This window comes from Peribacillus acanthi (assembly GCF_003073175.1).
Classification (GTDB): domain Bacteria; phylum Bacillota; class Bacilli; order Bacillales; family DSM-1321; genus Bacillus_BN; species Bacillus_BN acanthi.
This window is the reverse complement of the sequence record NZ_QBBX01000006.1, coordinates 110,096-225,438: the sequence shown is the minus strand read 5'-3', so window position 1 is coordinate 225,438 and position 115,343 is coordinate 110,096. Positions and strand designations below refer to the sequence as shown.

The window sequence follows — 115,343 nt, the reverse complement described above, 5'->3', positions numbered from 1 at the left end:
CATCAGTCATTTTTTTAGATGTTGATCAATTGCAGGAAATAGAATTAGCAAAGGATTTTGAAGGGTTTGTGAATGGTTTGGTGGAAGAAATTGAAGAAAAGGACATCGATTATGATTCGTCATTGTCAGGACAACAAATTAAGGATTATTACACTAAAATCGACAATGTAACATCAAATGGAAAGCCTAAAGAAATAGACAGATTATTTACGGAAATTCTCTCAACAAATAACGAGTTAATAAGATACATAGTGGAAAAAATGCGGGATCACCCTCATGCGAAAGTTCAGTTTTATTTGCTACTCTTTCTAAGTTGCTGTGCCGATGGAGACAATAAAGGGATTTTGGAAGACGATTATCTTTTAGAGATTTTGAATGAATTAAAAGATAAAAAGAATAGAGATGTTAGGGATATGGCTTTATTTAGCTTGGATAATTATAAAAGAAGACTGTCTAAATAAAACGGAGGTAACATGACTACATACCAGTTTATTAAAGAATATAAGCATCACGAAAAATATCGACTATCTTTCAACGAACTTGCCAAGGAAACGTTTGGGATTGATTTTGAAAAATGGTACCAAGCAGGATTTTGGAATGAGAATTATATTTGCTACAGTTTCATTCAGGATGAAAAGGTAATAGCAAATGTCTCACTTAATACGATGGAGCTCATCATGAATGGAGAGAGGCAGAAAGCTATCCAGATTGGTACTGTCATGACGGCCCCTGAACACAGACGAAAAGGGTTAGCTTATAAGCTAATGGAAAAAGTGTTTGAGGATTATGATCAAATCTATGATTTTTATTTTCTAGCAGCGAATGAGGAAGCGGTACCACTCTATGAAAAATGTGGCTTTATAAGAAATGAAGAAAATAAGTTTATGATTGAAATATGTGATGAACCTTTATTAGATAAAGCATTGGTTCCGATAAAAGTTGAGCCTGAAGTTTTACTGGACATGAAAAAACAATCACAACCACTCTCTAACGTTCTTTCTGCGATTGGGGATGAACATGTTCTCATGTTCTACTATACTGCCGGTTTTAATGAGCTCATCCATCAGCCTCGCCCGGATCTGTATACCATCTTCCAAATCGAAGGAGAGGAACTGCATCTCTATGATATTCTTTCTCCAAATAAAATAAATTTAGAAGAGTTGATCCATGAGATTACCCCAAAGCAGGTAAAGAAGGTGATTTGTTATTTTACACCAGATACGCCAATACAGAACCTTTCGACTTCTAAGGATGATTCAAGCAATTGGATGATTAGGTCCGACAATAAAACTTTTCCAGCTTTGGCCCGATTCCCTAAAATCAGTCAAACATGAATAATTGTTATAAGTGCTAGGCTCAGTAGAGCTCAATTATTTTTTTGTTAGTTCTACTAATGATAATGGTGTTGGAGTTTTTTGTTCAAAAATGTATCAAAATAAGAAATTTTAAAGGTTCTACTCAAGTTAATCTATTATTTTTATCATTTGAAGCCTGAAATATAACCTGATATTGGTAAAGTATTAGGTGATTTAGAGAAACGGATAGAAATAAAATCGAACTAGGAAAAATATAATCGAAACGACCAAAATACATTCAAATCAGCCAAAATATAATCGGAAATTTCAATATACCGATTATTTGACAAACTTTTGCACTATTTAATCCTTTCTACTATTTTTTAAAGTGGTTGGTAATTTAAATAACGTAGCCCTGGATGTATATGGAGGTACATGGATGCGGACAGAGAAAGAAATGTATGATCTAATAGTCGGGTTTGCCCAAAGGGATGAGCGGATACGAGCCGTTTATATGAATGGCTCTAGAACGAATTCGAATGCCCAAAAGGATATTTTTCAAGACTACGATATTGTATATGTGGTGACAGAAACAGCCTCATTTATTAATGACGATAAGTGGATTAAAGTTTTTGGTGATTTACTTATGATTCAGGAACCTGAAAAAAATGACAGTCTTGTTGGGATGAAGATGAACTTTGACAGATCCTATGCTTATTTGATGCTTTTTAATGATGGAAATCGTATCGATCTTAGCCTTGAAACAAAAGAAGTAATGCTAGAAGGATACTTAAAGGATTCATTGACTGTTCCATTACTTGATAAGGACCATATACTTCCAGCTATTTCATTCCCTTCGGATGAGAGTTATTGGATAAAAAAACCATCTGAAGCCCAGTTTATGAGCTGTTGCAATGATTTCTGGTGGTGCTTGCAGAATGTGGGAAAAGGTATATGGCGTGATGAATTGCCATATGCCAAGCAAATGTTTGAACAGGTAATAAGAGGACATTTGGATGAGATAGTATCTTGGTGGGTTGGGATTCGCTACGATTTTCAGATTTCAACTGGTAAAATGGGGAAGAATTTTCAAAAATATCTACCTGAACCCTATTGGAGCTTGTATGCCGGTACATATTCTAATTCGGACTACGAAAACTTTTGGGATTCTATTTTTATTGCGTGCCAACTGTTCCAAGTTCTCGCAATCGAAACAGCTGAAGAGCTTTCATTTTCCTATCCGATAGAAGATGCGACGAATATGACGGAATTCTTGAATAAAGTCAGAACACTGCCAAAGGATGCTGACAAAGTCTTTAAGTAACAAGAGTACGTTGTAGAAAGGTTCTGTACTTTTTAACAGAATCATTAGCGGGATTAATGATAGTTGGTTTGCATAGAGTGGAGTGAGTTAACCATGAAATCTTTGCTTTTTTAGGTGGCTTAGTCCTTGGTATAAATTCTTCTATCTTACTTCTTCCAATTATAATGGGTATACCATTGGGGGTGAACTGATTGAAACGTATACATTATAGCTGGGTAATATTATTCGTAGCATTCTTTTCCATTATTGTAGCAGGAATTGTCAGGTCATCATCTGGTATTTTTATAGAGCCTTTTGAGAGTGAATTTGGTTGGGATCGTTCAGTTATTTCATTAGCTTTTGCTGTTGGTTTGTTTTTGTATGGTATATCAGGACCGTTTATGGCTGCATTAATCGAAGTGTTTGGTTTAAAGAAGATAATGGTGATATCCATGGCTACTTTGTTGACAGGAACGTTACTTACTTTTGTGATGCAAAGTTCATGGCAATTAACCATCATTTGGGGGATTATCATCGGATTAGGTTCAGGACTATTTTTAACGGTATTAAGTCCATATGTGGCGAATCGCTGGTTTCACAAAAAGAGAGGGCTCGCCGTAGGAATACTTACAGCGAGTACTGCCACTGGCCAGTTAATCCTGCTTCCTGTTTTAGCGATAATTATAGATGATTACTCATGGCGCTGGGCAATTGGGTTAATCATGTTATTAAGTGCTATTATGCTGTTCATCATTTTATTTTTTATGAAAAATCAACCTAAAGACGTCGGTGTACTTCCTTATGGAATGGAAGAGGAAATGACAGAAAGTAAAGAGGATGAGAAGAAGAACCCTATAGTTATTGCCTTTACGGTATTAGTCGAAGCTGTAAAAGTAAAGGAATTCTGGCTATTAGCTGGTAGCTTTTTTATTTGCGGACTTTCAACATCTGGACTAATTGGAACTCATTTTGTTTCTTATTGCATAAGTTTTGGAATTCCTATCGTTACTGCCGCATCTCTGTTGTCGTTTATGGGTATCTTTGATTTGGTAGGAACAACCCTTTCCGGTTGGTTATCCGATCGATTTGATAATCGATGGTTATTATTTTGGTACTATGGTTTAAGAGGCGCAGCTCTAATGTTGCTTCCTTATGCATTAGGTGAAGGATCTTTTATTTTACTAGTAATTTTTGCTGTATTCTATGGATTAGATTGGATTGCTACAGTCCCACCAACCATTGGGATATCAAGACAAGTCTTTGGTGTGAAAAATAGTGGAATTGTCTATGGCTGGATTTTTGCCTCCCATCAAGCAGGTGCTGCGGTCGCCGCCTTTGGGGGAGGAGTAATATTTAAGATATTTAATTCATATACTTGGGCATTTTTCCTAGCTGGCATTACATGTTTAATAGCAAGCTTATTTGTGATTGTCATCAAGAAAGAAGCAACTGTAGTAAGTAAGGAATCAATGAATGTATAGCATCAACTCTTTGTAATTAATAGATTTAAGGCATCTAAAGGAAGTGTAAGAATTGACTCAACAATTGAAATATCGTGATCCTTTCCATAACATTTCTGTGGATTGTGAAAATTGTTTTGGTTTATGTTGTGTAGCCCTACCATATGCTAAGTCAGCTGATTTTGCATTTGACAAGGATGGAGGGGCACCTTGTAGGAACCTGCTATCGGATTATCGCTGTAGTATCCACAAGGATTTAAGAAGTAAAGGTTTTAAAGGTTGTACCGTTTACGAATGCTATGGGGCTGGACAAAAGGTCTCACAAATCACTTACCAAGGATTGGATTGGCGTGAGCATCCAGAAATCGCAAAGGAAATGTTTAATGTTTTTCCAATTATGCAGCAGCTCCATGAAATGCTTCGTTATTTAACGGAAGCACTAAGCCTGAATGAGGCTCAGCCGATTCATAAAGAATTGAAAAGGGCACTGGAAGAAACTGAAAACCTAACCTTCGAAAATCCAAAGGAAATACTTAAGCTTAGTGTTCCTCTACATAGAGCCAAGGTTAGCGAATTACTTTCGAAAACTAGTGAACTAGTCCGTGGCAAAGTAAAGAAGGATAAAAAACAAAGTAAAGTTCCAAAGGGAAGTGACCTAATAGGTGCTAAATTAATAGGAGCCAACCTTAGAGGTGAGAATTTAAGAGGTTCATTACTCATTGCTTCGGACTTGAGGAATGCTGATTTAAGAGAGACAGACCTACTTGGTGCAGATTTGAGAGATGCTGATTTGAGTGGCGCCAATTTAGCTGGAAGTATTTTTCTTACTCAAGCCCAGGTTAATTCAACTAATGGAGATATACAAACAAAGTTGCCACCCAATTTAACAATTCCTAAGCATTGGTTGAAGTAGGGTTTGAAATATTTTTTATCATTCTACAACTAATCAAAAGTTTATCAGCTTTATTAGCTTTATTCTGTAAGGAGATTTTTGTTCAAAAATAGAATAATACTTTAAAAGTATGATAGAAGGTGAATCCATTAATGAATGTATATTTATCAAAACCAACAGTTGATTTAGAGTCTGAATATCTATCTTTTTATCAGGAATGGAAAGATTGTGGCGAGGTAATGGTCCCTTGGGTAATAAGTAAGGACCCTTCAGATTTCCAAGAAATGATCCAATCTTTACTAGATGCTGAAGAAGGGAAAAACCTCCCAGATCATTGGGTACCAGACTCCACGTATTGGTTAATAAATGAAGAGAAGAAGGTAATTGGTGCAGTTAATATCCGACATCAATTAACTGAAGGATTATTTAACAGCGGTGGGCATATTGGCTACGGAATCCGTCCTTCTGAAAGAAGAAATGGCTTTGCCACAAAATTACTGGCGCTATCTTTAGAAAAAGCAAAGGAATTAGGAATTCAAAAAGCTCTTGTTGTTTGTGACAAAGGAAATATTGGTTCAGAAAAAACCATCTTAGATAACGGTGGCATTCCAGATAATGACTATATTGAAGAAGATGGAAATATTGTCAAAAGGTATTGGATAGAATTGTAGATAGTATTTTACTTGAAGGGATGATGGAGATGCATAATGGACAGCAGGTAAAAGTAACTCTCTCTAAGAAAGAGAAAGCAGTATCATTTCTACAGCTCGTTGCATCGGGGAAGGTGCGCGAGGCATATAAAAGTTTCATAAGCCCTGACTTCCGTCACCACAACGCTTATTTTCGTGGTGATGCAGAATCACTTATGGTTGCGATGGAAGAAAGTGCAGCCCAAAACCCTCATAAGATACTTGAGGTTAAACGTGCTATTGAAGAAGGTGATACGGTTGCAGTGCACTCCCATGTGAGACAAAATCCTGAAGACCTAGGAGGGGCAGTTGTCCATATCTTCCGCTTCCAAGATCATCAAATCGTTGAATTATGGGATGTTGGACAGCCAATACCAGAAGACTCCCCTAACGAGAATGGAGTGTTCTAGTAAAAGGCATTATAAATTAACTAATTCTATTCTTCTAACAACTGTATGACTCTTTTTTGAAATTCCTTTGCAAGGGTTGATAATCCTTTAGTTAATGAATATAACATCCAAAAATCCTGGTAGGTGATATCAGGATTTTTATATGGAATGATTGTTAAACTCCCATTTTTGACATCAGGATTATTTTTAAAAGTAAAATTAAAAATGAGAGTAAAGGCATGACTATGTAAAATGGCTGTCCGAAGAACTTCAATATTGTTGGAACTAACAAAGATATCTTTGTTCGGCAAATGTCTTTCGTTAAACATTTTTCCACGATTGGAGTTGTAAATCACTACTTTTTCATTCTTTAAATCTTCAGGAGAGATGCTTTGTAAGCTAGCTAGTTTGGACTGGCTGTTCACGCATACACAAATAAAGCCCTTATAAATCAATTCGAAGCCAATGCCATACTCATAGGTTGCCTCCTCCAATTCGCTCTTAGAAAAAGGAGAAATAGCAAGATCGATGCTACCAATTTTCATGGCTTCAAGAATTTTATCTTGATCAAGTTCTTCTATCATGACCTTTACATCGCTGAAGGTCTTTGTGAATGAAAGGAATGCATCATAAACAATATAGGTCATGGCAGGGGCACATGCTACTCTCAGTACTTTATCTTTTCCTTTTTTATTCTGGTCAATTTCCTCTTGTAATTCTTGTATTTTATGTAAGATCTCATACGATTTAGAAATGATCATATTTCCTTCATTTGTCGGATGCATCCCTTTCTTAGAACGATTGAATATGACCAATCCCATTTCGGATTCTAATTGAGCAATAGCCTGGCTAACTGCAGAAGGGGAGATATGCAATTTAGCTGCTGCTTTGGTAATGGACCTCTCTTTTGCTACTTCTACCATGTATTTCATCTGTTCAATGTTCATTTTTTACCTCAATACATTCAAGAGTTCTATTAAGTAAAACTTAATGCATGTTCAAAAATATAAAATTTACAAAAATAGTAAAACGCCATAAAATTAAAAAGTCCATAACCACTATGAATGAATGGTGAGTTTATTTGAAATAGGAGTATTTGGTAAAGGATATTATTCTTCAAAGCCGCTTCCTTTATCCTGTTTGAATAATAAGAAAAGCAATGGTGATATAAATATGAAGGTGAAAGATGATTCATTGAGTGTAGAAATTGAAAAGAAGAGAGAAGAAATGTACAAATCTATATCTGAAAATGGAATGATTCACCCAAAGACTCTTCAAATCAGTCAAGAACTTGATTGGCTACTTAACGTTTATCAAAAAAAAAAACAAATCTACAAAAGAGTAACCTCACGAGTTTTAATGAATCAAAATTGAATCAATAAAAGAGGGTGTCCCAAAAGTTTATACCTTTTGGGACACCCTCTTTTCGAAAGTCTTGTTGTATTAGACCTTTGCTTTTAACCAGCTCTCTTAAGCCTTCTATAAATAGTAGATGTAGTTTCTTTTACTGTAGTAGTTCGGAAATTCTTCCTATTAATTAGATACATGATTTGAATAAGAATGATGGCTAGTGATCCTTTTGGATAGGCTAAATACCTTGGTTCCCAAAGAGGAAAAAATTTGTTTTTGTATTCAAATAAACCTTTAAAGTTATAAAAAATATTTCCGTGATGGAATGTTAATTGGGCAATCTTTTCTAGCAAACTTGATTTCGTATCTGTACCGAGGTTCGATAATGGTGCCATGCCCATGCTACCCCATGAGTATCCATTTTCCTTACACCAATGAAAAATGGAAATGAAAAGCATATCCATCGTTCCATGAGGACTGTCTTTCAAATATCGCATTAAATCAATGGTCATCGTCCTGTTTTCCAAATGTGCGTCACATGCAAGTGTGGCAAAGGCAATCGGTTTACCTTCTGGGTTACTTAATATAGCCATTGGAAAACGGGAAACATATTGTTCACAGAAAAAACTTACTGAAAAACCTTTTTCTCTTCGGCCATCTAGCCAAGAATTAGAGATCAATTGGATTTGTCCAATAAATTCATCTGAATAGGGAGGGTGGACAACTTTGAAATCAAACCCATTTCTTTCAAACTTATTTTTCCTCGTGCGAAGCTTAGCCCCTTTTTTTCCAGCAAGAGAAAAATCCGATAGAGGCACTCTTGCTTCTTCCCCTAATTTAAACAAATGATAGCCTGAATCCTGGTAGGCAGGCAAGAATTCTGGTGTGACTTGATAAAATACGGGCTTTAGCTGGTATTTGGTACTATAATTAATGAATTCTTGAATCGCTTCTGTTATATGTTCTTTTTTTCCAATTGGATCCCCTAAGACAATAAGTTTGTTTCCAACCTTTTGATAGGGTATTATAGCTTGTTTACTAGCTGTCCAAAATACGTGTTTATCATTGTTAAAAGTCAAGTGGGAGACGTGGTTGCCACCATAACGCCTTAAAAAAGCATTTATTTCGTTTAAATTAACTTCATCAGCCTCAAATGAGGAATTAGGTAATTTCATTCCCATATAAATCAGACAGAGAAGAATCACTGTAAGAAACAAGAAAATCATCTTAATCCTCCACTAGAATTATTCATTCCCAAAGGATAAGATAACACAAGTCTAATACTTCGGCTATACCTTAAATAAGGATATTATTTGAACTAATTTCCAGTCAAAATGGAAAGTGTTAAAAGTTAGGACCGAGAATCCTCACTAAGAAGGTTCAACTATGAAGATAAGTGTTTTATTCACATAAACAAAAAAGTCCAGCGAAAATGCTGGACTTTTACTCTTCCATAAAAAGAAAAATACAAAATATTAAAATGTAAATTTCGGATTAGAACCATATTGGTTATCAGCTGGCTGTCCATCTTGTGCCATAAATACAATAAGGATGATAGGACCAATCAAAGGTATTAGGGTAAGCAATAACCACAAACCACTTCGACCTGTATCGTGTAATCTGCGTACTCCAACGGCAAGTGAAGGTAACAAAACAGCCAATGAATATAAACCAGTAAGAATAGAAGGTAAGCCAATAATAAGTTCAATGACGGTTAAAACGATTGAAATAATAATACTAAATAACGTAAACATCCAGTATTCCTTACGTCTTGCTCTTCCGGAAAAGCCTACATAATTTTGAAGCACTTTTAAATACCACTCCATTTTATCCCACCTTTCGTGTAAGAAATTTGATGATATTTCAATATATTCATCAATAACTTAATTAGTATAACATCTGGCAGGGATTGGTGTTATCATAAATATTTTCCTTGTAGATTAAGCACATTGTTTACTTTTCCCATCCTTATCTCTAATTCTAATGGAATAGAACAATATCAAAACACTAGTTGTAATAAGTATGCCGTGGAAAATCCAAACCATTTTTGGTAAAGTCAATGCTTCCAATAATATTGGGGCAACTACAAAACCGAGTGCAAATCCTAATGACTTCAAAAGCATGCCGACTCCAAAAATTCTTCCTCGTATATGATTGTCTGTTTTTTGAAGGATCGTAGCATGCAAGGTGGTAAAGAAAGCATCAAAAATACCTGTGATAAAGGCAAAAGGTAATACAATCCATAGGTTTACATTGGACAGAAATGTAATAAAGCCGGTGGACATGAGCATTGCCGAGATAAAGCAGGTATAGTACAGTCGGTTTCCTTGTAAATTCTTTAACTTTGGAAGGATCATCGTAGCCAACACCGAACCAATTCCCCAAACACCCCAAATTAATCCATAATAAAAGCTTTGTTTACTAGTATCAATGTTCTCTGCCAATAACGGTATCCCTAAATTATGTGAAGCGCCTGCAAAAGCCCCCACCAAGAAAACAATATTGACCATTAACAGCATCGGAGCTAACAAGATGAACGAATAGACTTCTTTTATATCTTTTCCGATTGTAATAATCTTTTCTTTAAATCCATTTGAAAGTTGCATATTCCCTGTGGGGATTGAAGTTTTCCATTTTATCTTATACAAAACTAGAGCTGAAATAAGGTAAGTTGCTGCGTCAATGATCAAGGTCACTTGATACCCTAACAAATCTGTTATTACTCCTGCCCCAAGGAACCCAAACACTAAACTAATCGAAGTTAACCTGGAAATTAACGCATTTGTCTCTAACACTTTATCCTCACCAAATATTTGTGGGATTTCAGCACTATAGCTCACCGCAAAGAAGCTACTCGTTAAGCCTATAAGGAAGCAAACAATAACAATCATGATTGGATTGGGGAAGGGAATTAACATCAAGATGATGATAGCCCGGAAAATATCTGTGTAAATCATGATTTTTCTACGGTCAAATCGATCCGCGATCACCCCTGAAAATAAACTCGATAATACTCCTCCCAACGTACGAAACGCCATGGTGGCAGCTAACCAAGCAGAACTACCTGTCGCCACATACATTAATACATTGATAGCAATTAAATCCATAAAGGTTCCTAAATCTGAAAAAGCCTTAACATATAAAAAAAATTTACGATTCATAATTCTCCCTAAAAACTGGTTTTTGTTTTAGTTTAAATAGTTTGAATTTATTTCGCAATACGAAGATTTAGAAAGATTATGGGGATTTCTTCAAAAGGAGTTTTAGGTTTGTTTAGGAATACAAATTATTGGAACAAAAAAAGTGAAGGTGCAAACCCTTCACTTTTTTTGATTCAATTCACAAGTTCGATTAAATGGAAAGGCTCTTTCGTATAAGACTTGAAAACCATACATTAAAAAGGACTTTACCAAAAACAGAAGGGACAATTGGAATTTAGTCAGCTTCACAAGAGAGGCGTACCCAATTTTTTTGAACCAATCTAGAGTAAAGTATGTAAATAGGCTATCGACCACAAGATTGACTAACACGTACAAATTAAACTTTCCGTACGTATATTTTAGAATCCATAATGAGCCGACAAAAAAAGGACCGAGAATTAAGGGTAGTTCACCTAAAACATTAGGTTTTATGCGGAACGGAAACCACCACCACTTTTTCTTCTCAGCCAAATATCCTTCAGCCGTAACATACAGGGCCATAAATAATGCGCCAGGTAAAAATCTTTGTACAGTTCTTGTGCCTAAAAGAGGAACAGTGAGCCAAGGCAGAATCAACATAAGTATTATATATTTATAAGGTTTCTTCATAGAATGACTGACTTCCTTTACGTAATATTGATGTGTATTTTCTCCTAAAGAATATTACGTTATGTATTATTTATGGAGGAGATTTATTTTTCCCTCTCGAAAACGTCCGAATTTCACAAACCCAATCGATTAACCTCAACGCAGAAATTTTACACAACTAACAGGGTCGGCCTTTTAAGAAGAGTACTTCAAATAGGTTATTAAACTATCCCTTTTATCCCATTAGAACTTGTATAAAACATGGATTTTAAAAGAAAAAAATATATTTTATTTTATGTTTAGTTGTTAGAAAATATTGGGTATCTCCATTCTAGCGTGACAAAATCACTATTATATTAGTACGAGAGGATGGAACACATTGTCAAAAAAAGTAATGATTCCTTTATCGATGGCGGCCTTTTTAGCTATTACACCCATATCTGCGTTAGCATCTAATGATCATCATTCAAAGCAAACGCATAAAAATTTGAAGGTAGAAATGAAGAAAGTAGAGATTAACAGTTCTTCTAAACAACTAAAAGTTAATTCAAAGGCTTTAGCTTATGAGAAAACAAGTGGTACAAAGGCAATCGTTGTAACAACGACTACCCAAGATGGTAAAGAACTAGTGGAAGAAGTGAAAGACAAAGTAGATGAAGTTGTAGAAAAGGTCGAAGATAAAGTAAACGATGAAATCAAAACTGAAGTAGATGCAGATTTAATGATTGATTCTTCCGTGACATCGTTTGGTACTTTTACGACCAGCGAATCTTTGGCTCATGCATCTGGCTCGATTAAGTTGCAAGGAGATGTGAAAAAAGAAGATAAGAAATTGCATCCTGTTTATAAATTTAATTTAGAAAACGATGAGTCGACGACATTGACTGGGCTGACCGCCACCATTCAATTTCCAGATGGATATGTGTTGGATGAACGGTTCCCTCAACTTGTGTTGATAACTCCGACCAACAAAAATCCACTTATGGATGATGTTAAATATACCCTAACAGAAGCTAAAGATGGTATGACGTTAACTATCCCAGATCTGTTAGTAGAAGAGAAGCTGCACTTTGATGTGAAATTTTTCTTAGTAAAAAAAGAAGAGGTGGAGCCAGTCCTTACAGATGAAATAAAGGCAAAAGTATCCTTGGTAGGAACTGCGGACTTGAAATTGAAGAACAAAAAAGTGGAGCTTACTCCAACAATCAGAATAGAAAACCAAAGTGATGTCGGTTTGAAATCTTGTTCTTTACACTTCAAAATTCCGGTTAACTTTAAGGTAGAGGATATCATTTGGTTAAATGGATTCAAGGCGGCTTTTGATGTTGAAAAAGACGGTTCAATTGTCGTGAGGATCCCTGAACTTCCACAAGGAAAATCCGACCTTTCGTTTAAGGTAGCAGGATCATTCGAAGGGGAGTTTGATGGAGTTGCTCTTCCGTTGACACTCGCGATGGGAGAGGAATTGATTACTTTACAGCCTATGAAGGTCGTAGTTAGTAGTAGTGGAACCGATTCTGATGAGGACGCTGAAGAGGATGTTACAGGGACTAGCGGGGATTCATCCCAGACACCTCCAAATGCAACAGGGGGAACATCCACTGGTAGCGTTTCGGGTTCAGAAGTTGGGGGAGTCTCTGAAACGAACTCTATGACACAAGTTGCTGGTGCTTATGATAGTGAAATGCTTCCAAAGACAGGTTCTCTATTTTCTAATAATATCTTGATGATTTTAGGCGCAATCGCAATGGGTATTGGAGGATTCTTCTATCGTCGCGGACAATGGAACGGACAGTGATAAAGAGTGAAGAGAAATAAGTACACCTACATTAGCATCATTTTTATCTTAACTGGTTTATTCCTCTTTATTTATCCTTTCTATACTGGGTGGAAAGTTGAAAAATACCAAGATGAGATGAGAGAAGATTGGTCTTCTGTATATGCTGAACAAATTCCTCGCGTTTTACCTGGAGAAATCTTGAGGGAAAATGTGAGTTCACATATATCTGATGTAAAAACAGAGAAAGACCGTAAATTATCCACACAAAAAGGGATGGTAGGAGAGATTGCCATCCCAAAAATTGACCTAGAAGCAGTCATCGTCCCCGGGGTCGATGAGAAAAGTATTAAGAATGCTGTGGGGTGGATGGAATCTACGAGTATGCCCGATGAGGTAGGGAATATGGTTCTTGCAGGTCATAGAAGCCACACCTATGGAAAGTTCTTCAATCGACTGGGAGAAATGGTGGAAGGCGACACAATCTCGATACAAACATACTCTGGCACTTACACATATTCCATTTCTTCCATCAAGATCGTAGAACCCACTGACCTCTCAGTATTGGAACCGACAAAAGGAAAAAACACGTTGACCTTAATTACCTGTCATCCTCTTAACTCCAATCGCTACCGATTAATCATCAAAGCAGACCAAGAAAATTAAAAAAAAAGACACAAAATCGATGTGATTTTGTGTCTTTTATTGTGTATACAATTTTATTTGAGCTAGAGAATAAAGTATCAAAGAGTCCAAAAAAATAAAGATAATCAAATAGCCTATCAATCTTTTACTTCGTCCAACATTATATAGAATAGGACAAACAGGAATAAGGTGAATGGGTATGGCTAAAAGGAATCGAGGAAAGACGTTAAACCATCTTCCGTCTAGAGGACGGGGAGAATGTCCTTTGTGTGGGAAAACTGGAATCAAGTTATTGTATCCTCATAAAACGGAATCCAACAAAACTATTAAAGTATGCAAAAACTGCCGAGACAAATAAATCCGGCAGTTTTTCAATCCGCAAATTTAGTTAAAAAAATCCTTAATTTCGTTTTTTCAAGCTTTAGCCGGTTGTAGTAATACATGCCTTGTGGCAGCATCAAAGGCATGTTCTTTCTTAAGGTAGAAATCGCATTTTTTTGATTTTGAATTTCGATTTCTCTTTCATTCTCCATAAACAATATTTTCACCATGGTAGGTCCTCCCAAATATCTAGTACTATTATAATGGAAATAGGAGTATTTTGGGAAATTTGAATTTATTTTTGAATTAAATTTTTAGTTCATATGATTTTTACATTGCTGAAGATTGATATCCATAGTTAAAAAGAATCAATTGGGAATTCGCTCATTTTATTCAATGTTTAATTGCAGTATTAGCTCTTTAGAGGAATAACCACTCCTTGTCCGAATGAATATGTATAATCATAAAATATACACGAGTGGATTGTGGGAGAATGGACAACAGTCATTTCTTAGAGGTAATTGGAGCATGGGTAGCAGCAATAGGAACAATCTTATCCGCGATTGCCAGTACCCCATCCACTGATGACGATGAGGAAGCGGATGAGGAAAAAGAAAAGTTAAATGTTATAGGGAATGCATTGCAAGCAATAGGAAATGCATTGGAATCATTAGTGGATGAAGGGCCTATTGCTAGGCTTGGAGAGCAAGTACAAGCTGCTGGTAATCTTACAGTCATCTATGGAATTGTATCAGATAACGATGAGATTTCGAAAACCAAACTTGATATATCGGGCAACTGGTTACAATCATTTGGCGGAATTCTTGGGATTGTGCAAGTATTCGGGGAAAGTTTCTCAAAAGAATTTTTGAACATTAGTGGAAATGCCTTACAGTCAATTGGAAATGGGTTACAGGCAGTTGGGGGGGAGTTCAAACTGTCCGGTGATGAAAAAACAGCCGAGGCATTAGGTTTTGGAGGAAGCTGGATCCAAGCGGGCGGTTCGGTCGTATCTGCAATTGGCGTTTCCTTGGAAAATGGTAATAAAAATGTAGACAAAGAAGAAGAGAAATTATAAAACGCCTTGAACATGAATTGTCCAAGGCGTTTGATTTTTTAGAAACGATCCCAAATGTAAACATCTTTGTTTAATAATATTGCGTTAATGTAAAGGAAGGTATTTTCAATTGATGTGATTGCCAAGATAATAAGAGTTTTCTCCCACAAAAAAATTATAGTTTCACTGACTTTTTTCCATTGTTTTCTTTTATAATTTTATTAAATTTATAGACAAAGGAGAAAAACATATTGAGAATTGGATTAGCTCAGACAAGATTTCCTGAAACTCCTTATGACGGGCTGAAAAGTGTAAAGGAAATGATAATGGAGGCCTCTATTGAAAATTGTGATATTGTTTGTTTCCCAGAATCTATTCTTCCTGGTTTAAGAGGTGTTGGATATGAAGTGGAAGTTTACAATCATGAGTTTCAGGAAAAGGCTTTAGAGGAAATCAGATTGTTAGCCAAAGAATGTAATGTTTCTGTTATCTTGCCTACTGAATGGAAGGATGAATTGGGAACACATATTGTAGCATTTGTGATTTCAAGAGATGGAGAAGTTCTTGGATACCAAACGAAAAATCAAATCGATCCAGATGAGGACCAGTTTGGTTATGAACCTGGTAAAGAGAGAAAGATTTTTAAGATCAATGATGATACCTTTGGAATCGTCATTTGTCATGAAGGATGGAGATATCCAGAAACGGTTAGATGGGCAGCGCGCCAAGGAGCAAGCATTGTTTTCCATCCTCAATTTACTGGAGAGGTGAAAAATCCAGAATTTTATGATTCAGCTATGATTTGTAGAAGTGTTGAAAATAATATCTTCTTTGCGAGTGTGAATTATGCACTTAAGAATCAAATCAGTACGTCATCAGTGGTATCACCATCGGGAGAAAGACTTTGTAAAGCTCAGCCTGACACAGTGCAATTACTCGTATGTGAAGTAAATCCTGCCCATGCTACTCGATTGTTAGCGTTGAGATTTAAACCAGAGTTGATAGATTAATAGTAAAGCAGTGTAACTATCGCTTATGTTACACTGCTAACTATGTGATTTTCTTCTATGTGTAATCTGGTTTGTTGATTCGTCAGTTCTTGGTATTCCTTTGTTTTTATTACATCTTCCTGAGCCAACGCCGTTTCACCCATGGCATTATAAGCAATTGATCTAGCTTGGTAAGCTCTGGCTATACCAGGGTAATTGTTGATGGGTAAAAGTTGTTCAAGTGCAAGATTTGAAAACTCGATAATAGCTTCATTAGGTTGAGGAACAATTCCTTTATTCGCCAAATCGGCTTTAATAATCCAATACCATCCGACACCCTGTATATGATCGAATGTAGAACCGGAAGTAAACAATTCCTTAGATTGGTCTAGAAATTTTAAACCTTCTTGGACGTTCTTGTTCGAAATGAGATTAATAGCTTTTGAGAATATGCTTTGTGCGTATGTAATGGTGTCACCGGACCGGCTCGCGCATTCCAATTCCTTAAGATTGTATTTGTTTGCTTCTACTGGGTTCCCTAATGAGCGATACATATTTCCGATTCGTAGATAGCATTGGGAGAGTATTCTATATCCGACCGTTTTTCCTTCTTCTGACTTATTCATAAAATCTACTATTTTTTCTTCAATTTCTAAGTACCCTTGTAGAGCTTCCTTAAATTTATTATGCTGTTCATAGGTATGTAGGATTTCTTCCATTTCCTTTTCAATTCTGTTAAAGGTTAAGATTGACATGAATGGTCACCACCTTATTTAGATAATATTAAAATACCATATTCAACCATTTTATGCTGTTTAAGGAAAAAGACAAATAAAAGACATTTTTTTGACTCCTTTTTCATTCATTAATCGTATGTACTAAATAAGCGAAGTTGGAGGTGAACATATGAGTAAAACAAAAAAAGTTATGGCTGGTGTTACGTCGACAGCAATGCTGATTGGATTGGCTGCATGTGGAACTGAAGAATATAGCACAACTCCAGACACACCTGTTCCGGACGATCAGAATTGTACAGATTGGGAATGGGATGAGGATGATGCAGTTTGGGAATGTGATGATAGCCGTTCTCCTTATTTTGGATATCTGTTCTTTGCAGGAAAATACTTTAAGAACAGTTCTAGCTTAATTAAAGCTCCCGGATATAAATCCTATAAAAGTAACGTAATTACTAAACAAAGAGATGAATCAACGACGTCCTCTGGTGGAAGCTCTGGATTTGGCAGTGGTTCAAAGAGTTATGGTGGCTAATACAACAATAAAAGGGAGGGACTGACTTGAATTTATACTTAAATTTTGCTTCTTATTTAGGGGTGGCAGTGGCCTTATTAACCGTAGGATTATTTTTATTCGAAATCAGCACTCGTAATATTAAGGAGTTCAAATTAATTGCAGAAAAAAATCTGACAGCCTCGCTATCCCTAGGCGGAAAAATGATAGGTCTTGCTATAGTATTGGGGGCTGCTGCAGAATATTCCGTTTCATTAATGGATATGGTTATTTGGGGACTTGTTGGTATCGTAGCACAAATTATCATTTTCATAGTAGCTGAAGTGGTGACGATTCGTTTTAGCATTCAAAAAGCCATTGAAGAAGACAATCGTGCCGTTGGCTTCATGCTATTAAGCTTATCCTTGTCTGTTGGATGGGTTGTAGCGAAATGTCTGACGTATTAAGAGGTAATATGAGATGATCAAAACACTTACTTATTACATTGATAAAGGAAACGACCAGTACGAGCCTTTTTATGAATATGCGGTCCCTCAAGTAGGAGTGGATGAATTATATGCTCGCCAGCTTTGTACGTATTTTATCATGAAGGGCAAGCAGTATGAATTGATTTCCAATGAGTGTGTGAAAGATGAGGAAATCTTAGTGTTAAAGGATCTAGGGGAAAATGTTCCTTATCCAAATGAGGTAGATTTCAGAGGAAGAGGAATCCACGTTGAAATACGCCTTTATAAGGAAGAAGGCAGACGTTTGACGGCTATTCCATGCCAGACCCACTTTGAAGTGATTCGATATTTATTAAAAGATGTAGTGGAAGTACCAGGTGTCGGCAACCTCGCTGTCACATCAACTGAAATCGATGAAGATCGAGGAGTCTATGTTCTGTATGTTAAACATTTAGGTGAGGAAGATTAGGAGGGAATTTGATGAATACTTCAATCTATCATGAACGTCGTAAATGCTTTTACGAAGCCATTCCTGACTTCTGGCATGATTTGTACGGAGAGGAATATGCGTTATATGACATTTCTTTGACCTCAAAGAAAGAAATTGAAGACATTCATCAAGCCACCGAGCGGATTGGCCATGTTTTTTTCAAATTGTGCAGCTTAATGAGAAAAGTGCCTGAAAGTACTTTATTAGAAATGGGGTTTCCTAGCGAGACCCTTTCTTTTTTAAGGTTGAGAACTTTGCCAGTAGAAAGTGTAATATCTCGATTGGATTTAGTCCGTGTTGGTAATACGTATAAATGCATCGAAATCAATGCTGATACACCTACTTTTATTAAAGAACTTTTTTCTATCAATAGTCAGGTCGTTGAAGAGTTTCAAATGATTGACCCAAATGAAGGTGTGGAAAAAAAGCTTGGCGAAACAATAAGGACTAGTATTCTTCAAGCGAAGCAGTGGTTGAAAAAAGACCATCCTCATCTCGTATTTACTGCTCATGAAGATAATGTGGAAGATCGAAACACCGTAATATATCTTAAAGAGTTGTCTAGTTATCCTTCCGATTTTGTTCCCTTACATAAGCTTCAAATCAAGAGGGGAGAAGGGTTATTTAATGATAATGGGAAAAGAATCGATATTCTTTACCGTCAAACCTTTCCAATTGAAACGTTGCTTTTAGATGCTGATGAACAGGGAAATGAGATAGGCAATTGGCTGCTTGAATTGGTTCAATCTAGAAAGTTGGCAATCATCAACCCTCCATCTGCTTTTTTACTTCAAAATAAAGCAATTCAGGCAGTGATTTGGTCGCTTCATGAAGAAAATCATCCATTCTTTACGGATACCGAACATCAATGGATTGATGAATACTTTTTACCGACTTATTTAGAGCCTGATGTGTTCATAGAAAAGGGCTTAGCATTCGTGAAAAAGCCAGCCTTTGGTCGTGAAGGGGATACAGTGGAAATTTATAATCAATCGGGGCAATTGACTTTAAAGGACTCACAAGAATCCTATAGTGACTATTTGCAAGTGTACCAGGAATTTGTTGAAATGCCTCTTGTTTCTTTCCAAAGCGAAAAAGGGAAACAAGAAGGTCATCAATTGATTGGTAGTTTTTTATTGAATGGGAAACCTGGTGCAATTGGATACAGAGTTGGGAATCGAATTACAAATAACCTCTCTTATTATTTGCCGATTGGCATAGAAAAGGAGGGAATATAAATGTGGATTCTTCAAAGACTTTTTTCTAAAATCATAACGATTAAATTATGGCAAATCATCTTAATGACTGTAATTATTCTTCTTTTGAGCAGTTATTCGATGCACAAACTGGAGCCCGAAACATTCCCTCGTTATATAGATTCATTATGGTGGACGATGACGACAGTGGTAACGGTCGGGTACGGTGATTACTTCCCGAAAAGTGACATTGGTCGCATCTTTACGATGTTTCTTCTATACACTTTCGGAATTGGTGCCATGGGGATTATCATCGGGAAAATCTTTGAAAGCTTTAGTTTGTATCGAAAGCTAAAGGAGGAAGGGAAATTGAAATTTTCGGGTAAAGGTCATTATATTTTGATTGGTTCCTCGAAAGATAAATTAGTTAATGTCGTGGAAGAGTTAACTGCGAATAATAGTAAGTGTGAAATTGTCATCATAGACAATTCGAATAAGTGTCCTATCCAGCATGATAGAGTTCATTTTATTAGTGGTGATCCTTCAGAAGAAGAAGTGCTTTTAAAGGCAAATATCCTAGAATCTAATTCTGTTTCTGTCTTTGCCGATGAAAGCATCTCTCTTTCGGAATACGCAGATGGTAAAACGTTGTTAATCGCTTCAAGGGTAGAATACATCTCTAAAAAATATAATAAAAGCATTTATACAGTGGTTGAGATTATGAAAGAAAAACATATTTCCTTATTCGAGCATGCGAAGGTGGATGAATTTATTTTGTCCAATGAATCGGTATCGAGACTGATGGCACAGGCGGCAATCCATCCTGGCTCGAGTAAACTATTTAAACAACTGCTAAGTAAAGCCGACGGAGAAAATTTGTATGAAATTCAAAAAAAACCCCAATGGATTACGTACAAAGATGCATCGATGGAATTGTTTGAACAAGGGGCAATTCTAATTTCAGACGGCAATAACCTTGATATAGCCAGAAGGCCAAATGATACCATCCCAAACGACACCAAACTGTTCGTCATCTGTGACAAAGAAACATTTGAAAAAATTAAATAAAATGGACGGCGAGGTTCTTCAGGAATCACGCCGTTTTTGTTGGTGCCTGTCACGCCCCGATTTTTGTCGATTGTTCACTTAGGAAAAATAAATTATTCTATACATATACATTTTTAATGAAGGTGTGTTTTAATGGATTCTTTTGATTTGAAAATCATCAAAATGATTAGGGTCAATGTTATCCGCTGATTCCGCTCAATCATGGTCAGTTTTGGGTTATTTCCGTTGTTTGAATCATAATAATTCTCTTGAAAGGTACTCGTTTCAATGTTATTTCTAAAAAGTTTTCTTTTAGGCTTCTCCGTATCTGCACCAGTTGGTCCGATTGGTTTGCTGTGTATTCAAAGGACATTAGTACGTGGAAAGTGGGCAGGTTTTTTAACAGGTCTTGGGGCGGTTTCTGCCAACATGATTTACGCTAGTATAGCAGCCTTTGGTTTCTCCGTTGTTTCTGCATTCCTATTAGAGCAACAATTCATTTTAAGAGTGGTCGGCGGCCTCTTTTTATTCTATTTAGGTGTAAAAACATTCTTAAAAAAGCCTACTGATCAAGTTGCTATACTAGGAGGGGAAAGCTTACTTGCGATGTATTTTTCAACGTTCTTCCTAATGATCACTAATCCTGTGACCATATTGAACTTCGTTGCTATGTTTGCAGGTTTAGGATTTGAGAAAAGCTCACATACAGGTATATCAGCTCTGTTGATGGTTGGAGGAGTATTTTGGGGGGCCACAAGCTGGTGGTTGATTCTAAGCTTTGGTGTCAGCTTATTTAGGAACAAAATAACTCCACATTTATCGATTGTGAATAAAATAGCTGGATTGCTCATTATTTTATTAGGTATGTTAGCTTTTATAAAATAGGTGTAAAAAGCTTCATTTATTTAAAAAGGAATCGAAGCTTCGATATCGAATTCTTTTGTTAGTAGGACTATAGACGGAGGGGCTTTTTATGAAGAAAGTGCTTGTTTTAGGTGCCAGTGGGTTAGTAGGGAAGGCATTTATCAATGAATGTAATGGTGTATTTGATTTATACGGGACGTTTTTTTCCAAGGTTTTACCTTTACCGGACGATAAGCAGTTTCAATTAGAGGTGAAGGAAACGGAAAAAATCAAAGAATTGATTCAAAACATTCGACCTGATTATGTGATTTCATGTTTAAGAGGTGACTTTCAAGAACAATTAAAATTTCATAGAGTGTTAGCAGAAGAGGTGAAAGACCTTCCAACACGAATCTATTACTTTTCTACAGCGAATGTTTTCGATGGGGATTATTCGAGGCACCACACAGAAAAAGACCAACCAGGTGCACAATCCGAATATGGCAAATTCAAAATAAAATGTGAAGAAATATTACAAGACGCCCTAAAGGATAAGGCAATTATCATCCGGATTCCGATGATGTGGGGAACAGACTCGCCTCGTTTACATCAATTGAAGGAAAGCTTGTCTAATCAAGAGGCAATCGATGCTTATACAAACCTAGAGTTAAACAATCTAATGGATACAATGCTGGCAAAGCAACTTCGTTATTTGATAGAGAATGATTTAAAAGGCATCTTTCATTTGGCCTCAGAAGATACGATGGTACATGCTGAATTCATCGAACAACTCCTGAAAAAGAACAAGGATGCTACAGTTCGACATCATTTATTCTTGGACAAAGAAGTGAAGGCCTATTTTGGCATAAGATCGATGCGTCAGGACCTACCAGATGAATTGAAGCAGACGAACCATGATATCATTGAAAGCTTAAGGGAGTGTCTGGCACCTAATAAGGATTGTAAAATTACTCAATAAAAATAGTTCTGTTATGGTGAATAAAATGAGCTCAATTGATAAACGAAACCGGTTTAAAGAAGAAGTATTTACTTATAGAATATCAAAAGACAACATTGTCTTTATCGAATGGAATGGAAAGATTATCAAATCGTTAAAAGGGAAGGATGCTGACAGATTCAAAGAGCGAATCAGTCGAGCATCCACCCAACTCGAGGAACAACTGATTATGGCGAAAATGACCGGGAATTTTAAACGGGGAAATGAACGATAAAAAGTGTTAAAGATGATAATAGACGATATGGTTAAGCTACTACGTTATTGAAAATCTTTTTTATTTAAGAAAACTTTTTGAGAGAAGCGAAGATGTCTTCTCTTTTTTTTCTATTAATATTCAAAAATTGTCATTCTAAAACAACAAGATAAAACTTAAATCTTTTCCCCAAAGGTTATTTATTAAGATTACATATAAAGTTGAAAGTATAGAGAAAAAGAGAAAAGTAATTGGCAAATATCGATATTTTTGTAACTTTTTAAGAGAGATAACCATCAATATTGTTGTAATTGTGCTTGTCACATAATAGATCATGATAAAAGAAAAATGTGTAAAAGGCCCAATGAAAAGAAAAAGAACTGACATTTGTATCGTAAAAGCTAACGTTGAAATAAATATCCATTTGTTCTTCTTTTCTTTATATATCCCTAAAAAAGAAAAATAGACAATAGCAAGCATGAGTACAACAAGAGACCACTCATAAAGGAAAAATAGATGTTCTAAATCTACCGCAAACCAATAACCAATAAACGAAAGGGGTATAAGAGACAATAAGAGTAGTGAAGTGGCCTTGGCATAATTCATTTAATCATCACCTTTTAGAATTTAATGGTTATTTATTAGATTTTAAGATGTCGAGTCTGATATTAAAAGATTTTTTAAATAACAGTCTTTAAAGAAAGCTTATATGTGATTTTCCACGAGGTTAATTGTAGGAGAAGAAGCGATACCTCTGAGCAAAGCTAGTTAATGTATTGATGCTATACAGGAAAAAATAAAGCTTATAGAAAAGAAACCACCTTATAGATTATAAGGTGGCCTTTGCAAAATAGCAGTCCAGGTACCATTACCTTATGGTGGTAAAGGTGTCAGGGAGGAGGGTGGCTAAGCCACATCTCTCTATAATTATATGCCCCAAAAACTTTATTAGACTATTTAGAATTGTATTGATTTACAAGAACGATTGTCTATGTTCTTTATAAACACTATAAAAAATGGGGGAATTTTAAAAAAGAAAGCTATGGCAGGTTTCGCGAACTTCGAAATAGAAAGTTGCGAGATTAAAATAAATAATTTGAGGATGGCCAAGTGCCATCCTCAAATTATTTATTTGAACGTTACATATTCTTTTAAGGCTTGTTGTAGTGATCCTTTTGTTTCTGCTTTTGACTCAAAGGAATACCCTTGTTTAATCATATCCCTAACAATTTCAGGACGTAATCCTGTAATGACCGCTTTACAGCCCATCATGGATACGCCGTCAATGATTTTAATTAAGTGATTGATGACAACAGATTCCATTTGTGCAATCCCTGAAAGGTCCATGATTAAAGTTTGGATATGCAATCTTCCAATCTCAGTCAACACTTTTTCTTCAATGGTTGTTGAACGATATGAATCAATGGCTCCGATCAAAGGTAATATACAAATGGTCGGAGTAATAGGGATAATAGGGACTGAAAGATTTTCTACCAATTCCCTTTGAGCTTCAAGTAACTCATCTTTATACTGGGAATAACTGATGAAAAAGCAGTTTAAGAATTGGTCAAAATATTTGTTGATGAATTTTTCTGTAGCGAAAAATTCATCAGTAGTCGTTGGATTTTCAGAAACTTGATCTATTTCATATAAAAAATGCCAAAGAGTACGTCTAATTGCCTGAACCCACTCAAGTTTAAAGGATAGCGTCATTTGGAATCTAGCCCAAACGATTCCCTCTTTAGCAGCAAATGCTACCAAATCCTTTTCATTTTGATTAATTACGTAACGAACTAATTTATGGGCATTCTCTAGTAAATCTATGTTTCCAATTTGCTGGATTTCTTTGATTTTTTCCCTAACAGTTATAGCCTCTGATAATAGTCTTTCTTCAAATTCTAGTTTGTGCTTTGATAAGTACCCTATAAGATCGATTTCTTTATTAATGACTATACTCATATTTTCATTACTCACCCTTTATGATTAGTTAAGATACAGTTAATTTCCATTCATTTTTAATATTGTATACCATTAGGGTAATGTCCGTAAAATATTTACCTATATAAAAGGAAGCCACCTATTGAAATGATGGGTAGAAGTAACTTTACAACAATTTGTAGCTAGTCGGTGTTTTATTTTAATTTGTAATTCTATAATTAACATACACGCCGTTTCATTGGACCATTACCAGAGATACATACGCTAATTAGCACCACAATAATTTACCGTGCAGCAATCCTTGGAAGTAGTCGTTGGTGAAAGTTTTTCCTTTTGTTTAGGAATGTTAGTAAATAATCTCCATGCATTTCTAGATTTCTGTTCAATCTCTTGTTGTTTTAGCTTTGCAACCATCATTTCTTGTTCATAAAAAAACATCATCATCTCTCCTTAATCAAATATTTTTGATTTATAGTTCAAGCAAACTAGGCACAGCAAACTTTAGGCGAAGTCGTAATTGGTGGAGCAGTTTGTTCTTTTTGTTTAGTGGTGATATTAAAAAATCTCCAAGCGTTTCTAACATTCTCTTCAACCTCTAATTGTTTAAGCCTTGCAATCATGATTTTTTGTTCATAAAAAAACATATTTACCTCTCCTTAATCAAATATTTTTGATTTATAGTTCAAGCAAACTAGGCACAGCAATCTTTTAGTGAAATTTTTATTGGTGCTTCAGCTTGTTTCTTTTGCTTAGGATCGAAGTCAAAGAATCTCCAAGCATTTCTAGAATTTTGTTCAACCTCTAATTGTTTAAGCTTTGCAACCATAATTTCTTGTTCATGATAAAACATAGTAATCTCTCCTTAATCAAATAGTTTTGTTTTATTAATCAAAAAAAATTGATGAATGTTTCTAAAGTAAGACCTAACCACAGCTAGGTCGGAATAAACAGCATAATTTAGGAGAAAGTATGCCATTTACTTCTTCGGAATTAACTTTGTAATAGCTCCACGTGCCTTTTGTTTCCTTTAGAATTAGGTTAGCATCTAGTAAGATTTTTAAATGATAAGAAAGTTTAGATTGTGGCATATCAATCATTCCACTTAAATCACAAACGCAAATGGGATTCTGGCAAAGAAGATGTAAGATATGCAATCGTTTTTGATCGGCCAATGCCTTGAATTTTATTTCATAAGTAGAAAAAGTTTCTTCGAGTGATAAGTTTAAGTCTTCGATGATAAACTCTCCTTTCATCAAATTTTCTTGATGTACTTGAAGTATATTCCAATTATTCGAAATGTGCAACCAATTTTAGAAAATATTTCTAAAAATTTATTTGCATTTTACAAATAAATATCATATAAATGTAAGTGTTAAGATAAATTTATTGAAAAAAACGGAATTATAAACTTGAAAATTACAAATAAATTGGAGGTTTTATTATGTTGGATGTCATTATTGTTGGTGCAGGTCCTTACGGTATTTCTCTAGCAGCTCATGCAGTTGCAAATAAACTGGAGTATAAATTGTTTGGCTACCCGATGGACTTTTGGAAAAATCAAATGCCTCAGGATATGTTTATCAGAACACCTCACGATTTTGTTAGCTTTTCAGATCCATTGGAGCAGTGGACAATTCATAACTATGCGTTAGAAACAGGGACCTTATTAGAAACGCCTCTACCAAGACCAGTTTTCGTGGACTATGCAAGCTGGTTTGCAGAGAAAACTGGAATTACTTTTTCTCCAGTCTTGGTTAGTAATGTAGAACAAAAAGATGGATATTTTACGGTCCGTACTGAAACAGGTGAAGAGTACCAAACCAAAAATGTGATTGTGGCTACTGGAGTTGAGCATTATAAATATCTTCCTGAATCGATGAAGGAAGTATCATCAAACTTACTTTCTCATACTTCGGGCTATACCGATTTTTCTCAGTTCAAAGGCAAAAAGGTAGCGGTGATTGGTAGCGGACAAAGTGCATGGGAAGCAGCTGGATTATTGAACCGCGAGCAAGCGGAAGTCGAATTGATTTATAGAAGGAAAGGTCCTAACTATGCAGGTAGTAGAGAAAATGAAATTTTGCTTCGAGATTTAGGTGAGGTTTTTTATACACTTCCATTAAAAGAGAAAAAAACAATGTGGGGCCAATCTCCAGGAAGCGTGGCACACTTTTTAGAGAAATATGTTGAAGGTTTGGTTCCTCAAACGGGTGAAGTAGGTATCGAGTCTTTAACGCCGATATCAGATGATGAAATCAAAATAACTCTAACAAATGGAGAAGAGAAGAAGGTAAATCATATAATTGTTGCTACAGGATTTAGAATCAATTTAGATCGAGTACCATTTATGGACCAAAAGTTACTACAAAAGATTGAACGAGAAGAATTACCACAGTTTCCGAAGTTAAGTGAGTTCTTTGAATCTAACATACAAGGTTTATATTTTGCTGGGCCTCTTTCTTCCCATAGTCACGGCCCGACGTTCCGTTTTATCCTTGGGTTGAAAAAGACATCCTCAACAATTCTTAAATCAATTACTAGAGAATTAGTAAAATTAAAATGATCAATGAAAATAAATCACTTTTGACCATTTCTACAATCATCTTTATTTTGACTCTTGGTACTGGAATTGTTGCACCTATCCTTTCTCCATATTCGAAAGGGATGGGTGCAAGTGGAATATGGATTGGTATCATTTACAGTGGATTTTATATGGTACGATTTGTAGTGGGTACTCCAGTTGGGATTTTGTCTGACAAATACGGTGCAAAGAAGATGCTTACGGTAAGCTTACTCATGTATCCATTTATTGCATTGACATATTTGTTTGCGGATAGTTTGGTTTCTTTATTAGGAGCAAGGCTGTTCCATGGTGTGGCATCAACTATGATGTTGCCGATGGCCATGACCTATATTGGACTCATAACGCCAAAGGGAAAAGAAAGTTCCTATATGGGAGTGTATAACTCATTCTTATTTATTGCTAATGGGTTAGGTCCATTACTGGGGGGATGGGTGGCAAGCGAATATGGATATCGAGCCTCTTTTCTCGGATTGTTGGTTTTTGCTTTAGTTTCGTTAGTCTTGACTGCAAAAATATTGCCCTCTGTTAATGGAAAATCTTTTTCAAAGAAGGAGGAAGTCCAAGATGGTTCAAATACTAGATTACTTTCATTCTCAAATTCTAATTTTCTCGGATTAATTAATGTATATTTTGCAATTGCTGTGATATCGATGTTCTACATATCCTTCTTTCCGCTCTATGGTATGGAACTTGGATTTAACACGGTTCAAATTGGCGCATTGATCTCCATTTTTAATATTACCGTGGGAGTCTGTCAAATTCCATTTGGTAAATTAGTCGATCGAATGGAAAAAGTAAAAGTCCTTTTCATATCTAATATTGGAATCGGTTTTATTCTAGTATCTATACCATTATTCCATTCCTTTTTCGTTACGGCATTTTTTGCGCTAATTCTTTCATTGTTCTTTTCCTTGGCCGTTTCTAGTTCATCAGGAATGGCCACTGAAATGGGAAGGCAATTTAAAATGGGAAAAGTAATGGGCTTTCTTGCATCTATATCAAGCTTGGGTATGATAGTCGGGCCATTATTATCTGGGCTCATCCTCGATTACTTATCTTTTTCTTGGCTTTTTGGGTGTTTGGGTGGAATGTGGTTTATCGCAAGTGTTTTATTGATTGGAAGAAAAGCAAACTCAGAAGTTCAAGTTAGAAAACTAGGATAAAATTGATTGGATTCTTATGTATTGAAAATTATTGTAATGTTGTTTTAAAACTGGTTGGAGGAATTACCATGTTAGAAATTTTCCCTGTATTTATTACATCATTTGATGAAAAACGGACAATTAGAGCGTACCTACCAAAAACTTATCAATTCAGTGAGAAGAGATATCCTGTTCTATACATGCATGACGGTCAAAATGTTTTTCATGACGAAGAGGCCATTGGTGGTGTCTCTTTGAATCTAGAAAGCTACCTCGATAAAAATGAGCTAGAGGTAATCGTGGTAGCGATTGACCAAAATAGTGAGGAGAGAATCAATGAGTATTGTCCGTGGTACCAAGGAGAGTATAGCAAGAGGATTTTAGGTGAGGTTTGTACATTAGGTGGTAAAGGGAAGCAGTACGTAGATTTTATCGTAAATGAGCTGAAGCCTTATATAGATGAGAAATACCGTACAGATAAGGAACGTACATCTATGGCCGGAATCTCTTTAGGTGGACTAATTTCAACGTACGCTGCCAGTGTATATCCACATATTTTCAAAAATATTATCGTCATGTCTTCAGCATTTTGGCGCAACCAAGAGGAAATTGAAAACCTGTTGAGGAATTCTGATTTGTCCTTGATTGAAAGCTTTTATATGGATGCTGGAACAAAAGAAGCAAGAGAAAAAGAAGAAGTGAACCGGTTATTTTTAGCTTCCAATCAAGCAGTTTATGAAATTATAAAAGAAAAAATTCCTAATACTAGGTTTGTCGTTATTGAAGATGCAGTCCATAATTATATGACCTTTAGAGCACGAGTAAATGAACTGTTCTCCTATTAATTTTAGTCCCCCTTTTCAAAAGAAAAGGGGGACTTTTCATAACGGTAAAGCGGTAGAATATTTAATTTCTCGTAATGCTAAACTCGTTTGGATTTTTGAGATTCCAAGCTGGTTTAATTTACGGATGAAATTTTCTAATTCCTTCCGATCTTTATTAGCGACTTTTAAAAGATAATCATACTCACCCGTGAGTAAGTGACACTCCAGTACTTCAGGCATTGCCACTAATTCCTTCTCCAACACCTCCAGCATGTCCGCTTGATGGATATTTGTATTGATGAAGATGAAGCAAAGCAAATCAAATCCAAGCTTTTCTTGATTCAAAATTGCTACTTGCCGATCGATATATCCTTCACTTTCCAAACGTTTAACCCTGGCATGAGTAGCGGGAGGCGACAAGTTTACCCTTCTTGCGAGCTCTGCGTTGCTTAGATGTGCTTCTTTTTGCAAGATATCTAATATTTGAAGGTCGACATCATCTAACATTTTGTTAAATTCCATTGTATGTACCCCTTTCGATTATTCGGAAAATGAGACGAACATTTGAAGTGAGCTGAATTTAATTCTTTGTTATTGTATATTCCCGTTTGATTATTTTGAATTTATTTAAATGAACAAAATAATATACGCTGAAATAAACAATGGTGTTAAGATTATTATATCAAATTTACAGCTCGGAATAGAATAGGAGTTAGCGAATATGCCAATTTTATATATGTTGTTGCTGCTATTGACCAGTTTATTATGGGGAGGAAATTTTGTCGTTGGTAAATCGCTTGTCGCCCATGCTTCACCTATGACGTTGACAACCTTAAGATGGGGAATCGCGATTGTATGCCTGTTGCCAATCGTTTGGTGGAAAGAAAAAAGGTTGTTTCCTCCAAAAGAGGTGCTGCTTCCATTATTAATCATGGGGATATCAGGGGTTGCACTCTTTAATTTGTTTCAGTTTTGGGCATTGGGGCAAACATCCGCTACTAATGCAGGATTGATTTCCACGCTGACTTCCATCACCATTGCTATTTTTTCGTTTCTATTTTTAAAGGAAAACATGAATTTATTCCAAGTATTTTCTATGATAATTTCGTTGTTTGGCGTTATTCTTTTTCTACTAAAGGGTCAGCTTAACTTATTGTTAACATTGGATTTCAATGCAGGAGATTTATGGATGCTAGTTGCGGTTTGTATTTGGGGAATTTATTCCGTAAGCAGCAGATCGGTAACAAAGGTAATTTCTCCGCTGATGTCCACTTTTTACTCTGGAATCTTTGGGTTAATGGTCATGCTTCCGTTTAACGCTACCAATTTTACGGTGATAAATATGGATTCATCATTCATTTTATCCATTCTTTATACAGGAGTCGTGTCTACCGTTTTGTGCATGCTATTTTGGAATATCGGGGTTCAAAAACTTGGTGCGACTACTTCTGGAATTTTCTTAAACTTCAATCCTATCTTCACTGCGATACTTGCATTTATCTTTTTAGGGGGAAAAATGACTGAGATTCAAGCTGTTGGAAGCGGAATTGTCATTTTAGGCTGCTATCTATTTACATATTTTAAAGACAATAATATATCTAAATTCAGAAAGTACAAATATATAGGATATGAGGACAAAGTCAATATTTTGTTAAAGACGCTTAAAATTAGTCGCAAATTTATTACTAGAACATAATGATGTTTCTACCATTCCCTTTGTTGGTTCGCTACCATTCGTTGATTGTTTCTAAAAAAGCAAGTGTGGGTAATGGCAAAGGAAACTACCACTAATCTCAGAATGAAAACATACTATTAAAATTATTAATAACTTTAAAGGGAATTAAAGGAAAATAGAGTGCTTAGGTCGTATATACGTTTAGGATATTTTCTCCAACTGAAAGGGTGGTTTTCTTGACTGAAAAGTGGAGACCGGGTATTAATCACATTGAGTTTTGGGTTTCTAATAAGGAGCGTTCTCTTCCTTTTTATGAAGGGTTATTCGAGGTGATCGGATGGAAAAAGCTAAACGAATGGGCTTTTAGTACAGGTTCAATGGAGATTTATTTTAAGGTGGTTGCACAAGTAAAGCTTGACACCATTGGTCCTAGACATATATGTTTCCAAGCTGAAAATCGAAATGTTGTAGATACTGTCTTTGAATATTTAAAAAGACATGATACTAAAATCATTAGAGGTCCAATTGAAAGAAATGAGTATTCCACAGGTTACTATACAGTAGACTTTTATGACCCTGATGGATATGTCTTGGAAGTGGCGTATACTCCGAATATGATTTTATAGAGAAATAGGTTATGTTAAATGGGAATAAAGAATGAAACAGGGGATAGGAGTAAGGATATCTACCTTATGGTTCCCCGTTGAAATCGTTTAGAAGAGTAGTCGTGATAAGGGTTTTATAATACGTAATGAATAAAATACATCGTTAAGAAGAGGTGCTAGGATAGTAGACATCTCTTTTTTAATGCTTCAATTGAAATTCCTAATAATTATCAAACCTTTTACAAATATTAATAACGTATTTATGTTTCCTTCACATAAGCCCCTTATTATATAAGTATTAGTTATTTAGGGGGAACACTTGTTATGTTAGAACAACCAAGCAAAGAATACGGCGCTTTTATCCAATTTGAAAGAAATCGAAAAAATCTTACTCGAGAAAAATTCTCTGTCCTTATCAGAATTCCTGTTTACATGGTGGAACGGTTAGAAAACAGTGATGTATATCCTGCGGACAGCTTGATTGAAAAAATATCATCTGTCTTAGATATTCCTTTTCATGTCCTAAAGACTATTATTTGGAATGATCCTCCTGAAAATAAGTAGTGTATATTTTTATTGAATATATAAGTAAATCATTATATAATGATATCCGAAATTGGGGGTGGTATTGATGCATGTGAAAAACACGATTGATATTCAGGAAGCTTCTCAAGTTTTGAAGTTGCTTGGAGATAAGACTCGATTAACGATGATGAAACTGCTCGAAAATAATGATTATTGTGTATGTGAATTTGTAGAGATCTTTAAAACGAGTCAGCCTGCGATTAGCCAGCATTTACGAAAGCTGCGTGATGCGGGATTAGTCAGAGAAAATCGTAAGGGACAGTGGATTTTCTATGCCATTAACAAAAATCATGAACACTATCCATTTGTATCGATATTGTTGGAGCAATTATCTGATCAGAGTCATCTTCTGACAGAGTTAGAAGATGAAGGTTTGCGCATTTCTTGTGAGTAGAGAGGAGTATAGATGTATATGACATCTGTAATTTTGGCATCACTGATTTTTCTTATTACATTAGTCCTCGTTATCTGGCAGCCAAAAGGTCTTTCAATTGGTTGGTCAGCGATGGGAGGAGCAGTGCTAGCATTAATAGCACAGGTAGTCGATTTTAACGACGTACTGGACGTTACATCCATTGTCTGGAATGCTACATTGACGTTTATAGCAATTATTATTATATCGTTAATCTTAGATGAAATTGGATTTTTCGAATGGTCAGCCCTTCACATGGCTAGAGCAGCAAAAGGAAAAGGCGTTCGAATGTTCATTTATGTCGCTTTATTAGGTGCAATTGTTGCTGCATTCTTTGCCAATGATGGAGCAGCTTTGATACTGACACCCATTGTACTTGCTATGGTTCGGAATTTGAAATTTGAAGAGAAAATGGTTTTTCCTTTCATCATGGCAAGCGGGTTCATTGCAGATACAACATCATTGCCTTTGATTGTTAGTAATTTGGTCAACATTGTTTCTGCCGATTATTTCAATATAGGGTTTATCGAGTATGCTTCAAGAATGATTGTTCCAAATCTATTTTCACTTGGTGCTAGTATCCTCGTACTAAACCTGTTCTTTAGGAAAAGTATTCCGAGAAATTACAACATGTCTGATTTAAAAGCACCAGCAGAAGCAATTAAAGATTATAAAATGTTCAAATTGTCATGGATAGTATTGACGATTCTATTGGCTGGTTATTTTATCAGTGAGATGTTAAACATACCCGTTTCATTAGTCGCAGGTATTGTAGCAATTTTCTTCCTGTTTATGGCTAGAAAAAGCCCTGCCGTTCATACTAAGCAAGTATTAAAAGGAGCTCCTTGGGCAGTTGTATTTTTCTCCATTGGAATGTACGTAGTAGTCTATGGCTTAAGAAATGCAGGATTGACGTCGGTACTTGCTGACCTGATCCAAGTTACAGCGGATCAAGGATTGTTTGCTGCTACGATTGGGATGGGATTCATAGCGGCGATTTTATCATCCGTAATGAACAACATGCCAACTGTCATGATTGATGCGTTGGCGATTGGGGATACTAACACATCTGCTTTAGTGAGAGAAGCTTTGATTTATGCGAATGTGATTGGGTCTGACTTAGGTCCGAAAATTACACCTATAGGATCTCTTGCAACACTATTATGGCTACATGTACTAAGCTTAAAAGGCGTGAAGATTTCTTGGGGGACTTATTTTAAAACAGGGATTATCTTGACCATTCCGACACTATTCATCACACTAGTCGGTCTATATATTTGGTTGCTTATTATTTCGTAAAAAGGAGAGTCTACATGGCAAAAAAAACTATTTACTTCTTATGTACAGGGAATTCTTGCAGAAGCCAAATGGCAGAAGGATGGGCAAAAAAGCATTTAGGTGATGAGTGGGACGTAAAGAGTGCCGGACTTGAGGCACACGGTTTGAATCCAAATGCAGTAAAGGCAATGAAGGAAGCGGGCATTGATATCTCTACTCAAACATCTGATACGATCGATCCAGAAATCTTGAACAATGCTGATTTAGTTGTCACGTTATGTGGGCATGCAGCTGATCATTGCCCGGTTACACCACCGCATGTAAAAAGAGTACACTGGGGCTTTGATGATCCTGCGAAAGCGGAAGGAACTGAAGAAGAGAAATGGGCGTTCTTCCAACGAGTGCGTGATGAAATCAGTGCAAGAATCGAGCGTTTCGCTAAAACTGGTGAATAAGAGGGATAAACGATGACGAATAAACATTATCAAGAGCTTATAAAAGATCGTATCTTTATAGGTGGGGTAAATGACGTTGATGAAGTATTAGAAAATGAAAAAGTCGATACAGTATTCGACTTGCGAGCTGAGGCTCCTAAAAATGAAGTGACATACAATCGTTTCCATGTTCCGATAGTCGATGATGCAGAGAAGCAAGAAGAATCGGTAAAAATGGCAATAGATCAAGTGATGGAAGCATACAACAGTGGGAAAAAGATTTATTTCCATTGTGGAGGCGGAGGCAACAGAGCAGGTACAGTCGCAATTGGGACATTATTATCGTTAGGTCATGCAAATACAGTTGATGAAGCAGAAGAAATGGCTATAAGTATTCGTCCACGAATAAAAGTGAAGCCTGAATTAAAAGAGGCTTTGAAAAATATTTTTCCAAATAATTAACTATCATTTAAGAGCAGCGGGATGTTTATCGCTGCTCTTTTTTGATGGCAAAAATAGTTATGGAATGAATTAAGTTTCGATTTCCTTATTCAATTTATTCCTATAAGAATAGTGAAAACTAGTAGAATCTGAAAATTATTTATATTATAGTAAAATAAGCAATTATACACAGGTATTTTTTCCTGTTATAAATCTATAATTTTACTAGAATAGGAGCAGAGCAATGAAACTTACAGTGCGTAAAAAACTTCTGGGAGGATTTATCATCGTTTTATTTCTCCTTGCCCTCACTGGTGGGATTGGTAATTATCAAATGGAGAAAATCAACCAGGAATATCAATCTTTAATCAATAATCGGGTTGATAAGCTAATGACGGTTAAGGATTTGAAACAAGAAATGACGATTCATACACTGAATGTACGGGGCTATGTTATCTCAGGTGATGAAAAATACATAAGTCAGTATGAAGAATCTGTTCAAACATTCAAATTAATGGTGGAAAAATTAAAGGTTACTTCACAATCTGCTAAAGCCCAAGAGCTTATTGGTCAGATTGAGGAAGCACATAATGAATATCAAAATGTGGTTAAAAAAGCTTTGGCATTCAAGAAAAGCGGTAATGATAGTGGGTATGTCGGGACTATGAATAATGAGGCGCCTAAAATCATGGATGCCTTTTCTACAGCCACACAAGAATTGGAAACTTTTCAGAAAAATGACATGGCTGTGGGAGTTGAAAAAGCTACGAACCAAGTGAAACAAACTAAAACTACTTCTCTCATTATCATGATTATTGCCATTATCCTTGGTATTTTAATGGCCTTATGGAATAGTAAGCAAATCGCTAATCCTGTCCTTAATCTAATGTCATCCATGAAAAAAGTGGCTGAAGGCGATTTAGGGGTAGAGCCAGTCAAAATTAAGACTAAGGATGAAATCCAAGAATTAGGCGATGCCTATAATCGAATGGTACATGATTTGAGAGAGGTAGTATCTCAAGTTAGGGATTCATCTAGCCAAGTTGCTGCAAGCAGTGAACAATTAAGTGCAAGCTCTCAGGAAAGCTCTTCAGCTAGTGAGGAAATTTCTCAGCTCGTCCAGCAAACAGCTGAAGGTGTCGAGCAACAGCTCCAGCATTTTATGGAAGTACAGACATCTATGGAAGAAATGGAAAGTGGTATTGAATCTATTAATCGTACGAGTGAAGAGATGTATAAAGCAGCGGATTCTGCAAAAGTACTTACTGAGGATGGTGACGAAGCAATTAAAAGCGTTGTCAACCAAATGCATGAAATTAATGAGTCTGTTTCCGTCACAACTGGTGTGATTCGTTCTCTTGGCAACCGATCAAAAGAGATTAACGAAATCGTCGGATTCATCACAGAGATTGCAAATCAAACTAACCTTCTAGCACTTAATGCAGCAATTGAAGCGGCAAGGGCTGGTGAGCATGGAAAAGGTTTTGCTGTAGTAGCTGATGAGGTTAGAAAGCTTGCAGAGGAATCTAGAAAATCTACTGAACAAATTACAACAATGATATCCTTGATCCAGGAAGAGACAGAAAAGGCTGTTCAATCCATGGAAAAACAGAACATCCAAGTGGTGAGTGGATTGCAGTTCACAGAAAATGCGGAAGCTGCATTTAAAAATATTAAGGGATCTATTGGAGTAGTTACCGAACGTGTACAAGAGGTCAACGTATCAATTGAAGACTTGCTTTCTCTCAGTCAGTCCATTTCAGAATCGATTGAAAATGTTCAAAAAATTGCTGAAGCAAGTGTTTTAGCCTCACAAGAGGTAAGTGCAGGTACAGAAGAAAATGTGGCTTCTATCGAAGAAGTTTCTGCAAGTGCACAAAACCTATCTGTTCTGGCTGAAAATCTACAATTGATGATAGCTAGATTCAAGGTTTAATAAAGTTTCATTATCAACAAAGGACCCCCATCTGTGGAGGTCCTTTGTTTAGATTAAGAAGCTTCATTTCTTTTAACGGTGACAATAAGGACTCCGGCAAAAATTAAAATCGCTCCAATAAAGAAATTGGCATGAATCTCTTCATTTAATAACAACCATCCTAAAAAAGTGCCCACGACAGGTTGGAAAAAGAAAAATAATGAACCTACACCAGCATCCATTAACTCCATGCCCTTATTCCAAAGAAAAAAAGCGCCGGCAGTTGACACAGTCCCCAAATATACAATGCCTAATACAACCCATATATTATGAAAAAATACATTTTGAGACTGTAGTTCCCATAACATGACGGGTGTTGTAAATAACAGGCCAAATCCTATCGCAAAGGTAGTGATGGTTAGGGTAGAGAATCGTTCGGAAGCAATTTTTACATAAATTGATAATAGAGCCCATGTAATGGCAGCTCCAACCAATATCAAACTACCTGTTAAATGGTGTCCAACTTTTGTTTCCCATCCAATTACAATCACTACTCCAGTGGTTGCTAGTAGCATAGATATCGTTTTTCGTGCCGTTAACTTCTCTTTTAAAACCAATATGGCAAAAATAACGATAAAAGCAGGTGTAGCTGAAGTTATCAAAGCACCTGTATGTGCATCAGATAACTTTGTGCCAATAAACTGAAATGAGATGGAGATAAAATATCCGATAAAACCAATCCAGCCTAATAAGATCCAATCTCGTTTTTTTAGCTGCACTTGTTTTCCAGTTCTTGTCTGAACAGCTCTTAATATAGCAAATAGAACTATAAAAGCGATAATAAAACGTAACCAAACTAATGTAATTGGGGGTATGTAATCCAATACATATTTACTGACGACATACATTCCTCCCCAAATACTTGCAGCTAGGGATAGATACACTGAACCAAGGAAAGTTTGCTTCATATTTTTATACCTCATGGTTGGTCTTTATCTTAATTATAATAACAATATCTATCAAGCTATAACTACAAATTTTTTTGCTTAAGGACCCTATTTAAAAAAATAAAAAAACCTGCATAGAGTACAATACTCTTGCAGGCTTTGAAAACTTCATTACATGACAAATACTACATAAATAACTGTAGCTAATACCAATCTATAAATCGCAAATGGAACAAGCTTAATGCGGTTAATCAGCTTCAAGAAGAACTTAATCGATAATAATGCAAAGATAAATGCGCTAATAAATCCTGCAATGAAGAATGGAAGCGCATCAATCGTAAAGTATTCCCAGTTTTTCAGAAGGGAAAGTCCACTTGCACCGGCCATAATTGGCACAGCCATAATGAATGTGAAATCAGAAGCCGCTCTGTGGTTTAAGCCAAGTAAAACCCCACCAGAAATGGTTGAACCTGATCTTGAAAATCCTGGCCAAAGCGCTAAGCACTGAAATAAACCAATCGCCACTGCTTGCTTATACGTAATGCCATCTACACTTTCCACTTTAGGCTGTTTTGGTCTGAACCAATCAGCTACTATCATCAAGATGGCGCCAATAACTAAACCGATTAAAACTGTATTAATAGAAAAAAGGTGTTCATCAATGTAATCATCGAATAAAAATCCAAGTACTGTAGCAGGTAATAAACCTACAATGACTTGTGAGAGTTTTAATGTATTTTTACGTTCTTTTGTTTCACTTTTCTTCAAACCAAGTAATTGCATAAATCGATCACGGAACACAATGACAACAGCTAATATCGAACCCAACTGAATGACTATTTTAAACGTATTTGCCACTTCAGGTGAGAAAATCTCTTTTGATTTAAATAAAAGGTCATCCACGATAATCATATGCCCAGTTGATGAAACTGGCGCGAACTCTGTCAATCCTTCAACAAGTCCTAAAATAAATGCGACAAAAATTTCCCACAAATCAAAGTTCCTCCTCACAAAAATAAGTCCCAGTAAATTTACAACACGAGAATGATTATATCATATAAAAATGAAGAGGTTATTAAACTTTCATTAAAGTTCGTTGGCTAAAAACTTTAAGAAAACTGGCGGAGCGTCTAGGTACATAGAAAAACCATATTCACGAGAAGGGAATATGGTTTCATAAGTTTTATGCATGCTTCCATTCAGTAGGTTGTCCTGAATTTGAACAATCAGGGAATGTGTCGCCTTTAGTGAGTTCGATGTTTTCACCATCTTTGTCTACATAGCCACCAGATTCGGTCACTTCTTCACCGGTTTTATGTGTGTGATTCCCATGACGCCAAGTTGTATCGTGTCCTGTGACTGGACAAACCGGGAAGGTATCTCCTTGTTGGAACTCTCGTTTTTCACCTTCTGCACAAATATAGCTTCCCGATTCCTTCACGGTCTCGTTTGTTTTGTGAACATCATGATGAGTCATTTTATTACCTCCAAATGTGTAATTTACCTTACTTATTAGTTTCCCTTTGATAGAAGAGGATAAACATTATTTTTCAATTGAGATGTCAGATTGCCTTATTTCGCATAATATAGTATCAAAAGTTGCGTTAGGTAAAAAAAATTAGTTTTGGTGAAAAGGGGGAGGAGTAACATGAATGAAGCAATAGCCATTATCTTATTGATCATCGCACTTATTTGTCCGATAGTAGGGTATAAGATGTTAAGAAGAAGACAAAGTAAAAAATGGTTATTCATTGGGGTATCATGTATATTACTGATTCTCGCGATATCTCTAATGTTAATGTTTAACGGTTTATTTATTGTTTAATTGCTGCAGAAACCAACAAATTCCTACGGGAACCAGAGGTTACTTTGGTTCCCGTTTAGGTTTGGAAATGGTGTAAAGGTAATAGTTACCCGGAGCATAGATCAAAATCTACCGCCGGATATAGAGTTAAAAGAAAAAAAGGTAATCAAAGTAAATCAACGGTGTCCATTTCTGGCTCTAAATTGGTCAAATGGGTATCATAGAAGGCCAATGATGCCCGATTCGGTTTCGAACCAGACCAAAAGGGAATCAAACGAGGCCAATGATGCCCAATTCAGCTTCGAACCGGTCCAAAAGGGAATCATACGAGGCCAATGATGCCCGATTCGGTTTCGAACCAGTCCAAAAGGGAATCAAACGAGATCAATGATTCCCTTTTAGGGTTCAATCCAATCCAAAAGGGAATCAAACGAGGTCAATGATACCCAATTCAGATTCGACCCAGTCCAAAAGGGAATCATACGAGGTCAATGATGCCCTTTTAAGGTTCGACCCAGACCAAAAGGTAATCATACGAGGTTAATGATTCCCGTTTAGGGTTCGATCCAGACCAAAAGGGAATCATACGATGTCAATGATGCCCTTTTAGGGTTCGCCTCAGTCCAAAAGGTAATCATACAGGGTCAATGAAGCCCGATTTGGGTTCGGACCGGTTCAAAAGGGAAACATACGAGGTCAATGATTCCCTTGTAGGGTTCGACCCAGACCAAAAGGGAATCATACGGGGTCAATGATGCCCTTTTAGGGTTCGCCTCAGACCAAAAGGTAATCATACGAGGTTAATGATGCCCTTTTAGGGTTCGATCCAGACCAAAAGGGAATCATACGGGGTTAATGATGCCCGATTCGGTTTCGAAACGGTTCAAAAGGGAATCATACGAGATCAATGATGCCTGATTTAGCTTCTAACCACAATTACGAATCAACAATGAGAATTAATTCCGTGGACCCCATAACATGATTGAAACCCCAACTATACACACCAACGCTCCAAGCCAATCATAAAAATCAGGAGCTTTTTTATCGACACCCCAACCCCATAGAACAGATAGGACGATGAATACTCCGCCATATGCGGCATATACCCGGCCGAAAGAAGGAAATGTCTGAAAAGTGGCAACTACGCCGTAAAGGGCCAAACTGATTCCACCCAGTACTCCAAAATACAGTGGCTTCCCTTCACGTAACCACAACCAAATTAAATACCCTCCACCAATTTCAGCTAGCCCTGCCAAAGTAAATAGTAGTAAAGCAGAAATCATCATTTTTCCTCCGTACCATAAAATGATTCTGTTTACATAGTATCATCTTGGATATGAAGAATAAACTAATCCTGAATATTGACGTTCAAACATATACTTGAATATAATTCAATCAAAAGAATATATGAATGTGAGGCGATAATATGGAGAATCAGGATATATGCGAAGTGAGTTGTATCCATGAGGAGCAAGTTACAAGAGTTCAGAATAGATTGCATAAGGAAGATTCAGGTGCCGTTTCGTCTTTATTCAAAGCTCTGTCTGATGAAAATCGTCTTAAAATCGCTTATGCACTTACGGTAGAAAAGGAGCTATGTGTATGCGATGTGGCGACAATCATCCATTCGACTACGGCAACAGCCTCCCATCACCTTAGGCTATTAAAAAATTTGGGGTTAGCAAATTTCCGAAAAGAAGGGAAGCTCGTTTATTATTCCATTAAAAATGAGCACTTTAAGAATATCATTCAAATAGCGTTTGAACATCAACGGGAGGTGAGCAATAATGAGCGAAGCTAAACCGTTATCCAAGCAAGGCACCACTTACCGTATACAGGGCTTGTCTTGAGCGGGCTGTGCAAAGACGTTCGAAAAGAACGTGAAGCACCTGGATGGTGTTTACGATGCACAAGTGAATTTTGGAGCTTCGAAAATAACGGTATTTGGGAATGCCACCGTTGAAGAGCTTGAAAAAGCAGGAGCTTTTGAGGGACTGAAAATTTTTCATGAGAAAGCCAAGCAGGTACCAAACAAGGAACCTTTTTTGAAAAAAAATGCGGTTGTGTTAGTTGCGGCATTATTTTTACTCATGGGATATGGCTCCCTACTAACTTACGGAGAAGAACATATTTCTACTATTGTTTTATATGTACTAACAATTGTGGTGGGTGGATATTCCTTGTTTAAGGCAGGAATACAAAACCTACTCCGTCTTCAATTTGATATGAAAACACTAATGACCATTGCCATTATTGGGGCGGCCTTCATTGGAGAATGGAGCGAAGGAGCAGTTGTCGTTATCTTATTTGCTATCAGTGAGGCACTAGAACGATATTCGATGGATAGAGCCCGCCAGTCGATACGTTCGTTAATGGACATCGCCCCACAGGAAGCAACCGTTCGTCGTAATAATAAGGAAATCACAATACCAGTAGAAGAAATTAGAATTGATGACGTAATGATTGTAAAACCGGGTCAAAAAGTTGCGATGGATGGAAGGATTGTAAGAGGCTCCTCCGCAATAAACCAAGCTTCTATTACAGGTGAATCTGTACCTGTTGAGAAAACAATTGATGAGGAAGTATTTGCTGGAACATTGAACGGCGAGGGTTTATTAGAGGTGAAGGTAACTAAACTTGTGGATGAAACAGCGATTGCTAAAATCATTCACTTGGTTGAGGAAGCACAGGCGGAACGTGCACCTTCTCAAGTGTTTGTAGATCGTTTTGCCAAGTACTATACACCAGTGATTATGGCGCTTGCTACACTTGTAGCCATTGTGCCTCCAATTTTTTTAAACGGAAGTTGGAACGAATGGATCTACCAAGGTCTCGCTGTTTTGGTGGTGGGATGTCCTTGTGCATTGGTTGTTTCGACACCTGTTTCCATTGTGACAGCTATCGGGAATGCGGCCCGTAATGGCGTATTGATTAAAGGGGGCATTCATCTAGAAGAAGCAGGTGCCCTTAAAGCGATTGCCTTTGACAAAACAGGGACTTTAACAAAAGGGATTCCAGTGGTGACAGATTACCAAGTGTTCAGTGGAAATACTGAAGAGCTATTTGCAATAATTGCAGCTTTGGAATCACGATCCCAACACCCACTAGCCTCAGCGATTATGAAGAAAGCTGAGGAGGGAGCTATACGGTATCAAAATTTAGACGTCGAGGATTTTGTATCTATTACTGGTAGAGGGATTAAAGGCAATGTTAATGGAACGACCTATAGAATTGCAAGTCCGAAAATGTTTGATACGAGTGAATTTGAAAATGTAATCTCCCGGCTTCAGAACCAAGGAAAAACCGTGATGTTGTTCGGTTCCGATGATCAAATACTGGCATTAATCGCGGTCGCCGATGAGGTTCGGGAAAGTAGTCAAGATGTCATCCAACAATTGCATGAACTTGGTTTGAAAAAGACAATTTTGCTAACAGGTGACAACCAAGGAACAGCCAACGAAATCGGAAAGAAAGTCGGCGTTTCGGAGATTCAGGCAGAACTGATGCCAGAAGACAAGTTGAATTATATTAAAGCCTTACGGAATCAATTTGGAAAGGTTGCCATGGTTGGGGATGGAGTCAATGATGCTCCAGCTCTTGCGTCCGCAACGGTAGGTATCGCCATGGGAGGGGCAGGTACGGACACGGCACTGGAAACAGCAGATATTGCCTTGATGGGTGATGATTTAAGAAAACTACCGTTTACGATAAAATTAAGTCGAAAAGCACTTTGGATTATCAAACAAAACATTACTTTTTCAATAGCCATCAAACTACTAGCACTGATTCTTGTCATCCCTGGTTGGCTTACATTATGGATTGCCATTTTCGCCGACATGGGTGCCACCTTAATCGTCACACTTAATAGTTTACGACTATTACGCGTGAAAGATCGCTAGTTAAAAGCCCAAAAAGTCGGATTGAATGACTTTTTGGGCTTTTTTCTTTGTTGGAATCATGAATTTTCCGAATAGGATTGTTTTATTACCGAAAATCAATTTTTTTTACCAAAAACACCAAATATATTACCGAAACCCCACTCTTTATTACCAAATCCAAAATTTTAAGGAGAATCCGTATGAATAATTCCTGGAACAAAGTAATTTACAAGTTGTGGTCGCCGATTTACGATCATTTTTTTAATGCTGGACCGTTTCAAAAAGCACGGCAAGCTGTTTTCTCAAATATACCCTTTAAGAGACAAGATAAAATTCTATTTGTAGGCGTAGGAACAGGAGTAGATTTGTTGCGAATCCCAATAGATCATCTTGACATCACAGCTATCGATTATTCAGAGGATATGTTAGAACAGGCAAAAAAGAAATTCCCTAATTCCTCTATAAAATTTCATCAAATGGACGCGCAAAAACTTCAATTTGAAGAGCAATCTTTTGATTTCGTTGTCGCTAGTTTGTTACTAAGTGTTGTACCTAATGCAGAAAGTGCCATTAATGAAATGGCAAGGGTCACAAAAGATGGTGGACAAATAATAGTGTTTGATAAATTTCTGCCTCCTGGAGGGAAGCTTTCCTTAACTAAACAAGTCATGAGGCCAATCATTGGAATACTAGGGACAGATATTAGTATCTCTTTTGAAAGATTACTAGATAAGTGTTCGTACCGTTTACATATACTTGAAGATCGCCCTGTATTGTTTAATGGAATGTATAGGAAATTAGTATTGAAGAAATGAGTTTTGAGGTAAAGCCCCTTTAAATTCGAAGGGGCTGATTTATTTTATAGGAACATGGAAAATCTGAAGTAAAAAAATGATTAAAACAAAGGATAATCCATACGTTAAAAGAGGTCGGGTATAGTGAAGGCGAATCATCCCATACATCGTCGAATAAAACAGGATTTCCATCCAGAATTCATACCCATGTTGCAGGAGTAATCTTCCATACTTATAAAAAGGGTATTCAATAATCAACGACCCGACGACCCAAAGTAATATGAAACGCCCCTGTTCTAAGAAATTGGATTTGAATGGATAAAACGTCAAAAATAATAAACATATCGCAGGTAAAATAATGAAAGAGTACAAAATATCCACAATGACATGAGAATTCGGTAAAAAATCAGGCTCGTATTTCCATAACAGGTGATTCCTACACAATACGTTATAAAGTAAATTACAAGTAGTGACATAAAAAAGAGTAAGGGCATAGTTCTCCCATTGTCGCCAATTACCTTTCCAAATCGCAACACTAAGAAGTCCCGTAGCTAACAATACATGCATAACATTCTCCCAATCATGTTGATGTCATTTTATTTTTTCCAAACATCCAAAAATAAAACAGGAATTTAGTAGGATAACTTCTATACACTTGGGAAAATTATAGAATATCTAAAATCATGAAGAGGGTGATGTTATGAACCCATTTGAAGTGTTAAAAGATGCATTCTTACCTTTATTGGATGGTGAAAAAAAACCATTGCATGTTGGGGAAGTCATGAATCTATGGTTTTATTTAACAGGAACGGAACAGACGTTAAGAGGAGACCAAATTTCCTATAATATCGTTCAAGACGAGGAATTAAAGGAAAAGCTAAAGGATATTATCGAAAACGTACATCGTCCAATGGTGAATGAATTGCAGGAATTCTTTCGGAAAGAAGGAATCCCATTACCGAACACAACTCCAGAAAAACCATTTGGGGACTATCGATCTATCCCTGATGGGGCCAAATTTACAGATGAAGAAATCGCTAACTTTCTAGCCTATAATCTTGTGGTTGGTATCAATGCAGCAACACGTGGTTTGACCGAGGCAGTTAGAACCGATGTGGGATATATGTTCATGAAATATCAAATGATGAAAGTAACCTTTGCCCTTACTTTAAAAGAGTTAATGATTAGAAAGGGATGGATTAAAATCCCGCCATACTACAACCAAAACCAACTGTGATTACGGTTGGTTTTTTCAATTTCTATTAACACAACTCTGGAAAAAGGTGGTAAAATCTGGTTGAGGTTAAGATTTTTACAGAGGAGTATATTTTTATGAAAAAGTCAATCCTATCATTTATATTCATGTACTTCATTTTATCGAGTTATTTTTATTTACTACCAAAAGTTTTTCCTATGAATGATATCGTTCGATTTTTCCATCTTATCTCCTTTTTAGGGTTATCCTTGCTAGTTTCAAAGGTGTTTTTCAAGAGAGGATGAAGCCTACGGACTTATTTTCTTTAAAGGGTGGAGAAAGAACCTCGGTACAGGTTTTCTTTTAGGGTTTCTGGCATGGACGGTTTTATTTCTATTGTACGTATGGTTCGGTCGATACGAGGTAACTGGAGTACATCCGTTTGGTAAAAGTGTAATGTCTGTGTTTGTTGTATTAATCGGCTTTTTCCTTGGATCTCTTATGAACGATATGTTGGTCAGGGGAATCGTTTTTGCAATCTTCAAGGACAAACTGACATTTCCATATCTATTTTTGATAGCCTTAATTCTTTACGCACTCGATGATGCTTGGAATGAGGGGTTTAGTGTAAATAATACGATTTTTTCGCTCGCATTGGGACTAAGTTTAACTTATGCGTTTTTTAAGACGAATTCTATTTGGATGAATACAGGAATTCACTTTGGCATCAATGTGGTGTATGGACTGTTTTTTGGTGTATCTGGAAAAGCTGGGGATGGTATTTTCTTGTTTACCGTCAATGAGAAAGTGCAGTTGTTTACTCCTTGGTTGTCGACGATGGTGGCCCTATTATTATTTGGATTAGTTTATCTTTTTTTCGAGAAGAAATCGAATAATGTTAAATCTTCCGTACCAATACCAAATAAAATTTGAAAAAAAAAAAAAAATTATGGAACTTATTTACTTTTTCTTCGTCAAATTATTAGACTATTTCTAAAATTCATGGAGGTTCCAATGAATATAGGAGAAAGAATACGCCAACTTAGGCTACATTCAAATAAAAAACAACATGAATTTCTTAATGGTATCACTTCCAATACATATTTAAGTCGAATCGAGAATGGACAGATTCCTCCTTCTGAAAATTTTCTTCAGCAAATTTCTGAACAGGAGAACTTTGATATATCGCTTTTGGTGTTAAACGAAGCGAAGAAAATCCAAGAGAAAGTCTTGAATATAGCAGATGACTTTTGGAGTAGAAAAAAACTTAATCAGGATGATTTGTTGTTCTTGAAAATGATTTCTTCAGAAAACCATGAATTAGAAATAAGGATTCGGTTATTCAGTATTTTGATCATGTATTATGCGGATAAAGACCTTGAACTTTCAAAAGAGTATTATGATTTATCGTTAAGTGTGTTGCCTAACGATTCTAGTGAAGAATTAATTGGAGCTTACTACTATTACTATAGGGCATGTTTAGAACGGTTTTTGCATCTCCAAGACTTTGTAAAGGCAGAGGACTATGTAAACCGGATGGAGCCTTGGGCAGAACAAATGGGTGAAAAAGAAGTCGCCATTTTTCAGTATTATTTAGGTTTTCTTTATCACCATCATAAACAAGATCACACTATCAGCATGCAATACTGTGAAAAAGCTTACCAATATTTCATAAAGATGAGAGATACAGATTGGGTAATAGAGACGTTAGCTTTAAGGGGGGTCCAACAACACCAAAATGGAGAATATGATAAATCAATAGAATGTATGCACCAGTTGGAACAATTGAGTATCCAAAATCAAAAGGTGCTCGAAAACAAAGGGTTCATCACCTATTATCTTGGCTTGAATCTGAGAGATATGGGGAAAACCGAAGACGCCATTTCCTATTTCAAAGAAACCATCACAGTGTATCAAAATCAAGGAAAAGCGCTGAACATGATTTGCCCCCATGCACGCCTATCTGAGATATATATGGAGTTAAAGGAATGGAGTTTAGTTGATCACCATTTGAACAGGGCATATCAAATGGCAAAAGAACACAATATCATTTACAGCTATATTGAATTAAGTCTATTAAAAGCCAAGCTCTATAAGCTAAAGCTAGAAGATGCTAAGTTTGAAAAAGTGATGAATAAACTTTTGAATTACTGTCTTAGAGAGAAGCAACTCGCATCAGCTAAGGAAGTGGCAAAGGAATTAGGAAAGTACTATTACGAGAAGAGGGCCTTTAAAAAAGCTGCGGCATTTTTATATGAGGCCCTATAAGAAAGGGAATACTATGAATCTGCAATTACGAGACGTTACGAAACAAAACTTTTTTGACATCATCAATTTGAAATCAGAGCTAGAGCAGGAAAAGAAATTTCAGCTGTTTGAAACGATGGTGGGATCGAATGCTTTCTTCATTGCACTCGCGAGTGTCGAAGGCTGGAAGAATCGTGCCATCTATGACGGTGAAACACTGATTGGATTCGGTACCTACGGACTCGATTCAGAAAACAATCGCTACGAAATGGTAAGCATGATGCTTGGACACCAGTTCCAAGGTAAAGGATATGGAGTACCAGCCATGCAACTTATCCTGGATGACATGGTAGCTAATCTGGATAACTGCAACGAAATCTATCTAACTGTTATTCCATTCAACAAAGCTGCCATCCATCTCTACAAAAAGCTAGGATTTGAGCCTACAGGTGAAATCTTCAAAGCCCATCATGATGAGCACGTATATCGGTTGAAGGTGAAGCAGGAGGCTTAAATTGTATTATAAATAGAAACAAGGAGTTGCAAATTGCAGCTCTTTTTTTCATGGGGAAAAAATGTAATGAAGAAAAAACTATCTATACTTTTAATAGGGTAGTTATTTTAGGTAGAAATACCACTAGTGCTAATCCTGGTATAAGGTGTGGCTTTTTATCGTATTTGTGGTAGCAATCTAAAAGGCAGGAATTACTAGTAGTATTACCTCATAATGTTGGGATAAAACTGCCCTGTTCCTACACCTAAAGTCGTAGGAAACTTACATCCATTATACGTTTAATAATCAGTGTTTTCTGCATAAAATGGAAACAAATAGAAATTTATTCTATATTAATGGAGTGAACTAATATGAAGCTTGTAAATAACTTTGTCCATGCAGGTAATAATATTATTTTGGCTGGAGTGTATATTGGGGTAGTGGTGGTAATATCATTGTTATTTCATTAAGAGATTATGAGATTGCGATATCTCTGTGTAAAAGGTATATGGTAGTATCAGAAGGGAAGAGTTAAATTTATTTGAAATAGATTATGGTATGGATTCTTTAAGATAGATAGCATTTTTGGGGAGATTTTGAGGAGGGACACGGCCAAACGAGTCACCTCCTCATACATAATAGGAAGACTTAGGAGTTATAAATAGATGAATTTTTCTAGACGTGCTTTTGCAGAAGGAAATATTAGTTTTCTTATACTTTGTACGATACCATTTCTGATGCTGTCGGTGTTATTCAGTATCCCCTTGGTAATTGGGATCTTGCCTGGAATAGGGTATCTTCTTTGGATTGTGAGAAGGAAAAAAGCTACTTGGAAAGAGATTTTGCAATCTGGAATCCGGGGACTAAATAAAAATAAAGAAGTATTATTTTTGTTATTATTCTTGGCCATTTTACTGCCTTCATTAGTAACCGGTGGTGCTACGGATAGTCTAACGAACATTGCGGTCCATTTGATATCAATGAAATACTTTTTCTTGTCAGCATTTTTTATAGCTTTATTTGTTTCTATGCTATTAGGTTCCACAATCGGAACTTTAAGTATCATCGGGATTCCAATCATGAACTTGGCTATGGAATTTGATTTACCCATAGAGATTGTTGCAGGCGCATTGATTTCCGGAGCATTTGTCGGTGATCGAACCTCACCTTTATCTGGAGCCTTCAATTTAGTGCTTACAACTGTAGGTATATCTAGGAAGACTCACTTTTTTGCAATCATGCCAAGTACGTTATTAAGTATAGGGACCTGTATGATACTGTTTATCGGATTAGATTTAACGGTAGAAAAAACATTATTCACGACCCTTTTCGTCCAGCAATTCACAGGACAGCACATGATTTCTCTTTTACCTGTTGTGGTTTTGATAGGTTGCTTATTATTAAGAATGAAGTTGATTCATAGTTTCATATATAGTCTTATTGTGTCGTTTTTATTGAATACATTACTGTACCAAATAAATTTCTTTGAATTATTGACTAATATCTGGGGTGGGATCAAGCCAGTTGGAGGACTGGGAGGTTCATTGAACTTCATTCTTTTTGTTGCTTTAACCGCGATTTTTACACAGTGGTTGGAGGATTATCATCTTCTAGACCAATTGAAATTACATTCAGAAGGAAAACAAAGTTCCCTTGGTAGACATACTGTCCAATCTGTAAAATTTGGCGCACTTCTCTCCATCGTTTCGCCTAACCAATCTTTTCCCATCATTATTGCGGGCAATACGTTGAAGGAGGAATGGAAGGAGGCTGGGGTAAGTAATTTGAGCCGAATCATCAGCGATACAGTCTTGCTTTTTGCAGGGATTGTACCTTGGAGCTTATTAGCGGTCGTATCTGCATCCATCGTTAAGGTTGATGTGCTAGCCTATGCGCCGTATGCTCTTTTCATTTGGTTATCACCGCTTGCCACGATCCTTTACGCATACAGTAAAGATTGGTATGGAAAGAAAAGGGTTCAAGTTGGATAAAGAGTGATTGCAATGATAATTAAATTCGTCTTTATCTCATATCGATGTTAAGAAGAGAATATGCATCCCGATAATAGACAGGCACTCACTGCTTGTCTTTTTTTTGTTTTATTAAATACGCTTACGAATAAAAAAAAGTGGCGATACTAGAATTATTTATTCTTTCCCTAGTAGGTGTATGAATGGACAACCCTTATTTCTGGATGCTTTTTTTGTTGATCGGTTTAGTTATCATTCGTAGCGTATATAAAAGGAAAAGGCCACTTACGAAATATAAGCACTTCCGTGACCGTGCTTTTGATTTGGAGATGAAGAAGAAATACCATGAAGCCATTGAAGTAAAGCAAAAAGCCTTAGAACTAGACACCCTTACTAATCTTGAGAGGGCGGACTTGAATTTTAATATTGGTGGGACGTATCTTACATTGAATGACTACGAGAAAGCGGCTCCTTACTTTGATAAAGCCTTTGAATTAGCACAAACGGAAAAATACCCATATGATAAACAATACGAAAAAGTCATTGATGCATATGTCCGAGCTGGGAGAAGAGAAGACGCCATTGCACTTTTAGATCAATTATTAGAAAGGCAGAGCTATGATAAAGGTTTTAGAAAGTTACAGTCTGTTAAAGAAGACCTGTTAAGTTAAGGTAATATCAATAAATTAGTAGAAGTCCAGTTTTCATGACGAAGCTGGATTTTTTTATTTTGGTAATGTTCTAAAAATTTACAGTGTTTTACAAATTCGAACAATATAAATTTACATTCTTCATGTTAAATTCATATCCACTTAATAAATTGGAAATATAATACTCTCAGATTAGTCAATTTGGAGGTGGACACACAGTTTTCAGGGGGGCAATAGTCACGAGTATATCTATATCAAGAAAGATACGGAGGAATTTGAATGAAGCGTCCAATATCAAGTTTGGTCATTGCTTCTGCTGTGTTAGTTGGAAGTGCTTATACACCTAGTTTGCTAGGAAGTGTGAAGGCAGCAACTGTACAGCAAGCACAAGGTGTCCTTAAAGAAAAAGCCATTGTCACAGGTATTGCAAAAGAAATTCAGTATGCAATGTCAAACAAACATAAGCAATATTCCTTAAATCAATTAGCTGGCTTCATGGCTGCAAATGTTACATATGACGTAAAAACAAAAACATTCACCACTACAAAAATTAGTGGGAATAAAAAGTATTCAATCGTTTTAAAATCAAACTCAACTACTGCTCTAGTAAATGGAAAAAAAGTAAAGTTAACATTTCCACCTAAACAAATAGGAAAGTCGCTATTTGGGGATGCGAAAACTTTCTTACAGGCGTTAGGTGGAGATATATTAATAGACAATGGTCTACTAATATCAACAAATGGACCGATTAAATTTGAAACGGCCAAACTTAACGTTGAAGGCACATCAACAACAGTAAAGGCAGTCAAATTAAGTGGAAAACAGCTTTATTCCGTTCAAGATATCGCTAAATTGTTCGGAGCAACCGTGAAAATCGACAAAAACAGTAGTGTAATGGTTTCTAAACCAGGAACAGCGATCACTATGAATTTGCACCAAAACATATTGATGAAAAATGGGAAATCTGTCAAGGTTAACGGATTTCCACTGTTATCAAAAGGGACAGTCTACACAGAATTAAAGGATATCGTATCTGCTCTAGGTGGAGAGGCAATAGCTGAAAATGGTGGATTTATTGCCAAAACTCCTTTGATGAGTGGTGACACCTATAACCCGAATTGGGTGAATGGCTCTACGGTTCTAGTAACGAATGAAACGGAAACGGATTCTCGTTCTTACATATTAGATACGGTCAGTAAAAAAGCTTTAGTAGATATTAATGGAACTGAAGTATCCGTTTCACCTGATGGAAAAAAAGCAGTATTCACGAATGAATCAGGCTTTATCTATCTTATGGATCTAACAACTAAGCAGGTTTCTCCTTTAAATGAAAAAGATGATAACGAAAAGTTTGAATTTGTTTGGACGAAAGATGGTCAAAAGATTTACTTCTTCAAAGGCAAAGAAACAAAAGACATCGCGACTGTTAATCTAGCAGATGGAACAATTAAAACGGTGTACACAGATTCTTTTACCTATAAGACGAACCTAAAACTTTCTGCAGATGAAAAGAACGTGATTTATACAGTAGGTAAAGAAGGAAAAACAAATTATACAACACCAGATTCTGAAGGAAATACAGATGTCGATAATATCGATTTAAAAGATACTGAGCCTCAGATTAACGTCTTGGATTTAACTGCAACAGAAATTAAGCCAGTCATCCTAACTAATACAATTGACAACAAAGCTAACTCCGCGTTCTTGCTTGATGGGTCAGTAGTTTTCACAAGCTATGATGTAGAAGGTGAAAACACACCAATCCTTTACATGATCGGCAAAAATCAAAAGTTGACTGCTCTTGTAACAAACAAGGACATTCTTTCAACAATAGTAACGTCACAGGGAAAAATTATGATTTTAGTAGCTGAGACTAATGGATCAAGCATTTACCAAGTGAATCCAACAAACAAAAGCTTAACTAAGGTAGTTTCTACATCGTTAGACCTTACTTCATTTACTATATCGAATGATGGAAAAATAGCTGTTACTGTTGCAAGTGACAATGGTGAGAGAGTACTAGTTTATAAGAATGGTTCTTTTGAAACATTAACTAAATAATATTACAAAAGGAGATTTCAAACATGAAGTTCAATCTTTTAAAACGCTTATCGGTTGCAACTATGGCAGTTGTGGCAACAGTTGGTTTAACTTTTGGTGGTTTTACCGAAAAAGCAGAAGCAGCATCTGTTTCTGGTAAGGTAGTCATTGCTGGGTCAACAGCTCTTCTTCCGTTGACTAACCAGGCTAAAAAAGAATTCACAAAGCTAAATCCAAGAGTTTCAATTTCCGTTTCAGGTTCTTCATCCATTGCTGGTCCACAATCAGTATTGAAAGGGTCTGCTACTCTAGGTGCATGTGACTGGGATGCGACTCAATCAGTTCCTGGGTATAAAGCATTCAGCGGACTAAAGGCACATAAAATTGCGGTTATCCCATTTGCAACAATCGTTAATAAAGAAAATCCTGTAAAAAGCTTGACTACAAAACAACTACAAGACATCTTTTCAGGAAAAATTAAGAACTGGAAGCAAGTAGGCGGCAAGGATGAAGAAATCGTGGTTGTTAACCGAAAAAGTGGTTCTGGAACACGTGTAAACTATCAAATGAAGGCATTAAAAGGCTCAAGCTTCATGTCTGGCGGTAATTATAAAGAAGTTGGAAAAAGTGGTGAGATGGCTTCAGCTGTAGAATCTAATCCAAATGCAATTGGCTTCACAGACTTAGCTTATGTAAAAGGAAACATTAAGGCTTTGGCTTACAATGGTGTCCCTGCAACGGTTGATAACGTAATCAATGGTAAATATACGGTTTGGGGTTATGGTTACCTTTTAACAAAAGGCGAGCCTAAAGGTGCTGCAGCAGCATTTATCAAATATATGCAAAGCAGCAAATTCCAAAATGGTTCATTAAAAACATTAAAGTTCGTTCCAATCAGTAAAGTAAAATAATCTCTGGTTTTCCCCTCTCTCTCATATAAAAGATGCCAGTCCGAATAGGGCTGGCATTCAGTTAATTTTCGGAGGTTTTATGGCTAAACTTGAACACGAATTAAAAACTCACTTACCCGTCAATCATTTACTACATAAAAAAATAAAAGCAAAGTATCTTTCAAACTCTGTATTTAAGATACTATGTTTCATAAGTGCCTTTTTACTTGGTTTAGTATTATTATCTATCGTTATTTTTATTGGTAAAACAGGCTTATTAGTATTTAAGGATGTGTCCATCACAGAGTACTTTTTTTCAACCACCTGGGATCCTTACACAGAAAAATATGGTGCAGCAATATTTATCATAGGGACATTGTCATTAACTGCTTTGACTATGGTAATTGCTGTTCCAATTTCTCTTGCTATAGCTATATTTATTGTAGAAATAGCCCCGGGTTGGTTAAAGGGAGTCATTCGCCCACTACTTGATTTATTGGTTGGAATCCCATCCATCATTTATGGGTATCTAGGTTTAACAATACTAATCCCTTTATTAATGGATGCTACTGGTGCAATAATGGGGGATGGTTTATTAGCTGCATCTTTAGTCCTGACCTTGATGGTCTTACCGACGATCGCAAGAATTAGTGATGATGCGATAATGGCTGTCCCAAGTGAATTAAGAGAAGCTAGTTATGCACTTGGTAGTTCACGTTTTCAAACAATTGTGAAGGTGGTACTACCAGCGGCGAAACCTGGGATTTTGACGGCAATTATTCTAGGGATGGGACGTGCACTTGGAGAAACAATGGCTGTCGTCATGGTCATCGGAAACACAGCCCAGTTTCCAGAGACCTTATTAACGCCAACTTCGGTATTAACAAGTAATATTGTTATGCAAATTTTGGATGTGCAGTTTGACTCGACTTGGAATTATGCATTATACATGATGGCTTTTTTACTGTTGATGATCTCAATCATCATGATATTGATTGTAAGAAGAATTCGTGCAAAAGGTGAAGTATGATGAAAGATACAAGATTTAGAACAAATGCGAAGAATAGAGCATTTAATAGGTTTGCTGATAAAGTGTTTACTTATGTTTTGTGGGGGATTACCCTTTTTGCTATATCAATTATTCTATTGTTATTACTAAGAATATTATCTAAAGGATTATCCTTCATTTCTTTGGATTTTTTGATTGGAATCCCAAGTGAACTAGAAGCAGGAGGCGGAATTGGACCATTTTTATTCTGCTCCTTCTACGTTCTTTTCATAGCCATGGTGATTTCTCTTCCAATTGGCATCGGTTCTGGCATTTATTTAGCCGAGTATGCACCAAACAACAAAATGACAGAATGGATCAGAACATGTGTAGAAGGCTTAGCTTCCGTTCCTTCCATTGTGTTCGGATTATTTGGATATGTATTGTTTGTGGATGTATTCGAGATTGGCCTCACCGTTATTGGTGCCGCAGTCACTCTTTCATTGTTAAATCTTCCTATAATTACACGTGTAACGGAGGAAGCAATTCAAGCCGTACCTCAAGATTTAAGGGAGGCTTCGTATGCACTAGGAGCTACGAAGTCCAACACAATCATGCGGGTGGTGATTCCAGCTGCTTCATCAGGGATTATTACAGGAATCAGCCTGGCAGCATGCCGTGCCTTTGGTGAATCTGCTGTCATTCTATTAGCAGGGGGAACGAGTGCATCCGATAAAATGTGGGACTTCAATTTGTTTTCACAAGGAGCAACACTTCCTGTTCATCTCTGGTATGTACAGTCGGAGGCTCTTGTTGAGGATGCTAAAGAGATTGCAGATAAATCTGCCGCTATATTGGTATTTATCATCTTGTTAATCAGTTCAACATTAAGATTGCCTTTATGGATAAGAAAATTACGACTAAAAGGATAAATAAATGTTTAAGGGGACCTTGAAAAGAAAAAGGTCCTCTTCTTTTTTAAAAGGTAAATGGTAATATATTGTAAAGGGGGCGTATGGATGAAATATTTTTCAGTATTCATACTTACTATCATCATACTGTTTGGGTGCACAAAGAATCCTCCGAAACAGCCGGATCCAGACGATATTTCAAGAGTTGATGTACAGAAGGTAGAAGCGGATGGAAAATATACTGATGAAGTCCTAATTGCAGATGCCAAAAGCTTATTAACCATAAAAAAAGCAGTTAATAATATTAGCTGGTCGAAGGCAAAAGCAGAAATGTCTAAGAGAGAAGATATTAAAGCAACCCTTTTTTACAAATGGGATAAAAACCAGCCTGAGCTTTTGTTTGAATATAGAATTTGGTTTAACAAGGACGATTCAGCGACGATTATTAGTAATAATTCGATTGAAAACTACGGACAGCTGGAGAAGGACTTAGCGGTCAAACTACGTAAGGCATTGACTGAATAATAAACATGGGTCTTGATTTAAAAGGGAGGGTTGTATTTAATGACAAATAAAAAAGAAGAACGCGAAGATGGCTTTCTAAAGGGAGTCCTTTATGAAATTCGTGATAGCATCATTTTTCAAATTGTATACAGCATACTCTCTTTCATTCCAAGAATGCTGTTTCGTTTAGTGCGGGGACTTTTTTCAATATTTGATGACTGGTTCTGAATGAGATAAAGTTTCCATTTTAGAAAAAACTGTTTATGTGAAAAAGAGGAGAAATAATTATGAAACAGGGAACCACCGTTTATATTAGAGCTTTAAATAAAGAGGATGCCAAGGATTTACTTACATTACAAGTGGAAAATCGAGAGTTTTTTGAAAAATTTTCAATGGGAAGGAAATCGGATTATTATACTTTAGAAGGACAATTGGAGAGAATACAATCTGCTACGGAAAGAATGGAAAGAGATGAAGATTACTATTTTGGTATTTTCCTAAATGATACAAATGCTTTGATCGGTACAATCAATCTTTTCCAGGTCATTCGAGGTTCGCTGCAAAGCGCATTCATTGGGTACTTTTTGGATAAAAACCATAATGGAAAAGGGTACACCACAGAAGCCACGAAATTAATTGTGGATTATGCCTTCAATGAGTTGAGCTTACATAGGATAGAAGCTGGTGTCATGCCACACAATATCGGATCGATTCGAGTGTTGGAAAAAGCGGGCTTCCATAAAGAAGGATTGGCCATTAAAAATGTGAAAATCAATGGGAATTGGGAAGACCATCAAGTGCTTGCAATCATTAATCCGAATGATTGAGAGAACTTGTCTCGTCTCATTTTCGCAAAATAAAATAGACACATAAAATGTGCCTATCAAGGAGGAGAAACTAAATAGAAACTGGTACTAAGATAAGTATATGTAGAACTTTTGTAAAATGATTTTGTTTTTTACAATTATTATTCGTAATAGTACAAAAGGTGTGTAGAATAGAAATAAGACCAATTACTAATGCATCTGGAGGCATTATGTCAGAAAAAACGATTGTTTTTACGGGCGGAGGGTCCGCTGGTCATGTGACACCAAATATAGCCATTATTGACGAAATCAAGGATAAGGGTTGGGATTTACATTACGTCGGTTCCAGAAACGGAATTGAAAAGGAACTGATTCAAAAAATCAACATCCCCTACCATGGAATCAGCAGTGGTAAATTAAGAAGATATATCGATTTTGAAAATGTGGTGGATATGTTTAGAGTACTAAAAGGGTGTATTGAAGCCCGAGCTGTATTGAGGAAGTTAAAGCCCAATTTGGTTTTTTCTAAAGGTGGATTCGTTTCGGTCCCAGTGGTGATTGCGGCTAAATCATTGAAAATTCCAATCTTTATGCATGAAAGTGATATGACACCTGGTTTGGCAAATAAGATTTCACAAAGGGTTGCCACTAAAATTTTTACTTCTTTTGACGAAACGAAAAAGTATTTTCCAAAGGACAAAACACATGCGATTGGCTCACCTATCAGAAAAGAGATTTTTGCAGGTTCAGCAGAACGTGGAAAAAGATTTCTAGGATTCAATAATCGTCTACCGATTCTTACCATAATGGGAGGAAGTCTCGGAGCTAAGAAAATTAATGAGACAGTCCGGGCTTCATTGAATTCATTACTTAAGAGGTACCAAATCGTGCATCTTTGTGGGAAAAATAATTTGGATAGCTCGTTAACTAACCTCGCTGGTTATAAACAATTCGAATATGTCCATGAAGAACTTCCAGATATTTTGGCAGCAACGGATGTTGTAATCACACGTGGTGGATCCAATGCAATTTTTGAATTTTTGGCATTAAGAATTCCGATGCTCATTATTCCTTTAAGCAAACAGCAAAGTAGAGGCGATCAAATTTTAAATGCAAAATCTTTTGAGGAAAAAGGGTATGCACTTACGTTAGAAGAAGAAAGTCTAACAAGTGTTTCATTGATTCCGCATTTAGAAAAGCTCCAACAAAAAAGTGAAGAATACAAGCAAAACATGATACGTTCCAATAAAGGTGATGCATTAAAGACGCTTCTAGATGAAATCGAGAAATTCCTATAATTCAAAAGAAAAGCTGTCATTTTAGGCAGTTTTTTATTTATAATAAAGTTACAGAAAATTATGAAACCTTTAATTAGACTCCTCGTAAATAGTAAAAGATGGAAAACTATGAAGAGGTGAGGATATGTATTTGTATTTAATGATAGTTGGATTTCTAATTTTCTTAGCTTTAGCTGTATACTGCGTGATAAGGCTACAGGTTCATTTTGGAAGGGACAAAAAAACTTTATGTAACAATTGTTCCAACATGATTAACTCTTCTCAAATTGTATGTAATTATTGTGGTGCATTTTTAGATAAAAAAACAGGGTATGAATCCAAGGCTATTCGTTATATGGAAAAAAGTGTAGACCATAAAATGAATATCCCAATGGAAAAAATGGGGAAAAAAATCAAGTAATAATTATGTTGAGCATAGTTTGAAGAAATTAGGATGATAAAGAAATAAGTGTAGAACAAATGAAACTATTTTAAGTCTCGAAATCTCACATTTACTTTTCTGAATCACATTAAAAAATTGGAAGTGCCTAAGGCAAACGGCAGACGCTAGGAGTTGGGAATATGGGTTTACTTATACTAATGGGTGTCATGACATCCATTTTGAAGTTAGTGGTACTTGTCCTCGGAATTTATATTGTGCTTTCTGTATTCAAGAGGGAAAAGGTATGAGGCTTGGATAAGCCAAGTAAAGGAAAAAAATAGGGGAAATCCATCGATGCTAAACACGAAATTCATTCATTTAAACCAAGAAAAAAGAATCATCTTCACATCAGATATTCACGGAGACCTTGAGCTTTTAAAGAGATTGTTAAGCAATCTTCATTTTAGCGACCAAGATGTACTTTTCATAAACGGTGATATGTGTGAAAAAGGACCAAATAGTCTAGGTGTGATCCGATATCTAATGGAGTTAACGGAACAAACAGCAAAGGTACATGTTTCACAAGGAAATTGTGATGTTTTGATTCAATATGTACTTGATGAGAATGATAGAATTCTCAATTATATGAAAAAGCAGAAGTTGTCCTTATTGAATGAACTGCTTACAGAACAAGGGAAGGTATTGGATGATTTTGTGTCTATTAAGGATTTGCGTGCATTCTATCTAGAGCATTATTGGAAGGAAATTGAATGGCTGCGAAGTCTACCTGCTGCCCACGAAACAGAAGACTTTATTATAATCCATGCTGGGATTGATCAAAACGAAAACTGGAAGGAAACCAGTTTGCAAAATGCTTTATCGTTGCCAGCCTTTTATGAAAAAGGTCATGTCGCAGATAAAACTGTAATCGTGGGGCATTGGCCAGTCATCAATTATCGCCCAACCTCAATTAGTAACAACAATCCTCTGATCGATCTTGATAGAAAGATGATATGTATAGATGGTGGCAATCGATTAAAGACAGATGGGCAGTTGAATGCTTTGATATTTGAAAATGGTTGTTACTCAAATACATATGTTGACCACCTATATGAAATGATACTGATTCAATACTCTTTTGATTCACCATCAGATTATGTTGGAACTGTCACCTACCCGAATTACCATTTAAAGAAACTCGTTGAGCAAGACTTCTTTACATTATGCGAGAATGTAAATTTAGGAATCCAACAATGGGTGAAAAATGAATATATTATTGAAAAAAACGATGGAATCTATTGTAAAGATGATTTAAGCACGACTTTGTTATCGGTAGCAGAAGGAGAGCAAGTATTCATCATAGACGACAGCTGCGCTGGATATGTATTAATCAAAAAGAATGGTGAAGTTGGGTGGGTTCCAAGGGGCTGTTTGTGATATTTATTCTGAAAATATATTGGCAACAATGAAGTAAGTCGACATATTTGTTAATACTAGCTTTCTCACTGTGAGCCAAGTTTTCTGTATTTTTTACCATGCATGATTGACGTAAATAAGGCCTGTTGTTATAATAATCTTCCACCTAAGAATAGAAAAAATTGTTAATTAATTTGATATAATAGAAGTTTGGATCAGAACATTTGTTGACTGATCCTTATTTTTGTCTATTTTTCACCTACATAGAAGTGAAATAACCGACAATTCTCAAGCTATAAAGGATGTGAAAGAGCATTTATGACCAATGAAAAACTAGCTTCTTTATTAAATCATCCAGACTACCAAAAAGAAATTGAGTATTTAGAGTTCACTAAGTTTTATATTAATGCCATCCTTGAAACATCGAGAGGTAGAAAAGAAAGCTTTGAGGAGAGTATTAAGCAATCATTTACTGATTTAGATCATTTGGACAGTAGTTTGCATTATATCAATCTATTAACAAATGCCAATTTCCTTCAGTTAGCCCAATCACAATTGAAAAGCTTAGAAAGTGTATTAAATAAACCGTATTTCTCTCGAATAAATTTTCAAATTAAAGATGGGAAAGAAGAAATCCTCTACATTGGGAAAACGTCGCTGTTTGACCGTGAGAATCAACAGCCAATCATTGTTGACTGGCGCTCACCAATCGCCAATGTTTATTATGATGGCCGAATCGGTGAAGTAACATATGATGTGAACGGAGAAGAGCGAGAGGGTTATTTGTCCTTAAAGCGACAGTATCAAATTGAAGACGGTAAATTAAAGGATTTCCGAGATATCGACTTAACTACACATGATGAGCTGCTTCAGGAATCTTTAGCTGGCAATGCGGATAATCGATTATCAGAAATCGTTTCAACCATTCAAAAGGAACAAAATGACGTTATCCGTGCTTCGCTTAGACATCCCATCATTGTCCAAGGGGCAGCAGGTAGCGGGAAAACCACTATTGCTCTCCATCGCATCTCGTATTTCTTATATACAGCCGGTGATCAATTCCAACCGGAAAAATTAATGATTTTGGCACCTAACCGATTGTTTATTGACTATATTTCCGATGTCCTTCCTGAACTAGGGGTCAATAAAATCAAGCAGACGACCTTCCTGGATTATATGCAGGAGAGCTTAGGTGGAAAAATCAAGGTAACTCCACCTTCAAATAAGCTTTTAGCAATTGTTGAGGGGAAGGAAGAGTCCCAACAACTCAAATGGATTTCATCGTTTAAAGGATCTTTAGCTTTTAAGGAAGTATTAGATAAGTACATTAAGGATATTGAAAAAAGTTTGGCTCCATTAGAAGATTTCAATGTGGAGAATTTTAGATTATTAAGAGGTACTAAGCTTAAGAGGCTATTTTTGAAAGAATATACATACCTTCCTATATATAATCGCTTGGATAAAATCAAAGGAATCCTTGCCAGTCATTTAAAAACGAAACGAAAAACGATTGTTTCCACGATTGAACAAAGATATGATGATGCCCTTGACCGTGCCCTTTATCGAATAAAGGATGCAGAAAAGAGACGAGAAAAAGTTACAAGCTTGTTAGACCAAAAGGAACAGCGATTAAGTGATATTCAAACTGAACTCAAAACGGCGATTAATCGCTATATGAAGCAATTCCAAAGAAACACGATATTCCAGTTGTATAAAGAATTGATGACTTCTGAGGAATTGCTCATGTCTTATTCTTCTCTGACTCCTAGTGAAACTTCGATTCTGACTGATTACTGCCAAAGAGTTTTTAAAAAAGGTCATTATGAAATGGAGGATTTGGCACCTCTATTTTATTTGAAAGCAATGTTCACTGGAATAGACAGTGAACTAAAAATGAAAAGCGTTTTCATCGATGAAGCCCAAGACTTCAGTTATTTTCAATTTGCTGCTTTAAAAGAAGGATTACAAACTGACTTATTTACAATCGTTGGAGATCTTGCACAGGGAATCCATTCTTACCGAGGGTTAAATAGCTGGGAGCCATTAGTAAACGAGATTTTCCCAACCGCTAATTATCATGCCTTACAGAAAAGCTACCGAACCACCGTTGAAATCATGGAATTGGCGAACGAGATAATGGAACTAATGCCAGAAGATTTACCGAAAGTCGATCCTGTAGTAAGACATGGCCCAAAACCTGCTTTCAAAGCAATAAACGAAAAAGATATTTTGAAGGTTTTGGAACAGGATATTAAGGCTCTTTATTATGAAAACTTTAATTCAATTGCAATCATCGGTCGTACCGAAAGGGAATGTAAAAAGATCGAAGCATTATTTAATAATAGCGACATTGAAACACAGGTTCTCGATGAAATGATTGATATGAAGAAGGGATATGTTTCAATCGTTCCATCACATCTAGCAAAAGGATTAGAGTTTGATGCTGTATTAATGGTTTGCTTAGATGAAACATATTCGGATCAAGAATTAGACATTAAACTCCTTTATGTTGGAATGACAAGACCTATGCATCGTTTGACACTATATGGGAGGAACCGTTCGGACTTTTTACTCCATCAAATAGACGAAATAAAAAAATTTTACACAATAAACTAATGGTGCAACAGCCCTTAGTTTTTTTGTTTTAGTTATTTCCTAACTTAAAAATAAATAGTAAAATTATTCTGTAAATACTTTTTTTACCAAATAAACGGAATAGAGAGGAAGGGAATCACACTATGTTCATAGCTATTATTATGTTAGTCGTCCTTCCGATTGTAGGATTCATATGGTTCTTAAATTTTATAACATTACTAAAGAAAATAAGAGACCGTGAATTTATTAATAATCATTTAGCGTGGGGAGCTTTTTTAACTATTAGTTTTGTGTTCTTGTTTATGTTTTCTCTTGTAAGTCTTAATTAAACGAAGTTTCAGTACTTCAATCAAGCTGCCAAGGTAACAAATAGTGAGGAGATTTAGTGATGGCATTATTAGAAAAAGTAACAGTTGATAAAAAAGAAACGCTTGGGAATTTATTAGAGTTTTATGTTTATGAATTCTCAAAAATCATTGATATTCATTTGGATGAAAATGGTCGTTATGGTTTCGAAAGATTGGATTCCTATTTTACAGATCCTACTATTTTTCCTTATTTTATAAAGAAGGAAGGGAAGCTTGCAGGGTTTGTGATTGTAAGTAAAGGTGAAGAAGTGGATGATTTCGATTTTAATATTGATGAATTCTTTGTGATGAACCGTTATATGGGAACGGGTTTATCAAAGGAGGCAGCAATCGAGGTATTTAATCTATTTGTAGGTAAATGGCAGGTCGTTCAGATTGAAAAGAATTATCGTGCCCAAGCTTTCTGGCGCAAGGTTATTAAAGAATATACGAATAATACACATGAGGAATATTACGATAAGAATAGAAGATCCGTTCAGAAATTTACAAGCGGACAATAATTCTTAGGTGTTCCTAAAGATGAAAAAAGTCGGATATTAAATTCCGACTTTTTTTCATTATTTGAACGGACAAAGTGAAGAATCATATTCTAAAAGTTTTTCTTACTTTGCTTTTTAGAAATGTAAATATCCTTTTATCCCTATGGGAAACCTAATTTTTAGATATAAAAATAATTATAAAACCATGTCCTCTAGGAGTGCACAAGTTTGTAAAAGTATGATACATTATTTATGGATAAAGCTTAATATATCATGTATTTTACAGAAGTATTATTGTCTTTTTGGTAAATACACAATAGTGAATTGATAGGAGGCTTTACATATGTCGAGCAAAATATTAGATAAGTTTTTACATGAAAATTTAGAGGATTTACGAGACAAAGGTTTATATAATGTCATTGATCCTCTTCAAAGTCCAAATGGACCTATGATTACAATCAATGGTAATGAGTTAGTTAACTTATCTTCCAATAACTATTTAGGGTTGGCTACAGACCAGAGATTGAAGGATGCTGCTATTGAGGCCATCAACAAATTTGGTGTGGGTGCAGGTGCGGTTAGAACGATCAATGGTACTTTAGAACTTCACGTTAAACTGGAAGAAAAGCTAGCACAATTCAAGCATACCGAAGCGGCTATCGCATACCAATCAGGATTTAACTGTAATATGGCAGCGATTTCAGCTGTTATGGATAAAAATGATGCAATTCTTTCGGATGAGTTAAACCATGCATCCATCATTGATGGCTGCCGTCTTTCTAAAGCGAAAATCATCCGATTCAATCACTCAGATATGGATGATTTACGTGCAAAAGCAAAGGAAGCAAAAGAATCGGGTCAATATAATAAAATCATGGTTATTACAGATGGGGTTTTCTCCATGGATGGAGATGTTGCAAAGCTTCCTGAAATCGTACAAATCGCTGAAGAGTTCGACTTAATTACATATGTGGACGATGCTCATGGATCTGGTGTATTAGGAAAAGGTGCAGGAACAGTAAAACACTTCGGACTATCAGATAAAGTAGACTTCCAAATCGGGACTCTTTCGAAGGCAATCGGGGTTGTCGGCGGATATGTTGCGGGTAAAAAAGAACTAATTGACTGGTTAAAAGTTCGTAGTAGACCATTCTTGTTCTCTACATCGTTGACACCTGCTGATGTAGCAGCAAGCATTCGTTCCATTGAAATCCTTATGGAGAGTACAGAACTAAATGAGCGCCTTTGGGAAAATGCAAATTACTTGAAAAAAGGTCTAGTGGATCTAGGATTTAACATTGGAGACAGTGAAACTCCTATCACACCATGTATCATTGGTGATGAGGTAAAAACACAACAATTCAGCAAACGCTTGAATGAAGAAGGTGTGTATGCGAAATCCATCGTATTCCCAACAGTCCCACGTGGTACAGGTCGTGTTCGTAATATGCCGTCTGCCGCACATACAAAAGAAATGCTAGACCAAGCACTTGCGGTTTACGAAAAAGTAGGAAAAGAGATGGGGATTATTTAATGAAATCAGACCCAGCTTAAGCTGGGTCTCTTAACGAATATATTTGGGGGATTAGAATGAAGCGTATATTGATTACTGGTGCATTAGGTCAAATTGGTTCTGAATTAACATTAAAACTTCGAGACATCTATGGTACAGACAATGTCATTGCAACAGATATACGAAAAACGGATACAGAAGCAGCACAGTCAGGTCCTTTTGAAATTTTAGATGTAACAGATGGAAATTTAATGGTGGAATTAGCAAAAAAACACAAGGCTGATACAATCATTCATATGGCAGCGCTACTTTCCGCTACTGCTGAAGCAAAACCGGTTTTTGCTTGGAACTTAAACATGGGTGGATTAATGAATGCATTGGAAACAGCAAGGGAGATCAACGGTCAATTTTTTACGCCTAGCTCAATTGGTGCTTTCGGACCAACTACTCCAAAGGACAATACACCACAGGATACGATTTGCCGACCGACTACAATGTACGGGGTGAATAAAGTCGCTGGAGAATTACTATCCGATTATTATTTTCATAAATTTGGAGTTGATGCAAGAGGATTACGTTTCCCAGGTCTAATTTCATACGTTACACCTCCAGGTGGTGGAACCACTGACTATGCTGTAGAAATATACTATGAAGCGATTAAGAATGATAAATATACATCATATATCAACAAAGGAACTTACATGGATATGATGTATATGCCAGATGCATTGAATGCAATTGTGGATTTGATGGAGGCAGATGCTTCTAAATTGAAACACCGTAATTCCTTTAATGTTACAGCGATGAGCTTTGAACCAGAGGAAATTGCTGCTGAAATTCGTAAGCACATTCCAAGCTTTGAAATGTCTTATGAAGTGGATCCAATTCGTCAAGGTATAGCTGATAGCTGGCCAAACTCGATTGATCCATCTGCAGCAAAAGAAGAATGGGGCTTCAAAGCGGAGTATGACTTAGCGAAAATGACAGTAGATATGTTGGATAAACTAAAAGGTTTGAAATAAGAAGATAGAGGGTGTCCCAAAAGTATAACTTAAAGGGGCACCCTCTTTTTGATTTTCTTTATTTTGTAACTTTAAAGAAGGAAAAATATTACATTACGAAGAAAACATAAGGTAAATAGAAATAGAATAGGTTGTGTTAATAATGAAAATAAACATTCGGAAGGCTGGGGTCTCTTGAAGAAAATAATGGTTTGTGGGCTAACATTAGTTGCAATCGTGATTATTAATTTTCTCGGTACTTTTATGGGTCTAACATTTTTGGATGCTTCAATTTTTAGTGGTATCCTTTCAGCTGGCATTATTCACTTTTTTACATCATCGGGAGGTTTTACATCTAACCAGCTCCGTTTAATTGTTCAAGCGCAAACAGGATATAAAATGAATGAAGAAAGGGTTACAATCAATCCTTCGTATGCATTCTATACAGCCATTGTATATACAATTGTTTCATTGGTGGTTACCTTTGTTTACTATAAAGAATATTTTATATAGGGATTGAGAGGGAGCGATTCTTAGTTTATAGAATCGCTTTTTTATATTGTTGGAACTATAGTAACTGTAGATGTATGTAGAGATATTGCCTGCTGGAAACTGTAGAGTTCTCAAATTAGATGCTGGCGCACGAACCTTTAGAGGTAACAACATGCTACGGGTGACTATTGAAGGTGATATTGATGAAAATGGTAATGGCGTTGTAGTAGGATTGTCTGGTGGTAAAGCTGATGGGCGTATTGCTGTGTCCATGGTTTTCAAACATGAAGATTTTATCGTAATAAATGAATAACACAGGTTTGATTTAATAGATACTTCCTGAGAATAAAAAAATAATCCTCATCAATTAATTGTCTGAGGATTATTTTTTATTAGTCTTTTTCAAGGAATTATTCAACTTATTTTTATTAAATTGAAATAATTCTGAAACAATCAGGCGTTATCATCAAAGTGTATAAAAGTCTCTACTTAATTGGTGGTGGAAGAAGGTAAAGTGTGAAGGTTGTACCTTTCCCAACAGTTGATTGGACGGAAATTCTACCTCCCATCAGCTCCACTAGTTGCTTAGTAATGGTTAAACCAAGGCCGCTTCTTTCACGGTGTGATTTCCTAGAGGTATCCTCTGTATAAAATCGCTCCCATATATGTGGCAATCGATAAGGGTCTATTCCATTTCCGTTATCTGAAATTGAGATTACGATTTCGTGTTCAACGTTTTTTGACAAAATGCTAATGGCGCCATTTTCTGGGGTATGTCGTATTGCGTTATCTAGAATATTGAACAGTATTTGCTTTAATCTCTCAGGATCGCCATAGATTTTGAGAGGAATTTGATCCTGCTGTTCACAATGGAATGTGATATTTTTTTCATCCATTCTTACTTTTACATTGTCAGCTACACTTTGTACTAATGAATCCCACCGAATAATAACCTTTTGTAAATCAATTCGTCCTGATTCAATAGCTGATAAGTCTAACATAGTGTTTAACAAGGAGCTCAACCGGTTAATTTCACTGTAACAGATATCAAGGTAACGTTGGCTATCGTTGGCAGGAATTACTCCTTCCTTCATACCTTGTATAAATCCTCTGACAGAAGTCAGTGGAGTTCTTAATTCATGAGAAACATTCATAATCAGTTCTTTTCTCATATTTTCTAATCGTTCCAATTGTTCAGCCATCTGATTGAAAGTGAGTGTTAGTTGGCCGACTTCATCCTGACTTTCTACTTCGAGTCGTTTCTTGAATTTTCCAACTCCTATATCCTTTGCTGCGAGATTCATTTGAACGAGAGGTTTGGAAATTCTACGGGATAACCAATATAAACTTAGTGACGAAGGTATCGCAATGATTGATGAAACAAGGAAAATCAACTTTGATACCTCTGAGGTTGGTATTTCCTGAACAGGTGTATGTAAAAATAAAGCACCGATAATTAAATTATGATCCTTGATAGGGACTCCAACGGTTAAAAGTATTTCATCACTTTTCTCATTGAAAAGGCCGACTTTCGTTAGCTTTTCGCCTGCCAAGACACGTTCGATTCTTTTCGGATTTTTAAAAGCACTATTCATTAATATTTGGTTTCTTTGTGTACTCATATGGCGTTGATTAATTTCTTTATCGGTAAAAATAATATTCATTCTTATGTTATAAAACCGCTTATTGTAGGAAATGGCTTCTTCCAAGCGAAATCGGTCAGTGGGGGTTTCGTTATGTTTAATCAAATCAATGATTTGTTCAGCTTGATTATTCAAGAGAGTTTCCTTTTTGTTCAACAGCAGTTCTTGTAGGGCGACATTCAAGATAAAAGCAAGCAATCCTATCGTGATGAGAGTGGTTGTAATGTAATAAACTAATAGTTTATGAAAAATAGATTTGAATTTCATTGAGATAGCTCCATCGTGAATTTATAACCAATGCCTCTTACAGTTTCAATTTTCCAGATTTCTTCGTCCGTAGAGAGCTTGTGCCGTAAACGTGTAACAAAAACATCAACAACCCGATCTTCACCCATATAATCTTCACCCCATACTAAATCTAGTAAGTGTTGACGATTAAAAACGTGGTTGGGATGTTTAACTAAGACGAGTAGGAGCTGATACTCTCTAGGAGTTAAATCAATGTACTCAATACCTATCATTACAGTCCGCCCTACAACGTCTATTCTTAACGAACCCATTTCAATGGTAGTGGTAGAATCGGTTTGAAAATTTGCTCTCCTTAAAAGAGAGATTACTCTCGCAATAAGCTCGTTGGGATCGAAAGGTTTTACAAGATAATCATCTGCACCAAGGGTTAACCCTTGCACCTTATCTTCACTTTCGCCCTTGGCTGATAACATCAATATCGGGATATCACTTTTCTGACGTGCTTTTTCACAAACCTGCCAACCGTCCATATGAGGTAACATGATGTCTAAAATCATACAGTGTATATTATGTGATTGTATGAGGTTCAATGCTTCAATTCCATTATGGGCAGATAACACATGAAACCCTTTTTTTACTAGGTAGAGTTGAATCATTTCCGTAATGTAAATATCATCATCTACGACCAAGATCGTGTGTTGATTAGGATTAATTTTATTTTGCATACTCGTTTACCTCGAAATATTTTTACTTACTTGGTCATTATACCGCATAAATATTTCAGAAATATTAATATACTTACTTTAATTTCAACAGAAAAATAGTTTCTATCAAGTAGAAATGAAGAGAAAGAATAATTCTAGGAGGAATGAAGCATATGCTAAAAAAATCTGAAGTAAAGATCCAGATGGAAATAGAAAACTTTGATTATCTTCCTGGAGAACTGGTTAAAGGTGAAGTCGTCATCCATGGTGGTAGTGTTGAACAATTTATTGAACATGTAGATTTACGTCTCATGATGAATGTTGATTTAGCTAAGGGGAATATAGTAAAAGAAATGGTATCAATCCAACTAGAAAGCGGATCGCATTTACATGCAAACGAACAAAAAGTCTATCATTTTAGTTACCTCTTACCTACTAATATCCCAATCTCAGGTGGGTCTATCCATTATTACTTTGAATCAATTGTCTCGATGGAGGATGGATTCGAGAAGGTAGCTGAAAGCATGGTCATTCAACCGTACGAACCGATTTATTATGTGTTCAAAGCACTAAGAAAGCTCGGCTTCTTCGAAAGAGAGTCTATTGGAACTGTGGATAGATTTGGACAAAGCTTTGTCTTTTTTCCTACCGAACAGTTTGTAGGTCTATTAAAAGTAGCTAAGTTCAGGTTTGCATTTGAGCAAGAAGACGGGATCAGAGTCTGGCTGGAGATTGATGGGGAATTGTGGCATGAATTTTTTCTGGATAAAACTGTGGTTGACCAAGAAGAAGTCCTTGCTACTACCATCCAAAAAAAGATTGAAGAGGTTATTACACATCCAGATGAGTTTAATCAATCTATAGATTATGAGAATATCCCTTTTTTAAATCCAACTTTACCAGGCCTCATAGGCGGATTATGCCGAGAAAACATAGGGCAGGTGTAATAAGAGAATCTACTACCCAGTCAAATGATTTGGGTAGTTTTTTTGGTAAAAAATATTGTTATTAAATATGAAACTTTTATGAACATTAGTCGTATTAATAGTCAGGCGCCATTTTTTTAGGTATGATTAGGTTCAAACCATAACGTTGTAGTTTAGGGAGGGATACCATGGGGTCGGAGGATTAAAAATCGGAGAATTAGCTCATCTATCAGGTTGTACTAAAAGAACGATTGATTACTACACGACAATTGGTCTTCTTAAAGCAGAACGTTCTACAACTAATTATCGCTATTATTCTAGTGATTCCATAGATAGGCTTAGATTAATAGAAAGATATAAAATGCAAAATAAGTCTTTAGATGAGATAAAAAAACTACTTCACATGAATGAAGAAGACCATTCAATTGATTTAGATGAATTAAAAATAAAATTACAAAGCTTAGAAAAAGATGTTTCTGAAATTGTACAAATGATTCAAAGCAAGAAGATTAGTAAAGAAGAGTTAATGAATAAACATCTATCACATGAAAGCTTGTCATTGATTCAATCTTTACTCTTATTGTTGATTTAGGGCGTTTATAGTTTTTCCATCCAATGGAGTTCTTTATTGGAATTAATCAAGTTTGATATGATATTCTTCCAAGGTAGCATAGAAAAGTTATTTAACTTAAAACAATGTGAATTCACAGGAGGTGTACACCCTACTAACTAGGGTGAGAATTTGGACATAGTTAACATATTATTAATCGTAATACTAATTGCTTTAACCGCATTTTTCGTAGCAACAGAATTCGCAGTAGTAAAGGTCAGAACAACAAGGATTGATCAGTTAATAGAAGAAGGAAAACCAGGTGCGATTGCTGCAAAGCATGTTGTCACACACTTGGATGAGTACTTATCTGCCTGTCAGCTTGGGATTACCATCACGGCTTTAGGATTAGGTTGGTTAGGTGAGCCAACTGTAGAAAAACTTCTACATCCTGTTTTTGAAAGATTTGAGTTAAGTAGTTCGTTGAATCATATTCTTTCATTCGGTATTGCTTTCGCCTTGATTACGTTTTTACACGTGGTAATTGGAGAATTGGCACCTAAAACGGTTGCGATCCAAAAAGCAGAGACAGTGACACTTTTATTTGCTAAACCAATCATCATTTTCTATAAAATTATGTTTCCATTTATTTGGACGTTAAATGGATCTGCTCGTGCTCTAATAGGGGTATTTGGATTAAAACCAGCTTCTGAACACGAAATGTCCCATTCTGAGGAAGAGTTAAGATTGATTTTGTCCGAGAGCTATAAAAGCGGGGAAATCAATAAGTCTGAGTTGACTTATGTTAATAATATTTTCGAATTTGATAATAGAATCGCAAAAGAAATCATGGTGCCTCGAACTTCGATTGTTTCATTATCAGTAGATGACACTTTAGAAGAAATCATTGAAGTAATTAATAGGGAAAAATATAGCCGTTATCCTGTTGTGAATGGTGATAAAGACAATATTATTGGAGTCATCAATATTAAAGACATTTTAAATGCTGCCATCAATAAAAGCTCTTTAGAAAAACCGGTAACAGATATGATTAAGCCTGTCATCAGAGTCATTGAAACGATTCCAATTCACGACCTTTTACTAAAAATGCAAAAAGAACGTACCCATATGGCTGTATTGTTCGATGAATATGGGGGTACATCAGGTCTTGTGACAGTTGAGGATATCCTTGAAGAAATCGTAGGAGAAATCCGAGATGAATATGATGCAGATGAAGTGCCTGATATTCGAAAGCTTTCCGATAAGCATTACATTTTAAGTAGTATGGTGCTAATAGAAGAAGTAAATGATTTACTTGGAACATCTTTATCAGAAGAAGATATAGACACAATTGGTGGGTGGATTTTATCTCAAAGGTATGATGTTGTACTTGGTGATTCCATAGAAGAAGATGGATATATCTTTAAAGTAACTCAGATGGACGGGCACCAAATACAGTTCATTGAAGTGAAGAAAATCTTATAGACTGCCAAATGCTGACTGATAACAGTCAGCATTTTTAAATATAAAGTTTTATATATTGGGAACTGAAGTAAGGCGAAAGTCTTGGAGGATTCATGAATAAAGTATGTATGGAATTAGACATTTCTGATCGTTTAGGCTTGGAGAATGCCTAATATTCTAATCTCTATAAAATATGTAGAATGTCATATGCTTTCGGGCAAAAAAAACCCTCACACAAGGGCTATGCAGAGTTGGTTTTCCATTTTCTGAAAATGACAATAAAGAGTACTAAGGATAAAAGTATTAATATAATTTTTCCTTGTAATGTCCAATGCAAAATTTGATAGGTGGAATATGCTTCTAATGCTAAAGCTGGGATTTTCCCAAGCAAACTCCCTACCAAGAAGGTCACCATGGACATTTTTCCTACAGCAGCAAAAAAAGTAACAGCACTTGATGGCACAAATATTAATAAACGCAGAGTAAAAACGAGTAAGAAAGCATCCTTGCCCGTTACACTCAATAGTTTTTGTAAACGAGGATAATTAAAGGACTTTTGGTTGATAAATCTATGGAATCCCTTCCGATACAACCAAAAGGAAATAATCGCTCCAAAAAGTTCCCCGAGGAAAGAGATGAAAACCCCTCCACCAAAGCCAAAGATTTTTAAATTGATAACCGTCAAAAAGGCACTAGGAACTACGCCCACAATACTAATTCCTATGTTTAGTAGAATGCTCAAAGCTGCCGCTACCTCTTTAGGTAAAGACAAAAATATATTCAATAATTCATGCATTTACATATCTCCTAATTGATAAATGAACCCATCAAAAATCCTACTTATTAAATATACACTAGAATCCTAATTAACCAATATGTAAAACTTTTGGTAAATACAGGAGATTGGTGAATATGGACTTGTTATAATATATATCTACTAGTAAGAAATTAGGATTGATTTTGAAATTATAATATATAAAACTGGTATTTTTAATGAATCTTTTGTATATATATCTAATTTTGTCAAAATATTGAATTTTATATAATTGTTTAATTAATGTTAGTGAAAATTCAGAATTTATTGTTTACAACAAAAACTAAAATTTGGATAATGGGTCTAATGGTAGGGGATTTTGATGAATGGTGTCAGATTTTTGTCAAACATTGCCCGGGGAATGGGAGGTAATGAAAATGAAATTCAAAATAAAAAGGCCTTAAGCAATTGTCTGGCAGGACGTTGCTTAAGGCCGTGCAATAGCTGGGGTGTACCAACTAATTGTCCGAATATTAGTATACCCCTTTTTAATGAAATTGCAAAGAATCAATTTAAAAAGGAGTTATTTTAAAAATGAAAATTCATTATCGAAACCAATATCGTATTAATCTAGAGACGATAACGTTATTACCTAAGTTAGACGAAAATGGAAACTTGATTTCATTAGTGTTAGAGGGTAAGCAAGTAATTATCGTTAATAAAGCGCCTTTACAAATCATTAAAGAAAGTCTACTACACTATGGAAGTGACTTTGAAGGAGCACGTAAAGCTGCAATCTTCCACTTAGGAAATGGATATAGCCAACCAATCATGATTAGTTCCTTGCATAATTTGTACTGGTTTCCTCACTCTTCACCAAACAATCTAGATTGCGGTTGGTTTGCTTTAAATCATATCATCAATCATAAGGCTATCGATACATACCACACACAGGTTACATTTACACATGGGCATATCTTAGCCATTAATATGCGAGAACGATTATTTCAAAACCGTATGTTTAGGGCGAGGGAATTAAAGCAAAAGGTAGAAGAAAAAAGTCAATTCTATCTCGAACCCAAAAAGGGTCTCATGATTGTGAAAGAGAAATTAAATATTGAATATAAGGGGAATTTAGATGATTAAAGCGTTAGTTTTTGATTTTGATGGACTGATAATCGACACTGAATCAGTCTGGTACGATTCGTATCGAGAGGTACTTTCAGGGTATGGAATGGATTTGAAAATAGAGGATTTTTCAAAGGTAATTGGGACAACGGATGAGGTCTTATATCAGCATATCAGGGAAAATGTAGAAACAAAAATTGATCGGGATACAATCGAAAAAGAAACCCATGAGATATACAAGATTAAAATGGGTGAACCAGTTTTGCGTGAAGGAGTAGAAGATTACCTTAAAGCAGCAAAGGAAAAAGGCATACGTATTGCTCTAGCTTCGAGTTCCTCGCGTCAATGGGTAGAGGGCTACATAAGGCAGCTTGGGATAATCGAGTATTTTGAGGTTATCAAAACAAGGGATGATGTCTCAAAAGTAAAGCCTGATCCAGAATTATACATGAAGGCAGTGGAGGCACTGGGAATAGAATCTTCTGAAGCTTTGGCGTTCGAAGATTCATTGAATGGTTTGATGGCAGCCCGTAAAGCTGGTCTGCACTGTGCGATTGTACCGAATCCGGTAACAAGCAATTTAGAATTCGAGGATTATCAAGTGCGCATCTCATCCATGGGGGAAATGACATTGGATGCTTTGTTGGATAAAATTTCCGATAAATGATAGGAAGAACATTGTATCCTAAAAGTACATATGTTAAAATGACCATAATCTTAAGGAACGGAGGGTTTTCGAAATGATTCAGACTGCTTGCTTCCTATCTGGAAGAATCCGACTACAAGCTTTGTGCCGCTAATTGAATAGTGCTCAAGGACTCTGGTGCGTGTTCAGAGTAAGCGGGATTGGTCTGTCTATTTTAAAACCCAATCGCAAATTTGCGAAAATAGTCAATTCCATACGTGTTGAGTGAGAAACCCAAACTATCTAATGGTTTTGGTTTCTTTCTCATATTCCGTTTATGAAGCACAGTACATCTGTGCTTTTTATATTGGATCATAAACCTGAAGTCCGCTGTACCACTTTTCATTTGCGGCAAGTTGAACTTATAAAATTTAATTTTTGGAGGTAGCAAATGGAAGCTATAGTGGAAAAAGCGATACTAGTAGGAGTAAATCTCGGACATACTGAGGATTTTGAATATTCAATGGAAGAACTTGTGAACTTGACCCATGCTTGTGATGTAGAGGTTCTTGGTCGTATCACTCAAAGTTTACAACGTGTAAATCCATCCCATTATATTGGTAAAGGGAAGGTGGAGGAAGTTCGTCATCTTGTCGAAGAAAAGGATGCGAACTTGGTCATTTTTAATGATGAATTATCACCTTCACAAATTCGTAATTTAGAAAAGGAATTGGATTGTAAGGTGATTGACCGTACGATTTTGATTCTTGATATTTTCGCCAACCGTGCAAAAACAAAAGAAGCACAATTACAGGTTGAAGTAGCTGAGCTCCAATATATGCTGCCAAGGCTAGTTGGCTTAGGGCAATCACTTGGCCGACAAAGCGGTGGGGTAGGAACAAAGAACAAAGGTACTGGGGAAAAGAAAATTGAACTCGACCGCCGTCGTATTGAAGAAAAGATTTCCGTTCTGAAAAAGGATTTAGAAATCATGGTAGCACAACGTCAAATACAACGTAAAAAGCGTAAAAAACTTGAGGTTCCTGTCGTGGCTTTAGTAGGCTATACCAATGCTGGGAAGTCGACAGTCATGAACAGCATGCTAGAAGCCTACATGCCGGAAGTAGAAAAGAAAGTGTTCGAAAAAGATATGTTATTCGCTACATTGGAAACATCCGTAAGAAACATCACGCTACCTGATAATAAAACATTTTTATTGACGGATACAGTCGGTTTTGTCAGCAAACTTCCTCACCACTTAGTCAAAGCGTTCCGTTCAACACTTGAAGAAGTGGCTGAAGCAGACCTGCTTATCCATGTGGTCGATTACTCCAATCCAAATTACCTACAATTGATTGATATTACCAATCAAACGCTAGAAGACATTGGAGTAAAAGGAATCCCAACCATCTATGCCTACAATAAGGCAGAATTAGTACGAGAGGATTTACCGGTGGTACACCAGGATGACATCTACTTCTCAGCGAAACAAGGTATCGGAATCCAAGAGTTGACTGACATGATTCGATCTCACTTATTTGCCCAATACGTCAACTGCGAGTTAGTAATCCCGTATGACCAAGGGGGAGTCGTTTCATATTTAAACGAGGTAGCTAACGTAAAAGCAGTCAGCTACGAAGAAGAAGGCACCTTAATGAAAGTTGAATGCAAGGCTTCTGATGCTGAAAAATTCAAGAAGTATATTGTGAATAAATAGGTAGCAATATTTTTTAAAAAGTTAGTGATAATAGTTAAATTTTAATATGAAGTGCCGTTCGGGAGGGATCTCGGGCGGTTTTTTATTAATCTTTAAAGGAAAGTTTATGCACTCTGTTTTTGAAGGTGCCTGTGAAAGGAAGGTTTAAGGATTGAAGAAGTCTAGAGGCTGCTGCAGGAGATTCTAGTATAAAAAAATCTCTTAACTCGCTATTTGTTATGGTAGAACCTATCAATAATTTGTAGTCATTAAGTGCGTTGATATGTGCGTCTTTATTTTTAGACCTGCATTTTGGGCAATACCAAGTGCCATGGCGTCTAAGTGTTGGTAAATAATTACATTCTGGACAAAAAACCCCTTTTTGTAAATCACTCTTTATTATTTGATAATGTTCAATAATTGAAGATTCTCCTTCAGTATGCTGCTTATTAATAAGGCGAATAATTTTTTTTATTTCTTTCTCACTAAATCTAGTTAAGGGGTTGGATTTTTCAAAATGTTTAATCTTAGAAGGTAATATATCTCGATGAATGACTTTATTGGATATGGAATTATTATCAGGAGATGTGCGGATAATGGTTCTGGGATTACTAATGATAACTAATGGGAATATTGGGATTTCCGAAAACCCATTTGTAGCCAACCATTTTGTGAATTGTGATTTATGGCGCTGAGCTTGAATGAGTGGATCTGGAAATGATCTCTCTTTTTCTTCTTTAGTTTGAATGAGTTGATTGAATACTGGATCAAAGTAAATAATTCCTCCATAGTTTTTCACTTCTAAGATGAGGATGAATTGTTTGGATAGCACGAGGATGTCCAACTGGAAATGGTATTTTTCATCAAATAGTCGAATCCCACGGAAGATGTGATAATTTTTTGGGTCGAGAAAACTGAGGGGGAAAGTCATGGCGATCTCACCAGCATATCCAGCTTGACGGATATTGAGTTCTTCTTTTAAATATGGAATTTTAGGATGAAAGGGAGGAAGTCTGCGTAGTAAAGCTTCTAAAAAATGAATGGAAATTGGCACTTTCAGGTCTTTTATTATCATGTGATCACTCCAAGTATTGATTTAGCCTAAATATTTCTCCATGGAAGCCAATATTCCTCTAAATTTAATAAAAATTATTCCATTGGATTTTCCCTGCTTTTGATTGGCTTTTATTTACTTTCAAATTGGGTAAAAATACTTTCGAAAGATCCATAATACTTTCGAAAAGGGTAAAATACTTTCGAAAATCCGAAAATACCGATTTTTCGACAAAAGCAAGTAGGGAAAACAGGAAATCAGCCCAAAATGCAAGCAATAACATCAGGGGCCAAGCAACCTAAAATAGCTAGACCCCAACCCAGCTAGGAAGTCCGATCAATCCACAAATCCCGATAATTCATCCATCCTAACGCATTTAAACTAATTCCTTTCAACGAATCGTGATGGTAGACGGTTTGTCGGCTATGGTAAAGGAATAGAATCGCATGTCGAGCCTTTAATTCAGTTTCTATTATGCGTAGATATTCCAGACGATCCTCTTGGTTACAAGCTTCCATTGCTTTTTCAATATTCAAGGTATGTAATTGCTTCAACTCACAGTCCAAAGCTACTTGAATAAAAGAATCACCACCTGCAAAGAAATGAAGCAAGCCTAATTCGATAGGATGGTCAAACACCTCACCAGCCAAAATCATGTCCGCATCCCACATCGATTTCTTCAATTCATTGATAGGGAGAACTTCGACCTCCAAGACCACACCTAAATCTCGAGCACAATCCCTAATCCAGTCTGCATTTTCCTCGTTCGTTTTCATTTCATAAGTATACAGCTTCACGGATTCTCCAGCATACTGGGATTGCTTTAAAAGTCGGTGAGCTTCTGTCATATCCCACATGTCACCATCGTTATCAAATGTTGGAATAAATCCACTCGCTGGGCTTTCTCGTCCCCCGCCTAATTGCTGAATCATTCGATAACGATCCAGCACTACATGCAGTGCTTCGCGGAAATAAGAATCTTGTTGTGGCCCTTTTTTATTCAGGTTAAAAACGAGATAGGTAGCTCCAATTTCCAGGTTTTCGATACCCTTTAATGTATGATTTTCACTGGTTAATGGCAGAAATTCCACCTGAACTCCTGACAATGGATTATTTCCGTGATAATCTGGCCATACCCACATTTCGATGACATCTAAATACGCTCTTTCCTTGAAATAGTAATCATTGGCTTTTAATTTCAGTAATGTGGAATCATTATTGATGATTGAAAAGGCACCGCTTCCAACAGGCATTCGAGAAAAAGACTCACTATTCGAAAGATGGGATGGTACAATGGACAAACCCTCAGAACATAAGAACAAATCAAACATAGAATTAGAATCAACAAGTTCAATTTCAATCCTATAGTCGTGCAAGACTTTAATTTTCTTGATTTTTTCCGTCATCCACACATGTGGAGAACCCACGGAAAGAATCCTCTCTAACGTAAATTTCACATCATGAGCTGTCAAGGGCTTTCCATCATGAAAAAATAGTCCTTTTCGTAAATGGAAACGCCAAATTTTATGGTCGGAGTCACTTTGCCAATAGTGACATAGATTCGCTTCTGGCATGCGTGTTTTTTTATTATAGATTAGTAGAGTATCGAAAATTTGCTTTACCATATGGGCTTCGCTTCTTCGTGTGACAAAAGCGGGGTCTAGCTCTAGAATCGGCCGATAAAAGGGAAACCGTAAAACATCCAATGTAGTTTCATCCTGGACGAATCCCATTTGCTGTTCCATCCATTTTGTGAAATTTCCTTGTAATTCTAAAAGCTGGAATGCCCCTTTTATATCGCCTTTTTGTACTCTTTTCGTTGCCAAGGAAAAGAGAATCGCTTCTTTATTTTGGATAAAAACAATGGTTGACCGATTCCCTCTGCCTCTACCAGGAATCCAATTAATCCAGTTTCTATCCTCCATTTTAGCCAACAGAAGGTTCGTATTTCGCTTTGTACAATCTAACGCCACACTTACATCCTCTAGCGTCACCTCAAATGGAATCTGCTCTAGTGTACTAGGGTAATAATTTCTTAGCATCAAATAATAATCTTCTATCCTCATACTCAAAAGCCTCCAAATAAAAAGGTGAAATTCCTTTATTTAACTTTACACTTTTTTTCACCTTATCAAAAGGTAAAATTAGAAATATATAGGAGGGCGAACGTATGGAAACACAAGTCGTCGTGCAAGAATCAACATCGATATGGAAAAATAAAAACTTCATTATTTTATTTGTTTCCGGTGCAATATTGGCGCTTGGGAGCAAGGTGTATGAATTGGCATTGCCATTAATTTTATACGATATCTCGCAATCTTCAGTAGCAATGTCCACGATGAGGGGGATAGAATTTTTACCTAACTTATTACTGGCTTTATTTATTGGGGTAATTGTCGACCGCGTCAATAAAAAACGGTGGTCTCTGTGGGCAATCTTCCTTCAGGCAATGGTACTTGGGCTGTTATATATGATGCTTGAGCTAGGTTTTCACCCGTTATTCCTTTTTTACATCTCAGGTTTCCTACTTATGACCTGTAGCTATGCCTTTTTCAACGCGCGATTCAGTATTGTAAAACAAGTATTGCCACATGAAATGCTCACCTCTGCCAATGCATCCTTTTCATTCATTTATACATTGATTGGAATTATGGGCCCAGCGATTTCGGGATTTATTTTGTTATTATCTAATCTTCATGATGGGTTGCTCTTTACGGCAGTAGCGTTCATAATTGCATTATTTTCTTTAATGTTTTTAGAACATAATGAGGAAAAAATCGTAAAAACTACCAATCTACTAGAGGATTTAACGGAAGGATGGAAGGGGTTAAGAAGCAACCGACCACTATGGTTAATCACCATTTTTGTCGTTTTCATTAATTCAACCACAGGCATGGTTGATGCCATGGTGATTTTCTTTGCAAAGGACAGCCTTCATCTTGACCATTTAGCATTAGGTCTTGTCCTATCCTGTGCGGGGGTTGGTGGGATGGTAGGAAGCTCATTAGTGGCTAAACTAAGAAAAAAATTCAGGATGGGACATCTGCTAGGGGTGGCTACCCTTTTAACATCCCTAGCCTTTTTCTTTCTATATATGGCAAATGATCCCGTACTATTAGGAATTGGACTGTTTTTAGAAGGACTCTTTGGAACCATCACTTCAATATGTATTTGGACATACAGACAGGAAACGACACCTACACATATGATAGGAAGAATTAGTGGAATAACGGGGTCGATCTTCAAACTAGGAATGCCCTTTGCTATTTTTGCAGCAGGCTGGCTTGCTCAATGGTTTACACCTAACCTGGTTTTCCTTGTCGCCATGTTGTTAAACATCATCATTTTTATGTTTTATAGAAAATCTTCATTGTGGAATATTTAAAGTCTTGTACTAAGTACAGGGCTTTTTTTCGTAAGATTTCAACATCCTTTTGAAAGTGGTACAACCTAAGATTTCTTTCTGTGAAAGTATAATTTTTCCTTTTCTGTTCAAAATATCTTTGAATGTTGATGAGAGGGGTAAGGATGTTGACTGATATTGTAATTGCTAGATCGATGTTTGGGACGACGATGGCATTTCATATTATTTTTGCTACGTTAGGTGTAGGTATTCCATTTATGATTTTGCTTGCAGAAATCATGTTTTTGAAAACGAAGAATGTGGACTATTCCATCATGGCAAAAAGATGGACGAAAGCTAAAGCAGTTCTCTTAGGAATCGCCATTCCTTCAGGGACTATCGCTGGGGTACAACTGTCCCTTTTGTGGCCTGGTTTTATGGAGGTAGTGGGTCGTGTAATGGCTCTACCGTTTCAAATAGAAATCTACGCTTTTTTTATTGAAGCACTATTTCTATCTATATATGTGTACGCCTATGATCGTATATCGGCAAAAGCTAGGGTGATTAGTCTTACACTTGTAACGTTTGGCGCACTTGCATCGGCTATCCTCATTTCGAATGTGCATGCCTTTGAAGGGACACCTGCAGGCTTTAACATTGTGAATGGAAAAATAGTTGATGTGGATCCTTGGGCGGCGTTTTTTAATCCAAGCTTCTTTGTGACTGCTGGTCATGTGGCGTTGACGGCTCTTATGACAGGTGCGTTTGTTACAGCTTCTGTAGCTGCATTTAAGTTATTAAAACTACCTTTTGAAAGTCGTCAATATCAGCATCATTTCAAAGCTCTGATGCTAAGCTTAATGGTTGGGGGTATTTTTTCATTACTTAGTGCCATAAATGGTCATGAATCTGCTCAATACTTGCATAAGTACCAACCTGAAAAATTGGCGGCAGCTGAAGGTTTATTTGAAACCCAATCCCATGCGCCGCTGGCTATTGGTGGTTTTACCAACCGTGAAACACAAGAGGTGGATTGGGCGATCGAAATTCCTTGGGCACTAAGTTTTTTGGCAGGCAATAGTTTCGATACGGTCGTCAAAGGCTTGAACGATTATCCAGAAGAATTTTGGCCACCATTGTTTGTACATACCCTTTTTAATGGAATGGTCGCAATCGGAAGCTTCACCATTCTTCTTTCTATGATCGGGTTTGTTTGGAATAAAATTATGAAAAAAGATCGGTTCCCAAAGTGGATGTTATGGCTATTTTTTTCTACAGGTCCATTATCCATTCTATCTATAGAATTTGGATGGATTTTTGCCTGTACCGGTAGACAGCCGTGGACGATTTACCGTATTTTAAGTACTGCTGATTCAGCTACAACACAAACTAATTTAGGTCCGTTATTTGCCATGTTTTTGGCCGTGTACGCGATCCTTGGAGTATCGGTAGTGCTAGTGCTGTATTATTACTTCAAAAGACATCCGCTTATTAATGATATTGAAGGGAAATCACAAGAACCTAACGGATTAACTATTCACTAATAAGAGGGTGTTGAAAACATGACAGGGATTACATTTGGAGATGAGCTTTTAGCCATCACTGTATTATGGGGATTTGTATTTATTTATGCAGTCATGGCCTCCATGGACTTTGGTGCAGGGTTCTGGTCCATGGTTTATATTAATAGGGAAAAAACGAATGCCACCAATATTGCAAACCGATATTTGTCACCAACATGGGAAGTGACAAATGTATTTATTGTCGCGATCGTGGTGGCGATATATAGCTTTTTCCCAGGAGCTGCCTACATTTTAGGGACCATTCTTTTGATTCCAGGAAGCCTCATATTATTGCTTTTGTCTATTCGAAGTGCTTTCTTGGTTTTTTCTCATACTGCAGAAAAGTACCGGAGATTGCTTGTGTATATTTCAGGGATTTCAGGCATTATTATTCCCGGTTTGCTAATGGCTGTTTTGCCTATATCACATGGCGATTACATACTGTTTGAAGGTGAAAGGCAGACCTTGCTGTTAGGAAAGTTGTTTACTAGCCCTCACGTCTATGCATTCATTGGGTTTGCGATTACTAGTTCACTATTTTTGTCATCTTTACTGCTTGCGGACTATTCGAAGGCTTCAGCTGAAGATACTGCTTATGATGTGTACCGGCGCGATGCGATGATTCTTGGGCCCATTTCATTAGTAATGGCCTTTTTAATCATGCTGACGATGAAAGGGGAAGCACCGTGGATTTTTGAAAAAATGATGAAAGATGTACCGTTGTTAATCGGTTCACTTACTGGCTTTGTTGTAGCTGGCTTGGCGTTGGTCATAAAAGATAAAAAAGGAATCAAAGGGATGCCACGAATTGCGGTAATTGCCATCACTTTTCAATATATATTAGCAAGCTACGTATATGGAAAAGCGCATTTACCATATATCGTATATCCTCATGTAACGATTCAGACCGGATTTACGGACCCCAATTCTTTTAGGGCGGTTTTCATTGTATATATAGTGGGATTTGCGATTCTTTTCCCTGGTTTTATTTATTTCTGGAGTCTATTTATGCAGGACAAAAGATATTTAAGACAAAAATCATGACATTTTTTGAAACTAAATGGAGTATGATTCGTAAAAAAGGGGAAAGGAAATACAGATACTATACTCTGGAGGAAATACGATGAAACGTACAGCTGAAAAAGTTATGAGCATTATTGGAATCGTTATTAATTTATTCATGATTGGGATGGCCGTTTTAGTCAACATAGGATTATCCGATGCTTCAATTCGCAACTCAATTGAGCAGGAAATTACAAGAGATCCAGCATTGGCGGACGCAGGGGTGGACGCTAATATGATTATGGACCTGCTAGGAGGTATTGGTTGGGGCTTTGTCATTGTCGTGCTGATTAGTACAGTACTTAGTATCATCGCTTTAGCCGTGATGAAACGTAAAAACAAATTGGCAGGAATCTTACTAATTATTAGTACTTTAATTGTAGGAATTGGAACGATTTTACTAGGTTGGCTACCCGCCATATTATTCTTGATTGCAGGAATCATGTGTCTTGTGCGTAAGCCTAAAGAGGAAATTGTATATTAATCCGTGTAAGGGGTGTTCCAATAAAGGGGCACTCCATTTTTATTTTCCAAGAATGGATAGAGGATTCAATATAGGAAAACTAGAATAGTTAAGTTAAGATTACTGCTTTTTAGAGGAGAGTAACTACCTAAAAATGAGGATGCAAAATGAATATTTTCTTTGATAATTTTGAGAAGTACGCTAATCCGGACGTATACGACAAGCAATACGGTTCCTATATGAAAGACCTTCCTCTTTTATTGGAATGGGCAACGAAACAAGGAGGACGAGTAGGAGACCTGGCATGTGGGACAGGAAGAATTACGTTGCCACTGGCTCAACAAGGATTTACGTTGACTGGTGTAGATTTACAAGAGGGCATGTTAAATACGGCGAGGGAAAAATCAAAAGAGTTAACCATCCATTGGGTTTTACAGGACTGCACGAAACTAGACTTGCAGCAAAAATACCGATTCATGTATATGACAGGTAACTCCTTTCAGCATTTTTTGACGAATGATTCTCAAAATAATTTGTTGCAGTCCATTCATCACCATTTGGAAAACGCGGGGATATTTATCTTTGGAACTCGTTACCCAAAATTAAAAGAATTAGCAGAAATAGATGAAAGCGTACAGGAATACACCAATCATCGTGGCCAGAAGATTCAAGAAACCAATTTAGAAGAATATAATCCTTTGACGCAAATCTTACATTGTAAATCCATAAGAAAGATTCTGAATGAAGAAGGGAAAATTGACGAAATCCAGCATGATAGCATTTCACTACGGTATGTATATCCTTTGGAAATGGAAAGGCTTTTAACGCAAAATGGTTTTAAGATAGAACATGCTTACGGTTCTTGGGATAAGAGTCCCTTGAGCGATGATAGCCACGAAATGATATATGTTTGTAGAAAAATTAGTTCATAGAGCGCGAATGACAGTGTACGATAGTAATAGAAAAACCTATGGGAGAAAGTGCCGATTGAAGAATCATTTGGTAGGTTTTAAGGATAGGCTCTTCAAGTCATTTTATCTCTCGCCATCCTAGAAGCAAAAAAATTTCCGACTTTTGCAGTATTTAAATATCCAGTATAAGAAGTTATTATATTGTGATTGCTATAAGTATTGTAAAAGAGAGGTTTTATTAGAATGTCTGTTGGTTTATTTATCATAGCTTTTTTTACGTTGGGCTTAGACTATGATATGTTAAAAAACTTAGGAATTTCTATTGGGATTTTGGCTGTATTTATTTTATTTAGAAACATTTTTACAAAATATGTGTTTCAGTTGATTTTGAAATTGTCTAGAAAAACCCCCTCAGATTTCTTTACGCAAATCTGTTTAGGTTTTGAACGTCCATTAGGATGGGCTTTTATCATTATAGGCTTGTATGTAGCTATGGATTATTTCCCTTTCATTGAACAACACAATGCGTTATTTTTAAAATTTTTACGTTCAATGGTTATCATTTTAATTACTTGGGGATTGTTTAATTTGTCTTCTCCTACTACGGGGATTTTAGTTAGCGTTAATCAAAAGATCAACAATAAAATTGATTTAATTCTTCTTCCGTTTATTTCAAGAACAATCCGTGTGATACTTATTGCTATTAGTGTCAGTATAATTGGACAAGAATTTGATTATGACGTAAATGGCTTAGTAGCAGGTCTTGGATTAGGTGGGCTAGCCTTTGCTTTAGCTGCTAAAGAAGCTGTAGGCAATCTAATTGGTGGAATTGTCATTGTAACGGAAAAACCATTTACGGTAGGTGACTGGATTTTAACGCCTAGTGTCGAGGGGACTGTAGAAGACATTAATTTCAGAAGTACAAAGATTCGAACTTTTAGTCAGGCTCTCGTAACGGTTCCTAATTCAACCCTTGCCAACGAACCGATTACCAATTGGAGTCGGATGGGGAAAAGACGAATCACGTTCCACCTTGGTATTAACTATAAAACTACAAAGGACCAAATAACTAGAGTGGTAGATCGAATTGACCAAATGTTAAAGACTCATGACGAAGTTCACCCAGATACAATCATGGTGTCATTCGATCACTATAATGATAGCAGTCTCGATATACTTTTGTATTTCTTTACCAATACCACAATCTGGGCAGAACACGTTAAAATTAAACATGAAATAAATCTGGAAATCATGGTGATCTTAGAGGAAGAAGGCGTAGAAGTCGCGTTCCCAAGCAGAACTATATATGTAACACCTCAATCAAATGAATTACTTCAAACAATGGGGTCTTTTGATTAATTGAAAATAATTTACTAGGCTGCCAATTAGGTGGCTTTTTTTACAGAAAACAACGCTCAGTTTGTTATACACTGAGCGTTGTTTTCTGTAAATTATTCTTTTTAAGTTAGTAAGTGACTTCGTCTATCTAATCGTGTGACTATTTTTTATACGAATGCCAATAACATACCACCTATAGCCCCGGTCACAACAATTACCCAAGGCGGTAACTTCCAATACACTAACATGCTGAATAAAATGGCTGCAAAGGCAAAATCAATTGGAGCTAAAATGGAGCTTGTCCAAATAGGGTGGTAAAAAGCTGAAATTAAAATTCCAACGACAGCTGCATTCACGCCCATTAACGCACCTTTTACTTTAGAGTTACGACGTAAAACATCCCAAAAAGGAAGCGTCCCTGCGATTAATAGGAATGCAGGTAAAAAGATTGCGAAGGTTGCTAATAATCCACCTTGCCAACCATTGATAACTGCCCCGATATAAGCAGCAAATGTAAATAAAGGACCAGGTACTGCCTGTGCCGCACCATACCCAGCTAAAAACGCTTCTTCACTCAACCAGCCTGTAGGTACAAATTCACGTTCTAATAGAGGTAAAACAACATGACCTCCACCGAAAACTAGTGAACCTGAACGATAAAAGCTATCAAATAGGGCAACCCAATTTTGCTCAGTGATTTCGCGCAATATAGGTAATACAATTAGTAAGCTGAAGAATAGTGATAGACAAATGACAGCAAATCTCTTGGAAATAGGGAAGAGCATCCTAGAGGGCTCATCTTCATGATGCTGTTTATACAAAAGATATCCAACTAATCCCGAAATCAAAATGACGCCCACTTGTGTAAAGGCAGTCTGCCATAATAGTGTAGCAACCAATGCAAATAGGGCAATTGCTTTTCTTTTTAAATCAGGAGTCAACTTTTCTGCCATCCCCATAATGGCATGTGCGACAACGGCAACAGCGACAATTTTTAGACCATGAATCCATCCAGCATTAGCAATATCCAAGCCTTGAAGAATTAATGCGAATACGATTAGGGCTATTACAGAAGGAAGGGTAAAGCCAAGAAACGATACAATTCCTCCTAGCAATCCATCTCGCATCATTCCAATCCCAATCCCAACTTGGCTACTAGCAGGTCCAGGTAAGAATTGACAGAGTGCTACTAAATCGGCATAGCTTTTCTCGTCCAACCATTTTCTTCTACGTACATATTCCTCATGAAAATAGCCTAAATGGGCTACAGGTCCACCAAATGAGGTTAACCCAAGTTTTGTCGAGACAACAAGAATCTCTAACAGAGCGGAAAAACCTTTTTTATCACTATTCATATATATTCACCTTCTTTGTTTGTACCAAGATTTTAGCATCATAATATCAAGATAAAACTATCATCTCTAATAATTTACATAATCTTAACATTTAAAAGATAAAACCCAAAAAAGTTCTCTGTTGAATTTTATATCAGTTGAGTAGGTGTACCTTGATGGAAGTACATCTGCCATTGATCGCCATTCAATTTCCAAATGGAGCTGCGTAAAGATTTTTGGTTATCTGAATGACGGACGATATGAAATGTTGTCAATGCTATCCCTGGTGCCAAAAGTTGAGCGTCGAAATTGGATAGTGTCATAGGAATATTTCGTGTAGTTCGTTCTGTTTTTGTCAGGCCATCGATCACAGATTTCTTATTAAAGGTTCGACCGGAACTTCCAAACTCTTTAAACTCATTTGACAATAGTCGATTTAGTTCTGTAGCCGATTCGCGAACTTCAGGCTGTAGCAATTTTTCTTCCAATGATCGAAGGTGTTCGATTAATGATATATCTGTCATTTTTATTCATCCTTTCAGGGTATTTGGTGTCCATTTTAACATGATTTTCTTTACCGAACGGAATGTTAGTGATTGTGTAGTTTAGGCCATTTGGTAAAATAATGAAGAAGTTCGGTAATAAAAGGGTTCGTTTTGGTAAAATGTCTGTTCAGTTCGGTAAAATATAAGTTCATTTCGGTAAAAGCCCATTAGAAAACTTGGCTGACGTCAAGAATAAGCTGGCGAAAGTCTAGTTGCACCTATACTTTATTAATTAATATGGCGATTACGTCAACTTATTTCTTCTCTGCCGATTGATAATTACTTAAAGTATAAAAAAATGCTCAAAATTTGATTTGAGCATTTTTTTTCTATTCGGAGCGTAACTGCTCGAGTATCTTTTGGGCTTCATATCCTGCTTTGAAATCAATGATGGTAGCAGGTTCGCCTTTTAATGCTTTTACCACATTGGAAAGAAGGGAGTCTGTTAAAGTCGCGTCACTTTCTATCCTAGTGATTTCTTCACCAACCTTGCCGCCTTCTAGTAATCCCCAATTTAACAGTGAGAGAGTAGCTTCCGTTCCATATGCCGTCAAACGGATTTCTTCTTTACCTGCAATTCCACTTAGACCATCGATTACTACTGGAGTTCCATCCTCTAATTGTAAATATGCCACAATACCAACTTCACAGGAATCTGGATCTTGCGGGAATTGAATGGATCGGTGTTTTAGCTCCAATGGTCCGAAAATCTTTTGAATCTGTTGAATAAAATGGATACCTACTTCTAGCACGAAACCACCTTGTTCACGACTTGCCACCCAAGCGTTTTGCTGCCATGCTCGTGGCCATTGTGGAAAATGCATTTTTAGTTCAAGTCTTCTAAGATCTCCGACAAATCCTTCCTTAATCATCTTGGCAAATTTTTGGCTGCCAGGGCTATAGTTTAGTGGGAAGTTCATGCTATGTAGAATTTCCTTTTCTTTTGCCATTTTATAAAGACTTTCAGCTTCTTCTACCGAATTTGCCAGAGGTTTTTCGCAAAGTACATGGATTCCTTTTTCCATTACATCTGTCACGACATTATGATGGAATTTTGGAGGAACAGCCACATAAACCAAATCGAGGTCAATTTGTTGAAGCATTTCCTTGTGATTACTGAATGCTTGAACATCACCAAGGCTCTTAGCGGTAAGCGCAGCATGGTCCTTCATGGAGTCACACACAGCGACAATCTTTGTTTCTGGATGATTCGTAAACTCTTTTATGAGGCGTTGTCCGATTGCCCCTAATCCGATAATAGCCACTTTAAACATTTGAATTCCCCTTTTTGCTAGTTTTCTAAGTTACTATATCATAAAATGTGGGAATAGTCTGATTTTTGGGGTTGCATACATCTATTTGCTAGTTTAAGAATGGCAGAATAGAGATAAAACAACAAATCCCTTCCAAATCATGAGGAAGGGATTTGTTGTTTATAGACTAACTTGTTGCTTTTGTTGCCAGTCTAATAATTTATTTTCGATAAAAGTAGCGAAATTCTGTACGTTTTGAAGTTCAAAGACTAATTTCGCCTTATTCATAAACTGATAAGCTTCCTGGAAATTACCAAGGAGTTCATAGTTATATCCTAAGTGATAATGGAGCTCACCAAGTAAAAGTAAATGATCCTTCTGAAGGCACCATCTTATGGCTTCTTCACAATGTTTGATGGAATCCTGGTATTTTTTTAACCTAGTCTCGGTCCATGCGATACTGTAAAGAATACGCGTTTTAATTGAATGGTCGTTAAGGAATGGTAGCGCTTTTAGATGAGTATGTGCATTTTCATATACTGTTAGTGCTTGAATTAATTGATTGTCTTCCGAATATATAACACCCATGCTTAGAAGAATCTCTAATTCACGTTCGCTATATATTTTTTCAGTAGTATGGGTTAAGTTGATAGCTTCTTGTAAGATTTTAATAGACCCTTCAACATTTTTATACAACTCATATTCACATATTCCTTTATTCCATAAGAGCACCTGGTAGTTTCTTTTATTTTGGATAAACAAAGGATTTTTGCCTTCCATATTAATAATCTCTTGGATTTCCTTGTAATTACGAGTTTTACGAGCCATTTTTAGTTGATTCATTACTTCTTGAACATAATCTAAACGTGGTGTCATTCCTATATCAAAAAAGTAGTTAACATCCACTCCAAGTCGTTCAGAAATTAAGTAAAGAGTTGAAGCATAGGGATATACATCGCCCTTTTCTATCTTGCTGATTTGTGCTTGTGTACAGATTCCTTCTGCTAATTCAACTTGTGATAGTCCGGATTGTTTTCTTAATTCTTTTATTTTTTGACCGATCGCAGAAAAATCCATTTAAAAACCCCTTAATTATGCCTAGAGTTATATTTTTATAATAAAACCTTGAAAAGTTGAGATTGAATGTTTTTTCATGGTGTTCATGAATGGAGAAATGAAATACAAGATTATACAATCTGTGGTTATATATTAACTATAAGGTTTTAATACTTTAAATCAAGAAGTTGTAAAAAAAAGAGGAGGATTTTCCTATGAAAAAGAAACTATTTGGATTCCTTTTAGCATTTACATTAGTAGCAGGCTTTGTTGCAACTGCTCCAATATCAAGCGGCTCAAATGATGGCGGCGTGACAACTTTAGAATTACCACTTATGCATTAATTTTTCGCAAAGTTAGACAAAGTGGTTATTATATATCATGGGTCGGATGAGAGTGCCACCCATGTTCAAATTATTACCCCTATTTCGCATCTCAGATTCCCTCTGAGGTGCATTTTTTTTGTATTCATATTCTTTTAAGCATATTCCTATAGTTATAGTTCGAATTGATTAGAATATATAAAGGAAAAAATAGGGCATTTATTAGAAAATATGACTTATTTTAAGCGGATCTGCAATTTTCCAATTTTGGTAAGGTAAAAACATAGGAATCAGAGAGAGGAGTTAATCTATTATGATGGATATAAGTATGCAAGTGAATCCCTCCTTTTTTGATGAAGAATGTGCGATTGTGTTTTCCTTTTACTTCAAGAATGAATCAATGAAAATTGGGGAAGCCGTTATTTACACCTGTGCGGAAGATGGGACTTGTGTTGAGCAAAATAACGAAATTTTGAACTGCTATGAAAAAGTCGCCTATTTAAAAGAGTTTACAATAATGAAAGAATATGAAGAACAATCAATGAACAAGATTGAACATTTTTTACATATACTTGGAATTAAGAAGTGTTTTTGGTTAAACTAGTTATATAAAGGCTTGAAGGAGGGACCAATGCAGAAACTCTTCCCAACTTCGAGGAATATGAAGAATTTTGAACGGTTCCTTGAGTCTTCCTATGAAAATGGAATATTTCTAGATACACATGTTTCTCAGTTGAGACATATCCAACAAATGGCCAAACTGCATATGAAAAAGATGTTCTTTCATATGGACTTAATTCATGGCTTAAAAAATGATGAGTTTGCTACGGAATTTGTTTGCCAAGAAATACAGCCTGAAGGAATTATCTCAACAAAAGGCGCCGTCATCATGAAAGCAAAACAAAAAGGAATCCTTTCCATTCAACGAATATTTTTAATAGATTCTCAGGCATTAGAGAAAAGCTTGAAAATTATTGAGAAAACACAACCTGATTTCATTGAGGTGATGCCAGGGGCTATGCCATGGATCATTAAAGAAATTAAGAGACAGGTGGAAATTCCAATTATTGCAGGTGGGTTTATTCGGACAGAAGATGAAGTAAATGCTGCAATGGAGGCAGGTGCTTCGGCAATTAGCACTTCGAATGTGCAGCTTTGGAAGCAATTTGAACATACAAGCTATAATTGAGTGTAGCTTTAAGATACACAGAAATGGCCCTCATGATTTGGCTTTTTTTGCGTATCTTTTTTGTCCTTTAAGAGTTTATTATTCTGGCTCATTTTTGAAAAGAGTATAGGAACTTGCAAGCACTTAGGTTTAGGCATTAACTAAGTATTCTAATTCTTGACCTTGTTCAACAGAGGTTTGCACTTGAAATAATTTTAACCATAAAAAATGGGAGGGTTTACATGGAAAAGTTCATTCTTTCCTTGGATCAAGGGACAACTAGCTCACGTGCGATATTATTCAATAAAAAGGGAGAAGTGGTGCACACTTCCCAAAAGGAGTTCCCACAATATTTTCCTAAGCCAGGTTGGGTGGAACACAATGCAAATGAAATCTGGGCTAGCATTTTGGCGGTCATTGCCACTTGTTTGACAGAATCAGGTGTTAAACCAAGCCAAATCGCCGGGATTGGGATTACCAACCAAAGAGAAACCACTGTGGTGTGGGAAAAGGAAACTGGTCGTCCCGTTTATAACGCGATTGTTTGGCAATCAAGACAAACCTCTGAAATTTGTAATGAGTTAAACAATAAAGGACATAGTGAAATGTTCAGAAATAAAACCGGTTTATTAATTGATGCCTATTTTTCTGGGACAAAAGTGAAATGGATCTTAGATCATGTAGAAGGTGTTCGCGAAAGAGCCGAAAAAGGGGAATTATTATTTGGCACTATCGATACGTGGCTTATTTGGAAGTTGTCTGGTGGAAAAGCTCATGTGACAGATTACTCTAATGCATCAAGAACACTGATGTATAACATATATGAGTTGAAATGGGATGAAGAAATATTAGATATTCTAGGTGTTCCAAGTTACATGTTGCCAGAAGTCAAATCTTCTTCAGAAATCTTTGCCAAAACGGTAGGCTATCATTTCTTTGGTGAGGAAATTCCGATTGCCGGTGCAGCCGGTGATCAGCAGGCAGCTTTGTTCGGTCAAGCTTGCTTTGAAAGTGGGATGGCAAAAAACACCTATGGAACAGGCTGTTTTATGCTAATGAATACAGGGGAAAAGGCAGTTAAGTCAGAAAATGGACTTTTGACTACGATTGCATGGGGAATTGACGGAAAGGTCCAGTACGCTCTTGAAGGAAGTATTTTTGTAGCTGGTTCTGCGATACAGTGGCTTCGTGACGGCTTGAGAATGCTCAAGAATGCCAAGGATTCAGAAACATATGCTGCTCGAGTTGAGTCAGCTGATGGCGTCTATGTAGTCCCAGCATTTGTTGGTCTAGGAACCCCTTATTGGGATAGCGATGTCAGAGGAGCTGTGTTTGGACTTACCCGTGGGACGACGAAGGAGCATTTTATCCGTGCCACTTTGGAATCACTTGCCTATCAAACGAAGGATGTTCTGGATGCCATGGAGGCTGATTCCGGTATTGGCTTAAAAACTTTGCGAGTTGATGGCGGTGTTGTTAAAAATAACTTCTTAATGCAGTTCCAATGTGATTTGTTAAAAGTTTCGGTTGAGCGTCCAGTTGTCAATGAAACGACAGCATTAGGGGCTGCCTATTTGGCAGGGCTGGCAGTCGGTTTTTGGAACGGGAAGGAAGAAGTGTCATCTCAGTGGAATTTAGATAAAGCATTTTCACCTAATATGGATGAAGAAAAGAGTAATGAACTTTATAGGGGCTGGAAAAAGGCAGTACATGCTGCAATTGCGTTTAAATGATGCACAATTAGGAAGAATATTGATATACTAATTCTAAGTTAATAAATAGGTCGGAGAACAGGAGAGACCACAAATTCATGTTTCAACAGGGGGCATGTGTTTGTGGTCTCTTTTTGCTTCATTTCAGGGTTATATGGACTATTTTTACAGAAAAGGGAAAGGCTTTGTTAAGCGTCTCTGTTGAGTTCAACTTTGGGATTCAGAAATAACGACCTATATCAGCAAATTCCGGCCAACTTTAACGAATATGTGACCACATATTTCTTATTACGCCCAGCTTAAATGGTTTTACTCCCAAGTTTTCCAGTTTTACACGCAACTTGTCGAATGTAGAGGAGCATAAAACCCTACTGTCCATCTAATACTGGTTAAAAATAAAATAAGATTAAGGATAAAGAAATGAATGGGGGGTTTAGGAAAAGGTTATGATTTTTTCGAATATGAATCGTAAGCAAGATTTACTTCGTATGGAGCAAACCGAATATGATTTATTCATTATTGGGGGCGGTATAACAGGTACTGGCATAGCTTTAGATGCTGCTTCTAGAGGAATGAAGGTTGGGTTGGCTGAAATGCAGGATTTTGCAGCAGGAACGTCCAGTCGATCGACTAAGCTGGTCCATGGTGGTTTACGCTATCTAAAGCAGTTTGAAGTGGCGATGGTTGCCGAGGTAGGAAAAGAACGTGCGATTGTGTATGAAAATGGACCACATGTGACAACCCCGGTATGGATGTTATTACCGTTTTACACAGGAGGGACTTTCGGTAGGTTCAGTACTTCACTCGGCCTGCGGGTGTATGATTTTTTGGCAGGTGTAAAGAGAAATGAGCGACGAACGATGTTGAGTAAGGAAGACGTGCTACAAAAAGAACCGCTTGTCAAAAAAACGGGATTGGTAGGTGGCGGATATTATGTGGAATATAGGACCGATGACGCCCGTTTGACGATGGAAGTGGCAAAAAAGGCAGTAGAGTTCGGAGCGGACTTGGTGAATTATTTGAAGGTTTCAGGATTTATTTATGATGATAAAAAAGTGGCTGGGGTTTGTTTGGAAGATACCTTAATGGGTGGAACCTATCGAATAAAAGCAAATAGAATCATCAATGCCACAGGCCCTTGGGTGGATTCTTTACGGGAAATGGACCAATCCAAAAATGGAAAATCACTAAAACTTACAAAGGGTGTTCACCTTGTCATCGATCAATCAAAGTTTCCATTAAAGCAAGCTGTTTACTTCGATACTCCAGATGGGAGAATGGTGTTTGCTATTCCTAGAAACGGAAAAACATATGTTGGAACGACGGATACTTTTTATGGAGAAGATCCGAAATATCCAACGATGACCTCTGATGACCGTTCGTATATATTAGAAAGTATTCACTATATGTTCCCGGATGTTTCTGTAACAGAAAGAGATGTTGAATCCAGCTGGGCAGGTGTTCGCCCACTCATACATGAAGATGGTAAAGATCCATCTGAAATTTCGAGAAAGGATGAGATATGGATATCCGATTCTGGATTAATAACGATTGCTGGAGGGAAACTAACGGGATATCGTAAAATGGCTGAAACGGTCGTGGATCAAGTGGCTGATGAAATGAAAAGTAATCGATACAAATTGTTTAGTTCTTGCCAAACAAAGACTTTACCCATTTCAGGAGGAGATGTGGGCGGATCTAAGAATTTACAAAAGTATATTGAAGAACAAGTAAAACTTGGGGTAGAGGCTGGATTATCCTCCAAAGAGGCGAAGGAAATGGCTCATACGTACGGCTCGAATGTTGGCAAAGTTTTTGAATTGATAAAAAAACATCAAAGGGTTGCAGCAAAATTCGGGCTGCCACTAGAGGTCTTTGGGAAATTGGAATACAGTATTAGAGAGGAAAGAATTGCGACTCCTGTAGATTTCTTTCTTCGTCGCACAGGCACCTTGCTTTTTGACATTTATTGGGCGTTAACTTGGAAAGATAAAGTTATCGAATATATGACGAATGCCTTTGGATGGAACAAAGAACAAAAACAGCTTTATATAGATGATTTAATGCGTGAGATACGGAATGCCCAAAATCCAATTGATTTGCAAAGTGAGTAAAATTAATAAGTACTCTCGTAAAAAACCAAGGCTCCTACCAGAAAATCTGGTGGAGCCTTGGTTTTTGTTCTTGATTATTTCAAGCTTACCCAAACACTTTTCACTTCAGTATAGTTGTCAAGTGCGTAGGAGCCCATCTCACGACCGATACCAGATTGTTTGTAGCCACCGAATGGAGAAGCGGCATCAAATGCATTGTAGCAGTTTACCCATACTGTACCAGCACGTAGTTTGCTAGCTACATAGTGAGCGTTAGCGATGTCTCGAGTCCATAGACCTGCTGCAAGTCCGAATTCGGAATTATTCGCACGCTTGATAACTTCATCCAAGTCTTCATATGGCATAGCAGAGATAACCGGTCCAAAAATTTCTTCTTTGGCGATCGTCATATCATCTTGAACGCCTGCGAAGATGGTTGGAGAAACGAAGTAGCCTTCATCCTGCGGTTTATTTCCACCTACTAATACCTCTGCACCTTCAGCTACACCTTTTTCGATATAGCCAAGTACACGTTTTTGCTGCTCATCGGAAACTAGAGGTCCGATTTGAGTGGACTTGTCTAGACCCACACCTTGTTTGATGTTCTTCGCGTGAGAAACCATATCAGCTACAACATTGTCATAGTGTTTCTTTTGGATGAACACGCGGGAACCAGCACAACATACTTGTCCTTGGTTGAACATTACACCGTTTAATGCACCAGGGATTGCTTTGGATAAATCAGCATCAGGTAAGATGATATTAGGGGATTTTCCACCTAACTCAAGTGTCACGCGTTTCAACGTTTTTGAAGCAGAAGCCATGATTAGCTTACCAACTTCAGTTGAACCTGTGAACGCGATTTTATCTACAAGAGGATGGTCAACAAGTGGCTTACCAGCCGTTTCACCGAATCCAGGTACGATGTTTACAACACCTTCTGGGAATCCAGCCTCTTGAATTAATTCTGCTAAATATAAAGCTGAAAGTGGAGTTTGCTCAGCTGGCTTTAATACAACTGTACAACCAGTAGCTAAAGCTGCTCCAAGCTTCCACATTGCCATTAAAAGAGGGAAGTTCCAAGGGATAATTTGTCCCACGACACCCACTGCTTCATGGCGAGTATAGTTTAAGAAAGGACCGCTGACAGGAATCGTCTGACCAACGATTTTCGTTGCCCAACCAGCGTAATATCTCATATGCTCAATCGCAAGTGGAACATCTGCATGAGTGGTTTCGTTAATAGGTTTACCGTTATCTAGTGTTTCTAATTGGGCAAGCTCTTCCTTATGCTCTTCCATTAAATCTGCAAGTTTGTACATAAGTCGGCTTCTTGAAGCTGCGCTCATTTTAGACCATTTACCTTCGTCGAAAGCTTTACGAGCAGCACGGACTGCAAGATCAATGTCAGCCGCTCCACCTTCATACACCTCTGCTAATACTTCACCTGTAGCAGGGTTAGGCGTTTTAAAAGTTTTTTGGGAGGCACTTTCTACAAACTCACCATTAATAAATATTTTTTTAGGACCTTGTAGGAACTTTTGTAGTTTTGGACTAATTTCAAGCGTAAGATTTACCATTCAATATCCTCCTTTGATTGGGCACCCAATTTAATAGATTTATGTAAGCGTTTGCAACAAATCTACTATTAAATAATAGACTAAATAAATTTAATTTTCAAATTATTTATTTCCTATTTTTTCGACAACGGTTCGAATGAGAAACTGGGAATACAGTGTATAAAAATAGGTATAATTTATTATTTTATAAAAATAATTATTTCGTATTTAAAAATATTTTTTCGAATAAAACTATTGATATAACAAGGTTAATATTATGGTGGATATACTAATCTACTAAATTTCCTAAATATAAATATATTAAAGTAATTGAAAATTATTGGTATTTACATTATTATAATTTTAAGAAAATTTACATAAGTATGCATAGGAGGGAAAAAATGAAACTCTATATGTCAGTGGATATGGAAGGAATCACAGGGTTGGTTGATGCAACTCATGTCGATTCTTCCAGGCATAATTACGAACGAGGACGACAAATTATGACAGATGAAGCGAACTCCATCATCTCGACAGCTTTTGATAGAGGTTGTGATGAGGTAGTCGTGAATGATAGCCATTCGAAGATGAATAATCTTTTAATTGAAAAGCTTCATCCTGAGACTCAGTTGATTACTGGTGATGTAAAGCCATTTTCTATGGTGCAAGGTTTGGATGATAGTTTTACAGGGGCCATTTTTGCAGGGTATCATGCTCGTGCTTCTATGAAGGGTGTCATGTCCCACACGATGATTTTTGGAGTAAGAAATATCTATATCAATGATGTAGTAATAGGTGAACTTGGTTTTAATGCATATGTTGCTGGATATTATGGAGTACCGGTTCTGATGGTTGCAGGAGACGATGGCGCAGCAAAAGAAGCAGAAGCGTTAATACCAAATATTACGACTGCTGTCGTGAAGGAATCTATTTCTCGATCAGCCGCGAAATCGCTTACACCTGCAAAGGCTAGGGAGCTACTACAGGAAAAAACTGCTCAAGCGCTTGCTAATAAGGACTTAGTGAAGCCGCTAGTCCCACCACAAAATCCATTGATGCGCATTGAATTCGCAAATTATGGACAAGCCGAATGGGCGAGCTTAATGCCAGGTACAGAAATTGAGGAAGGTACCACAATTGTTCGATATCAAGCAAAAGATATCTTAGAAGCGTATAAAGCGATGCTGGTTATGACGGAGCTTGCAATGAGAACAACTTTTTGCTAGTCCATTAAATACATAGAACACAATCTTGTAAGAAAGTGTGATTGCATGAATTCATATTTTATTAAACGTATTTTGTCCATGCTAGTGACCCTTTGGTTGATTGTGACGCTTACCTTTTTCTTAATGCATTCTGTCCCAGGATCTCCATTTAATGAAGAGAGAAACACTAGTGAATCAGTGCAAAAGAATTTAGAAGCCTACTACAACCTGGACGAGCCATTGTTGGTGCAGTATGGAGAATATTTAAAGAAACTAGTAACGTTGGATTTTGGTCCGTCGATTAAAAAATCTTCACAAACAGTAAACGACATGTTGGGGAGAGGGTTCCCCGTATCATTTGAACTAGGCATGGTCACTCTTACTGTGTCTGTCATTTCAGGGATTCTTCTTGGAATTGTAGCAGCCCTTAGACATAACGGGATCATCGACTACCTTGCGATGACGTTTGCGGTTGTAGGTATTTCAGTGCCAAGCTTTGTTATGGCAACCCTATTGATTCAAAAATTCGCTGTAGATTGGGAACTTCTTCCTGTAGCTACATGGGCTAGCCCTATGCATATGATTCTACCGACTCTTGCTTTAGCCACAGGGCCAATGGCGATTATTGCCCGTTTGACAAGAACGAGTATGTTAGAAGTACTAACACAGGATTATATAAGAACAGCAAAAGCAAAAGGGCTTTCGCCAGTGAAAATTGTGTTTAAACATGCGTTAAGAAATGCATTATTACCAGTTATAACTGTTCTAGGATCACTTGCAGCAAGCATTTTGACGGGAACATTTGTTATTGAAAAAATCTTTGCGATTCCTGGTATGGGTAAATACTTCGTGGAAAGTATCAACAGCCGTGATTATCCTGTCATTATGGGAACGACAGTGTTTTATGGTGCCGTTTTGATTATGATGTTGTTCTTGGTCGATCTGGCGTATGGCATACTTGACCCACGCATCAAGTTGCATAAGAAGGAGGGAAGATAATGGAACTTCGAAAAATAAAAGAAGAACCTCCTATTACTTCCAACATTCCAGATGAATGGTTTACGCCTAAAACCAATAATTTGGCTGCAAGAGAAGCGGTCGTTCGTCCTAGTCTCTCTTATTGGAAAGACACGTGGAGAAGGCTAGTGAAAAACAAACTGGCCATGCTAGGATTGATTTTCTTGATATTCTTAACCTTTATGGCGATATTCGGTCCAATGATTTCCCAATATGAGGTAGGAGATCAACGGTTAATGGATCAAAACCTACCACCATCCAAAGAGCATTGGTTTGGTACGGATGATCTTGGTAGAGATGTATTTACTCGTACTTGGTATGGTGCTCGTGTCTCCTTATTTGTAGGGGTAGTTGCAGCACTGATAGATTTCCTAATCGGTGTCATTTACGGAGGAATCGCCGGATATAAAGGCGGAAGAGTTGATCATATCATGATGAGGGTAATCGAAGTATTATACGGCCTTCCTTATCTACTTATCGTTATCTTGATGTCGGTAGTCCTTGGTCCAGGTCTTTTCACTATTATCGTAGCTTTAACAATTACGGGCTGGATTGGTATGGCACGAATTGTTAGGGGACAAGTTCTACAAATCAAAAACTATGAATTTGTTTTGGCTTCTAAAACGTTCGGTACAAAAACAGCACGGATTATTCGGAAGAATTTATTACCAAACACAATGGGGCCAATCATAGTCCAAATGACTTTGACTGTGCCATCAGCAATTTTCGCAGAAGCTTTTCTAAGCTTCCTTGGGTTAGGTATCCAAGCTCCATTCGCGAGCTGGGGTGTGATGGCAAATGATGGGTTATCTACTATTCTATCAGGTCATTGGTGGCGCCTTTTCTTCCCTGCATTCTTTATTTCATTAACGATGTTTGCGTTTAATGTGCTGGGAGATGGACTTCAGGATGCTCTCGATCCGAAGTTAAGGAGGTAGAAGGATGGAAAAAGTGTTACAAGTTAACGACCTACACGTAGACTTCAAAACATATGGAGGAGAAGTCAAGGCAGTACGTGGTGTCTCGTTTGATTTACATAAAGGTGAAACTCTGGCGATTGTAGGGGAATCGGGTTGTGGAAAGAGTGTCACATCTCAAAGCATCATGCGATTGATTCCGAATCCTCCCGGGAAAATCACACAAGGCTCCATCCTTTTTAAGGGAAAAGACCTTACAACTCTAAAGGATGCTGAAATGAGATCGATTCGAGGAGCCGATATTTCAATGATTTTCCAGGATCCAATGACAGCATTGAATCCGACATTGACGATTGGCGATCAAATCATGGAGGGAATCATCCAACATGAAAAAGTTTCAAAGGAAGAAGCAAGGAAAAAGGCTCTTTCTATGCTTGACCTTGTGGGAATCCCTAGCCCGTTAACTCGATTAAAACAGTACCCTCACCAGTTTAGTGGTGGGATGAGACAGCGTATTGTCATTGCGATGGCACTAGTATGTCAACCAGAGGTGTTAATCGCCGATGAACCTACAACAGCTTTAGATGTAACCATACAAGCCCAAATTTTGGACTTGTTTAAGGATATACAAAAGAAAACAGGAGTATCCATCATATTAATCACCCATGATTTAGGGGTAGTTGCACAAGTGGCAGATCGAATCGCAGTCATGTACGCAGGAAAAATCGTTGAAACTGGTACAAGAAGAGAGATTTTCTATAATCCTCAACATCCATATACTAGGGGATTATTGAACTCCGTTCCACGACTTGATTTAGAAGGAACGGAACTCGTTCCAATCGTCGGTTCTCCACCAGACCTATTTGCACCTCCAATTGGATGTGCATTCGCTGCACGTTGCTCTTATGCGATGGAAGTTTGTGAAAGGGTTTATCCTACCAAAACTCAACTGAGCCAGGAGCACCAAGTGGATTGCTGGCTTCAGGATGAAAGAGCCACAAAAATGTTGGCGAAGGTATAAGTTTGAAAACAGCATCACAGAAATATCAAATAGATGTAAAAAAGAGAAGGGGGAAAAATATGAAGAAATTTTTAGCTTTGTTCATGTCAGTCATGATGATTTTCGTCGCTGCTGCATGTACAGCAAAAAAGGATGCAGGAACTGAAACAGCGAAAGATGGAGAAGAAACTGCAAAAGTAGAAAAGGTTTTGAAGTTAAACAATGGAAGTGAGCCTACTTCATTCGATCCAGTAATCGGGTTCGATTCAGTATCTTGGAACGCACTGAACAACTTGATGGAAGGTTTAACTCGTCTTGGAGAGAACCATGATCCAGAAGCTGCAACTGCAAAAGACTGGGAAGTATCAGATGATGGTAAGACATACACATTCCATATCCGTGATGATGCTAAATGGTCTAATGGTGATGATGTAACGGCTGGAGATTTCGTTTTTGCTTGGAAACGCCTTCTTGATCCTGCGGTAGGATCTCCTGCTGCATTCCTTGCTTTCTTCATTGAAGGAGCAGAAGCTTTTAACACAAATAAAGGATCTGCTGATGATGTGAAAGTAAAAGCTGTTGATGAGAAGACTTTTGAGGTTACATTAACAAGTCCTCAAGCATACTTCTTAAGCGTTATTGCAAACCCTGCGTTCTTCCCAGTTAACGAAAAAGTTGCAACGGAAAATGCACAATGGTTTGCAGAAGCAAAAACTTTCGTAGGAAATGGTCCATTCAACTTGGCTGAGTGGGAACATGATAGTCATTTCGTAATGGAAAAGAACAAAAACTACTGGGATGCTGGTAATGTAAAGCTTGATAAAGTACATTGGGCAATCGTAGATGACACAAACACTGAATACCAAATGTTCCAAAGCGGTGAGCTAGATACTTCGGATGTTCCTGCAGATTTAGCTGAACAGTTATTCAAAGATGGTAAAGCGCAAGTAGGTGACCAAGCTGGTACATACTTCTACCGTTTTAACGTAACCATGGAACCGTTCCAAAACAAGAATATCCGTAAAGCATTCGCTCTTGCAGTTGACCAACAAAAAATGGTTGATTTCGTAACGAAAAACCAAGAGAAACCTGCATATGGTTTCGTATCATATGGATTTAACGATGCTGATGGCAATGACTTCCGTGAAACTAACGGAGAGTTAATGAAAACAAATCTTGAAGAAGCAAAAGCTCTTCTTGCTAAAGGAATGCAAGAAGAAGGCTATGATAAGCTTCCTGAAGTTACTTTAACGTACAGCACAAGCGATACTCATAAGAAAATCGCTGAAGCTCTACAACAAATGTTCAAAGAAAACCTGGGGGTAGAAGTGAAGTTAGCGAATATGGAATGGAATGTTTTTGCTGAAGAGCAAACAGCTTTGAAATTCCAATTATCTCGTAGCTCTTTCTTAGCAGACTACGCTGATCCAATCAACTTCTTAGAAAACTTCCAAACAGGACTTTCTATGAACCGTACTGGTTGGAGCAACCCAACATATGACAAATTAATTAAAGATGCTAAAAACGAAGCGGATGAAAAGAAACGTTTCGAACTAATGTACCAAGCTGAAAAACTTCTAATGGAAGAAGCACCAATCTTCCCAATCCACTTCTATAACCATGTATATCTTCAAAATGAAAATGTTACAGGAATTGTTCGTCACCCTGTAGGTTACATGGAATTGAAATGGGCAGACAAGAAGTAATTTAGACAAGCTTGCTCTCTCCAGGTTCTAAGCCAGGAGAGGGCAAGTCCATTTATAACCCCTAACCCATTTTCCTCATCATTCTCCATTTAAAGAATAAAATGATTCCCCAGTAATAGGTTTGAAGTATAAAACATAAATGAGGTGTTGCAAATGACAATTAGACCTAGAGGTTTAGTAAAAGGAGATACGGTAGGAATCATTGCGCCTGCAAGTCCACCAAATCAAGAACAATTACAAAACGCAATTGCTTTCTTTGAAGAGTTAGGGTTAAACGTGAAATTTGGAAAATACATACATGAAATCAATGGTTATTTAGCTGGGAAGGATCAAGAGAGGGTGGAGGACTTACATGCCATGTTCGCTGATCCTGAAGTTAAAGCGATTTTCTGTGCGTGTGGAGGTTATGGAACTCCACGCATTGCATCCCAAATCGATTTCGAATTAATACAAGCAAATCCGAAAATCTTTTGGGGCTATAGCGATATTACGTTTTTACATAATAGCATCCATCAAGAAACTGGGTTGGTCACATTCCATGGGCCAATGCCTGCATCAGATATTGGGAAGCCAGATTGTCACCAAGATTCTAAGGACAGATTCCAGCAATTATTTTCTTCCCATCCTTTTCGATATGATGAATCAATTGCCCCTATAGAGGTTTTGGTGGAAGGGAATGCAGAAGGGGTTATAGTTGGGGGTAATTTGACATTAATAGTTAGTACATTAGGGACTAAGTTTGAAATTGATACGAAGAACAAGGTTTTATTAATAGAGGATGTGAACGAGGAGCCTCGCCAAGTGGATCGATACTTGAACCATCTTTATATGGCAGGGAAGCTGACAGATGCTTCAGCAATCTTGTTCGGTGATTTCGCTAATTGTGTCCCAGAACGTGAATTGTCATTGACACTTGATGAAGTGTTAGCTCAGTATGCCGAACTTGCAGGAAGACCAACATTGAAAGGGCTTAGAATCGGCCATTGTAACCCACATTACAGTATTCCATTAGGGGTAAAGGCGACGGTAGATACCTGTCAAAAGACAGTAATCATTGAACATGGAATCCAGTCATAGTTAGGAGAGACAGACGTTGATTATCACATCGATTGAAACTTATAAAGTAGCTGTTCCACTTACTAAACCTTTTAAAACTGCCCTTAGAACCGTAGAAACGGCTGAAGCAGTCATTGTAAAAATCACATGCGACAACGGCATTACTGGTTGGGGAGAGGCACCTCCAACGCATGTTATTACAGGGGACAGTCTGAACAGTGTCGAATACGCGGTTCAACAAATTTTTAAACCTTATTTATTACAAAAAAACCTATTAAACTATGAAGTAGTTTTCCAAGGAATACAGACTATCTTGGTTGGAAACAGCAGTGCGAAGGCAGCTATTGATATGGCCCTTTATGATTGTATTGCACAAAACTGCAAACTACCACTTTATCATTTCCTTGGTGGATACAGAAACGAATTAGAAACAGATTTCACTGTTAGTGTAAATTCCCCCGAGGAAATGGGTGAGGACGCTGTTCAATACGTGAAGAAAGGATTTACAGTCCTAAAGGTCAAGGTGGGAAAGGACGAAGCATCACTAGATTTTGATCGAATTAAAAAAATTCGGGAACAAGTAGGTAAAGATATTAAAATCCGCTTAGATGCAAACCAAGGTTGGAATCCAAAGGAATCGATTAGAATCATTCGTAAAATGGAAGATGCCGGTCTTAACATAGAACTGGTTGAACAGCCAGTTCTAGCAGCTGATATCGAAGGATTAAAACAAGTTACGGATCATGTAGACACACCAATTATGGCGGATGAAAGTATTTTTACACCTAAACAGGCGATGCAAGTATTGAAAACGAGAAGTGCTGATTTAATTAATATTAAGCTGATGAAGGCTGGAGGTATCTACCAAGCCCAAACTATTAATAGCTTGGCTGAGACGTGTGGAGTAGAATGCATGGTCGGAAGCATGATCGAAACACGTCTTGGAATTACAGCAGCGGCCCATTTTGCGGCAAGTAAAAAAAATATCACTCGGTTCGATTTTGATGCCCCTTTGATGTTAGCTAATGATATTGTGACCGGGGGAATTAGCTACGAAGGTAAACGAATTACTTTCCCAGATGCTCATGGTCTAGGAATCTCTGGAATAAAGAACTAACAATAGGGGGATAGAAGATGGAAAAGAGAAAGGTTGTCAATGTAGCGGTAGCGACCGTCTGGACATCATATGAATCTAGTAGAAAATTTGATGCAAAGGCCATTTCAAATCCGGTTGACTTGGAAGGATGGCTTCAAGGATTAGAATATGAAACCTTGCTAGAATTATGTAATAGTAACTTGGTCCAGACCCAGATTCTTTTTGGAGAGGAAGTATTAGTAGTGGAAGAGAATGATGGATGGTCCTCTGTCATTTGTCTTGAGCAACCAAACTCAAAGGATGAAAGAGGATATCCTGGATGGGTACCTACTATACAATTAGTAGATAAAGTTGACCTAGAAATCCCTTCCAAAGTGGCATCGGTTTCTTCTAAAAAAACAACTTTATTAGATAGCGAACAATCACCAATCATGGAGCTTAGCTATGCAACGAGATTACCTGTAGTGTCTGTAGCTTCTGATAAGGTTGAGGTTTTGACACCTACGGGTATTGGTTTTCTTTCCACTAAAGATGTTGAAGTATTCGAATCTTTGGACTCGTTTGAAAAAAGAGATGGGGCAAGTATCGTAAAATCAGGTGAACAGTTTTTAGGATTGCCATATTTATGGGGTGGCATGAGCAGCTTTGGATATGATTGTTCTGGATTCAGTTATAACATGTGTAAAGTAAACGGATATATCATCCCACGTGATGCCCATGACCAAGCTGCCGCAGGTGATGAGGTTCCTTTAGATGAGTTACAGCAAGGGGATTTATTATTTTTTGCCTATGAAGAAGGCAAGGGCAGGATTCATCACGTCGGCATTTATTATGGAGAGGGCAAGTTACTTCACTCTCCGAATACTGGAAAGACCATTGAAATCATCGATCTTGCAGGAACCATTTACGAAAAAGAACTTTGTGCAGCAAGAAGGTATTGGCAAGCTACGGAGGGATGAACATGGAGAAAAAAGTGTTACTAGAAGTTGATTCATTAAAAAAGTATTTTCACCTTGGGAAAAATGAAATATTAAAAGCGGTAGATAACGTATCCTTTAAAATCCATCAAGGTGAGACATTTGGTTTGGTTGGGGAATCAGGATGTGGTAAATCCACGATTGGAAGAACAATCATAGGATTGTATGACCGCACTGAAGGCTCAGCGTTGTATGATGGGAAGGACATTCATTCGATGAAGGAAAAGGAGAAGTTTGCATTCCATCGACAAATGCAAATGATCTTTCAAGATCCATACGCATCCTTAAATCCACGATCGACTGTTGCTGAAATCATTATGGAACCAATGGAAGTCCACGGACTTTATAAGGATAAAAAAGAGCGCATGGGGCGGGTTTATCAATTGTTAGAAGATGTTGGACTGAATCGTGACCACGCCAATCGCTATCCTCATGAATTCAGTGGCGGTCAAAGACAAAGGATTGGGATTGCAAGAGCATTGGCATTAGATCCTGAATTTATCATTGCAGATGAACCGATTTCTGCTTTAGATGTTTCCGTCCAAGCACAAGTTGTTAATTTACTGAAGAGACTTCAGAAAGAAAAAGGGCTGACCTATTTATTTATCGCTCATGATCTTTCCATGGTAAAAGCAATAAGCGATCGAATAGGTGTAATGTATTTAGGAAATATGGTCGAACTCACAACTAGTAATCAATTATACAAGAAACCATTACATCCATATACACAAGCACTTCTTTCTGCAATTCCTATACCTGATCCAGATATAGAGGATCAAAGAGAACGGATTATTTTACAAGGTGAGTTACCAAGTCCAATCAATCCACCAAGTGGTTGTGTATTCCGAACAAGATGTCCACACGCAATGCCAGCTTGTTCAGAAATAAAACCAGAATGGCAAGAGATTGATGAAAATCATTTTGTAGCATGTCATCTCTATAATGAAAAAATTGTGTCTGATGGAAATTACGCCGAAACGGCTGCAACGAAATAGCGAAAAAAGACTCCTAATGAGGGGTCTTTTTGCTTGTTCGGTAAAAGATCATAGAGGTTCGGTAATAAACTGGTTGTGTTCGGTGAAAAATTATGAATTTCGGTAAAATACACTCTCTATTCGGTAAATCCTTATATTCGAACCCATAAAAAAAGCGTACAAGCAAGGCTTGTACACTTTTTTTCGAACATTATTATCTTACACCCTTCATGAAACCTTGGATTTTAGGGGAAATCACAAATAGGAATAAACCTAATAGGATAGAAACTGCCCCGATTGATCCGAAGTACATCATTTCAGTGTCAGCACTGTAAAGCTTAACGATTTGCGCATTTAACGCTTGAGCAGCAGCGTTTGACAAGAACCATAAGCTCATTGTTTGTGCAGAGAATGCCTTTGGTGCAAGTTTAGTTGTCGCAGAAAGACCTACTGGTGAAAGTAGAAGCTCACCGACAACACATAAGAAGAAGCTTAATACTAACCAAAGAGGGTTAACAAGTGCTTCAACTCCGTAAAGCATTGCAGGAACTAACATGACTAAGAATGAAATCCCTGAGAAAACAATTGCAAGTGAGAATTTCTTTGTTGTAGATGGTTGACGATCACCTAATTTAACCCATAACCAAGCTGCAACTGGAGCTAGTGTAATAATAAATAACGGATTCAATGACTGGAACCAAGAAGCTTGAAGTTGTAATCCAGCAAAGTTCAGATCAGTACGAGTATCTGCATACATTGCAAGTAGGTTAGAACCTTGTTCTTGAATTGCCCAGAACATTACAGACGCGATGAATAATGGAACATATGCAAGCAATCTTGATCGCTCATCAGAAGTAGTCTTAGGACTACGATACATGAACACAAAGTATAATGTAGGAATTACGATACCTAGAATACTTACAATCCAAGTGAATACATCAATCGTTAAGATACCGTTTACAATAGCGAATGTTGCGACAATTCCGATTAAAATAATTGCAATTCCAAAAGTTGTAAACAATTTCTTTTTCTCTTCAGGTTTTAATGGGTTAGGAACAGCAGATCCTGCTAAGCCCAAGTTCTTACCCTTTGTGAACATGAAGACTAATAAACCAAGAAGCATACCTACAGCAGCGATACCGAATCCAAGGTGGAAACTATATTTTTCTCCAACTGTACCAACTACAAGTGGTGACAAGAAAGCACCCATGTTGATACCCATGTAGAAAATCGTGAATCCTGAGTCACGGCGAGTATCTTTTTCGCTGTACATATCTCCAACAACATTAGAAATATTTGGTTTTAATAATCCAGTACCGATTACGATAAGTACCATGGAAACGAACAGTGCAGTTAATCCTGATGGGAATGCTAAGGCAATATGACCAAGCATGATTAAAACTCCACCATAGAGAACAGCTCTGGAACTTCCAAATACTCTATCTGCTAACCAACCACCTATAATCCCTGACATGTATACTAATGATCCATAAACAGAGGCGATGGATAGTGCTGTAGTTTGGTCAATCCCCAAACCGCCTTTTGAAACCTCATAGTACATATATAATACTAGAATAGCTTTCATACCATAGTAAGAGAATCTCTCCCAGAACTCAGTAAAGAATAGGGTGAATAATCCTTTTGGGTGTCCGAAGAATCCCTTCTGTGGCACACTTTCAACAATCTTTTGCTTGTCTATCAATGTATAAACCTCCTTTTGTACCGTATAATAATACTATTGAAAAGCTGACTAGTCAAAACCTTATCGTTATTTTAAAATAATTAATATATTTATAATATTCGTAAGATTTTTGTCCAAATTATGTCTTTTGGAAAATTTAAAAGTTCAAATGCCTTTATCTTGGGATTTTGTCAATGTATAATTTCCAATTCAATATCAAAATGGACGACTCTTCAATGAAAAAATTGGTAAATCTATTTCAACACTTTTATTCCCAAATCTCATAAAGTTAAACAAGCATCGGAATCTTGGGCCGATGCTTTTGATTTGTACTTTAATGAGACAGTATAAAATGGCTGCAAAGTATTTTGTCGACGTTGTGGCCATTTTAGGAATTAAATATAAGTGCAACTAGGCTTTCGCCAGCTTTAAGGCACGGCGCTAGCCAAGTTTAATATTAGTGATTATGCGTTTTATTTGGGAGTTTATTAGCAGGATCGCCATTGCCTTGATGTTGCTTATTTTTTTGTTGCTTCTTTTCATTTTCTTGTAATTTGTTTACAAATTGACCCGTGTTATTATCCAGCATGATTTCTCCTCCTTCCCTTCAAGCCTCGTAGTTAACTTTTCCATAAAACAAAGAAAACATGCAAAAAGTCCCTAACGGATATTACCCCAACAATACCCAGATGTTTATATTCTAAAAAGTGGGTATAGATTAAAAAAGTTATTAATTATGGGGGAAACATTATGAATAATACGAAGCCTGTTATAGGTCTTACAGCAAATATTGAAGTGGTTAGAGGAAACATTTCTATTAACGTCCATTTAAGTTATTCTGAAGCAATAAAAAATGCAGGAGGTATCCCAGTCATTCTCCCACTAGGCAATAGAGAATGTATGGACCTCTGGATGGATACGATTGACGGGCTATTCCTTACAGGAGGTAATGATGTGGATCCTCGTTATTTTAATGAAGAACCTCACCCTAATTTGGGGACAACTATTCCACAGCTTGACCACTCAGATATGGAATTAGTTAAAAGGGCAAGATTGCAGAATAAACCGATCTTCGGAATTTGTAGAGGATCCCATTTAATTAACATAGCCTTCGGGGGTTCGATGAATCAACATATAGACGAAGATAATGAAGAAAATGGAATTGTCCATTTAACGGAAGTGGAGCGGACCATCACTTCCCATCCAATAAACATTGACAAGGAAAGCAGATTGTATGAATTATTACAGCAAGAGGTTGTGGAGGTAAACAGTTTTCACCATCAAGCAATTGAAAGGATTGCCGATGACCTTAACGCTGTTGCGAGAGCCGATGATGGAGTGATTGAGGCATATGAAAGTAAAGATGGACTAATTATGGGGACACAGTTCCACCCTGAGGAACTTGGGAAAAATGATGATCGGATGCAACGAATTCTTGTCCATTTTGTAGAAATGTGTAGAGTGAGAAAGCAAAAAAATAGTATTTAAATTGGTAAAGTATTTCCGTAAACGTGTTACTATTATAGAGAAAATGTAAATTATTTGATGGAAGTGTGAACTTTAGCAGCATACTCACTAGACAGAAATTTATACTTAGAAGGTATAACAGCATGCATTTCTTTCGAAGGTATATTTGTGGCTGCTTTGCTTTTTTATACAAAAAGAGGATGAATACAGGATGAATTTTTCTGAATTAACTGCTAGATTGAATTCCGAAATTAAAAATTGCCCAGGTAAAATGAGTGTAATGCTGGAAGTGGGTCAACACTGTTTTCAATGGGACCCCCATCGTAAAGTGCCTTCTGCTAGTCTTATTAAGCTTCCTATTCTGTTGGAGGGATTTAGACAAATTGAAAATGGGACACTGAATCTATATGATGCCATACAAATTCAAGAGTATCAAAAGGTGGAGGGTGCAGGGGTAATCCACAAACTATCCAATGCAAAACTTACGGTTCAAGACTTATTGACCCTTATGATTATAGTTTCTGACAATACAGCTACAAATGTCTTAATTGATTTACTCGGAATGGAGAAAATAAACAGCTTCATTAAAGAGCAAGGGTGTAATTCTACAGAACTTAATCGAAAGATGATGGATTTTGATTCTATTATTAAAGGTATTAATAACTGGACAACAGCAAGTGAAATGGTACTTATGCTGAAGGAAATCGACATTGGATTAGGGTATTCATCTAACAGTAAGGAATTAATGAAGGGAATCTTACAAAATCAACAATTTTTAGACAAGTTACCATTATTTATTGATCTAGAAGATGGCTGGATTGGAAATAAGACAGGTGAGTTATCAGGAGTGGAACATGATTGTGCCATAATGAAAAAGGGTAATAAATCTGCGTATATCACGGTATTATGTGATAGTCTTCCATCAAAGGGAGTAGGAAAAATAGCTATTGCTAAAATAGGTAGTTTGGTGTGGGAATATTTATCACAGTGAATAAATAAAAAAAGCGACGAGTGTTTCTTAAAAATAAGAAACACTCGTCGCTTTTTTATTCAATCTATTGATTGAAATTATATTAAAAAAACAAAAAATGTTTTTAATCCTATCATTTGGGTATTGAAAGATTAGATACAGAATATGAAAGGGGACGAAAATGTAGGATGAAAAAATTAGGTGTCATAATCCTGGGATTGTTTATGCTTGGGGGTATGACTGCATGTGCAGAAAAAGAAAAATTAAAAGATGGTACAGAGCTCGTAGAGGAAGATACATTCATTTTTACGGCTTCTGGAGAATTCAAGCCGTTTAGTTATGTTGAAGATGATATGACAATGACAGGCTTTGATATTGAAGTGGGCAATGCCCTGGCTAAGGAAATGGGTTTAAAACCTAAGCAAAAACGAATCAAATTCAAGGGGATTATTGAAGGGGTAAAAACGGGTAGGGCAGATGCAGCAGTAGCAAGTCATACAATAAATCCTCAACGGAGCAAGCATATGTTGTTCTCCACACCCTACTATTACTCTGGGCCGCAAATTTTCACTCATCCTGACAGTAATATCAAAACTGTAGAAGATTTGAAAGGGAAAGAAGTTGCTGTTGCTAAAGGATCAACTTATGCGGATACCGCTTCAAAATATACAGATAACATTAAAATGTATGATAGCGACATCACTGCTTTAAAGGCCTTAAGTACAGGACGTCATGATGCGGTGATTACCGATTTTGTAACCGGAAAAAGTGCAGCAAAAGAAGGCTTTGAAATAGTCGGACAGCAATTAATTGAGCGGAGCGAACAGGCTGTGGTTGTGTCTAAAGACAATCCTCAGTTATTGGTAAATATAAATGAAGCGCTTGAAAATCTTCGGAAAGATGGAACTCTCTCACGAATCAGTAAGAAATATTTTGGTGAGGACATCACCACTAAACCCGAATAATAGTAAGAGATAGAAAGGAAGTTTTGATTTTGCCTAGTTTTTCACATTTTCTAACAACACTATTAAACACAAAGGATGTATTTATCGAAGCCATGCTGCTTACTTTGCAGTTGACGGTTGTTTCTATATTAATAGGAATAGTGATTGGTCTTGTCTTAGCACTAATGAAATTATCCAATTTTAAAGTGTTAGGTTTAATTTCTGACGCTTATATTTATTTTGTCCGTGGCACACCATTGATTGTGCAAATTTTCATTTTATATTTTGGATTAAGTGGACTGTTTCTTATTCCTGATTTTTGGGCAGCTTCTCTGGCATTGGCATTTCATAACGGAGCTTACATTGCCGAAATTTTTAGAGGGACCATCCAATCTGTGGACAAAGGTCAAATGGAGGCAGGACGTTCATTGGGGATGTCCCGTTCTTTGACGATGCGTAGAATCATTTTGCCTCAAGCGTTCCGGCGTGCTCTTCCACCTTTAGGTAATCAATTTATCATAGGATTGAAAGATTCTTCTCTTGCAGCGTTCATTTCAATGAACGAATTGTTCAATGTAGCTACTACACTGGGGTCCAATAATTTTGACGAGATGACGTACTTGTTAATCGTTGCCATCTATTATTTAATTCTTGTTGGCATAATGACGATTGTCTTAAAGGTTGCAGAGAAAAAAATGGCGATTAGTGATCGATAGGGAGTGGGATATAGAATGGCTAAAGAATTAATACGAATAGAAAACTTAAATAAATCTTTTGGAAAATTGCATGTTTTAAAAGATATCAATATGACAGTTAACGAAAGCGATGTGGTTTGTTTAGTAGGGTCCAGTGGTTCTGGAAAAAGTACACTTTTACGATGCTTAAATTTTCTTGAGAAAAAAGACAATGGGAAAATAATTATAGATGGAGAGGAGATTCTAAAGGACTCACATGACATAAATCAAGTGCGTCAAAAAGTGGGAATGGTTTTTCAACACTTCAATCTCTTCCCTCATATGACAGTCCTCGAAAACATCATTGAAGCGCCTACTCATGTGAAGAAAATTTCTACAGAGGATGCCATTCGAGAAGCTAAAGTACTATTAGAAAAAGTAGGCTTGGCTGATAAAGCAGATGTTTATCCAAGCAAGTTGTCGGGGGGGCAAAAACAACGTGTCGCCATTGCTAGGGCATTAGCTATGAAACCAGAGATTATGCTTTTTGATGAGCCAACTTCAGCGCTTGATCCCGAGTTAGTTGGAGAAGTTTTGTTGACGATGAAAGAACTGGCCGAGGATGGAATGACCATGGTAGTTGTCACTCATGAAATGGGATTTGCACGAGAAGTAGCAGATTGGATTGTCTATATGAATGAAGGTCAAATTATAGAGAAAGCTCTATCGGATCAATTCTTTGAAAATCCCCAAGAGATGCGTACTAAAGAATTTATACAGACTACAATACTTAAATAATGATGTAAAGGTATTAACCGTGTTGATTGGTTAATACCTTTTTTAATTGTAAGTAAGTATAAATTGGTAGCAAAGAATGAAGTCGACAATATGACCAGTCTTAGGAATAAAGCTTAGTTTTCTAATGGATGGTAATTTTGTTGGAACCCATTTTATTCATTTGCAATATACATATAAAAATAGTGACGTCCGCCTATGAGAAAAGAAAATGATTTTAGAGGTGAATTTTATGAATGGAACTTGGTTTGGAAAATTACAACCTAGAATGATTGAATTGAAAAATAAAGGTGAAGTGGTATTAGGGCAAACAATTAAAAAGATGGAAAATCTTAATATGTCAGTGCCATTAACCGAGTCAATGATTCTATTTTTATTAAAAAAGTCTAGTTTAGATGGAGTTAGTAATCTTGAAGTGAAGATGAGTGATGAAACACTTGTCATCAGTGGAATTATGAAAAAAACCATGTTAGTGATTCCTTTTGAAGTAGGATTGAAGCCAGTTTCAGCGAATGGCAGAATATTAACCTTCCAGATAGAAAGCTTCCGTCCACTAAATAGTACATGGATTAAGAAAAAAATCTTTGATAAGGAACCTTTTTCCACTTACAACGAAGGGAAATTTAATCTCGACTTAAATTGCTTAGAAAAAATTAAAGCTATTCCATTTGGATCTATAGTGAAATTTAATATTAGGGATCAAAAATTATGGATTGGTATTGGGAAATAATTGAAACCGAACTCCTCCTCCATTCGTATATGTTAATAGAAGGATGCAAGGGGGAGATATTATGAATGATCCATTTAATGATGGATTCTTTTTCGGTGATTTTATGTTTACGATTTTTCCAATTATTTTCGCTATTATTTTCGTTATTGTAATAGGTACTATTTTAGTCAGTATTTTTAAAGGTGTCGGGCAGTGGAATAAAAATAATCAAGCTCCTCGCTTATCCGTACCAGCTATTGTGAAGACGAAGCGATCGGATGTAAGAGGACATAACCATTCAGCCAATGACCATGCAACTCATCATACGAGTACAAGGTATTTTGTTACCTTTGAAGTGGAGAGTGGCGATCGTATGGAGTTAACGATGGAAGGGAACCAGTATGGATTACTCGCAGAAGGAGATACTGGAATACTAACGTTCCAAGGTACTCGCTTCCTAGGATTTGAACGAAAATAGAAACAGAAAGGGTACTCCATATGGGGTACCCTAACTTATTGGGTATTTTAATGAAGTTAGTTAGAAGCTTCAAGCGTGGAATTACTTTGAAGAAGGATTTATCTGTTGTTGTATTAAATCAATAACAATACGATGTTCTTTTATGGTTTTAACAATATAGTTTGTATTACTTCGCACTTCCCTCATTAAATTATCTTGGCTCTCCTCTAATGATTCCAACTTTTCATCAACAAAATCGAAGCGCTGGTCAATTTGATTGAACTTTTCATCGATAAAATCAAAGCGTTGATCCATTCCATCCAAACGGTCATCAATATTGTTTAATCTTTCATCAACCTTGTCAAACTTCTCATCAAATTTCACTTCTACTTTTCCGACTTTTTCTTTGAGTGATAGTATTTCAGAAAGTATTTGATTCAATTTGTTTTCCACGTTTTCACCTCCTTACCATTAGTATATCATGACGTTTTTTCATGGGGAAGTTGGTCGTTTATGTTTGCCAAGTTTTGATAAAAGGTATAACTAACTATAAAACACTAGGAGATGTATCTATGAAAAAAGCTATGATTATTGTAAATCCTTCATCAGGAAAAGAGGAAGCAGTTACTTATAAAAAAGAAATCGAATGGATATTACATAAGCAGTGTTATGAAGTCGTAATTAGTATGACAGAGAAAGAAATGGATGCAACGAAATATTGTCAGGATGCGTGTAATAAAGAATTTGATTTAGTTGTAAGCATGGGAGGGGACGGGACCTTGAATGAGACTATTAATGGTCTCGTTGGACAAAATCATTTGCCCACACTTGCTATCATTCCTATGGGAACTGTCAATGATTTTGCAAGAGCATTAAAAATTCCTCTTGATGCCAAACGAGCCATAGAGCTTCTAAAAAACGGCGAAAAAAGAAGAGTGGATGTAGGAAGCTTGAATAATCGTTATTTCGTAAATATTGTTGCGATTGGGGCGATTGCTGAAGCCACATATGAAGTTTCTCCTAAACAGAAAACGAAGCTAGGGGCATTGGCATATGTGATAGAAAGTGTGAAAACATTAGTAACTAAAGAAAAATATCCTTTACATATTGAGCATGACCATGGGAAATGGGAAGGAGAAGCATTTCTATTTCTGGCAGCATTGACCAATTCTACAGGTGGTTTTGAAAAATTATCTCCTCATGCAAAAGTGGATGATGGGGTGTTACATTGTTACATTATTAAAGATGTAGGTTGGTTGAGTTTGGCATCCATT

Annotated in this window: 124 protein-coding genes and 1 pseudogene (1 of these 125 cut by a window edge); 93 read left to right on the top strand and 32 right to left on the bottom strand. The window is 36.8% G+C overall.

The window, feature by feature from the left end:
• The 7 genes from DBX25_RS08475 to DBX25_RS08445 form a co-directional block, all read left to right on the top strand.
• Positions 1-461: the 3' portion of an SMI1/KNR4 family protein gene (locus tag DBX25_RS08475; RefSeq protein ID WP_157950923.1), read on the top strand. It extends 358 nt beyond the left edge of the window; only the last 461 of its 819 coding nucleotides appear in the window; its start codon lies off the left edge, out of view; its stop codon occupies positions 459-461.
• 12 nt (positions 462-473) lie between these two features.
• Complete coding sequence (locus tag DBX25_RS08470) at positions 474-1,334, top strand: GNAT family N-acetyltransferase (protein ID WP_108670349.1); 861 nt, start codon at positions 474-476, stop codon at positions 1,332-1,334.
• 400 nt (positions 1,335-1,734) lie between these two features.
• Positions 1,735-2,619, top strand: a complete 885-nt coding sequence (locus tag DBX25_RS08465) for an aminoglycoside 6-adenylyltransferase (RefSeq protein WP_108670348.1) — start codon at positions 1,735-1,737, stop codon at positions 2,617-2,619.
• A 191-nt stretch (positions 2,620-2,810) separates the two neighbouring features.
• The gene (locus DBX25_RS08460; RefSeq protein ID WP_108670347.1) at positions 2,811-4,079 is read left to right on the top strand and encodes an MFS transporter; all 1,269 of its coding nucleotides are present in this window, start codon (positions 2,811-2,813) and stop codon (positions 4,077-4,079) included.
• A 52-nt stretch (positions 4,080-4,131) separates the two neighbouring features.
• Positions 4,132-4,971 (top strand): pentapeptide repeat-containing protein, encoded by an 840-nt coding sequence (locus tag DBX25_RS08455; RefSeq protein WP_108670346.1) that lies wholly within the window; start codon positions 4,132-4,134, stop codon positions 4,969-4,971.
• A gap of 131 nt (positions 4,972-5,102) precedes the next feature.
• Positions 5,103-5,621, top strand: coding sequence for a GNAT family N-acetyltransferase (locus DBX25_RS08450; protein ID WP_108670345.1), 519 nt, complete (start codon positions 5,103-5,105; stop codon positions 5,619-5,621).
• A 20-nt stretch (positions 5,622-5,641) separates the two neighbouring features.
• Positions 5,642-6,049: a nuclear transport factor 2 family protein gene (locus DBX25_RS08445; RefSeq protein WP_205685195.1), complete on the top strand. Its 408-nt coding sequence runs from the start codon at positions 5,642-5,644 to the stop codon at positions 6,047-6,049.
• A 26-nt stretch (positions 6,050-6,075) separates the two neighbouring features.
• On the opposite strand, the gene DBX25_RS08440 is transcribed toward DBX25_RS08445, so the two are convergent.
• Positions 6,076-6,975, bottom strand: coding sequence for a LysR family transcriptional regulator (locus tag DBX25_RS08440; RefSeq protein WP_108670344.1), 900 nt, complete (start codon positions 6,973-6,975; stop codon positions 6,076-6,078).
• A gap of 226 nt (positions 6,976-7,201) precedes the next feature.
• Between DBX25_RS08440 and DBX25_RS08435 the strand changes: the two genes are divergently transcribed.
• Complete coding sequence (locus DBX25_RS08435; RefSeq protein WP_108670343.1) at positions 7,202-7,402, top strand: aspartyl-phosphate phosphatase Spo0E family protein; 201 nt, start codon at positions 7,202-7,204, stop codon at positions 7,400-7,402.
• An 83-nt stretch (positions 7,403-7,485) separates the two neighbouring features.
• On the opposite strand, the gene DBX25_RS08430 is transcribed toward DBX25_RS08435, so the two are convergent.
• The 4 genes from DBX25_RS08430 to DBX25_RS08415 all read right to left on the bottom strand — a co-directional run bounded on the left by DBX25_RS08430 (position 7,486) and on the right by DBX25_RS08415 (position 11,187).
• Positions 7,486-8,604, bottom strand: coding sequence for a phosphatidylglycerol lysyltransferase domain-containing protein (locus DBX25_RS08430; RefSeq protein WP_108670342.1), 1,119 nt, complete (start codon positions 8,602-8,604; stop codon positions 7,486-7,488).
• 249 nt (positions 8,605-8,853) lie between these two features.
• Complete coding sequence (locus DBX25_RS08425; RefSeq protein ID WP_108670341.1) at positions 8,854-9,204, bottom strand: DUF805 domain-containing protein; 351 nt, start codon at positions 9,202-9,204, stop codon at positions 8,854-8,856.
• A 114-nt stretch (positions 9,205-9,318) separates the two neighbouring features.
• On the bottom strand, positions 9,319-10,539 hold the full coding sequence (locus tag DBX25_RS08420) for an MFS transporter (protein ID WP_108670340.1): 1,221 nt from the start codon (positions 10,537-10,539) through the stop codon (positions 9,319-9,321).
• A 159-nt stretch (positions 10,540-10,698) separates the two neighbouring features.
• On the bottom strand, positions 10,699-11,187 hold the full coding sequence (locus DBX25_RS08415; RefSeq protein ID WP_108670339.1) for a hypothetical protein: 489 nt from the start codon (positions 11,185-11,187) through the stop codon (positions 10,699-10,701).
• Positions 11,188-11,545: 358 nt separating this feature from the next.
• On the opposite strand from DBX25_RS08415, the gene DBX25_RS08410 reads away from it, so the two are divergent.
• Together DBX25_RS08410 and DBX25_RS08405 are read left to right on the top strand one after the other, a co-directional pair.
• A complete protein-coding gene (locus tag DBX25_RS08410; RefSeq protein ID WP_108670338.1) occupies positions 11,546-12,964 on the top strand; it encodes an LPXTG cell wall anchor domain-containing protein in 1,419 nt (472 codons plus the stop codon).
• Between the two features lie 6 nt (positions 12,965-12,970).
• Positions 12,971-13,609 carry a class D sortase gene (locus DBX25_RS08405; RefSeq protein ID WP_108670337.1) on the top strand — a complete coding sequence of 213 codons (639 nt, stop codon included), beginning with the start codon at positions 12,971-12,973 and terminating at the stop codon, positions 13,607-13,609.
• A gap of 350 nt (positions 13,610-13,959) precedes the next feature.
• Here the strand turns inward: DBX25_RS08405 and DBX25_RS08400 are convergent, their stop codons facing one another.
• A complete protein-coding gene (locus tag DBX25_RS08400; RefSeq protein WP_108670336.1) occupies positions 13,960-14,139 on the bottom strand; it encodes a hypothetical protein in 180 nt (59 codons plus the stop codon).
• A gap of 263 nt (positions 14,140-14,402) precedes the next feature.
• Here DBX25_RS08400 and DBX25_RS08395 point away from each other — a divergent pair, with 263 nt between their 5' ends.
• Positions 14,403-14,987: a DUF6944 family repetitive protein gene (locus DBX25_RS08395; protein ID WP_108670335.1), complete on the top strand. Its 585-nt coding sequence runs from the start codon at positions 14,403-14,405 to the stop codon at positions 14,985-14,987.
• A 230-nt stretch (positions 14,988-15,217) separates the two neighbouring features.
• On the top strand, positions 15,218-15,976 hold the full coding sequence (locus tag DBX25_RS08390; protein ID WP_108670334.1) for a carbon-nitrogen hydrolase family protein: 759 nt from the start codon (positions 15,218-15,220) through the stop codon (positions 15,974-15,976).
• Positions 15,977-15,999: 23 nt separating this feature from the next.
• On the opposite strand, the gene DBX25_RS08385 is transcribed toward DBX25_RS08390, so the two are convergent.
• The gene (locus DBX25_RS08385; protein WP_108670333.1) at positions 16,000-16,710 is read right to left on the bottom strand and encodes a hypothetical protein; all 711 of its coding nucleotides are present in this window, start codon (positions 16,708-16,710) and stop codon (positions 16,000-16,002) included.
• Positions 16,711-16,861: 151 nt separating this feature from the next.
• Between DBX25_RS08385 and DBX25_RS08380 the strand changes: the two genes are divergently transcribed.
• The 8 genes from DBX25_RS08380 to DBX25_RS08345 all read left to right on the top strand — a co-directional run bounded on the left by DBX25_RS08380 (position 16,862) and on the right by DBX25_RS08345 (position 22,457).
• Positions 16,862-17,224 (top strand): aminotransferase yhxA, encoded by a 363-nt coding sequence (locus tag DBX25_RS08380; RefSeq protein ID WP_108670332.1) that lies wholly within the window; start codon positions 16,862-16,864, stop codon positions 17,222-17,224.
• Positions 17,225-17,250: 26 nt separating this feature from the next.
• Positions 17,251-17,649 carry a DUF350 domain-containing protein gene (locus DBX25_RS08375; RefSeq protein ID WP_108670331.1) on the top strand — a complete coding sequence of 133 codons (399 nt, stop codon included), beginning with the start codon at positions 17,251-17,253 and terminating at the stop codon, positions 17,647-17,649.
• Between the two features lie 13 nt (positions 17,650-17,662).
• Positions 17,663-18,118: an RNA helicase gene (locus tag DBX25_RS08370; RefSeq protein WP_240620213.1), complete on the top strand. Its 456-nt coding sequence runs from the start codon at positions 17,663-17,665 to the stop codon at positions 18,116-18,118.
• 11 nt (positions 18,119-18,129) lie between these two features.
• Complete coding sequence (locus DBX25_RS08365) at positions 18,130-19,377, top strand: glutathionylspermidine synthase family protein (RefSeq protein WP_108670330.1); 1,248 nt, start codon at positions 18,130-18,132, stop codon at positions 19,375-19,377.
• Positions 19,378-20,403, top strand: a complete 1,026-nt coding sequence (locus DBX25_RS08360) for an ion channel (protein WP_108670329.1) — start codon at positions 19,378-19,380, stop codon at positions 20,401-20,403.
• 267 nt (positions 20,404-20,670) lie between these two features.
• A complete protein-coding gene (locus tag DBX25_RS08355; RefSeq protein ID WP_108670328.1) occupies positions 20,671-21,267 on the top strand; it encodes a LysE family translocator in 597 nt (198 codons plus the stop codon).
• An 88-nt stretch (positions 21,268-21,355) separates the two neighbouring features.
• Positions 21,356-22,204 carry a sugar nucleotide-binding protein gene (locus tag DBX25_RS08350; RefSeq protein ID WP_108670327.1) on the top strand — a complete coding sequence of 283 codons (849 nt, stop codon included), beginning with the start codon at positions 21,356-21,358 and terminating at the stop codon, positions 22,202-22,204.
• A gap of 25 nt (positions 22,205-22,229) precedes the next feature.
• Positions 22,230-22,457, top strand: a complete 228-nt coding sequence (locus tag DBX25_RS08345; RefSeq protein ID WP_108670326.1) for a hypothetical protein — start codon at positions 22,230-22,232, stop codon at positions 22,455-22,457.
• A 135-nt stretch (positions 22,458-22,592) separates the two neighbouring features.
• On the opposite strand, the gene DBX25_RS08340 is transcribed toward DBX25_RS08345, so the two are convergent.
• From DBX25_RS08340 to DBX25_RS08330, 6 genes are all read right to left on the bottom strand, one after another.
• Positions 22,593-23,042, bottom strand: a complete 450-nt coding sequence (locus DBX25_RS08340) for a hypothetical protein (RefSeq protein WP_108670325.1) — start codon at positions 23,040-23,042, stop codon at positions 22,593-22,595.
• A gap of 522 nt (positions 23,043-23,564) precedes the next feature.
• Entirely contained in the window at positions 23,565-24,395 is an 831-nt protein-coding gene (locus DBX25_RS08335) for an STAS domain-containing protein (RefSeq protein ID WP_108670324.1), read from the bottom strand.
• Positions 24,396-24,638: 243 nt separating this feature from the next.
• Positions 24,639-24,818, bottom strand: a complete 180-nt coding sequence (locus DBX25_RS20560; protein WP_205685192.1) for a hypothetical protein — start codon at positions 24,816-24,818, stop codon at positions 24,639-24,641.
• A gap of 41 nt (positions 24,819-24,859) precedes the next feature.
• A complete protein-coding gene (locus DBX25_RS20555) occupies positions 24,860-25,018 on the bottom strand; it encodes a hypothetical protein (RefSeq protein ID WP_157950921.1) in 159 nt (52 codons plus the stop codon).
• A gap of 47 nt (positions 25,019-25,065) precedes the next feature.
• A complete protein-coding gene (locus DBX25_RS20550; RefSeq protein ID WP_157950920.1) occupies positions 25,066-25,224 on the bottom strand; it encodes a hypothetical protein in 159 nt (52 codons plus the stop codon).
• A 73-nt stretch (positions 25,225-25,297) separates the two neighbouring features.
• Positions 25,298-25,627, bottom strand: coding sequence for an ArsR/SmtB family transcription factor (locus tag DBX25_RS08330; RefSeq protein ID WP_157950919.1), 330 nt, complete (start codon positions 25,625-25,627; stop codon positions 25,298-25,300).
• 188 nt (positions 25,628-25,815) lie between these two features.
• Here DBX25_RS08330 and DBX25_RS08325 point away from each other — a divergent pair, with 188 nt between their 5' ends.
• The 3 genes from DBX25_RS08325 (at position 25,816) to DBX25_RS08315 (ending at position 28,945) form a co-directional block, all read left to right on the top strand.
• A complete protein-coding gene (locus tag DBX25_RS08325) occupies positions 25,816-26,937 on the top strand; it encodes an NAD(P)-binding domain-containing protein (protein ID WP_108670323.1) in 1,122 nt (373 codons plus the stop codon).
• Positions 26,934-28,121: an MFS transporter gene (locus DBX25_RS08320; protein WP_108670322.1), complete on the top strand. Its 1,188-nt coding sequence runs from the start codon at positions 26,934-26,936 to the stop codon at positions 28,119-28,121. Before DBX25_RS08325 ends, DBX25_RS08320 begins: the two co-directional genes overlap by 4 nt.
• Positions 28,122-28,189: 68 nt before the next feature.
• Positions 28,190-28,945: an alpha/beta hydrolase gene (locus tag DBX25_RS08315; protein WP_108670321.1), complete on the top strand. Its 756-nt coding sequence runs from the start codon at positions 28,190-28,192 to the stop codon at positions 28,943-28,945.
• A gap of 36 nt (positions 28,946-28,981) precedes the next feature.
• Here the strand turns inward: DBX25_RS08315 and DBX25_RS08310 are convergent, their stop codons facing one another.
• Positions 28,982-29,446 (bottom strand): Lrp/AsnC family transcriptional regulator, encoded by a 465-nt coding sequence (locus DBX25_RS08310; protein WP_108670320.1) that lies wholly within the window; start codon positions 29,444-29,446, stop codon positions 28,982-28,984.
• Positions 29,447-29,645: 199 nt separating this feature from the next.
• Between DBX25_RS08310 and DBX25_RS08305 the strand changes: the two genes are divergently transcribed.
• The 8 genes from DBX25_RS08305 (at position 29,646) to DBX25_RS08270 (ending at position 36,290) form a co-directional block, all read left to right on the top strand.
• On the top strand, positions 29,646-30,620 hold the full coding sequence (locus DBX25_RS08305; protein WP_108670319.1) for a DMT family transporter: 975 nt from the start codon (positions 29,646-29,648) through the stop codon (positions 30,618-30,620).
• Between the two features lie 215 nt (positions 30,621-30,835).
• The gene (locus tag DBX25_RS08300) at positions 30,836-31,225 is read left to right on the top strand and encodes a VOC family protein (RefSeq protein ID WP_108670318.1); all 390 of its coding nucleotides are present in this window, start codon (positions 30,836-30,838) and stop codon (positions 31,223-31,225) included.
• Between the two features lie 303 nt (positions 31,226-31,528).
• Positions 31,529-31,768, top strand: a complete 240-nt coding sequence (locus tag DBX25_RS08295; protein WP_108670317.1) for a helix-turn-helix domain-containing protein — start codon at positions 31,529-31,531, stop codon at positions 31,766-31,768.
• Positions 31,769-31,835: 67 nt separating this feature from the next.
• The gene (locus tag DBX25_RS08290) at positions 31,836-32,183 is read left to right on the top strand and encodes an ArsR/SmtB family transcription factor (protein ID WP_108670316.1); all 348 of its coding nucleotides are present in this window, start codon (positions 31,836-31,838) and stop codon (positions 32,181-32,183) included.
• A gap of 18 nt (positions 32,184-32,201) precedes the next feature.
• Positions 32,202-33,500, top strand: a complete 1,299-nt coding sequence (locus tag DBX25_RS08285; protein ID WP_108670315.1) for an arsenic transporter — start codon at positions 32,202-32,204, stop codon at positions 33,498-33,500.
• Positions 33,501-33,514: 14 nt separating this feature from the next.
• Positions 33,515-33,934, top strand: coding sequence for an arsenate reductase (thioredoxin) (gene arsC, locus DBX25_RS08280; protein WP_108670314.1), 420 nt, complete (start codon positions 33,515-33,517; stop codon positions 33,932-33,934).
• A 12-nt stretch (positions 33,935-33,946) separates the two neighbouring features.
• On the top strand, positions 33,947-34,375 hold the full coding sequence (locus tag DBX25_RS08275; protein ID WP_108670313.1) for a protein-tyrosine phosphatase family protein: 429 nt from the start codon (positions 33,947-33,949) through the stop codon (positions 34,373-34,375).
• A 223-nt stretch (positions 34,376-34,598) separates the two neighbouring features.
• On the top strand, positions 34,599-36,290 hold the full coding sequence (locus DBX25_RS08270; RefSeq protein ID WP_108670312.1) for a methyl-accepting chemotaxis protein: 1,692 nt from the start codon (positions 34,599-34,601) through the stop codon (positions 36,288-36,290).
• 53 nt (positions 36,291-36,343) lie between these two features.
• Here the strand turns inward: DBX25_RS08270 and DBX25_RS08265 are convergent, their stop codons facing one another.
• The 3 genes from DBX25_RS08265 to DBX25_RS08255 form a co-directional block, all read right to left on the bottom strand.
• Positions 36,344-37,237 carry a DMT family transporter gene (locus DBX25_RS08265; RefSeq protein ID WP_108670311.1) on the bottom strand — a complete coding sequence of 298 codons (894 nt, stop codon included), beginning with the start codon at positions 37,235-37,237 and terminating at the stop codon, positions 36,344-36,346.
• A gap of 150 nt (positions 37,238-37,387) precedes the next feature.
• Positions 37,388-38,209: an undecaprenyl-diphosphate phosphatase gene (locus DBX25_RS08260; RefSeq protein WP_108670310.1), complete on the bottom strand. Its 822-nt coding sequence runs from the start codon at positions 38,207-38,209 to the stop codon at positions 37,388-37,390.
• Between the two features lie 190 nt (positions 38,210-38,399).
• Positions 38,400-38,693 carry a YjzC family protein gene (locus DBX25_RS08255; RefSeq protein WP_108670309.1) on the bottom strand — a complete coding sequence of 98 codons (294 nt, stop codon included), beginning with the start codon at positions 38,691-38,693 and terminating at the stop codon, positions 38,400-38,402.
• A 171-nt stretch (positions 38,694-38,864) separates the two neighbouring features.
• Here DBX25_RS08255 and DBX25_RS20545 point away from each other — a divergent pair, with 171 nt between their 5' ends.
• Positions 38,865-39,041, top strand: coding sequence for a hypothetical protein (locus DBX25_RS20545; RefSeq protein ID WP_157950918.1), 177 nt, complete (start codon positions 38,865-38,867; stop codon positions 39,039-39,041).
• A 935-nt stretch (positions 39,042-39,976) separates the two neighbouring features.
• Here DBX25_RS20545 and DBX25_RS08250 read toward each other — a convergent pair.
• Positions 39,977-40,303 (bottom strand): YnfA family protein, encoded by a 327-nt coding sequence (locus DBX25_RS08250; protein ID WP_108670308.1) that lies wholly within the window; start codon positions 40,301-40,303, stop codon positions 39,977-39,979.
• Between the two features lie 143 nt (positions 40,304-40,446).
• On the opposite strand from DBX25_RS08250, the gene DBX25_RS08245 reads away from it, so the two are divergent.
• The 3 genes from DBX25_RS08245 (at position 40,447) to DBX25_RS08235 (ending at position 43,713) form a co-directional block, all read left to right on the top strand.
• Positions 40,447-40,821, top strand: coding sequence for an ArsR/SmtB family transcription factor (locus DBX25_RS08245; RefSeq protein WP_108670307.1), 375 nt, complete (start codon positions 40,447-40,449; stop codon positions 40,819-40,821).
• Positions 40,808-42,919 (top strand): heavy metal translocating P-type ATPase, encoded by a 2,112-nt coding sequence (locus tag DBX25_RS08240; RefSeq protein ID WP_108670306.1) that lies wholly within the window; start codon positions 40,808-40,810, stop codon positions 42,917-42,919. Before DBX25_RS08245 ends, DBX25_RS08240 begins: the two co-directional genes overlap by 14 nt.
• A 179-nt stretch (positions 42,920-43,098) precedes the next feature.
• The gene (locus DBX25_RS08235) at positions 43,099-43,713 is read left to right on the top strand and encodes a class I SAM-dependent methyltransferase (protein ID WP_108670305.1); all 615 of its coding nucleotides are present in this window, start codon (positions 43,099-43,101) and stop codon (positions 43,711-43,713) included.
• A gap of 39 nt (positions 43,714-43,752) precedes the next feature.
• Here DBX25_RS08235 and DBX25_RS08230 read toward each other — a convergent pair whose 3' ends face one another.
• Positions 43,753-44,259, bottom strand: a complete 507-nt coding sequence (locus DBX25_RS08230) for a CBO0543 family protein (protein WP_108670304.1) — start codon at positions 44,257-44,259, stop codon at positions 43,753-43,755.
• 133 nt (positions 44,260-44,392) lie between these two features.
• Between DBX25_RS08230 and DBX25_RS08225 the strand changes: the two genes are divergently transcribed.
• From DBX25_RS08225 to DBX25_RS20535, 22 genes are all read left to right on the top strand, one after another.
• Positions 44,393-44,929, top strand: coding sequence for a DUF3231 family protein (locus tag DBX25_RS08225; RefSeq protein WP_108670303.1), 537 nt, complete (start codon positions 44,393-44,395; stop codon positions 44,927-44,929).
• Positions 44,930-45,283: 354 nt separating this feature from the next.
• Entirely contained in the window at positions 45,284-45,820 is a 537-nt protein-coding gene (locus DBX25_RS08220; protein ID WP_108670302.1) for a CPBP family intramembrane glutamic endopeptidase, read from the top strand.
• Between the two features lie 81 nt (positions 45,821-45,901).
• On the top strand, positions 45,902-47,155 hold the full coding sequence (locus DBX25_RS08215) for a helix-turn-helix domain-containing protein (protein WP_108670301.1): 1,254 nt from the start codon (positions 45,902-45,904) through the stop codon (positions 47,153-47,155).
• Positions 47,156-47,168: 13 nt separating this feature from the next.
• Positions 47,169-47,648, top strand: a complete 480-nt coding sequence (locus DBX25_RS08210) for a GNAT family N-acetyltransferase (RefSeq protein ID WP_108670300.1) — start codon at positions 47,169-47,171, stop codon at positions 47,646-47,648.
• A gap of 644 nt (positions 47,649-48,292) precedes the next feature.
• Positions 48,293-49,618: a Na+/H+ antiporter NhaC family protein gene (locus DBX25_RS08205; protein WP_108670299.1), complete on the top strand. Its 1,326-nt coding sequence runs from the start codon at positions 48,293-48,295 to the stop codon at positions 49,616-49,618.
• Positions 49,619-49,800: 182 nt separating this feature from the next.
• Entirely contained in the window at positions 49,801-50,268 is a 468-nt protein-coding gene (locus DBX25_RS08200; protein ID WP_240620212.1) for a tetratricopeptide repeat protein, read from the top strand.
• A 258-nt stretch (positions 50,269-50,526) separates the two neighbouring features.
• The gene (locus DBX25_RS08195) at positions 50,527-52,308 is read left to right on the top strand and encodes a stalk domain-containing protein (protein WP_108670298.1); all 1,782 of its coding nucleotides are present in this window, start codon (positions 50,527-50,529) and stop codon (positions 52,306-52,308) included.
• Positions 52,309-52,331: 23 nt separating this feature from the next.
• A complete protein-coding gene (locus DBX25_RS08190) occupies positions 52,332-53,198 on the top strand; it encodes a phosphate ABC transporter substrate-binding protein (RefSeq protein WP_108670297.1) in 867 nt (288 codons plus the stop codon).
• Between the two features lie 79 nt (positions 53,199-53,277).
• Positions 53,278-54,207 carry a phosphate ABC transporter permease subunit PstC gene (pstC, locus tag DBX25_RS08185; RefSeq protein ID WP_108670296.1) on the top strand — a complete coding sequence of 310 codons (930 nt, stop codon included), beginning with the start codon at positions 53,278-53,280 and terminating at the stop codon, positions 54,205-54,207.
• Positions 54,207-55,097, top strand: coding sequence for a phosphate ABC transporter permease PstA (gene pstA, locus DBX25_RS08180; protein WP_108670295.1), 891 nt, complete (start codon positions 54,207-54,209; stop codon positions 55,095-55,097). The genes pstC and pstA overlap by 1 nt, the downstream gene beginning before the upstream one ends.
• 87 nt (positions 55,098-55,184) lie before the next feature.
• Positions 55,185-55,601 (top strand): hypothetical protein, encoded by a 417-nt coding sequence (locus DBX25_RS08175; protein ID WP_108670294.1) that lies wholly within the window; start codon positions 55,185-55,187, stop codon positions 55,599-55,601.
• Positions 55,602-55,640: 39 nt separating this feature from the next.
• The gene (locus tag DBX25_RS20540; RefSeq protein WP_157950917.1) at positions 55,641-55,808 is read left to right on the top strand and encodes a hypothetical protein; all 168 of its coding nucleotides are present in this window, start codon (positions 55,641-55,643) and stop codon (positions 55,806-55,808) included.
• A gap of 59 nt (positions 55,809-55,867) precedes the next feature.
• Positions 55,868-56,407: a GNAT family N-acetyltransferase gene (locus DBX25_RS08170; RefSeq protein ID WP_108670293.1), complete on the top strand. Its 540-nt coding sequence runs from the start codon at positions 55,868-55,870 to the stop codon at positions 56,405-56,407.
• 209 nt (positions 56,408-56,616) lie between these two features.
• On the top strand, positions 56,617-57,684 hold the full coding sequence (locus DBX25_RS08165; RefSeq protein WP_108670292.1) for an undecaprenyldiphospho-muramoylpentapeptide beta-N-acetylglucosaminyltransferase: 1,068 nt from the start codon (positions 56,617-56,619) through the stop codon (positions 57,682-57,684).
• A 124-nt stretch (positions 57,685-57,808) separates the two neighbouring features.
• Positions 57,809-58,084 (top strand): hypothetical protein, encoded by a 276-nt coding sequence (locus tag DBX25_RS08160; RefSeq protein ID WP_108670291.1) that lies wholly within the window; start codon positions 57,809-57,811, stop codon positions 58,082-58,084.
• Between the two features lie 315 nt (positions 58,085-58,399).
• Positions 58,400-59,482, top strand: coding sequence for a metallophosphoesterase (locus DBX25_RS08155; RefSeq protein ID WP_108670290.1), 1,083 nt, complete (start codon positions 58,400-58,402; stop codon positions 59,480-59,482).
• Positions 59,483-59,779: 297 nt separating this feature from the next.
• Positions 59,780-62,077 carry an RNA polymerase recycling motor HelD gene (gene helD / locus DBX25_RS08150; RefSeq protein WP_108670289.1) on the top strand — a complete coding sequence of 766 codons (2,298 nt, stop codon included), beginning with the start codon at positions 59,780-59,782 and terminating at the stop codon, positions 62,075-62,077.
• Positions 62,078-62,444: 367 nt separating this feature from the next.
• The gene (locus DBX25_RS08140; protein ID WP_108670287.1) at positions 62,445-62,924 is read left to right on the top strand and encodes a GNAT family N-acetyltransferase; all 480 of its coding nucleotides are present in this window, start codon (positions 62,445-62,447) and stop codon (positions 62,922-62,924) included.
• A gap of 322 nt (positions 62,925-63,246) precedes the next feature.
• Entirely contained in the window at positions 63,247-64,437 is a 1,191-nt protein-coding gene (locus DBX25_RS08135) for a glycine C-acetyltransferase (protein WP_108670286.1), read from the top strand.
• Between the two features lie 56 nt (positions 64,438-64,493).
• Positions 64,494-65,438, top strand: coding sequence for an L-threonine 3-dehydrogenase (locus DBX25_RS08130; protein WP_108670285.1), 945 nt, complete (start codon positions 64,494-64,496; stop codon positions 65,436-65,438).
• 174 nt (positions 65,439-65,612) lie between these two features.
• Positions 65,613-65,930, top strand: coding sequence for a hypothetical protein (locus DBX25_RS08125; RefSeq protein WP_108670284.1), 318 nt, complete (start codon positions 65,613-65,615; stop codon positions 65,928-65,930).
• A gap of 151 nt (positions 65,931-66,081) precedes the next feature.
• The gene (locus DBX25_RS20535; RefSeq protein ID WP_157950916.1) at positions 66,082-66,222 is read left to right on the top strand and encodes a hypothetical protein; all 141 of its coding nucleotides are present in this window, start codon (positions 66,082-66,084) and stop codon (positions 66,220-66,222) included.
• A 172-nt stretch (positions 66,223-66,394) separates the two neighbouring features.
• On the opposite strand, the gene DBX25_RS08120 is transcribed toward DBX25_RS20535, so the two are convergent.
• Positions 66,395-67,819, bottom strand: coding sequence for a sensor histidine kinase (locus DBX25_RS08120; protein ID WP_108670283.1), 1,425 nt, complete (start codon positions 67,817-67,819; stop codon positions 66,395-66,397).
• Entirely contained in the window at positions 67,816-68,526 is a 711-nt protein-coding gene (locus tag DBX25_RS08115) for a response regulator transcription factor (protein ID WP_108670282.1), read from the bottom strand. The genes DBX25_RS08120 and DBX25_RS08115 overlap by 4 nt, the downstream gene beginning before the upstream one ends.
• 152 nt (positions 68,527-68,678) lie before the next feature.
• Here DBX25_RS08115 and DBX25_RS08110 point away from each other — a divergent pair, with 152 nt between their 5' ends.
• From DBX25_RS08110 to DBX25_RS08100, 4 genes and pseudogenes are all read left to right on the top strand, one after another.
• A complete protein-coding gene (locus DBX25_RS08110) occupies positions 68,679-69,452 on the top strand; it encodes a sporulation protein (protein WP_157950915.1) in 774 nt (257 codons plus the stop codon).
• Positions 69,453-69,639: 187 nt separating this feature from the next.
• Positions 69,640-69,774, top strand: a pseudogene (locus tag DBX25_RS21285) (MerR family DNA-binding transcriptional regulator); the annotation flags it as partial.
• A gap of 18 nt (positions 69,775-69,792) precedes the next feature.
• Positions 69,793-70,023: a hypothetical protein gene (locus tag DBX25_RS21280; protein ID WP_240620211.1), complete on the top strand. Its 231-nt coding sequence runs from the start codon at positions 69,793-69,795 to the stop codon at positions 70,021-70,023.
• Between the two features lie 150 nt (positions 70,024-70,173).
• Positions 70,174-71,466 carry a hemolysin family protein gene (locus DBX25_RS08100; protein ID WP_108670279.1) on the top strand — a complete coding sequence of 431 codons (1,293 nt, stop codon included), beginning with the start codon at positions 70,174-70,176 and terminating at the stop codon, positions 71,464-71,466.
• Positions 71,467-71,686: 220 nt separating this feature from the next.
• Here DBX25_RS08100 and DBX25_RS08095 read toward each other — a convergent pair whose 3' ends face one another.
• Positions 71,687-72,241: a TVP38/TMEM64 family protein gene (locus DBX25_RS08095; protein WP_108670278.1), complete on the bottom strand. Its 555-nt coding sequence runs from the start codon at positions 72,239-72,241 to the stop codon at positions 71,687-71,689.
• 340 nt (positions 72,242-72,581) lie between these two features.
• Here DBX25_RS08095 and DBX25_RS08090 point away from each other — a divergent pair, with 340 nt between their 5' ends.
• From DBX25_RS08090 to hflX, 4 genes are all read left to right on the top strand, one after another.
• Entirely contained in the window at positions 72,582-72,791 is a 210-nt protein-coding gene (locus DBX25_RS08090; RefSeq protein ID WP_108670277.1) for a hypothetical protein, read from the top strand.
• Positions 72,792-72,793: 2 nt separating this feature from the next.
• The gene (locus tag DBX25_RS08085; protein ID WP_108670276.1) at positions 72,794-73,345 is read left to right on the top strand and encodes a competence protein ComK; all 552 of its coding nucleotides are present in this window, start codon (positions 72,794-72,796) and stop codon (positions 73,343-73,345) included.
• A complete protein-coding gene (locus DBX25_RS08080; protein WP_108670275.1) occupies positions 73,338-73,994 on the top strand; it encodes an HAD family hydrolase in 657 nt (218 codons plus the stop codon). Before DBX25_RS08085 ends, DBX25_RS08080 begins: the two co-directional genes overlap by 8 nt.
• A 409-nt stretch (positions 73,995-74,403) precedes the next feature.
• Positions 74,404-75,669 (top strand): GTPase HflX, encoded by a 1,266-nt coding sequence (hflX, locus tag DBX25_RS08075; protein ID WP_108670274.1) that lies wholly within the window; start codon positions 74,404-74,406, stop codon positions 75,667-75,669.
• Positions 75,670-75,754: 85 nt separating this feature from the next.
• Here the strand turns inward: hflX and DBX25_RS08070 are convergent, their stop codons facing one another.
• Together DBX25_RS08070 and DBX25_RS08060 are read right to left on the bottom strand one after the other, a co-directional pair.
• Positions 75,755-76,723, bottom strand: a complete 969-nt coding sequence (locus DBX25_RS08070; RefSeq protein WP_108670273.1) for a nuclease-related domain-containing protein — start codon at positions 76,721-76,723, stop codon at positions 75,755-75,757.
• A 302-nt stretch (positions 76,724-77,025) separates the two neighbouring features.
• Positions 77,026-78,768, bottom strand: a complete 1,743-nt coding sequence (locus DBX25_RS08060; RefSeq protein WP_108670271.1) for an SgrR family transcriptional regulator — start codon at positions 78,766-78,768, stop codon at positions 77,026-77,028.
• A gap of 104 nt (positions 78,769-78,872) precedes the next feature.
• Between DBX25_RS08060 and DBX25_RS08055 the strand changes: the two genes are divergently transcribed.
• From DBX25_RS08055 to DBX25_RS08030, 6 genes are all read left to right on the top strand, one after another.
• Positions 78,873-80,087 carry an MFS transporter gene (locus DBX25_RS08055; protein WP_108670270.1) on the top strand — a complete coding sequence of 405 codons (1,215 nt, stop codon included), beginning with the start codon at positions 78,873-78,875 and terminating at the stop codon, positions 80,085-80,087.
• 146 nt (positions 80,088-80,233) lie between these two features.
• Positions 80,234-81,589 (top strand): cytochrome ubiquinol oxidase subunit I, encoded by a 1,356-nt coding sequence (locus DBX25_RS08050; RefSeq protein WP_108670368.1) that lies wholly within the window; start codon positions 80,234-80,236, stop codon positions 81,587-81,589.
• 18 nt (positions 81,590-81,607) lie between these two features.
• Positions 81,608-82,651 carry a cytochrome d ubiquinol oxidase subunit II gene (locus DBX25_RS08045; protein ID WP_108670269.1) on the top strand — a complete coding sequence of 348 codons (1,044 nt, stop codon included), beginning with the start codon at positions 81,608-81,610 and terminating at the stop codon, positions 82,649-82,651.
• A 79-nt stretch (positions 82,652-82,730) separates the two neighbouring features.
• The gene (locus DBX25_RS08040; RefSeq protein WP_108670268.1) at positions 82,731-83,153 is read left to right on the top strand and encodes a DUF4064 domain-containing protein; all 423 of its coding nucleotides are present in this window, start codon (positions 82,731-82,733) and stop codon (positions 83,151-83,153) included.
• Between the two features lie 146 nt (positions 83,154-83,299).
• Positions 83,300-84,064 carry a class I SAM-dependent methyltransferase gene (locus DBX25_RS08035; RefSeq protein ID WP_240620210.1) on the top strand — a complete coding sequence of 255 codons (765 nt, stop codon included), beginning with the start codon at positions 83,300-83,302 and terminating at the stop codon, positions 84,062-84,064.
• Positions 84,065-84,286: 222 nt separating this feature from the next.
• Positions 84,287-85,402 (top strand): mechanosensitive ion channel family protein, encoded by a 1,116-nt coding sequence (locus DBX25_RS08030; RefSeq protein WP_108670267.1) that lies wholly within the window; start codon positions 84,287-84,289, stop codon positions 85,400-85,402.
• 146 nt (positions 85,403-85,548) lie between these two features.
• Here DBX25_RS08030 and DBX25_RS08025 read toward each other — a convergent pair whose 3' ends face one another.
• The 4 genes from DBX25_RS08025 to DBX25_RS08010 all read right to left on the bottom strand — a co-directional run bounded on the left by DBX25_RS08025 (position 85,549) and on the right by DBX25_RS08010 (position 89,590).
• Positions 85,549-86,736 (bottom strand): chromate transporter, encoded by a 1,188-nt coding sequence (locus tag DBX25_RS08025; RefSeq protein WP_108670266.1) that lies wholly within the window; start codon positions 86,734-86,736, stop codon positions 85,549-85,551.
• A gap of 128 nt (positions 86,737-86,864) precedes the next feature.
• Positions 86,865-87,239: a nuclear transport factor 2 family protein gene (locus DBX25_RS08020; protein WP_108670265.1), complete on the bottom strand. Its 375-nt coding sequence runs from the start codon at positions 87,237-87,239 to the stop codon at positions 86,865-86,867.
• Between the two features lie 350 nt (positions 87,240-87,589).
• The gene (locus DBX25_RS08015) at positions 87,590-88,534 is read right to left on the bottom strand and encodes a Gfo/Idh/MocA family protein (RefSeq protein WP_108670264.1); all 945 of its coding nucleotides are present in this window, start codon (positions 88,532-88,534) and stop codon (positions 87,590-87,592) included.
• Between the two features lie 159 nt (positions 88,535-88,693).
• Positions 88,694-89,590, bottom strand: a complete 897-nt coding sequence (locus DBX25_RS08010; RefSeq protein WP_108670263.1) for a helix-turn-helix domain-containing protein — start codon at positions 89,588-89,590, stop codon at positions 88,694-88,696.
• A 194-nt stretch (positions 89,591-89,784) separates the two neighbouring features.
• Here DBX25_RS08010 and DBX25_RS21625 point away from each other — a divergent pair, with 194 nt between their 5' ends.
• The 5 genes from DBX25_RS21625 (at position 89,785) to DBX25_RS07990 (ending at position 94,886) form a co-directional block, all read left to right on the top strand.
• Complete coding sequence (locus tag DBX25_RS21625; protein WP_276309595.1) at positions 89,785-89,913, top strand: hypothetical protein; 129 nt, start codon at positions 89,785-89,787, stop codon at positions 89,911-89,913.
• Positions 89,914-90,205: 292 nt separating this feature from the next.
• The gene (locus tag DBX25_RS08005; protein WP_108670262.1) at positions 90,206-90,496 is read left to right on the top strand and encodes a hypothetical protein; all 291 of its coding nucleotides are present in this window, start codon (positions 90,206-90,208) and stop codon (positions 90,494-90,496) included.
• A 27-nt stretch (positions 90,497-90,523) separates the two neighbouring features.
• Entirely contained in the window at positions 90,524-91,081 is a 558-nt protein-coding gene (locus tag DBX25_RS08000; protein WP_108670261.1) for a glycerol-3-phosphate responsive antiterminator, read from the top strand.
• 221 nt (positions 91,082-91,302) lie between these two features.
• Positions 91,303-92,793 carry a glycerol kinase GlpK gene (gene glpK / locus DBX25_RS07995; RefSeq protein ID WP_108670260.1) on the top strand — a complete coding sequence of 497 codons (1,491 nt, stop codon included), beginning with the start codon at positions 91,303-91,305 and terminating at the stop codon, positions 92,791-92,793.
• Between the two features lie 425 nt (positions 92,794-93,218).
• Positions 93,219-94,886: a glycerol-3-phosphate dehydrogenase/oxidase gene (locus tag DBX25_RS07990; RefSeq protein ID WP_108670259.1), complete on the top strand. Its 1,668-nt coding sequence runs from the start codon at positions 93,219-93,221 to the stop codon at positions 94,884-94,886.
• A gap of 74 nt (positions 94,887-94,960) precedes the next feature.
• On the opposite strand, the gene DBX25_RS07985 is transcribed toward DBX25_RS07990, so the two are convergent.
• Entirely contained in the window at positions 94,961-96,445 is a 1,485-nt protein-coding gene (locus DBX25_RS07985; protein ID WP_108670258.1) for an aldehyde dehydrogenase family protein, read from the bottom strand.
• A 380-nt stretch (positions 96,446-96,825) separates the two neighbouring features.
• Here DBX25_RS07985 and DBX25_RS07980 point away from each other — a divergent pair, with 380 nt between their 5' ends.
• The 9 genes from DBX25_RS07980 to DBX25_RS07940 all read left to right on the top strand — a co-directional run bounded on the left by DBX25_RS07980 (position 96,826) and on the right by DBX25_RS07940 (position 106,393).
• On the top strand, positions 96,826-97,650 hold the full coding sequence (locus DBX25_RS07980; RefSeq protein WP_108670257.1) for a M55 family metallopeptidase: 825 nt from the start codon (positions 96,826-96,828) through the stop codon (positions 97,648-97,650).
• 45 nt (positions 97,651-97,695) lie between these two features.
• Positions 97,696-98,628, top strand: coding sequence for an ABC transporter permease (locus DBX25_RS07975; RefSeq protein ID WP_108670256.1), 933 nt, complete (start codon positions 97,696-97,698; stop codon positions 98,626-98,628).
• A complete protein-coding gene (locus DBX25_RS07970) occupies positions 98,628-99,584 on the top strand; it encodes an ABC transporter permease (RefSeq protein WP_108670255.1) in 957 nt (318 codons plus the stop codon). Before DBX25_RS07975 ends, DBX25_RS07970 begins: the two co-directional genes overlap by 1 nt.
• A 4-nt stretch (positions 99,585-99,588) precedes the next feature.
• Positions 99,589-100,584 carry an ABC transporter ATP-binding protein gene (locus tag DBX25_RS07965; RefSeq protein WP_108670254.1) on the top strand — a complete coding sequence of 332 codons (996 nt, stop codon included), beginning with the start codon at positions 99,589-99,591 and terminating at the stop codon, positions 100,582-100,584.
• A 59-nt stretch (positions 100,585-100,643) separates the two neighbouring features.
• Positions 100,644-102,269, top strand: a complete 1,626-nt coding sequence (locus tag DBX25_RS07960; RefSeq protein WP_108670253.1) for a peptide ABC transporter substrate-binding protein — start codon at positions 100,644-100,646, stop codon at positions 102,267-102,269.
• Positions 102,270-102,422: 153 nt separating this feature from the next.
• Positions 102,423-103,346 carry a S66 peptidase family protein gene (locus DBX25_RS07955; RefSeq protein WP_108670252.1) on the top strand — a complete coding sequence of 308 codons (924 nt, stop codon included), beginning with the start codon at positions 102,423-102,425 and terminating at the stop codon, positions 103,344-103,346.
• A gap of 16 nt (positions 103,347-103,362) precedes the next feature.
• Positions 103,363-104,442: a mandelate racemase/muconate lactonizing enzyme family protein gene (locus tag DBX25_RS07950; RefSeq protein WP_108670251.1), complete on the top strand. Its 1,080-nt coding sequence runs from the start codon at positions 103,363-103,365 to the stop codon at positions 104,440-104,442.
• Positions 104,443-104,459: 17 nt separating this feature from the next.
• A complete protein-coding gene (locus DBX25_RS07945) occupies positions 104,460-105,380 on the top strand; it encodes a C40 family peptidase (protein ID WP_108670250.1) in 921 nt (306 codons plus the stop codon).
• Between the two features lie 2 nt (positions 105,381-105,382).
• Positions 105,383-106,393 carry an ABC transporter ATP-binding protein gene (locus DBX25_RS07940; protein ID WP_108670249.1) on the top strand — a complete coding sequence of 337 codons (1,011 nt, stop codon included), beginning with the start codon at positions 105,383-105,385 and terminating at the stop codon, positions 106,391-106,393.
• A 193-nt stretch (positions 106,394-106,586) separates the two neighbouring features.
• Here DBX25_RS07940 and DBX25_RS07935 read toward each other — a convergent pair whose 3' ends face one another.
• Both DBX25_RS07935 and DBX25_RS07930 read right to left on the bottom strand, forming a co-directional pair.
• Positions 106,587-108,074, bottom strand: coding sequence for a peptide MFS transporter (locus DBX25_RS07935; RefSeq protein WP_108670248.1), 1,488 nt, complete (start codon positions 108,072-108,074; stop codon positions 106,587-106,589).
• A 436-nt stretch (positions 108,075-108,510) separates the two neighbouring features.
• Positions 108,511-108,642, bottom strand: coding sequence for a DUF4023 family protein (locus tag DBX25_RS07930; RefSeq protein WP_108670247.1), 132 nt, complete (start codon positions 108,640-108,642; stop codon positions 108,511-108,513).
• Positions 108,643-108,803: 161 nt separating this feature from the next.
• On the opposite strand from DBX25_RS07930, the gene DBX25_RS07925 reads away from it, so the two are divergent.
• The 7 genes from DBX25_RS07925 to DBX25_RS07895 all read left to right on the top strand — a co-directional run bounded on the left by DBX25_RS07925 (position 108,804) and on the right by DBX25_RS07895 (position 114,090).
• Entirely contained in the window at positions 108,804-109,541 is a 738-nt protein-coding gene (locus DBX25_RS07925; RefSeq protein WP_108670246.1) for a gamma-glutamyl-gamma-aminobutyrate hydrolase family protein, read from the top strand.
• Between the two features lie 190 nt (positions 109,542-109,731).
• Positions 109,732-110,511, top strand: coding sequence for a serine hydrolase (locus tag DBX25_RS07920; protein WP_108670245.1), 780 nt, complete (start codon positions 109,732-109,734; stop codon positions 110,509-110,511).
• A 167-nt stretch (positions 110,512-110,678) separates the two neighbouring features.
• Positions 110,679-111,455 (top strand): transporter substrate-binding domain-containing protein, encoded by a 777-nt coding sequence (locus DBX25_RS07915; protein WP_108670244.1) that lies wholly within the window; start codon positions 110,679-110,681, stop codon positions 111,453-111,455.
• Between the two features lie 29 nt (positions 111,456-111,484).
• Positions 111,485-112,150, top strand: coding sequence for an amino acid ABC transporter permease (locus tag DBX25_RS07910; RefSeq protein ID WP_108670243.1), 666 nt, complete (start codon positions 111,485-111,487; stop codon positions 112,148-112,150).
• A gap of 15 nt (positions 112,151-112,165) precedes the next feature.
• Positions 112,166-112,906: an amino acid ABC transporter ATP-binding protein gene (locus DBX25_RS07905; protein ID WP_108670242.1), complete on the top strand. Its 741-nt coding sequence runs from the start codon at positions 112,166-112,168 to the stop codon at positions 112,904-112,906.
• Positions 112,907-113,135: 229 nt separating this feature from the next.
• The gene (locus DBX25_RS07900) at positions 113,136-113,633 is read left to right on the top strand and encodes a hypothetical protein (RefSeq protein WP_157950914.1); all 498 of its coding nucleotides are present in this window, start codon (positions 113,136-113,138) and stop codon (positions 113,631-113,633) included.
• 61 nt (positions 113,634-113,694) lie between these two features.
• On the top strand, positions 113,695-114,090 hold the full coding sequence (locus DBX25_RS07895; RefSeq protein ID WP_108670240.1) for a DUF2500 domain-containing protein: 396 nt from the start codon (positions 113,695-113,697) through the stop codon (positions 114,088-114,090).
• An 81-nt stretch (positions 114,091-114,171) separates the two neighbouring features.
• On the opposite strand, the gene DBX25_RS07890 is transcribed toward DBX25_RS07895, so the two are convergent.
• Positions 114,172-114,522: a hypothetical protein gene (locus tag DBX25_RS07890; protein ID WP_108670239.1), complete on the bottom strand. Its 351-nt coding sequence runs from the start codon at positions 114,520-114,522 to the stop codon at positions 114,172-114,174.
• Positions 114,523-114,641: 119 nt separating this feature from the next.
• Here DBX25_RS07890 and DBX25_RS07885 point away from each other — a divergent pair.
• A partial coding sequence (locus DBX25_RS07885) for a diacylglycerol/lipid kinase family protein (RefSeq protein ID WP_240620209.1) occupies positions 114,642-115,343 on the top strand: 702 nt, incomplete at its 3' end.

What these genes read in the sequence shown, in the direction of transcription:
- DBX25_RS08470 (WP_108670349.1), top strand. Translation starts at nt 474, where the DNA reads ATGACTACATACCAGTTTATTAAAGAATATAAGCATCACGAAAAATAT.
- DBX25_RS08465 (WP_108670348.1), top strand. Translation starts at nt 1,735, where the DNA reads ATGCGGACAGAGAAAGAAATGTATGATCTAATAGTCGGGTTTGCCCAA.
- DBX25_RS08450 (WP_108670345.1), top strand. Translation starts at nt 5,103, where the DNA reads ATGAATGTATATTTATCAAAACCAACAGTTGATTTAGAGTCTGAATAT.
- DBX25_RS08445 (WP_205685195.1), top strand. Translation starts at nt 5,642, where the DNA reads ATGATGGAGATGCATAATGGACAGCAGGTAAAAGTAACTCTCTCTAAG.
- DBX25_RS08440 (WP_108670344.1), bottom strand. Translation starts at nt 6,975, where the DNA reads ATGAACATTGAACAGATGAAATACATGGTAGAAGTAGCAAAAGAGAGG.
- DBX25_RS08435 (WP_108670343.1), top strand. Translation starts at nt 7,202, where the DNA reads ATGAAGGTGAAAGATGATTCATTGAGTGTAGAAATTGAAAAGAAGAGA.
- DBX25_RS08430 (WP_108670342.1), bottom strand. Translation starts at nt 8,604, where the DNA reads ATGATTTTCTTGTTTCTTACAGTGATTCTTCTCTGTCTGATTTATATG.
- DBX25_RS08425 (WP_108670341.1), bottom strand. Translation starts at nt 9,204, where the DNA reads ATGGAGTGGTATTTAAAAGTGCTTCAAAATTATGTAGGCTTTTCCGGA.
- DBX25_RS08420 (WP_108670340.1), bottom strand. Translation starts at nt 10,539, where the DNA reads ATGAATCGTAAATTTTTTTTATATGTTAAGGCTTTTTCAGATTTAGGA.
- DBX25_RS08415 (WP_108670339.1), bottom strand. Translation starts at nt 11,187, where the DNA reads ATGAAGAAACCTTATAAATATATAATACTTATGTTGATTCTGCCTTGG.
- DBX25_RS08400 (WP_108670336.1), bottom strand. Translation starts at nt 14,139, where the DNA reads ATGGTGAAAATATTGTTTATGGAGAATGAAAGAGAAATCGAAATTCAA.
- DBX25_RS08395 (WP_108670335.1), top strand. Translation starts at nt 14,403, where the DNA reads ATGGACAACAGTCATTTCTTAGAGGTAATTGGAGCATGGGTAGCAGCA.
- DBX25_RS08385 (WP_108670333.1), bottom strand. Translation starts at nt 16,710, where the DNA reads ATGTCAATCTTAACCTTTAACAGAATTGAAAAGGAAATGGAAGAAATC.
- DBX25_RS08380 (WP_108670332.1), top strand. Translation starts at nt 16,862, where the DNA reads ATGAGTAAAACAAAAAAAGTTATGGCTGGTGTTACGTCGACAGCAATG.
- DBX25_RS08370 (WP_240620213.1), top strand. Translation starts at nt 17,663, where the DNA reads ATGATCAAAACACTTACTTATTACATTGATAAAGGAAACGACCAGTAC.
- DBX25_RS08365 (WP_108670330.1), top strand. Translation starts at nt 18,130, where the DNA reads ATGAATACTTCAATCTATCATGAACGTCGTAAATGCTTTTACGAAGCC.
- DBX25_RS08360 (WP_108670329.1), top strand. Translation starts at nt 19,378, where the DNA reads ATGTGGATTCTTCAAAGACTTTTTTCTAAAATCATAACGATTAAATTA.
- DBX25_RS08355 (WP_108670328.1), top strand. Translation starts at nt 20,671, where the DNA reads ATGTTATTTCTAAAAAGTTTTCTTTTAGGCTTCTCCGTATCTGCACCA.
- DBX25_RS08350 (WP_108670327.1), top strand. Translation starts at nt 21,356, where the DNA reads ATGAAGAAAGTGCTTGTTTTAGGTGCCAGTGGGTTAGTAGGGAAGGCA.
- DBX25_RS08345 (WP_108670326.1), top strand. Translation starts at nt 22,230, where the DNA reads ATGAGCTCAATTGATAAACGAAACCGGTTTAAAGAAGAAGTATTTACT.
- DBX25_RS08340 (WP_108670325.1), bottom strand. Translation starts at nt 23,042, where the DNA reads ATGAATTATGCCAAGGCCACTTCACTACTCTTATTGTCTCTTATACCC.
- DBX25_RS08335 (WP_108670324.1), bottom strand. Translation starts at nt 24,395, where the DNA reads ATGAGTATAGTCATTAATAAAGAAATCGATCTTATAGGGTACTTATCA.
- DBX25_RS20560 (WP_205685192.1), bottom strand. Translation starts at nt 24,818, where the DNA reads ATGATGATGTTTTTTTATGAACAAGAAATGATGGTTGCAAAGCTAAAA.
- DBX25_RS20555 (WP_157950921.1), bottom strand. Translation starts at nt 25,018, where the DNA reads ATGTTTTTTTATGAACAAAAAATCATGATTGCAAGGCTTAAACAATTA.
- DBX25_RS20550 (WP_157950920.1), bottom strand. Translation starts at nt 25,224, where the DNA reads ATGTTTTATCATGAACAAGAAATTATGGTTGCAAAGCTTAAACAATTA.
- DBX25_RS08330 (WP_157950919.1), bottom strand. Translation starts at nt 25,627, where the DNA reads ATGAAAGGAGAGTTTATCATCGAAGACTTAAACTTATCACTCGAAGAA.
- DBX25_RS08325 (WP_108670323.1), top strand. Translation starts at nt 25,816, where the DNA reads ATGTTGGATGTCATTATTGTTGGTGCAGGTCCTTACGGTATTTCTCTA.
- DBX25_RS08320 (WP_108670322.1), top strand. Translation starts at nt 26,934, where the DNA reads ATGATCAATGAAAATAAATCACTTTTGACCATTTCTACAATCATCTTT.
- DBX25_RS08315 (WP_108670321.1), top strand. Translation starts at nt 28,190, where the DNA reads ATGTTAGAAATTTTCCCTGTATTTATTACATCATTTGATGAAAAACGG.
- DBX25_RS08310 (WP_108670320.1), bottom strand. Translation starts at nt 29,446, where the DNA reads ATGGAATTTAACAAAATGTTAGATGATGTCGACCTTCAAATATTAGAT.
- DBX25_RS08305 (WP_108670319.1), top strand. Translation starts at nt 29,646, where the DNA reads ATGCCAATTTTATATATGTTGTTGCTGCTATTGACCAGTTTATTATGG.
- DBX25_RS08295 (WP_108670317.1), top strand. Translation starts at nt 31,529, where the DNA reads ATGTTAGAACAACCAAGCAAAGAATACGGCGCTTTTATCCAATTTGAA.
- DBX25_RS08290 (WP_108670316.1), top strand. Translation starts at nt 31,836, where the DNA reads ATGCATGTGAAAAACACGATTGATATTCAGGAAGCTTCTCAAGTTTTG.
- DBX25_RS08285 (WP_108670315.1), top strand. Translation starts at nt 32,202, where the DNA reads ATGACATCTGTAATTTTGGCATCACTGATTTTTCTTATTACATTAGTC.
- arsC (WP_108670314.1), top strand. Translation starts at nt 33,515, where the DNA reads ATGGCAAAAAAAACTATTTACTTCTTATGTACAGGGAATTCTTGCAGA.
- DBX25_RS08275 (WP_108670313.1), top strand. Translation starts at nt 33,947, where the DNA reads ATGACGAATAAACATTATCAAGAGCTTATAAAAGATCGTATCTTTATA.
- DBX25_RS08270 (WP_108670312.1), top strand. Translation starts at nt 34,599, where the DNA reads ATGAAACTTACAGTGCGTAAAAAACTTCTGGGAGGATTTATCATCGTT.
- DBX25_RS08265 (WP_108670311.1), bottom strand. Translation starts at nt 37,237, where the DNA reads ATGAAGCAAACTTTCCTTGGTTCAGTGTATCTATCCCTAGCTGCAAGT.
- DBX25_RS08255 (WP_108670309.1), bottom strand. Translation starts at nt 38,693, where the DNA reads ATGACTCATCATGATGTTCACAAAACAAACGAGACCGTGAAGGAATCG.
- DBX25_RS20545 (WP_157950918.1), top strand. Translation starts at nt 38,865, where the DNA reads ATGAATGAAGCAATAGCCATTATCTTATTGATCATCGCACTTATTTGT.
- DBX25_RS08250 (WP_108670308.1), bottom strand. Translation starts at nt 40,303, where the DNA reads ATGATTTCTGCTTTACTACTATTTACTTTGGCAGGGCTAGCTGAAATT.
- DBX25_RS08245 (WP_108670307.1), top strand. Translation starts at nt 40,447, where the DNA reads ATGGAGAATCAGGATATATGCGAAGTGAGTTGTATCCATGAGGAGCAA.
- DBX25_RS08235 (WP_108670305.1), top strand. Translation starts at nt 43,099, where the DNA reads ATGAATAATTCCTGGAACAAAGTAATTTACAAGTTGTGGTCGCCGATT.
- DBX25_RS08230 (WP_108670304.1), bottom strand. Translation starts at nt 44,259, where the DNA reads ATGCATGTATTGTTAGCTACGGGACTTCTTAGTGTTGCGATTTGGAAA.
- DBX25_RS08225 (WP_108670303.1), top strand. Translation starts at nt 44,393, where the DNA reads ATGAACCCATTTGAAGTGTTAAAAGATGCATTCTTACCTTTATTGGAT.
- DBX25_RS08215 (WP_108670301.1), top strand. Translation starts at nt 45,902, where the DNA reads ATGAATATAGGAGAAAGAATACGCCAACTTAGGCTACATTCAAATAAA.
- DBX25_RS08210 (WP_108670300.1), top strand. Translation starts at nt 47,169, where the DNA reads ATGAATCTGCAATTACGAGACGTTACGAAACAAAACTTTTTTGACATC.
- DBX25_RS08205 (WP_108670299.1), top strand. Translation starts at nt 48,293, where the DNA reads ATGAATTTTTCTAGACGTGCTTTTGCAGAAGGAAATATTAGTTTTCTT.
- DBX25_RS08200 (WP_240620212.1), top strand. Translation starts at nt 49,801, where the DNA reads ATGGACAACCCTTATTTCTGGATGCTTTTTTTGTTGATCGGTTTAGTT.
- DBX25_RS08195 (WP_108670298.1), top strand. Translation starts at nt 50,527, where the DNA reads ATGAAGCGTCCAATATCAAGTTTGGTCATTGCTTCTGCTGTGTTAGTT.
- DBX25_RS08190 (WP_108670297.1), top strand. Translation starts at nt 52,332, where the DNA reads ATGAAGTTCAATCTTTTAAAACGCTTATCGGTTGCAACTATGGCAGTT.
- pstC (WP_108670296.1), top strand. Translation starts at nt 53,278, where the DNA reads ATGGCTAAACTTGAACACGAATTAAAAACTCACTTACCCGTCAATCAT.
- pstA (WP_108670295.1), top strand. Translation starts at nt 54,207, where the DNA reads ATGAAAGATACAAGATTTAGAACAAATGCGAAGAATAGAGCATTTAAT.
- DBX25_RS08175 (WP_108670294.1), top strand. Translation starts at nt 55,185, where the DNA reads ATGAAATATTTTTCAGTATTCATACTTACTATCATCATACTGTTTGGG.
- DBX25_RS20540 (WP_157950917.1), top strand. Translation starts at nt 55,641, where the DNA reads ATGACAAATAAAAAAGAAGAACGCGAAGATGGCTTTCTAAAGGGAGTC.
- DBX25_RS08170 (WP_108670293.1), top strand. Translation starts at nt 55,868, where the DNA reads ATGAAACAGGGAACCACCGTTTATATTAGAGCTTTAAATAAAGAGGAT.
- DBX25_RS08165 (WP_108670292.1), top strand. Translation starts at nt 56,617, where the DNA reads ATGTCAGAAAAAACGATTGTTTTTACGGGCGGAGGGTCCGCTGGTCAT.
- DBX25_RS08160 (WP_108670291.1), top strand. Translation starts at nt 57,809, where the DNA reads ATGTATTTGTATTTAATGATAGTTGGATTTCTAATTTTCTTAGCTTTA.
- DBX25_RS08155 (WP_108670290.1), top strand. Translation starts at nt 58,400, where the DNA reads ATGCTAAACACGAAATTCATTCATTTAAACCAAGAAAAAAGAATCATC.
- helD (WP_108670289.1), top strand. Translation starts at nt 59,780, where the DNA reads ATGACCAATGAAAAACTAGCTTCTTTATTAAATCATCCAGACTACCAA.
- DBX25_RS08140 (WP_108670287.1), top strand. Translation starts at nt 62,445, where the DNA reads ATGGCATTATTAGAAAAAGTAACAGTTGATAAAAAAGAAACGCTTGGG.
- DBX25_RS08135 (WP_108670286.1), top strand. Translation starts at nt 63,247, where the DNA reads ATGTCGAGCAAAATATTAGATAAGTTTTTACATGAAAATTTAGAGGAT.
- DBX25_RS08130 (WP_108670285.1), top strand. Translation starts at nt 64,494, where the DNA reads ATGAAGCGTATATTGATTACTGGTGCATTAGGTCAAATTGGTTCTGAA.
- DBX25_RS20535 (WP_157950916.1), top strand. Translation starts at nt 66,082, where the DNA reads ATGCTACGGGTGACTATTGAAGGTGATATTGATGAAAATGGTAATGGC.
- DBX25_RS08120 (WP_108670283.1), bottom strand. Translation starts at nt 67,819, where the DNA reads ATGAAATTCAAATCTATTTTTCATAAACTATTAGTTTATTACATTACA.
- DBX25_RS08115 (WP_108670282.1), bottom strand. Translation starts at nt 68,526, where the DNA reads ATGCAAAATAAAATTAATCCTAATCAACACACGATCTTGGTCGTAGAT.
- DBX25_RS08110 (WP_157950915.1), top strand. Translation starts at nt 68,679, where the DNA reads ATGCTAAAAAAATCTGAAGTAAAGATCCAGATGGAAATAGAAAACTTT.
- DBX25_RS21280 (WP_240620211.1), top strand. Translation starts at nt 69,793, where the DNA reads ATGCAAAATAAGTCTTTAGATGAGATAAAAAAACTACTTCACATGAAT.
- DBX25_RS08095 (WP_108670278.1), bottom strand. Translation starts at nt 72,241, where the DNA reads ATGCATGAATTATTGAATATATTTTTGTCTTTACCTAAAGAGGTAGCG.
- DBX25_RS08090 (WP_108670277.1), top strand. Translation starts at nt 72,582, where the DNA reads ATGAATGGTGTCAGATTTTTGTCAAACATTGCCCGGGGAATGGGAGGT.
- DBX25_RS08085 (WP_108670276.1), top strand. Translation starts at nt 72,794, where the DNA reads ATGAAAATTCATTATCGAAACCAATATCGTATTAATCTAGAGACGATA.
- DBX25_RS08080 (WP_108670275.1), top strand. Translation starts at nt 73,338, where the DNA reads ATGATTAAAGCGTTAGTTTTTGATTTTGATGGACTGATAATCGACACT.
- hflX (WP_108670274.1), top strand. Translation starts at nt 74,404, where the DNA reads ATGGAAGCTATAGTGGAAAAAGCGATACTAGTAGGAGTAAATCTCGGA.
- DBX25_RS08070 (WP_108670273.1), bottom strand. Translation starts at nt 76,723, where the DNA reads ATGATAATAAAAGACCTGAAAGTGCCAATTTCCATTCATTTTTTAGAA.
- DBX25_RS08060 (WP_108670271.1), bottom strand. Translation starts at nt 78,768, where the DNA reads ATGAGGATAGAAGATTATTATTTGATGCTAAGAAATTATTACCCTAGT.
- DBX25_RS08055 (WP_108670270.1), top strand. Translation starts at nt 78,873, where the DNA reads ATGGAAACACAAGTCGTCGTGCAAGAATCAACATCGATATGGAAAAAT.
- DBX25_RS08045 (WP_108670269.1), top strand. Translation starts at nt 81,608, where the DNA reads ATGACAGGGATTACATTTGGAGATGAGCTTTTAGCCATCACTGTATTA.
- DBX25_RS08040 (WP_108670268.1), top strand. Translation starts at nt 82,731, where the DNA reads ATGAAACGTACAGCTGAAAAAGTTATGAGCATTATTGGAATCGTTATT.
- DBX25_RS08035 (WP_240620210.1), top strand. Translation starts at nt 83,300, where the DNA reads ATGAATATTTTCTTTGATAATTTTGAGAAGTACGCTAATCCGGACGTA.
- DBX25_RS08030 (WP_108670267.1), top strand. Translation starts at nt 84,287, where the DNA reads ATGTCTGTTGGTTTATTTATCATAGCTTTTTTTACGTTGGGCTTAGAC.
- DBX25_RS08025 (WP_108670266.1), bottom strand. Translation starts at nt 86,736, where the DNA reads ATGAATAGTGATAAAAAAGGTTTTTCCGCTCTGTTAGAGATTCTTGTT.
- DBX25_RS08020 (WP_108670265.1), bottom strand. Translation starts at nt 87,239, where the DNA reads ATGACAGATATATCATTAATCGAACACCTTCGATCATTGGAAGAAAAA.
- DBX25_RS08015 (WP_108670264.1), bottom strand. Translation starts at nt 88,534, where the DNA reads ATGTTTAAAGTGGCTATTATCGGATTAGGGGCAATCGGACAACGCCTC.
- DBX25_RS08010 (WP_108670263.1), bottom strand. Translation starts at nt 89,590, where the DNA reads ATGGATTTTTCTGCGATCGGTCAAAAAATAAAAGAATTAAGAAAACAA.
- DBX25_RS21625 (WP_276309595.1), top strand. Translation starts at nt 89,785, where the DNA reads ATGAAAAAGAAACTATTTGGATTCCTTTTAGCATTTACATTAGTAGCA.
- DBX25_RS08005 (WP_108670262.1), top strand. Translation starts at nt 90,206, where the DNA reads ATGATGGATATAAGTATGCAAGTGAATCCCTCCTTTTTTGATGAAGAA.
- DBX25_RS08000 (WP_108670261.1), top strand. Translation starts at nt 90,524, where the DNA reads ATGCAGAAACTCTTCCCAACTTCGAGGAATATGAAGAATTTTGAACGG.
- glpK (WP_108670260.1), top strand. Translation starts at nt 91,303, where the DNA reads ATGGAAAAGTTCATTCTTTCCTTGGATCAAGGGACAACTAGCTCACGT.
- DBX25_RS07990 (WP_108670259.1), top strand. Translation starts at nt 93,219, where the DNA reads ATGATTTTTTCGAATATGAATCGTAAGCAAGATTTACTTCGTATGGAG.
- DBX25_RS07985 (WP_108670258.1), bottom strand. Translation starts at nt 96,445, where the DNA reads ATGGTAAATCTTACGCTTGAAATTAGTCCAAAACTACAAAAGTTCCTA.
- DBX25_RS07980 (WP_108670257.1), top strand. Translation starts at nt 96,826, where the DNA reads ATGAAACTCTATATGTCAGTGGATATGGAAGGAATCACAGGGTTGGTT.
- DBX25_RS07975 (WP_108670256.1), top strand. Translation starts at nt 97,696, where the DNA reads ATGAATTCATATTTTATTAAACGTATTTTGTCCATGCTAGTGACCCTT.
- DBX25_RS07970 (WP_108670255.1), top strand. Translation starts at nt 98,628, where the DNA reads ATGGAACTTCGAAAAATAAAAGAAGAACCTCCTATTACTTCCAACATT.
- DBX25_RS07965 (WP_108670254.1), top strand. Translation starts at nt 99,589, where the DNA reads ATGGAAAAAGTGTTACAAGTTAACGACCTACACGTAGACTTCAAAACA.
- DBX25_RS07960 (WP_108670253.1), top strand. Translation starts at nt 100,644, where the DNA reads ATGAAGAAATTTTTAGCTTTGTTCATGTCAGTCATGATGATTTTCGTC.
- DBX25_RS07955 (WP_108670252.1), top strand. Translation starts at nt 102,423, where the DNA reads ATGACAATTAGACCTAGAGGTTTAGTAAAAGGAGATACGGTAGGAATC.
- DBX25_RS07945 (WP_108670250.1), top strand. Translation starts at nt 104,460, where the DNA reads ATGGAAAAGAGAAAGGTTGTCAATGTAGCGGTAGCGACCGTCTGGACA.
- DBX25_RS07940 (WP_108670249.1), top strand. Translation starts at nt 105,383, where the DNA reads ATGGAGAAAAAAGTGTTACTAGAAGTTGATTCATTAAAAAAGTATTTT.
- DBX25_RS07930 (WP_108670247.1), bottom strand. Translation starts at nt 108,642, where the DNA reads ATGCTGGATAATAACACGGGTCAATTTGTAAACAAATTACAAGAAAAT.
- DBX25_RS07925 (WP_108670246.1), top strand. Translation starts at nt 108,804, where the DNA reads ATGAATAATACGAAGCCTGTTATAGGTCTTACAGCAAATATTGAAGTG.
- DBX25_RS07920 (WP_108670245.1), top strand. Translation starts at nt 109,732, where the DNA reads ATGAATTTTTCTGAATTAACTGCTAGATTGAATTCCGAAATTAAAAAT.
- DBX25_RS07915 (WP_108670244.1), top strand. Translation starts at nt 110,679, where the DNA reads ATGAAAAAATTAGGTGTCATAATCCTGGGATTGTTTATGCTTGGGGGT.
- DBX25_RS07905 (WP_108670242.1), top strand. Translation starts at nt 112,166, where the DNA reads ATGGCTAAAGAATTAATACGAATAGAAAACTTAAATAAATCTTTTGGA.
- DBX25_RS07900 (WP_157950914.1), top strand. Translation starts at nt 113,136, where the DNA reads ATGAATGGAACTTGGTTTGGAAAATTACAACCTAGAATGATTGAATTG.
- DBX25_RS07895 (WP_108670240.1), top strand. Translation starts at nt 113,695, where the DNA reads ATGAATGATCCATTTAATGATGGATTCTTTTTCGGTGATTTTATGTTT.